Source organism: Paenibacillus sp. FSL E2-8871 (assembly GCF_038000345.1).
Lineage (GTDB): Bacteria > Bacillota > Bacilli > Paenibacillales > Paenibacillaceae > Paenibacillus_AQ.
Genome location: NZ_JBBOBV010000001.1, coordinates 2,306,858 through 2,422,200, shown reverse-complemented (window position 1 = coordinate 2,422,200; position 115,343 = coordinate 2,306,858). Strand labels below are relative to the sequence as shown.

Below are 115,343 nucleotides of genomic sequence, written 5' to 3'. Positions count from 1 at the left end.
AACAAACACTTTCGGGAATTTGTCAGTATGCGGATCCCAATTCTTACGTGCCGTTTCATACCCTTGATCACCTTTGAAAATAACTCGCCCGGTAAGTCTCGTTCCTGACCTCAATTGTTCCAACTCCTTCTGCGCTAACAAATGCACTGCATTTCAACAACCAGGACCCGATATAGTATGAAGGGCATTCGTCTAAGGAGTGGGCTGACTAGGGTCTCAGCAAAAATATCATCTTCAATTTATAGGTTAAACCTATCACTTCTATAGATATCATATCTTGGAATTATAAAGATGGTGATGTTATATTTAGATCATTCAAGAGAGACTCCACGCTCTCTTCCAATGAACGATTCTATTAATGAGGTGAAATTATGAGCAACAAGACAATGTTTGAGAAGATTTGGGATAATCATGTTATTTATCAAGAGGAAGGTAAACCTAGCATTATTTATATCGATCTGCATTTGGTTCATGAAGTAACTTCTCCACAAGCTTTCGAAGGACTTCGCCTCAGTAACCGCAAGGTTCGCCGTCCTGAGCTGACTTTCGCTACAATGGATCACAACGTTCCTACCAAGGATCGTTTTAATATTAAAGATCCAATTTCCAAGCAGCAAATTGATACACTTTCTAAAAACTGTGCAGATTTTGGTGTTAGATTGTTCGACCTGAATGATATCGATCAAGGCGTTGTACACGTAATGGGACCTGAGATCGGCTTGACGCACCCTGGTAAAACTATCGTTTGCGGTGACAGCCATACCTCCACACATGGAGCATTTGGTGCGCTGGCTTTTGGTATCGGTACTAGTGAAGTTGAACATGTAATGGCTACCCAATGTTTGCAGCAATCCAAAGCTAAGACTATGGAAGTTCGTTTCACAGGTAAACGCAATCCTGGCGTAACAGCAAAGGATATGATCCTTGGTGTTATTGCTAAGTATGGTACTGATTTTGCAACAGGTTATGTAATTGAATACACAGGTGAAGCTATTCGTGAGCTGTCGATGGAAGAACGTATGACCGTCTGCAACATGTCGATCGAAGGTGGAGCAAGAGCAGGTTTGATCGCTCCTGACGAAACTACTTTTAACTATCTGCGTGGACGTCAATATGTGCCGCAAGGCGAAGCATATGACGCTGCTGTTGAAGGATGGAAGAGTCTTGTTAGTGACGAAGGTGCTCAGTATGATACGGTGGTTGAATTCGATGTGGAGACATTGATTCCACAAGTGACTTGGGGTACTAGCCCGGGCATGGGTACAGATATCAACTCTAGCGTGCCAAATCCGGCTGACTTTACCACTGAAAATGAACGCAAAGCTGCTGAAAAAGCGCTTGAATATATGGATTTGACTCCTGGAACTCCTATTTCTGAAATTCCAATTGATTATGTATTTATCGGTTCTTGTACTAACGGACGGATCGAAGATTTGAGAGCGGCAGCCGTGGTAGCAAAAGGCCATAAAGTCTCTGACAAGGTTACTGCCATTGTTGTTCCTGGATCTGGTCGTGTTAAAATGCAGGCTGAGAAGGAAGGGCTTGATAAAGTCTTTACTGACGCGGGCTTTGAATGGCGCGAAGCGGGATGCAGCATGTGCCTTGCGATGAACCCTGATGTACTGCAACCTGGGCAACGCTGTGCATCTACCTCGAACCGTAACTTTGAAGGACGTCAAGGTCGCGGTGGACGCACGCATCTGGTATCCCCAGCAATGGCTGCTGCAGCTGCGATAAAAGGCCGTTTCACTGATGTACGTGATTGGAATTATAAGACGGAAGCTGTCAGCTCATAGAACTAGAGAGAACACGGGAGGATAAAACTATGGATGCTTTTAAAAAATTAACAGGAATTGTTGCACCAGTAGATCGGGTGAATGTAGATACGGATGCTATTATCCCAAAGCAGTTCTTGAAACGGATTGAACGGACGGGATTTGGACAATTTTTGTTCTACGAATGGCGTTTTGATGAAGCTGGTAACGATAACGCTGCCTTTGAAATGAATAAGCCACGCTATAAAGGTGCTTCTGTCTTGATCTCACGTGCTAACTTTGGCTGTGGTTCCTCACGGGAACATGCACCTTGGGCGATTATGGATTATGGGTTCAGAGTTGTCATTGCACCTTCTTATGCAGATATCTTCTACAACAACTGCTTTAAGAATGGCATTTTGCCGATCAAGCTTTCGGAAGAGCAAGTGGATGAGCTGTTTAATCGGACAGCCGAGCATGATGGCTACCAATTGACCGTGGATCTTGAGAGCAATACACTTCACGATGAATTTGGACTGAGCATCAGCTTTGATCTGGATGAGCACCGTCGTCAGTTCTTGCTGCAAGGTCTGGATGATATCGGATTAACCCTTCAGCATGCAGATGAAATTGCTGCGTATGAAGAGCGTCATGCGGCTAAGTTATTCTCTTAATAATAGGATATAACTGGTTTCGTTCTTAACTTTTACAAAAATTACGCAAAACTTCTATTTCCGGGTGTCGGAAATAGAAGTTTTTTTGCTATAATCGAAATATTGATTGGTGATAAAGGAAACATTTGGTGATTTCTGTCGTCTTAGTACTTATCTAGATCTATTACTTGCAGAAGGAGCGGGGAAATGAAAAGAGTTGGGTATCGAACGTTGCTACTATTGTTGCTGCCATTATTATTACTATCATTCACTGGACGTGAAGCTGCCGCAGCTGGTAGCAGCTCAGGCAGAATTATTATGGACAATCAAGAGCTTGCTTTACCAAAAGGAATTAAACTTGAGAACGTCAATGGTAGCGTTATGATTCCCGTCAGAGTGGTAGTGGAGAATCTTGGATTTGAGGTATTGTGGGAGCAGCAGGCCCGCAAAGTAACGGTTCACCAAGATGGAAAAAGCATTGAGCTGGCTGTAGGAAAAAAAACAGCTGATGCGGATGGAGTAACGTTTGATTTAAATGCAGCACCCAAGCAAAGCGGTGGTACAGTTCTCGTTCCGATTCGCTTCGTAAGTGAGCAGTTCGGTCTAAAGGTTGGCTGGGATAATAGCGATAAAACGGTCTATTTGACGGGTGGACAAGCTTCGGTGGCTACACCTGAGGGAACCGTTACTAGTCCAACAGCAACAAGTACTCCTTCTCCAACTCAGATGACTACACCCGGCGTGGATAATGGCACAAGCGCTGGAAGTGTTTTGCCCTCACCGACACCACAATCATCCTCAGTACCAGGAAGCACTGGTGTGAATGCAGCAGGTCCGCTTGTAAATGGGGCAGCCTTCACTGAGAATCGATTAATCATCGCTGTTTCTGGGGCTCCTAAACCTAGCATCACAAAAATGAGCAGTCCAGATCGAATCGTCGTAGATTTTCCCGGTACAGCTTTTGCTCCAGATTTCGTAGGAGGTCTACCGAGTATTACCACAAACGGAAGTCCGCAAGGGAAGCTGGATGTTACTGGTTACCCTCTAGTTTCTGAGATCCGGTATGCGTTGTTCAGTGTAAGTCCTTCTACTGTTAGGTTCGTGATTCAAACGGTCGGGAGCCAGCCTTATCAATTAAGTACGGATGAAAGTACTGGACTGGTGACACTAGATTTGAATGTTACAGGGAGTGAAGGGAATACCTCAGGTGGTAGTGGAATGACAGGAAAGCCAGTTGTAGTTCTCGACGCGGGCCATGGAGGGACACAATCAGGAGCAGTCAGTCTCACGGGTAAGCTGGAAAAAGACTTCAATCTGTCAGTTATCCGTAAAGTGCAAACACTACTTATGCAGGAAGCTTTGGTTGACGTCGTATTTACTAGGACTGAAGATATTACGTTGGGTCTTCAGGATCGAGTAAATATCGCAGAAGCAGCAAAGGCTAATCTATTTATTTCAGTGCATGGGAATTCACTAGAGCTGGGTTATCCGAATAGAGACAAAATAAATGGCAGTGAAACGTACTATTCGCGTAGTGGGAGTCTGCCGCTTGCTCAGGTCATGCACAAACATCTGATAGCAGGTACTGGATTCAAGGACAACGGAGTAAGAACGAAAAGTCTGCATGTTACAAGAGAAACCAGTATGCCGGCAGTACTTCTAGAAGTGGGGTATCTTACTAATTCAGGAAATGAATCAGGGATGTATAGTGAGCAGCTTCAAGACAAATTAGCGAGAGAAATTGTAGCCGGTATTAAGGAATATCTAGGACTTTAATGCTTAATGTTGGTGAGATTTCTCAATTTTTATGGAATATATTCGCAACCTTTATAGATTATTAGCGTCTAATAGAGGTCTGAGGTTGACGTAGACAGGCCATCACGATCGCCATTCACAGGCGAATACTAGATTTAGAGGTGAAGAATGAAGAAATTCAGTTTGATGTTGTTTTTGTTGCTCTTAGTATTTGTTTTGCCTGAGAACGGACATGCTGCTGCCGGGAATAGCAAGATTTTTCTGGACGGCAAGGAGCTGACCGCAGGGCAAAATGTCCCGGTTGAGAATGTGAATGATACAATCATGGTGCCGTTAAGGTTGATCTCTGAAAGCCTTGGATATAACGTGGGTTGGGATCAGAAGAGCAAGACGGTAACGATTGAACAGCAAGGAAAGGTCATCAAATTGGTTGTGAATCAAAAGATAGCCTCAGTTGATGACAAGACAGTAACACTTACCACAGCACCTATCCTTCGTAGTAATACGACACTTGTACCGATTCGGTTCATTAGTGAACAGTTTGGATTAAATGTCTCGTGGGACAACGTGAAGAAGAGTGTGTATCTTATTACCCCAGGATCCTCAAATGATAACGGCAGTTCAGGTGGAAATACTGAAAATGGTGGATCTGAGGTTGTACCGCCGGTAGATCCTTCTAAGAATTTAACGATGGTAAATGGTGTGAGCTTTAGCGAAAATCGTTTGAGCATTGCCATGGAGGGTAATTCAGTACCGAAAGTGACAGTGATGACTGGGCCGGATCGGTTAGTTGTTGATTTACCTAATGCCACCTTCTCAGACCTATTTGGCACAGGACAGATCCTTGATCCTGACCTAAACGGTAGCTTGGAAGTGAAAGATTATCCCGATGTATCAGGAGTACGTTACTCCCTTTATAGCACGAATCCTTATACAGTACGTTTTGTAATCGATTTGAACTATGCTAAGAATTACAACGTTAGCGTAACTGGAGACGATTCTAAGCTGGTTGTAATCGATCTAAATGCGGAAAGCACTGATGATACTACTACACAACCAGGAAATAATGGCAGAAAGCTAGTAGTATTAGATGCAGGGCATGGGGCTAAAGATTCTGGAGCAGTGGGTGTTACAGGTAAATACGAGAAGAATTTTAATTTGGCCATCGTACTTAAGACAGCTGAATTGCTGAAAAAAGAAAGTAATATTGACGTCGTGTTAACACGAAGTAATGATACTTTCTTGGAGCTTAAAGAAAGAGCAGCTATGGCGAATAATTTAAAAGCTGATATCTTCATATCTGTACACGCCAATAGCTCAGGTTCCTCATCAGCTAGTGGAACAGAAACGTATTATCAACGGGAAGCCAGTAAAGCATTGGCGAACGTGATGCATAAATATCTTGTTCAAGCTACAGGGCTTAGCGATCGCGGTGTACGTTATGGGAATTTCCATGTTATCCGTGAAACGAAAATGCCTGCAGTATTACTTGAAGTGGGATACCTTAGCAACAAAAAAGATGAAGCATTGCTCTTTACAGATGCACTTCAAAACAAAGTTGCGGCTTCAATAGTGAGTGGGATTAAGGAATATTTGGGTATAAAATAACAGACCAGTGGCAGACGAGCGCCGCAAAGTCAGCTTTCTGCTTTTATTTTAAAAGGCAAGAAGTGGTTTTGCGGTACCTGTCTGCCCGTATTCATCTAGAGGAGGCGTTTATTAATGATGAAACAAAAATGGAGTACAATTGGGATCGCTACACTGCTTCTGCTAGTGATTGCTGGCTGTGGAGACAAGCCTACTGCGGCTCCAGTAAATGGTGTGGAGCAAGATACTTCAAATGTTGTAAGTGGTGCGGGGGAAAGTACACCGGCTCCAAGCGATGAACCAGGAAATGAAGTGACTAGCACTCCGCAACCGACAGCAGATAATAGCAACACAGAAACTCAGGCAACTGCAAAGCCAGTAGCAGATGAGAAGCAAAAACAGAGCCAGAGTATCGATGCATATTATACGGATTCACAAGTTATGGATCTGATTCCTGCTAAGACTAGCATTAGCTTCTCTGACGATGCCCAGAAATATACAGAGACGTTCAAAGCATTGCAAAGCAACGAGAATACTGACCTTGTACCATTATGGGGCAAAATTGAACTGAAATCGTTAAAGTTTGTTGATGGTCAAATTGTGATGGATCTTCATAAACCTGATGAAGCACAGCTGGGTGCTGGTGGGGAGTCCTTAGCGATTTCATCACTTGCCAAAACCTATTTTCAATTTGAAGAAGTAAAAAGCATCGAAGTTTTGGTGGATGGTGAAAAGGTTGAAAGCTTGATGGGTCATGTTGACCTAATGCATCCTATGACTAGAGATAATATCTAATTGTTATTACAACAAAGGATAAAAGCATCTAACTGACGAACTTTAAACTATACTATTTATTTGAGTCATAGAGAGGGGAATAATCTATTGTCCGCGCAAAAAAGGTCAAAACGTCCATTGAAGGCTTATTCTACGAAAGCAGTATCGGCTGTTATGGCTGGAACCATGATTTTTAGTGGCGCAAGCGCAGTGTTTGCAGATACAGCCGCTACAGCAGCAACAACTACTACACAATCTGTAGGCATTTTTAGCGATGTGAAGGCAGGCTTTTGGGCTGAAAAGCATATTTATAAATTAGCATCACAAGGAATTGTGGTTGGAAATAATGGTTTATTCCGCCCGGGAGATTCTGTAACTCAGCAGGAAGCCGTGCTTATGGCATTACGGTTTATGAAGTTGCAGGATAAAGTGGATACTTCTTCAACGGTTGCCTTACCTAATGATTTTAAGGTTACGAATTATTACAAGGATTATGTAGTGTTGGCCTTTCAACAAGGTCTACTTGATAAGGCTACTGAAATGGCTCCAGATAATCTGAAGACTTCTTGGGGAGAGCGTAAAGCCTCCCGCGAATGGATTGCTGAACTCTTAATTCGTGCACTAGGAAAAAGTGCAGATGCAACTGTAGCAGCTAGCAAACCGACAGGCTTTGCAGACGATTCTAAAGTTTCTGCGAACAAAAGAGGGTACATCAACGTTGCTGTTGATCTAAAATTAGCCAATGGTCTTGACGGTAATCGCTTTGATCCACAAGGGGCTGTGACCCGTGCTCAGCTGGCGACCTTTTTCAGTCGGGCAGAAGCCCATAATACACTTGAGTATGATAACACTTACACAGGAACAATTAGTCAATTGAAAGACGGGAAACTGACCGTGTTTAATAACGGAAAGTCTTCTACATATACCCTGGGAGCGAGCACCGCTTATTACACAAGCGCTTCTGAAAGTAGAATAAATCTAAGTGATATCCAACCTTACACAAAGGTTACTGTAATTGGAGCGACATATAATGCAGCTTATGTTGAAGTGACTGACCCTACACAACAAGTGGAGAGTCTTTCCGGAAGCTTCGCAATGGTAGCACCTGGTAATAAGCTATGGCTGAAATCAGCTACTGGGTTCACTGAATATTACTACGATGAAACGACTACCTTTGTAGACGCAAGTGGGACTCCAATTGAACCTGCTTCGCTGGTAGCAGACAGTGTAGTTACTTTGCAACGTGAGACTTACAGTGGATCACACAGAGTGGTCAATGTTCAAGTGACTTCAGGGGTAGTTAACAAAACGACAACAGGAACCATTCAAAGTATAGATCTAACTGGGAAAAGCATTACGTTTAAAAATGCTGCTGGTACGGTAGAAACCTTTAAATGGGAAGATGGAACTTCATTATTCACTTATCAAGCATCCGTATTGCAGCCTGCAGAATTGAAGACAGGTTCTGCTGTTAAATATACGGTTAAAGAAAATGTGATACGGTCTGTAGAAGTGACAGAAGGTGTTGAACGGACAGTTCAAGGTGTACTTACAGAACTGACCAGTTCAACTGTTGTTTATAAAAAAGAAGATGGAACTCGTGAAGTCAAACTCCTGGCAACAAAACCATCAATTGTTATTCCGAACATGAATAGCGCTGTGGCCGATGATCTTATAGCTGACACAGTAGGTGGGGACAAAATTCAGCTTACGCTGAACAGCAGTGATCAAGTCATAAAGATTGAAGTGTTAAGCCGTCAAATTGAGCAGTATAGTGGAGCGACGGTTATTGATTATAATACTAAAACTCAGCTGTTGACAGTTATGGATACCAATAAAAAGGCGCATGTCGTTCAGTTGGATGAAAAAACAAAACTGTTAATTGAAGGTGCACTTCCTAACTTAACTAATATCGGTACGAAGCTTATTGAGAACCGTAAAGTAAATGTAAAAGCTATAGGACAACGGGCTTTGTCGTTGGAAATTGTCACAAAGTATGAAGGAACCTTGACGGCTGTTAATACTTCCTCGAGAACTATTGTATTGAAGCTTAATGATGGGCAAACTTTAACGATGCCTTATCCACAATTAATTGATCTCTTTGGTAAAAATAGTCCAACTTTAAGTGATGTTCCTGTTGGTAGTAATGTGACAGCCTCACTGACAAATGGCCAGGACATTATTGCAGTACTGAAAGTGAAGACAGCTTTACAAGTTGAAGCAGCAACTGTTAATGCCGGAACCAATCGTTTGAGTGTTAAATGGAGCGGTGGAACAAGTGAGATCAATACTGCTGTACTTCCAATAACAAATGAAGCAGGCGAAAGTATAAAACTTACAGCTGTGAAATCGGGGGATTTTCTTAATGTGACTTTTGATGGAAGCACTCCGCTTGCTATTCAGTTAGTTAAGCTTACAACGGGTCAGATTAGTTCAGTTGATGCTGCAGCGAATAGTTTGGTTGTAAAAGAGTATGCTGGAGCGGCACAAAACTTTGCTGTAAGCGGTGGGGTTAGAATCATTCGTGATGGCGCTACAACAACTGCTCTAAGTAACTTAACAACAGCGGACAGAGTGGAGATTCGTAAAGGCACGGATGGAGCGACAGTCATTCGTGTGTTACCACAGTTAACTCGTTCATTCTCTCGCTATGACAGTACGACGAACTCATTGGTGACGAAGAGAGCTAATCTGAACGATAAGTATCAGTTCACTCTTGCTTCAAATGTATATATTCATCAAGGAGATACGACATTGTCCGTGCAATCTCTGAAAGAAAATGATAATATTATAATGTATTTCAATAATGATATCGTGGTTGAAATTGTGAAACAATAGTAGCAATGGTGGATTTCTGGGTGAATCACCGTCTTGACACAGGAGCTTTGCCTGCGTCAAGACGTTTTTTTTGAAATATAAGAAAGTATAAGAGTTGTATTTTCTTGAAATGTATGAAACCATACGTTATAATACAGACTTTGCTTATATTTCTTTACATTAGAGAGGACACGCTCATGTGAGTTTTAATGAGCGTAATCACTCCGTGGAGGGGACACTATGAAAGTTGCAGAGGTCCGCCACATTTTGGATACGATTGGAGACTTGTTCCCTGATGCTCATTGCGAGCTAAATCACAGTAACGCTTTTGAATTAACGATAGCGGTACTGTTATCAGCCCAATGTACGGATGCAACGGTGAACAAAGTGACCGTGGACCTGTTCCAAAAGTACAAAGCCCCCATCGATTATATTTCTGTACCGCTGGAGGAATTGGAGGGGGATATCCGGCGCATCGGCCTATATCGTAACAAAGCTAAGCATATCCAAAGCCTATGCTCTATACTCATAGAACAGTATGGTGGCGAGGTGCCTGAGGCTCATGACTTGCTTGTAACTTTACCCGGTGTAGGTCGTAAAACTGCAAATGTAGTAGTATCCAATGCTTTTGGAGTTCCTGCCATTGCAGTGGACACGCATGTGGAGAGGGTTGCTAAACGACTTGCATTAGCAGGCTTGAAAGATTCTGTGCTGGAAGTGGAAAAGAGGCTGATGAAGGCTGTGCCACGTGACGAATGGACGATCACTCATCACCGGCTTATCTTTTTCGGACGATATCACTGCAAGGCACAGAACCCAAAATGTCAAGTTTGCCCGCTCCTTGATGTATGTCGAGAGGGCAAAAAACGTATGAAAACAGCTGTTGTCAGGAAAGCTAAAGATCATACGCCAAAAAGTTAGAGTTGAAGAAGAGGATGGGATAGAGATGAAATGCATTTCTGTATACACAGATAATTTTGAAGTGTTCTCGGATATTTTTGATCGCGTAGTGGAAAGCCCACTTGAAGAGAACGAAGAGCAAGAAGTAGAAGGTATCACGATCAGTCATTCCGGTGACGTTCCTGAACACTATTTTGAGCGTATGTCAGTGAAACCCGAGGTTGTTGTAATGAGAGATAAATCTCGTGGTTTGACTATTCTGCAACACGGAAAAGTATTCGAAATACTGTTGCCTGTTTCGGAAACTGCATAAATTTAGAAGTGATAAAAGGAGTCGGCTCTAGGGTTGGCTCCTTTTTTGCTTCTTACTTTTCTAGCGAAAAAGCAGAAAGATGTTTGAATAACCTCATTTCGTAAGAGATGATAGGTTATTTTGTAAGTAGTGTGTATTTAATTTGTGTCAAACTGGTGATAAACTGTAATTATTATTTATAAAAAAGGTTCTGCGTGACATCACAGAAATTACACCTGTATAAACATTGCATAAGCATAAACGTCTTCGGCGTCCTTATAAGGACGGTAAGCGTTTATGTGAGAAATATAAGGATAATGTGAAGCTTTTACTTTCTTATATTTTAAAAATGAGTCTGATATCGTATTCTTGAATGGGTTATATTCAAAGCATGATTAGATGGTAACAGTGGAGGTGGAGAGTCAGTGAGAGCGGAACAGGTTAGAATCGAGAAAGAGACATTAAGTGAAACGGCATCGCTGCTTTTCCAGTTGCGTGGATTAATGCATCGCTGGGGTGATGAAGGCTCTGAACGTATATATGAAGATTTACAACATAAAGAGGGTGGGAATGAGCTGACCCTTGCTTTTTGCGGACATTTTTCGGCAGGAAAATCCAGTATGATCAATCTTCTTTGCGGCAGTTCAGTGCTGCCTTCTGGACCTGTGCCGACTAGTGCGAATATTGTCTCTATTCGCAGTGGAGTTCCACGAGTGCTTATTTATCCTAGAGTTGAAGGAAGTAAAAATGATCCTGCTCCTATAGAGACAACTCCAGAAAGATTACAAGAATACTGTCGAAATGGTGGTGAATATTCCGCAATTGAAGTGTGGAATGAGATACCACTGCTAGGCAAGGATGGCGTACTATTGGATACACCTGGTGTAGATTCGACGGATGATGGTCATCAGGCGGCCACCCGGTCTGCGCTGCATTTAGCTGATGTCGTATTTTATGTAATGGATTATAACCATGTACAGTCAGAGAATAATTTGGCCTTTGCTAAAAATCTTAGTGACTGGGGTAAACCTTTGTATCTGATTGTTAATCAGATCGACAAGCACAGGGAACAAGAGATTTCCATTGAGGAATATAAACGTCAACTTGAAAATGCTTTTGAACAATGGGGGATTCATTGTGCGGGAATTCTATTCACCTCTCTCAAAAAGAAAGAGCATCCTCTTAATCATTGGGATCATCTACTCAGCCTTATAACCGAACTGTTGGAACAAAAGGAGCAGCTGCTTCAATATAGCTTGTCTCGTTCCATTCATCATACAGCGGATTCTTCTCTAACTGCATTCCGTGAAGATCAGCAGGAGGAAAGAGCTGCTCTTCTTGAAGAACTAGAAGGTACGAATGCTGAGACAGTGACGAATGAACTGAAGTCACTCGAAGAAGAGAAGGAACGACTTGAGGCGTTGCCTCAGCAGTCACGAGCGAGTTTGCGAACTGGCCTAGACACCTTACTTAATAATGCTAATCTAATGCCTGCAGATGTAAGAGAGGCGTCGGGAAGCTATATGGAAAGTGCTAGCCCTACGTTTCGATTAGGGTTATTCTCTACGGCTGCACGGCGGGAGAAGGAACAAAGTAAACGACTGGCAGTCTGGCAAGGACTGTTGACCCGAGAGGTTTCCGCTCAGCTGGAATGGCATTTGATTCAGCTGGTACGTGATTGGGCGGAGAATCTCGGGCTGTGGGAGGAGGAGGCGGAGACGACTCTGAAGCAAGGATTCCCGGCGGTGAGCCAGGAGTGGCTGGCGGCTGCAGTTAAGCCGGGAACGGGGTATAGCGGCGAGGCGCTGCTCAATTTCTGCCGCACACTTGCGGCTGAAATTAAGAGCCAGTTCCGCCGTGCCGCGTTAGCGGTGAGCGATGAGCTGTTAGCGAAGCTGCCGCCGCTCATGGAGGAGCAGCGAGCCGTACTCCAGCGCCGCGAACAGGCTCTTGCGCGGCAGGCGCGCGCCATTGAGGCGCTAGCCGCGCTAGACCGCGCGGCAGCTGCCCGCGCGCACGAGCTCGCGGCGCTTCTGCCGCCGCGCCGGCCCCTCACCCCCGGCATCCTGCCGGAGGTGAGGATAACCCCGCGTGGTGCCGCGCAGAGTGCCGCACCGCGGGAGGTCCAGCCGCCGCAAAACGCCGCGGCTGGAAGTGCCGCCGCCGCAAATTGGGCGGCGGGCACGGCTTCGCCGGCGGGCGGCCGCCGCCGGCTATCGGCAGCCGCTGACGCGCTAGCGGCTGCGGCAGAGCTGCTGCGCCGCGAGCCAGCGATGGCATCGGCGGCGCGGAGTCTGGCCGCACGGGCGGAGGATCTCGCCGGCGGCCGCTTTACCCTCGCGCTGTTCGGTGCATTCAGCGCGGGTAAGTCCTCCTTCGCCAACGCTTTGCTCGGCGAAGAAGTGCTGCCCGTGTCTCCACATCCTGCCACGGCTGCGGTCAACCGCATATTGGCGCCGGAAGGTGACTTCCGCCATGCCAGCGCGGTTGTCACAATGAAGACCATGGCAGATTTCTGGGATGACATCTGCCATTCCTTCAGTGTGCTGCAACTAGGAGAACCACAGCAAAACTCATGGACAACAGTTCTAGCAAGCTTGCCTGCTAGGGGAGTTCATCCCTCTGCGTTGCCACATGCTGGATTTCTAAGGGCAGCAGCGGCTGGCTGGGCAGAAGCTGAGCCCTTGCTGGGAACGGTGCGAACGGTTGATTTAGAAGAATACCGAGGCCTTGTAGCGGAGGAGACCCGAGCCTGTTTTGTGCAAGGGATTGATTTGTATTATGCCTGTCCATTGACCGAAAGCGGAATTGTACTCGTGGATACACCAGGAGCCGACTCATTGCATGCTCGTCATACAGGCGTAACCTTTAATTACATGAAAAACGCAGACGCGATTTGTTTTGTTACCTATTACAACCACGCCTTTTCAAAAGCAGATCGAGGTCTGCTTGCGCAGCTAGGCCGAATTAAAGATAGCTTTGCACTTGATAAAATGTTCTTTATTATCAACGCTTCTGATCTTGCTTCAGGCGAAGATGAATTGGAAGAGGTACGAGAACATGTTGCTCAAAATTTACGTGCAGGCGGCCTACGCTCGCCGAGAATTTATGCACTCTCTAGCTTGCTTGCTCTGGAAGGTAAAACTCAGCATGATTATGAACGCTATGAGGCTTCCCGTTTCCATCATTTTGAGCAAGCCTTATCAAGCTTTGCGGGAGATGAACTTCCTCAGCTTTCACTTAACGCAGCTGCAGAGAGCATCGCATCTGTTCGCCGCAGGGCGGAAGAGTGGCAGAATCTCGCTTCCATGGCGGCAAACGAGCGTGAAGCAGGATTAAAAGAAATGCAAGAACGTCGTCAGCTAGCTATGAAGAGACTTTCCCTATTGGAGACCGAAGAACGTCCTAGCAGAGATCTTGTTCATGAAGGTGAGGAACTGATCTATCATGTCTGTCAACGAATTAGCTTCTCCTTCACCAGAAATTTTCAGGAATCTTTCCACCCCTCATTATTACGTGAGGACGCAGGAAATTTAAAAGCTATCTTCGCTGCGTGTGGTGCAGAGCTGATGCGTACCACTAAGCGTGAATTGGAGCAAGAGCTATGGGCGACAACGCTGCGACTAGAAAGTACCGGGCGTAGACTTGTTCATGAAGCGGCTGAAGCGGCTGCTACTGAGCTGTTTTTCTCTACTCAAGAGTTTCATCTGATGGAGAATGAAGAAGCAGCATGGCCTTCTCCTAGTGAGCTGGAATGCCAGCTTCAGTCCGTGGAATGGCCAACCTTATGGGGACATTTCAAATCCCCTCGCTATTTCTTTGAAGGCGCTGGCCGGGAGCAAGTCAAAGGTGCGGCTGAGCCTCTTGTAAAAGAAGCTGTTAATGTTGCGGCGGCAGATCAGAAGAAAAAATTGCTTGCGCATTATGTCGATTGCATAACCAGAGAATTAAAGGTTGCTGAAGAACGCCTACAAGAAGGGTTAGCGGAGCAAGAGAAAGCGATGTTAGATCTCCTTAAAGGGGGTGAATCCGCAGATCATTGGGGTCAATTAGGTCACCAATTATCTCTCTTGGAACAATCTTTTGTTGATAGATTAGACAAAAATCTTTGAAATTTGTAGGAAATTGTCGAAGAACACTTGCAATCTGGCGTATGATGGATGAAAATAAAGAAGCCTGAAAATATACAATGAAACTGTTTTGTTTTCAGAAATTTATGGAAACGAGATAGTCAATTTGCCGAAAGAGGTTGAAATCGACAATGTGGGGAGCTCCTTTTTCAGCTCAAAGCCGCAAGCTGCTGCTACTGGGCAGCGGGGAACTGGGTAAGGAAGTCATAATCGAAGCTCAACGTCTTGGCGTAGAGACCGTAGCTGTAGACCGTTATAGCGATGCACCAGCGATGGGTGTAGCTCATCGTTCACATGTTATTGATATGCTGGATGCAGAGGCGCTTAAAACGCTTATTCGCTCAGAAAAACCGGATATTATTGTTCCGGAGATTGAAGCAATCGCTACTCATGCTCTTCAAGAGCTTGAAGAGGAAGGTTTCTTCGTTGTTCCGACCGCACGAGCGGCTCGTCTGACCATGGACAGAGAAGGCATTCGCCGACTTGCTGCTGAAGAACTTGGATTGCCCACAGCGGATTATCGTTTTGCAGATAGTCTGGAAGAACTGCATCAAGCCGTTGCAGAACTAGGCACTCCTTGTGTCATCAAGCCGATTATGAGTTCTTCCGGCAAAGGTCAGAGTGTTTGCAAAAGGCCTGAAGATGCAGAAGAATGCTGGAACACTGCTTTGGATGGAGCGAGAGCTAAAGGGACTCGTGTTATCGTAGAGGCATTCGTTACCTTTGAAAGCGAGATTACACTTTTAACGGTGCGGTCCGTGTCTGGCACGATATTTTGTCCACCTATTGGGCATATTCAGAAGGACGGGGATTATGTCGAATCATGGCAGCCTCACTTTATGAAGGCGGAACTTCTGGATGAAGCTCAGTCTATTGCCAAGGCAGTTACCGATCAGCTCGGAGGTTTTGGTATTTTTGGAGTGGAGCTTTTCTTGACGGATCGAGGCGTATTGTTTAGTGAAGTGTCCCCTAGACCTCATGATACGGGGATGGTAACGATGGCAACGCAGGATTTATCTCAATTTGCAGTGCATGTCAGAGCTATTCTTGGTTTTCCAGTCCAGTCAGTACAATTACTGACACCAGGTGCCTCAGCTACGCTGAAGGCTGAAGGAGAAGGACGAGCTTTTGTTGTGACCGGAATTGGTGAAGCTTTGGAACTACCTAGGACTCAGGTTCGGGTGTTTGGTAAACCAGAAGTCCGTCCAGGGCGGCGGATGGCTGTAGCGTTAAGTGCGGCGGAAAATGTGGAAATCGCGCGGACGGTAGCCAAGCAGGCAGCGTCTATGCTAAAAGTGGAGGTAAATGAGGATGAACAGTAGTACCATGGCACCTGTACTGGAAATTCGCAAATGCGGCTTGAATGATCTGGAGAGAGTGACAGCGCTTCTGCGTGAATTCGGCTATCCAACAACGCTTAGCGTGATGAAAGAGAGACTTGAAAGCATGGAGAATAACCATCTCCAATGCACGCTTGTTGCAGAACTAAACAATGAAGTTGTGGGAATGGTCGGTCTTAGACAGGTAATCTCGTATTACAAACAGACAGATTGTATCACTGAGATTACTGCACTTATCGTATCAGAAGAACTCAGAGGAAACGGACTCGGTAAAAGACTTGTGGCCGCAGCTGAAGAATGGGCACGTGAGCAAGGTTGCTGTCAGCTCTTCTTGAGAAGTGGTAACCGCGTAGAACGCGCACCGGCACATGCTTTTTATCGTCATCTAGGTTTCGAAAAGACAGCAGGTTATCGCTTTAACAAAGCGTTGCTATAATACTTATAGGTTCCGATCATCCCCATCCCAGCTACGGCGGGATGGTTTTTTTTTGCTCAAAATCTATTTAAATAACTTAACCATAGATGGAATAGTTTGAATCATATAGAATGAATTTTATGACAGTTAAATAAATCGTGTCCAAAGAGGGATGAGAAATGTACAAGTTAATACTTGCTGAAGATGAAGAAGATGTAAGGGAAGGGGTCATCAGTCAGATTGATTGGGAGCACTATGGCTTCGAAATTGTAGAACAGGCGGAGAATGGACGAGAGGCAGCGGATGCGATAGATCGTTTGCTCCCGGATGTAGTTGTGACTGATATTCAAATGCCTTTTATGAACGGGCTGCAGCTGGCGGAATGGATTCGCGAGCGGCATCCTAATACCAAGATCATTATTCTGACAGGGTATGATGAATTTGAATATGCACAGAAGGCGATTAAACTGCAAATCGATGAGTATATTTTGAAACCGTTTTCTTCACAGGAGCTGATTGATGTCCTGCTAAAGGTCAGAGCCACTATAGAGGCTGAAATTGCAGAGAAGGAGAATGTTTTTGTACTCAGCGAGCATTATCGGAAAAGTCTGCCTGTGCTGCGTGAGCAGTTTTTATCTTCACTAGTTTCACGCAAGTTACGAATGAATGAAATAGATGAGAAAAGTTCGGAATACGGAATAGATCTACATGGGAAATGGTTCCAAGCCTCGGTAATTAGTGTGGATTATATTCGTCCAGAGCGGGAAACGGTTAGCCTTACCGCTGGTAAGCAAAATTCTTTGCGAGATACGGGAGAGAGAAATTTACAGCTCTTCGCTGTGCTGAATATTGCAGAAGAATTATGTAATAAGCATAATTTTGGCAGGGTGTTTATCCATCGTGATGAGGTAGTGCTTCTTTCCATTTGTGATGCAGGAGAAGAAACTGAAATTTCGGGGAAAACTTTTGAAATTCTAGAAGAAATCCGCCACAATGTGCAGCGGTTTCTTAAGCTAACGATAACCGCTGGTTCTGGAACGGTTTGTCACTCGCCTGCTATGCTATTTAACTCCTTTGGAGATGCTATGCAAGCGTTAGATTATCGTCTCATTCTTGGCAATAACAGAGTCATTTGGATCGAGGATGTGGAGTCACGTTCGAATACACTCTTGGCCTATGATGAATTGACCCAGCAGTCCTTAATCCGAACGATTAAGATGGGAACCGTACAGGAGCTTAAGGAGGTCGTGGAGGAGTTATTTGGCGGATTGAATGCTGAGCAGGTATCTACTCAGGATTATCAGATTTTTTTGCTGGAGATTATTACATCCATCCTGCGTGTAGCCAAAGAGTCCGGTAGTGATGCTGCTAAGTTCGTTGGATCTGGCATTTCCTCATTAACTGAGATGAATAAATTCAATAGTATGAGTGAAGCCAAGCAATGGATTATTACGATCTGCAGCCGGCTAATGGACTCTATTGCCTTAGAACGCCAATCTAGCTATAAGCTGCTCATTGATGAAGCTAAAGATTACATCCGTAGCCATTATGAGGAATCGGATATTTCTATCGGAAAGGTCTGTCAGCATTTACATATTAGTACGGGTTATTTTAGCAGTATTTTTAAGAAGGAAATGAAGATGACTTTCGTTAGTTATCTCTTGCAAATCCGATTAGAGGCAGCGAAGGAACTTTTACGCTCCACGGAACTGAAGGCTTTTGAAATCGCCGAGAAAATTGGCTTTGCTGATCCTAACTATTTCAGCTTTTGCTTCCGTAAAAAATATGGTCAGTCTCCCAAAGAGTATAAAAATAGCTCCAGAGGAGGGTAGTTATGCGGCAAGAAAAGCCCTATTCTTTTCGACTGCGGCCGCAGCATCCAACAGGGGGAAAACGTCGATTGTCCTCTAAGCTGCGTAGTATTCAAGTAACGATTACGCTCACTTTTACATCCGTTGCCGTTCTTGTAGCCGTCGTTGTCAGCCTTATGCTGTATAACAAGTTTGCGAAGACAGCAGAAGAGAATGCCAATATGAATATGCAGCAGATTATTGAGCAAGTGAACTACAATTTGGAGCTTTATGTAAAAGGAATGCGAAATATTTTTGAAACTGCAGAAGATCAAATTACGAATAGTCCCTCTGTGGACTCCGCTTTACTGATGGAAAGAATGGCCATGTTAATGGGAAGTAGAGAGGATCTGGTTTCTGCTGCGGTTTTTACACCACAGGGGAAATACGTCGTGGGTACAGCAGGACAGAAGTTGCGCAGCAACACACAGTTAGAAACCCAGAGCTGGTTTACAACGGCCAAAAGAACATCTGAGATCTCCTATTCAGCGCCCCATATTCAGAACTTGTTTAAAGGTCAATATATTTGGGTTGTGTCGATCAGTAAACTCATTCAATATCAGGAAAATGGAGTCCTAAAAACGGGTATCCTCCTGATGGATTTTAACTTTCGCACCATAGACGAGCTGAGTAAGCAGGTTAAGCTTGGTAAAAGAGGATACGCTTACATCCTCGATCAGTTAGGCAACATCGTGTATCATCCGCAGCAGCAGCTTATTTATGCTGGTTTAAAGTATGAGAATGTGGAGCCGGTATTGGAATATGCTTATCGTAGCTATTTGGATGAGTCTACAGGTGAAAAACGATTTATTACAGTACGTACGTTAGAACAGACCGGGTGGAAAATAGTAGGTGTTGCTTATTATGACGAGATCGTGACCACCAAGCGTGATCTGAACACCTTTTTATCCTGGTTCTTAGCGGTAGTTATTTTATGTGTAATTATCGTATCTGTCGTTTTGTCTGCGCGAATTGCCCGCCCGATCCGTAAGCTGGAACGGACACTTCAGCAGGTAGGAGAAGGGGATCTTAATACTCGAATCGATGTGAGTGGCGCCTATGAGGTAGAACAGTTGTCTAAACGCTTTAACCTCATGCTACAGCGTATTCGTCAATTGATGGATCAAATTATTTATGAACAAGAGACGAAACGTAAGGGTGAGCTTGAAGTTCTGCAATCCCAGATTAATCCACACTTTTTGTACAATACTTTGAACTCTGTGATCCGGCTTGCTGAGCGTGGTAAGACGGAGGAGGTCGTTACAATGATTCAATCTTTATCTAAGTTTTTCCGAATTAGTCTAAGCAAAGGGAATAATATGATTACCGTGCAGGAAGAGCTTGATCATATTCGTCATTATCTTGTCATTCAGAGCTTTCGTTTTAAAAATAAATTCCGCTACGAGATCATTGCACAAGATGAAGTACTGCAGTGTCAGACGATTAAGCTGATTTTGCAGCCGATTGTAGAGAATGCCTTGTATCACGGAATAGAAATGATGCCTGATGAAGGCTTTATCTCTATCCAAGCAGAACTGAAGGACAATCTTGTCATTATAAGGATTAGTGATAATGGATTAGGAATGTCCAAGGAGACTATGAAGGTTATTTTGACAGGCGGTAGTAAGAGTATGAGTGGTTCGGGGGTAGGCGTAAGAAATGTGAATGAGCGTATTGAGTTGTACTATGGCCGTGAATATGGACTTTCTTTTGAAAGTGAAATTGAAGAAGGCACTACGGTTACCCTTATCTTCCCGGCACTAGCAAAAGGCGAAGGCAATGAAGGGCTTAAGGAGGATGAGACATCGTCATGAAAACCTTTCGTTTTTGGCTAACCTTGTTAATGTGTGCGGTGTTATGGACTACAGTTACCTCTTGTTTTAATTCAGCGCCCAATTACATCAATACAAATAAGACCCGTAATATTCATCTTATTGTGAAAATGAACAGGGGCGATTACTGGAATACGGTTAAATTGGGAGCAGAAGCTGCAGCGCAGGAATTCAACGTCAAACTAACCTTCAAAGCTCCGGACTCCGAGAGTGACATCACAGAACAGGTGAAGATGGTGCAGGACTCCATAAAAGAAAAAGCAGACGTGATTATTTTAGCTGCAAGTAGTTACATGGGGCTTGCTCAGGTTGTAGATCAGGCGGCGTATTCCAAAATTCCTGTCATATCCGTAGATGCGGAAGTAGGTTCAGCAAGAGTAAGGACATATATTGGCTCGAACGGCTATGAGGCGGGTCAAAAATCTGCAGAACGATTGATCAAGCTGTTAAAAGGATACGGCGAGGTTGGCATTATTAACTTCACCAATTCAACGCAGAGTGAGAAGCTGGAGTCTTCTAACGGCATTGAGTATGGTGCAAGAGACGCGGAGGAGCGGGAGAAGGGATTTTTAAATTACACTGCACGTTATCCGAATATACAAGTGGTTGAGATTTCATACACGACCTCCAGTATTAAGGATGCAGAAGATCTTACGCAACTGATGCTGCTGAAGCATCCGAATCTTCGGGGAATCGCGAGCCTGAATGAGACTGCTTCACAGGGGGCGGCAATGGCTATCCAAAGTCGGGGGCTGCAAAATATAAAAATGGTAGCCTTTGATAGCTCTCCTTCCATGATGGAATTGCTGCAGGACGGTACTGTTCAAGCAACAGTGATCCAAAATCCTTTTAGCAACGGGTATTTGGCTGTAAAACATGCCGTTGAAGTGATCGAAGGAATCGATGTACCAGAACGCGTCGATACAGGAACAAAGCTAATTGATTTGGACAATATGCTGTGGCCAGAGAATCAAAAGCTGTTATTTCCGTTTGTTAGATAGGAGCTGTTTTAAAATAGGCGCCGAAGGCGTTTATGCTTATACGTTTCGTGTAACGGATACCATCCTTGAATGGGGCGGTATTCGTTTTTATTTTAAAATATAAGAAAGTATAAATTTTTAATGAAAATCATCCTTATATTTCTTCTTGGGTTCATTAGAATTTTTATAGTAATGAGTAGGATTTTATATTCGCAAGCGTTTTCAGGTGAGGCATAATATGGATGTACCCGAGACGATCAGGGGCAAACAAAAAAAGAAGTATAAATAGGAGGTCAATGAATAATGAAAAAAATCACTTCCGTTCTATTAGCTAGTGCTTTGCTGGGTGCTGCTCTGACAGGCTGTGGTGGCAACAACAAAACTACAGATAGTGCTACAGACAAGGCAACTAACGCTCCAAAGACTGAGAACTCGGGCACTACAACAGAAACGCCTAAAGTTGGGGTCGCCATTTACAAATTTGACGATACTTTTATGACAGGTGTTCGTAACGCTATCGATAGTGCCGCTAAAGGCATCGCTACAGTAGATATCGTAGATAGCCAAAATTCACAACCCACACAAAATGACAAGGTTGACTTATTCATCACTAAAAAATATAACGGGATGCTGATTAACCCAGTTGACCGTACAGCTGCTGGCGTCATTATCGAAAAAGCAAAAACAGCAAACATTCCAGTGGTATTCCTTAACCGCGAACCGCTTCCTGAAGATATGAAGAAATGGGATAAAGTTTATTATGTAGGTGCGAAAGCAGAAGAGTCCGGTACAATGTCCGGCCAACTGATTGTTGACTACTGGAAAGCACATCCTGAAGCGGACAAGAACGGCGACGGAGTTCTCCAATATGTAATGTTGAAAGGTGAACCAGGACACCAAGATGCTGAGCTTCGTACTACTTACTCTATTCAAGCTATCGAAGATGCAGGAATCAAGGTAGAGAAGCTGGCTGAAGATACAGCAATGTGGGATCGCGTAAAAGGACAAGAAAAAATGGCGGCATTCCTTGGCTCCCACGGCGACAAAATTGAAGCGGTTCTTGCTAACAACGATGATATGGCCCTCGGTGCAATCGAAGCTCTGAAAGCCTCAGGCTACTTTACGGGTGACAAATTCATGCCGGTAGTAGGTGTGGATGCAACTGCTCCTGCGATTCAAGCGCTGGAAGATGGAACAATGCTTGGAACGGTGCTAAATGATGCGAATAACCAAGGTAAGGCTGCCATCACAGTTGCTGCTCTGCTTGCTAAAGGCGAAACGCCTTCGAAAGATAATGTAGGCTTTGATATCACTGACAACCAATACGTATGGATTTCCTACAAAAAGATTACGAAAGACAACATAGCTGACGCTAAGTAATTAACCTCGGCTACAGAGTTACTCATGATCATATGACAGCACGGGGAGCGGATAACCGCTCCTCGGTATTTCTTTTAGGCAGGGAACAGGATGGAACCGCTGTGCCTCTCATAAAAAAGAAAAAAAGCGTAGGGGGCGTAACAACATGGAAAAAGCTGAGTTTTTGCTGGAAATGAACAACATTACTAAAGAATTCCCCGGCGTTAAAGCGCTGGACGATGTTAGTTTAAAAGTAAGACCGGGTTCGGTGCATGCACTTATGGGTGAGAATGGTGCAGGTAAGTCCACACTTATGAAATGTCTTTTTGGTATTTATTCACCGGATGCCGGTGAGATCTTTTTGGATGGCGAGAAGGCTTCTATCAGCAGTTCAAATGATGCGTTAAAAAGTGGTATTTCGATGATTCACCAGGAGCTGCATCCCGTGCCGTTCCGTAGTGTTATGGAGAATATCTGGCTAGGACGTTTTCCAACGAAGGGAATCGGACCGATTCAGTTTATTGACCATAAGAAAATGTTCACTGATACAGAAAATTTGTTTAAAGATCTGGATATCGACCTGAATCCCGAAACATTAGTGGGTAAGCTTTCCGTATCCAAAATCCAATCCATTGAAATTGCGAAGGCTGTCTCTTTTCACTCCCGAGTTATTGTAATGGATGAACCCACTTCTTCCCTAACCAGTGTGGAGGTGGAACATTTATTCCGGATCATACGGGATCTCAGAAGTAGAGGCGTAGCTATTATCTATATATCTCACAAAATGGAAGAGATTCTCGCAATCTCTGACGAAGTTACTATTATGCGTGACGGTAAAAAATTCGGAACCTGGCCAGCGGCGGAATTAACTACAGATATTATCATTTCAAAAATGGTGGGCCGCGATTTGACCAGCCGTTTCCCTGAACGCTTCAACGTACCTGGTGAAGTATACATGAAAGTGGAAGGCTTAACCTCTCCGGAGGAAAGATCTTTTAAAGATGTGTCTTTCGAATTAAGACGTGGAGAGGTCCTTGGTGTTGGGGGTCTGGTAGGTGCCCAGAGAACTGAAGTAATTGAGGCGTTGTTCGGTTTGCGAGCCTTGAAATCCGGAACGATCTCTATTAAAGGCAAGGTTGTTACTATCAATTCTCCGAAAGATGCTAAGAAACACGGAATGGCTTTGCTTACCGAAGAGCGTCGTGTAACCGGTATCTTCCCAGTTTTATCTGTCCATGAGAATGGTGCGATTGCTAATCTCCATCGTTACCAAAAACCGTACCTCTTGCTGAATAGCAAGAAGAAAAAAGTTGAAGTAGATAAAATGATTGAAAAATTACGAACTAAAACACCTACAACCAAAACGTTAATCATGAATCTTTCTGGTGGTAATCAGCAAAAGGTGCTACTCGCCAGATGGCTGCTTACTGAGCCCGAAATCCTCCTTCTGGACGAGCCGACCCGTGGTATCGACGTAGGGGCTAAATTCGAGATTTACTCCATAATTGCCGACTTGGCCCAGCAAGGGAAAAGTATCATTATGATCTCCTCTGAAATGCCGGAGCTGCTCGGAATGTCTGACCGTGTAATGGTCATGTCGGAAGGACGACTTACAGGAATATTAGAAGGCGAGCAAGCTACGGAAACCGAAGTTATGCGTCTCGCTGCACAGCATTAAGGAGTACGGATAGGAGAATATGCTTGCGTAATTTTAAGGGGGATCACTACTAATGAACGTTAAAAAAGCTCAATCCTTTGTGACTCAAAACGCAATTTACATCGTGCTGGTACTGCTGATTATGGGGATCATCATATATGATCCAAACTTTATGTCCATCAACACCCTGCGTGACGTACTGATTCAGTCGTCTACACGCGTTATCATCGCGCTTGGGGTTGCCTTTATCCTTATTACGGCAGGTACTGACTTGTCCGCTGGACGGGTGGTTGGTTTTACGGCGGTTATCTCCGCTTCGATGCTGCAAATCCCAGACTATTCCCGTCGGTTTTTTCCAGATCTTCCGCAAGTGGAAGTATGGCTTCCAATCCTTATTGCTATCGTTGCGGGTCTTCTCTGTGGACTTATAAATGGTATTGTCGTTTCCAAGCTTCACGTTCCGCCATTTATCGCTACCCTGGGGACTATGCTCATCGTGTACGGGCTGAACTCCCTGTACTTCGATATGGATCCTAACCAATCCCAGCCAATCGGTGGTCTGCGTCCTGATTTCACCAAGATCGGCTCGGGCTTCATCGGGAGCGGCCAATATTCAATCCCGTATATCGTGCTGATAGCCTTGGGTGTCGCCGCCATTGTGTGGGTGGTATTTAATAAAACTAAGCTGGGTAAGAACATGTATGCGATTGGCGGAAATATGCAGGCAGCTAAAGTATCCGGTATCGATGTTTCCAAGAACCTGATTTACATCTATGCCATTGCTGGTGCGCTTTATGGTCTGGCAGGCGTTCTGGAAGCTGCTAGAACAGGTGGAGCAACTAATAACTACGGTAACATGTATGAGCTTGATGCCATTGCAGCTTGTGTAGTTGGTGGTGTATCTACAACCGGGGGTATCGGTACTGTGCCGGGTGTTTTAGTGGGGGTTATCATCTTTACTCTCATTAACTACGGTCTGACCTTTATTGGCATTAGCCCGTACTATCAGTTGATTATCAAAGGTTTGATTATTATAGCCGCAGTCGCATTTGATATGCGGAAGTACTCTTCGAAGAAGTAGCAGCGTGGTCGCGTGGTGATTAAGGGCTAACTCCGGGGAATATTGGGCTTACGATCGCTGTTGTTCTCAGATTCCTTGATTGAAACCGCGTTAGCGGTTGGAATCTGAGAACAAAGGCGACCACTTCGTTTCTACAGCTCCAAAATTCCCCTCCGTTATCCTTATCACCTCGCTGGGGTAGGGCAGAAGAAGCGTTTGCTAGTTATCGCAAACGCTTTTTGGCATGCCTGTTTCGATGGCTTCGCTTCGAAGAAGTAGCAGGTAAAAACAAACAACTAACACTGACACAACTAAATCTGCCACAACCAAAACTGTTATAACTAAAACTGCCGCAAAAACACTGATACAACTAACACTTCTGCAACTAACACCGTCACAACCAACATCACTATATCCAATACCGCTACAACAATATCGTGCGAACACCTTCTCCTACTGTCGCCAGTAACCCAATAGCGATTTAGCCACGCCTAAGACCAACTTATATTAGATGCAGACACTTCACTCGTTTTTGTTTGAAATGTGGCAAATGAACGGTGAAAATCCCGTAGAATCAGCTGAAATGATCTACAGGTGGCAAATGAACGGTAAAAATCCCGTAGAATCGGCGGAATTGAGCTACATGTGGTAAAAGAACGGTAATAATCCCGTAGAATCAGCTGAAATGAGCTATATGAAGCGGAAGCGTGAAGAAACAAGGGCGTAAATACCCCAGAAATAACGGAAAAGAGCCAAAGTGGAAGAAACAAGGGCATAAATACCCCAGAAATAACGGAAAAGCGCCAAAGTGGAAGAAAAAAGGGCATAAATACCCCAGAAATAGCGGAAAAGAGCCAAAGTGGAAGAATAAGGGGTATAAATGCCCCAGAAATAGCCGAAATGAGCCATTGTAGAAGAATAAGGGGTATAAATGCCCCAGAAATAGCCGAAATGAGCCATTGTAGAAGAATAAAGGGTATAAATGCCCCAGAAATAGCCGATATGAGTGATTGTAGGAGAATAAAGGGTATAAATGCCCCGGAAATAGCCAAAACGAGTCATTGTGGAAGAATAAAGGGCATAAATGCTCTAGAATTAACCGATAGGAGCAATGCGAAACCTTGAATTCGTGGTGAGACTGAGTTGACGAAAAACGTTAATAGCAGCTGAGAAAACGGCATGATTGCGTGCAAGCGGTATCGTTCGTTCTTCTCTCTATACTTTAATGCGTGTGTGGTACAAATCAATAAATTTGGAGACAACAGCGATAGGAGCAACGTTTCGTTCTCGGAGCGAACGCCCAGCACAAACCGCCATCCTCAATTACACTCCCTTATTAACTCAACGGCTCCTACGTTACTCCACACCCCGATCCAAGTACGCTTCTACAATAGCCCTAGCAAATCTCCCGCCTCATCTTGTCAAATCCTCCGCACCCCACGAACCCGTGAATCCCCCAAGCTTGACTCCTCAGTGTCCTGATTCATCCTCAAGCGCATCCCGCAAATCCCCGCACCCACACTCGTACTCGTCCCGTGGCTCAATCCACCCTCAATCACACTCCCTTATTAACTTAACGGCTCGGCTCCTATGTTACTCCCCACACCACGACCCGAAACTTCGCCCTGCACCCCAAACCCGCCTCGCAGCACAACCTTACTCAAGCGCATCCCACAAACCCTAGGAGTCACACGAATCCCCGGACTGTCACATCCCCCGTCACCAGCCTTGCCACCAGTCTCTGCCCCCCGTCCAACATCCCACCGTGCAACCTGTATCGACACACCTAACACACTTAATGCGTTTTAACCCTTCTCCCACACCTCAAAGATCAAAATCACATAAACCAACATTCTCCCATATTCTATAGGCAAATGCCTTTGTTAAAGGGGAGCGACTCGATGTTAAGGATTAGATTGAATGAGCTGGGGAAAGGGAATGACAATGGTCCATTGCAAGCGGATGTATGGAGATGGGACGGCATTGGCTGGAACGAATATATTACGCAGCAAGAAGAAGATTTCATACGCACAGAAGAGGAGCTGTTCGTTACGATCCCGGCAGAGGCGGGATTATATCGTGTAGACTACTCTAATAAGCCTTATGAGACGCCGTATGTATTACCGGAGTGGGTTGATGACGAATTAAGGAATACTGGGCTACATCCGGCGCCCTTTAATCTTAAAGAGGGTATGCTCTGGGGATATATTAACGACGAAGGTCGTGCTCAGATTGAACCTAGATACGAATATGCTGAGGATTTTCAGAAGAACGGGCTAGCAATTGTACAACGAAAAAACAGTAGCGGACTGATCGACAGCTCTGGAAGGGAGCGGGTGAAGCCCATTTACTCGTTTATTGCCCCTTTTTCGGAAGGACGCGCAGTAGTATCAGATGCGAAAGGGTACACATTTATCGATGAAAAAGGTAAAGAGGTGACTCCAGCCCGTTATGATTATCTAAACTCATTGCATGAGGGACTTGCATTATTTTCGAAACAAAATACAACGAGTGGTCCATCACTATATGGGTATGTAGATGCGCAAGGCAAAGAGGTTTTGCCTGCAATTTATGTGGACGCCAATGATTTCATGAATGGTGTGGCTTTGGTCAAGATTAAAGAGGGAGAGTACGCACTCATTGATCCTGAAGGGAAGATTCTCTATACGTACAATCACCCATTCGTAGGGAGTCCGGGTGATGGGCTGCTCTCCTATCAAGCGACTGAGAACGGTAAGTACGGCTATTTAAACATGGATGGAACAGTAGCTATTCAGCCACAATTTACTTCTGCCTTACCTTTCTCTGAGGGGCGTGCAGTGGTGAATACCGCTGAGAACTATGGCAACGCCTACGGGCTGATTGATAAACAAGGAAAAATGATTATCCCCGCGAAATATTATGAAGTCCTGCAGCTTGGTGAAGGTAGAGCAGCTATAGGAACACCAATATTCCCTAGTCAACCTTATCGAGGCTCACGTTACATTATCGCTGATGCAGAGACAGGAGCAATTCTGAGCAATCATACCCTGCTTGGTGTGAATAATTATCAGGACGGACTGGCATCTGTATATGATGCTAAGGAGACTTTTTTTATAGATCGAACTGGAAAAAGAGCAACTCAGCCTCCAGTTATTCAAGGGACGGGAACACTTACCCTCAGTGGACGCCTAATTAGAGCAGATATAGATCAACGTACAGCATATTATGATCGTCAAGGGAAGCAGATTTGGAGGCAAAATGGAGTCATCCCACTGAGACCTCCATATTCCGTAGTCGAGAAGAAGTACAAACCGAACAGGGATTATCTGGTTTACTATCCGGTTGTTGAAGGAATTGCAAGCGCGGAAGTTTCTAGAGAGGTTAATGATAAATTACGGAAGCTTTCGCTAGTCGAAGACCCAGGTAGTAATGGAGCAACACAGGATTTCAGTTATAATGGTGATTTTTCAGTGTCCTTTTTCCGCAAAAACCTTCTAGTGCTGGAGTTAACGGGTTACCGTTATCCTTTTGGAGCAGCCCACGGCATGCCTACCAAAATCTATACACATACTAATGTACGTAACGGAAGGTTCTATAAGCTAGGTGATTTGTTCAAGCCAGGAAGTAGATACGTGGAGAAGCTCAGTAAAATCGTAGGTAAGCAGATTGAGAATGATCCTGAGTACTCCTATGTTTTTCCGGATACGTATAAAGGAATTACCTCAGCTCAGCCTTTCTTTGTAGATAATGAAGCGTTATATCTTTATTTCGCACCTTATGAGATTGCTCCTTATTCTGCGGGTTTTCCTACTTTCCGTATTCCTTATGCAGAAATTATGGGACTTATCTCTACTGAGGGAGAATTTTGGCAATCGTTTCACTAGTTACTTATTATCTATTAGCACACAGAAGTTGCTATTCTCTCGAGAATGGCGACTTTTTTTGCTTTTTAACGCCAATATCGAATGCAATTCATGCTCAGGAAACTTACAATCAAGACTAGTAAATGTTAAAAATTAGAAGAGCACAGCTGATAGATTTATGCTACAATGACTGAGGAACAAATTACAACTTTGTAACATTTGTAGCTAGTCACTCTAAGCAGAAACATATATTACACACAAGAAAGAGGAGATGGCAGAATGAAGAACAAGAGATTAAGAGCAATTATTGGTGGTAGTGTAGCAGCTGTTATGGCACTTAGTATTTCTCTTCCACTCGAAGCGAATGCGGCCTCAACTGAGGTAACAGTAATTAAATCAGGTACTAGCTATGAGCAGGTTTTACAATATTTAAAACAAGCTAACCTACAGGGACTCCCTATTTTTAATAGCACAATCGTGGTAACCAAGCCTCAAACAGGAACGGTTCCAAATAAAGATACATCTACCGGAACTCCGGTTACTAAGCCTTCGGATACAACTACTGTAACTAAGCCTGTAACTAAGCCTTCGGATACGACTACTGTAACTAAACCTGTAACTAAACCTACAGAAACTACACCTACTACAGGTGCTGCGAGCAATAAAGGAACTTATGTTCAACAGATCGTAACGCTGGTAAATAAAGAGCGTGCAGCAGCTGGTTTGAAGCCTGTTTCTGGGTTGGACAGCCTTCATAAAGTAGCAGCTACAAAGGCTACGGATATGCGTACTAATAACTACTTTTCACACACTTCACCTACGTATGGTTCACCATTCGATATGATGAAATCCTTTGGTATCACTTATAACGCTGCAGGCGAGAACATCGCTATGGGCCAAAAAACACCAGAAGAAGTAATGAAAGCATGGATGAATAGTCCTGGTCACAAGGCTAATATTTTGAATGCTAATTTCAATTATATCGGTGTAGGTTATGACAATAACTACTGGGTTCAAGAATTTATTGGTAAATAATCGAAAAAAATGTTGCTGGAATCAAACGTTCTCCGATGAAAATCGGGGAACGTTTTTTTGTACCCAAACTTTAATCGCTAAATTTTTTTGAAAAATTTTCGTATTCAGATTCAGGTTAAATAAGCGGATTAGCTGGATTTATTTCTATTTTAGACATTTGCAAAACCGGTATGGAAGATTTATGTTTATGTACATAGTTAAGATCTTTGTAAAATGTGGAACAATACATAATAGAACGGCACACGGAGGGATGGCTTTGAATGATTCAAAGTGGACATGGCGCACGGTCAGCCTGATTTCCATAGTAACAACAATAATTCTAATTGTAGGTTTAGTTTATGCGGTCAGAGACATCATCTATCCGGTTGGAGAAGCGTCAGGGACCAACTTACCTCAGCAAACAGCCGCTCCAGTGACGGAGACGGTTAAGAAGCTCAAAGTTGTTGCTCTCGGAGATTCGCTAACCAAGGGAACTGGTGATAACACCGGAGAAGGATTTGTTAAGCGTACGGTTAGTGGTTTATCCGCTAAAGGTGTCGAAGTTGATTTACTGGGTAATATGGGAATTAATGGTTTAACAACTGCTGGACTGCAAAGCAAGCTGGATGAAGATGGTATAGATTACGCGCTGCATATGGCGAACGTCATTCTGCTCTCGATCGGAGGGAATGATTTATTCAAGGACTCCAATATTTTGCAGAATAGTGGCGCACTTCAAAGTGAATCCACGACTGATCAAGAGCTGACTCCAGAGTCTTTGCTAGCAGCCCTTCCGGAAGCAGTAGAAAGATTAGGTAAGATTCTGGAGAAAATCACGGAAATCAATCCAAACGCTCAAATTTATTATATGGGGTTATACAATCCCTTTGGTGATATACCAGATCTACGTGTACCAGGTAATCAGGCGGTTGCGAAGTGGAATAATGCAGCAATGGATATTATTAATAAGCACAGCAATATGACATTGGTTCCAACCTTCGACTTGTTTAACAAGCATTTGGGCAAATACTTATCAACGGATCATTTTCATCCGAATGGGGATGGCTATCAACGAATTGGAGAGCGATTCATTCAGGCTATACACTAGAACAGAAGTGAGAGCCAGCTTTCTAAGAATGATGATTTGTATTAGATAAAATATCCTTTGAGCAAGTACTAGCCGAGGAAATGACAGTAACAAGGAGCTAAGGAGAATATGACAAAAGCGAACAGTGGAGAATCCAGCCCGGTCGTCTTGTCTGTAGACGGGGTACGGAAAAAAATAGGGCGAAAGTGGATTATAGATGATGTTACGTTTGATGTGAGAGAAGGAGAAATCTTTGGCTTCCTCGGACCCAATGGAGCTGGGAAGACAACTACGATTCGAATGCTTGTCGATTTGATTCGTCCAAGCGAGGGCAAGATTATGGTATGTGGTTACAATGTGAACCGAAATCCGGAAAAAGCGTTGCAATTTGTCGGCTCTATCGTTGAGAATCCTGAGGTATATACTTATTTGACGGGATGGGAGAATTTACAGCATTTTGCCCGAATGCAGCCAGGTATAGATAATGCACGTATTAGTGAAGTTGTAGATATCGTTCGGTTGGATCAACGAATCCATGATAAGGTAAGTACATATTCGCTTGGGATGAGACAACGACTTGGTATAGCGCAGGCTCTTCTGGGACGTCCGCGTCTGCTTATTCTGGACGAGCCTACAAATGGCTTAGATCCAAAGGGAATTAAGGAGCTGCGAGAATTTATACGCAAACTAGCAGATGAGGGTTTAGCGGTATTTGTATCGAGTCATTTACTTAGTGAAATCCAGCTTCTCTGCGACCGTGTTGCAATTATTAGTAAAGGGCGAGTACTTGCAGTGGGTGCGGTTGATGAGCTGATCGCTCGAAATTCTCCGTATGTACTTTGGGAGCTGGAGCCTTTTGCTGTAGCTAAGGGATTACTGGCTGATCGCCCGGATATTCAGATTCAGAATCTGGAAGACGTTACCTTGGATGATTCAATAATTGCAGGTATGGGCCCGAATTCTTTAATCACAATTATGGAGCAGGATTTGATCCCTGAGATTGTGGCTGTTATGGTGACTGCTGAAATCGAAGTTAGGGCTGTGCATAAAATCAATCCGACACTGGAACAGCTATTCTTGAAACTAACGGAGGGTGAGAACGTTGAATAATATGCTTCCGCTAATCCGTAATGAATGTTTAAAAATCATAAAAAAGAAACGGTTTTATGTTATACTGCTGATTCTGATTGTACTGGTGCCTATGTTCACCTACGCTCAAATGCGCTCAGCTGAGCGTAGCCGAGATAAATTCAACTCCGATTGGCGCCTGGAGATCCAGCAGCAGATCATTGATAATCAAAATTCTTTGGGTAGCGACCGAATTCCAGAGGAATGGAAGACTTATCGGCGAATATTTGTACAGCAGCTTCAGTACTACCTTCACCACGATGTGAATCCGAACGAGCCAAGTGGGGTTACCTTTACCCGTGAGTTTATGGATAATTCCGTTACTTTATTTATTCCGCTACTCATTATGGCGGTAGCCTCGGATCTAGTTTCTGCGGAGCGAACTACAGGGACGATCAAAATGCTGCTGACAAGGCCAGTTAAGCGTTGGAAAGTTTTGTTTAGCAAATTGGCGGCACTGCTTATGTTTGTCTCGCTTATTGTACTCTCCACCTTTGTGATCAGCTACCTTATCTCTGGTCTTGCTTTTGGATATAAGGGCTTTAATATCCCTGTCTTTACAGGCTTTAAGATCAGTGGAGACTCGGTGGATATGTCTACTGTGCATGCAGTACCACAATGGAAATATATGCTTATGCAAGGTGGATTGGTCTGGTTCGTAAGTGTCGTAGTTGCCCTGCTTGCTTTTATGATCTCTGTACTTGTAAGGAGCACTGCTGCTAGTATAGTGGTTATGATGGCAGCGCTGATCGCTGGAAATATTCTGACTAATATGGCCTCAGCCTGGACAACAGCGAAATATTTATTTATGGTAAATCTTGGACTGACCGGTTATTTGTCAGGAACTCCCGCACCCATAGAGGGGATGTCCTTGTCATTTTCCATGGCTGTACTGGCTGTATGGGGGGCTGCTTCGGTGATCATTTCATTCGCCGTCTTTACGAAAAGGGATATTTTGAATTAGAATGTACAAAGTGACGAAAACGTTTGTTTGCATTTCTAGAGATATAAGAAAGTATAAGTTTTGCACTTATACTGTATGTCTTATATTTCTCGCTTAAAGGCTTACCGTCTTTATAAGGACGCCGAAGGCGTTAATGCTTGAGTATAGAGAAAAGAAGGAGGAGCATGAATGCTCGAACAGATCGATATGTTTGCTGAAGTTTCTAATAACGGCGAGAATAGCCGTACTGGATACGATGCTGACGACATTCAAGTGCTCGAAGGTCTGGTTGCAGTACGCAAACGACCTGGCATGTATATCGGCAGTACAAGTTCTTCGGGACTACATCATCTAGTATGGGAAATTGTAGATAATGCTGTGGATGAGCATTTAGCCAAGTATTGTACGAAGATTGACTTACTACTTCGCAAAGATGGCTCAGTAACGGTGACGGACAACGGTCGTGGGATTCCAACTGGAATGCATAAGACAGGAGTGCCAACGCCGCAAGTTGTATTTACAATTTTGCATGCAGGCGGTAAATTCGGTGGATCTGGTTACAAGAAATCAGGCGGTTTGCATGGCGTAGGGGCTTCAGTAACGAATGCTTTGTCTGAATGGCTTGAAGTAGAGATTTATCGTGAAGGCAAAATCCATCGTCAACGTTTTGAATATTGGGTGGACAAGAAGGGGAAAGAGCATGTTGGCGAACCAGTAACGGGCCTTGAAATTCTGGGCAACACCAACAAAACCGGTTCGAAAATTACTTTTAAACCGGATATTCGCGTCTTTCCAAATGGAATTGCCCTGAATTATGATACGCTGGCAGAGCGAGTACAGGAGATTGCCTTTCTGAATTCCGGTCTGCGTATTACGCTGCATGATGAGCGGAGCAATCGTCAGGACGAGTTCTTTTACGAGGGTGGAGCAAGCCAATTCGTACAGTTCTTGAATGAGGGCAAGGATGTTCTACATGATGTTATTCACTTCAGCGCTGAAAAGGACGATATCGAAGTGGAAGTAGCCCTTCAGTACAATGGAGGCTATACAGAAACCTTGGCTTCCTTCGTTAACTCCATTCCTACTCGTAGCGGCGGTACTCATGAGACAGGCTTTAAGACCGCGTATACTCGTGTGTTGAATGATTATGCCCGACGTACACAGCTGCTTAAAGAAAAGGATAAGAATTTAGAAGGAAATGATTTGCGCGAAGGTATGATGGCTGTCATTAGTGTCAAAATGTCCGAGGTTGAATTTGTTGGACAGACGAAGGATCAGCTTGGTAGTGCTTCTGCTCGTAGTGCAGTAGACTATATCGTATCTGAGAATATGGCTCGTTTCCTGGAAGAAAACCCACAGGTAGCACAGAGCCTTCTGAAAAAATCAATTCAGGCCTCGAAGGCTCGGGAAGCGGCTCGCAAAGCCCGCGATGAGATCCGTACAGGTAAGAAACGTAGCGAGAGCTCGAATCTTGGCGGAAAATTATCACCTGCGCAGTCTAAGGACGTTACACGAACTGAGCTGTTTATCGTAGAAGGTGATTCAGCTGGTGGCTCAGCGAAGCAAGGCCGTGATTCAAAGATTCAGGCGATCTTGCCGCTAAAAGGGAAACCGATGAATCCGGAAAAAGCCAAGCTGCTGGATATCCTGAAGAACGATGAATATAAAGCGATCATTTCCACGATTGGTGCAGGAATTGGTCCGGATTTTACCGTCGAAGACAGCAATTATTCCAAAATTATCATTATGACCGATGCGGATACAGATGGAGCGCATATTCAGGTGCTGCTGCTGACATTTTTCTATCGTTATATGAAGCCGTTAATAGATGCCGGAAAGGTTTTTATTGCTCAGCCTCCGCTTTATAAGCTGACCCGCAAAACGGGCAAGCTGGAAACCGTAAGGTATGCATGGAGTGATGAAGAACTGCAAAATTACTTAAAGGAATTCGGCAAAAACTTCGAGCTTCAGCGTTATAAAGGATTGGGTGAAATGAACCCTGATCAGCTGTGGGAAACAACGATGAATCCAGAATCGCGTACACTGCTTCAGGTGCAGATAGAGGATGCTGCTAAGGCTGAGCGTCGAGTTTCTACACTGATGGGTGATAAAGTCGATCCACGTAAACGCTGGATTGTTGAGAATGTCGATTTCACTGAAATTGTAGAGTAGTTGCAGTTAGTAGTGCTGCAAGTGACGATAATCCCGATTTTCAAAAAGCTTGGTGATTCTTGGAACGTTGGGGAATTTTGGAACTGTAGGAGCGATAGCGCCCGCCTTTGTCTCCGGATTTTATCCGCATTAGCGGTGTAATCAAGAAATCTGGAGACAACAGCGGCCGGAAGTCCAAAAATCCCTGGAGTGTTCATGAGAATTACCACACTATTTTAAAACGGGCAGTTTGAGGAACAGAAGGTGAGCCAAGTGAGTAGTTTATCAGAACAATTTTTGCCGGCTTTTCTGGAAGAGGTCGTCGGTGACCGCTTTGGTCGGTATTCCAAATATATTATTCAGGACCGGGCGATTCCCGATGTCCGCGATGGACTTAAGCCTGTACAACGCCGTATTCTTTATGCGATGTACGATTCTGGCAACACGCCTGACAAGCCGTACCGCAAGTCAGCCAAAACCGTCGGGGATGTAATGGGTAATTACCATCCTCATGGTGACTCCTCGATTTACGACGGTATGGTTCGTATGGCACAGCCATGGAAGATGGGGCATGTTCTCGTTGACGGTCATGGCAACTGGGGCTCGATGGACGATGACCCAGCTGCGGCAATGCGTTATACAGAAGCACGCTTATCTCCGATTGCAATGGAGATGATGCGTGATATCGAGAAGCGGACGGTGCTGTTTAAGGACAACTTTGACAATACAGCCAAAGAGCCTGTGGTTGTTCCTTCCCGGTATCCGAATCTACTCGTAAACGGCACGAGTGGGATTTCCGCAGGCTTTGCCACTGAGATTCCACCACATAACCTACGTGAGGTTATTGATGCTTGTATCGCAGTGATGCAGAAGCCGGATATTGAACTTGAAGATATCATGACCTTTATGAAAGGTCCGGATTTCCCTACAGGCGGCACTATTATGGGCGGAGACGGCATCATGGATGCTTACCGCACTGGTAAAGGCCGTATTTATTTACGCTCCAAGACTGAGATTGAAAATATGCGTGGAGGCAAGCAACAAATCGTAATTACGGAAGTTCCATTCCAGATTGTAAAATCACGACTAGTTACCTCCATGGAGAATATTCGATTAGAGAAGAAAATCGATGGCATTGCTGAAGTTCGTGATGAGAGTGGACGAGAAGGACTTCGGATTGTAGTTGAACTCAAGAAAGAAGCGGATGCCCAAGGCGTTTTGGCGTATCTGCTCAAAAAAACCGATCTTCAAATCACCTATAACTTCAATATGGTGGCGATTGTCAACAAGGCTCCGCAACAGCTTGGTCTTAAAGCCATCCTGGAGGCTTATATCGCGCATCAGCGTGAAGTAGTGACTCATCGCACCCAATTTGATCTGGAACGCGCAGAAGACCGTGCTCATGTCTTAGAGGGCTTGGTTAAGGCACTGAATATTCTGGATGAGGTCATCGCTGCCATCAAAGCATCGAAGAACCGTCAGGATGCTCAGAACAATCTCGTGTGGATGTTCGGGTTCAGTGAACGTCAAGCGGATTCTATTCTTACCTTACAATTGTATCGTCTGACGAATTTGGAGATTACTTCACTCCAAAAAGAATTGGATGAAATGATGGCAAAGATTACACATCTGCGTGGCATTTTGGAAAGTGACAAGAAGCTCGTAGCTGTAATCCGTAAGGAATTGCTGGAGATCCGCGATAAATACGGGATCGATCGCCGTTCGCTGATCCAAGGCGAAGTTGAGGAGCTTAAGGTTAGCCTTGAAGCGCTGGTCAACGCAGAGGATGTGTTAGTAGCACTTTCCGCTGACGGTTATATTAAGCGTACAAGTATGCTTTCCTTTACCCGCTCTGGTGGGGAACGTCATACATCAGGCGTTAAAGAAGGCGATCATATCGTTAAGCTGCTCGATGTGAATACCCGTGACAGTCTGCTGGTATTTACGCGCAAGGGGCAGTACTTCTTACTTCCTGTTCACCAGATTCCAGAGTTTAAATGGAAAGAACCTGGTACTGCGATTGTTAACGTTATCGGATTGTCTAAAGGGGATGGAATCATTAGCGTGATTCCGGTCAATAATCTTGATGATCCGCAGCAAAGCCTCGTGTTTATCACCCGCAGAGGTCAGGTTAAGCGTACAGAGCTCAAGGAATATTCTACAAGCCGCTCTGGAGCCGTAGCAGCCTGTAAGGTAGCAGACGGTGATGAGATCATTACAGTGGCTACTAGTACGAATGACAAGGACATTGTACTCGTGACTCGTGAGGGAATGAGTATTAGATTCCATGAGAATGAAGTTAATCCTATGGGCCGTGTTGCATCCGGTGTAAGAGGCATTCAGCTTCGTGAGGGCGATGAGGTGATTTCTTGCTTCTGGGTCAGTGAAGATGAAGGTGAAATCCTTTCTATCTCCGATATCGGATATGCGAAACGTTCATTACTAGTGGATTATCCATCTCAAAGCCGCGGTGGCAAAGGGATGCCAACCTTTGAATTTAAGGAAGGCAAGCGAGTACGACCAAATGGCAGTAAATTGGCAGGGGCTTTCTATTGCAGAGAACCGCTGGAACTTAATGCAATTACACGGGAGAATGCACATCATACATTCTCTTCTGAATCTGCACCACTCGGAGAGCGTCGTTCTACAGGCAAACAGATTGTTCCTGTGGAGAAAAAGGATGAGATTGTTAATCTTTTCCCAGCAGTTAAGTAAAACAAACTAGTAATAAACAGATTTGTTAAAATAACTTATCAAGGTGCTTAGTCAATTCTTCTTGAGAACTGACTAAGTGCCTTTTTTTAATTTTCCCGCTTATCAGTTTAGAAGATTTATTTTTCTTCTTTTGCAGGAAATGGAATTTGTTTCGCGAAAATGTAGTTATACCGGATAGAACCGCAAGGAAAGGAAGGAATCAGTGTGCACGCTTCTGAATTCAGTAAAATTTGGCATAAAATTTTAAAAGATTACAAACTACATATGGACAGTAATCTTGCCCCATCGCTAACGGATGCCCAACTCACAGTACTTGAACTGCTTCAGGAACGTGATGCCATGAAGCCTTCTGATCTGGCTCCACATCTGGCGACCAGTCCTGCAGCGGTTACTATGTTACTTGATCGGATGGAGAAAAATGGGCTTATCATTCGGGAGAGAGATGCTGCGGATCGCCGTATTGTATGGGTGAGTATAACGGAAATTGGAACGCAGGAGACTGTACGTGGTTTGAAGATCCGCAGTGATTTTTTTGCAGAAGCGCTTGATCCGATATCCTCTCATAATCAACAGCTACTACTCTATTTAATGGGCAAAATGGTTGTTACAACTACACCGGAAGGTTCTACACCATGAATATATACAACAACACTTTATTTCAAAAAAAAGAAGGCCATCCATTAACGGATAGCCTTCTTTTGTAATTCCTTGGACCATAAATCCCAAGGATGGGTTTGCGGAGGCAGGGAAATAAGTTCTACTTCTTCTTTAGTAACAGGGTGGGGAAAGCCTACAAGTGCAGACCACAGTGCAATTTGCTGTCCAGGTCTGTTCACCGAAGCTCCATACTTCTGATCACCGTATAAGGGGCAGCCGATGGAGCTAAGCTGCACTCGAATTTGATGTGAACGACCGGTAAGTAAATCGATCTTGAGCAGGCTGTAACCCTCAGCGCTGCCAAGTACTGTGTAATCCAGAATGGCTTCCTTACCGCCGGGTGTTCCTTTCCGGACTACAGTGACGGTATTGCTCTTGGCGTCTTTAAGCAGCGTATCGGTAAGACGGCCATGAGATGCTGGTGGTTTTCCGTGCACGACCGTTAAGTACACCTTATGAAAGCTGTGAGTTCTGACACACTCGGATAGTCTTGAGGCTGCTTTTGATGTCTTGGCAAAGATCATTGCACCCCCAACCGGACGATCCAGGCGGTGGACTAGCCCCATATAGACGTTGCCAGGCTTGTTAAAGCGTTCCTTCACATCTTCTTTGAGCAGGTTGAGCAGATCAGGATCTCCAGTAGCATCCTCCTGAACAGGAATATTCACGGGCTTCACTATGCCTAGAAGATGATTATCTTCGTATAACACTTCAAAGCGCTTCGACATTCCGTCCAGCGGCTCGTTGCTGCCAGATAAATGCTGTGTCATGGCTTACGCCTCCCAGCGTCCCAGAATACCGCATGGCAGGTTCATGCCGGAGGAAGTGATCGGAAGACCGATTTCACCGGAGGTGAGCTTCCCGCCATAACGTTTACCCATGGTCATCGACAACATATTACGTAGGACAGTTGGAGAAATCCCAGTGGTGTATGAATTGATTAGCATAAACAAAGGTTTGTCGCTCATTATTTGCATACAGCTCTCAAGGAAAGGATATAAGCTGGATTCCAGCTTCCACATTTCTCCGCCAGGTCCTCTTCCATAGGAAGGCGGGTCCATTATAATCGCATCATACTTACTACCACGACGTTGTTCACGTTGTACGAATTTGAATACGTCATCCGTGATGTAGCGAACTGGACGATCACCCAGGCCGGACAGCTGGACATTTTCTTTGGCCCATTGCACCATTCCTTTGGCTGCATCCACGTGAACAACAGAAGCGCCGGCACTTGCTGCGGCTACAGTAGCTCCACCAGTGTAAGCAAATAGATTCAGTACAGAGATCGGACGGTTAGCAGCCGCAATCTTGTCCATCATCCAGCTCCAGTTGGCCGCTTGTTCAGGAAATAATCCTGTATGCTTAAAATTTGTAGGACGCAAATGGAATTTTAATTTTCCGTAACTAATTTTCCAATCATCCTTTATTGTTTTCTTCATTTCCCATTGTCCACCACCCGCTGAGGAACGGTGATAATGACCGTGTACATCACGCCATTTCGCTGTCTCATTGGAGAGTGGCCAAATAATTTGTGGATCCGGACGGCGCAGGATAATGTCACCCCAACGTTCAAGCTTCTCTCCACCGCCAGTGTCAATTACTTCATAGTCTTTCCAGTCGCTAGCTATATACATTTTTTAATCCATCCTTCAAAAATTCATTTAGCCTTTATTGTACATCATTTCACCATATAGCTACAAACAAAATACGCACAAGCCCAACACTCTACTTATTTTATCCAATGAAGATTATGTGTATAATATTTCCATGCTCACAGCTATTATTCTGGCAGATCAAGCAATGATTGTGTATGATCAGATATCAGAGTCTTTACAATATTTATGATCGGAGAATAGCAGCTTATGTTCAATCTCGCGCCTCTATATTTCCCGATAACTGCAAATCCAGCACAAACTAGTGAATTTCTACCCAGTCAAGCTTTGCAGCCATATATTCGCTGTTTCTGGGGCTCTGTCACACCGCGTATTCCTACAGAGGCATCCGTTCACGTAGTGGACAAGGCATCTGGTTACGAACCTCGAATGGAAACAATTATTCCAGATACATGCATGGACATTATTTGGAATCTGAATGAATCGACAGGCTTAACAACTACCGTTTTTTCCGGCATCAATGATGCTCCTTTTGAAGTCCCTTCAGACAGAGGGGAAGGTATGATCTCAACCTTTGGTATCCGATTTCATTTCTGGGCCGTTCATTTTTTTGCAGAAGACCATCTCCGGGATGTCCTGAATGCATTTGTAGATGTGGACCAATACTTTTGTACTTTTAAAAAAGAGCTAGGACTTCTGCTGGAACAAGCAAATTCTATGAATGATAGGATAGTGGCAGCTGAGGCTTATCTTTTTCAGCGTCTTGAGCGTGGTGGACGGACTAATGATCGAATGATGAATGCAATTTATACCCTAATTAAACAAAAGGGTGTGGTAACAGCTGAGGATTTGGAAACCAGCTCTAATCTAAGCCGACGCCAACTCGAAAGACTTTTTCAAGAATACATAGGTGTATCACCTAAAAAAACAGCTGACCTTGTACGATTTCAAAATGTATGGCGGGAAATGTATCAACTGCCTGTGCAGACGAAGAATATGCAGGATCTTATTTTTACGTATGGATTCAGCCACCAGCCTCATTTTATAAACAGTTTCAAGAAATATGCAGGAAGAACACCACTTGAGGCTTTAGTCTATGCGGGCAGATAAATGTCGCAATTTTGCAATACAAAGGGTGCTAGCCTTGTTAAACTCAAGTAAGAAATGGGCACTATGATGATGAGAATGAAAGGGGACAAATTATGATTTCGTCTTTTGAAGGTACTAACATCTACACTAAGGATACTGCTTCGTTGGCTGCATTTTATTCGGAGGTGCTAGGGATTCCAATTCCGTTCGAAGGCTACGGCAATTTTGATGGCGCAAAGATTGGATTCGACAAGAAGCAGCCTGGAATCATCATTTGGGATGAGACGAAATGGGAAAAGCTCACGACTGGCTTTGTTAATTTAGTATTCAGCTGTGATAATCTCGATGAGACGTACGAGCAGTTAAAGGCTAAGGGACTGGATTGTCAGCCACCGGTTACGATGGCGTATGGCGGGAAAGAAATGAATTTCCGCGATCCAGATGGTAATCACATTACCTTGCTCGAAGGAGCATACTAAATAATTTTGAACAAAAAAGGGATTGAACGCAAACATCAACCGTGTGAATAAACGGGAGTTTGCGTTTTTTTTATTTTATTCATTTGACAATGATAATCATTATCAAATAGAATGAAGGTGAAGCACACATCATTTAAATTTTATGTTTAGTAATGGGAGGAACAGAAAGATGACTAAAGTGCTAGTGGCATACGCCAGTCTAACTGGAAACACTGAGGAAATGGCTGAATTGATTGTAGAGGGAATACGCCAAGCAGGCGGTGAAGCCGTTTTGAAATCGGTCACTGAATGTAACGCGGTTGAGATAAATTCATATGAAGGCGTTCTGTTAGGAGCATACACTTGGGGAGATGGTGAGCTACCTGATGAAGCTCTTGATTTCTATGAGGAGATGGATGAGCTTGATTTGACCGCTATGAAATCAGCAGTTTTTGGCAGTGGAGACACAGGTTACGCGATTTATTGTGGAGCCGTGGACTTATTCGTGGAGAAGTTAAAGGAACGTGGAGCTGTGATATTACAGGATAGTCTTAAGATTGAATATGGCCCGAACGCTGCTGAAAAAGAAGCTTGCCGTCAATTCGGTCGTCAATTTATCGAAGCTTGTATGGTGGCATCATAGGATGGGCGGGCCAGCGGGAAGTTGGATGAAGAAACAAGTGAATTTACATACGCCTCCATATAAACGACTGCATGATTATCGAGTGGAGCACATTATGCTTGGAGGGGCCGAGAATTTATCAAGCGGAGCTCCAGCGACCGGGCTCCCACGCTGGCGCCAGCAGGTTCAATATGCTGTAGGGCATACACTTAACGACTTTTATAGTTTGCTGCTTGAAGTTCGAAGGGAGACACCGATACAATTTCTATTAGAGCGTCGTTGGCCACCTAGGGGGGATGCTTTTCCTTCATTACTGCAATATTGGGATATCAAGACGAGTATAGCGGATGAACTAATGCGTATCGTTTCGACCAATCATTTACTGGAAATTCCGGTAATGCTATACGAGCAGTGGTATGTGCCAGTCCCAGAGCTGAGCTTGGAGCTTTCGATGATTACTCAATTAGCTTGGAATTCTACTCAGAATGGTCGAAGCCTGAACATTCAGAAATTTATGGTGAATGGCAATGAGGATACTATTGCGGGCTTTTTGCATATGACAAACGTCTTTTGTTATGCGGCTTACGGTGAACCTGCGGAGACCGTGGAAATCTACTCCTTGCTAGACGGTCGTAAATACTCTTACAAGGGAAATGCAGTCCCGTATAAGGAGTCTTTGGATTATGTTCGATTGTTATCTGTATTTCTGGAGCAGGAAGTGCACGCTGATGGCTCATTAAACTGTAGCGACCGTAGAAATGATAGAGGCGAAGCTAATGTTGGAGGCTTTGGGCTCATGTGATTACTCCTAATAATAAAATAAGGCCTCCTGCTCTACAGGCGAGAACGCCCATTAGACAGGAGGCTTTAATTCTATGGATTAGCCGATATAACGGTAATAATCCTGTTTATTCTGAATGATAAAGCCACAGCTTTCATATAGCTTAAGCGCATTGGGATTATCTAGAGCGACCTCGAGATTAATTCCATTATAGTTTTTACGTTCTCGTTCGATCGTTTGAAGAAGTGCACTTCGTCCAATGCCTAGCCCACGTAGCTTCTTGCTGACAGTAAATCCATAAATCCAGGTTTCATTATCTTCGGTCCACAGCCGCATTTTACCAACAGGTTGTCCGTCCATTTCGATCATAATATGTTCTTGCAGGCCTTCCTGTTTCTGCAGGTCATAGAGTTCGGTAGCATCTTCAGTCTTTATGTCAAAGCCTCCACAATCCAGCTCAACGAGAATTGGGGCTTCGTCTTCACGAGCAGGGCGTAAGATCACAGTCCCTGTGGCTGAGCTTGCTTCAGAAGAAGCAACCGAATTTCCGCCCCATTTCATTTGGTATTCCGCGTGATTAAACTCTAGTGGTAGCGTTTGAAGGAATGCTACACCAGATGATGAGGCAGCAGGAGCGTTTAGAAGTAGGGTATCAACATTGCCTCGTTTGATAATAGTTTGCGCTCGGTTCCACAGTGAGGTGAAGATGCCCCGTCGGCGGTAGCCTGGTCGAACCATGCCACAGACCTCCATATCGCTTCCAAATCCATAAAGTCCTAAGAAGCCGACGAGTAAATCATCTTCATATGTCACGAGCCATTCCGTATCTCCTACGCTTGATGGCTGGCGAAGCATATCCCAATTCAATTTCAGTGAAATTCCATCATATTGCTCACAGCGTTCTTGTAATTCTTCTATATTTCTCAAAGTATCAGTAGTAGTCAAACCCGTTTCCTCCTAAAGTGTATTTGAACTAAGTGTATTAGTTCGAATAGGTTAATAAAGCTTCACGGAAACGGGAACGGAGATCAGTCTCGCTCGCCTGTGTTCCCGCTCAGCACGTCCTTATACTCCGGATGCTTCTCAAATTGATGAGCTGCATAGGAGCACACAGGAACAATTTTCAAATTTTCATTTCGAGCCTTATCTACAACAGCCCGTACAAGTTCTTCACCGGTACCTTGACCGCGCAGTTCCTCAGAGACACGAGTGTGGTCAATGACCAATTCCCCAGCATCTTTATCCAAACTGTATGTGATCTCGGCAAGGTCCTTACCGTCATTCGCAACAAAAAAACGTCCTGTTCCAGTTTGAATTTGCATCTTATGGCTTCACTCCTAAAATGTTATTGCCTATATTTTACTACCACGATTTGCAAAAAGCGAGGAACGAAGCAGATTGATTGCTCGCCCTGGACGTTTGATGGCGTTCCATAGATGGATTTATCGGGGAAGTTAGGATTACTGGTGTGAATAATGCGCTCATGTTACTCAAGGCAGTTGCTTTGTAATGTTTGTTCTGCAAGTAGTCTGGCTTTGCGGAATGGGGATAGAATGCAGACGTGATCGAGTGACTTTTGGCGAGCCGAGAAGGTGGAAGGGGTTGGATTTCTGGACAAGCTAGTGTGCTGGATACGCAAGCCGGCCCAGACATTCCTGGCACTCTGACGCAGGAACATCCAGGACAGCCGGACTCATGGGAATCCTTGAGACCTCAGCGTGCCCAAAATCCCTGTTATCATAATCATCCACTGGAGCTTTCGGACTCAGATGACGTTATTTGCAAATTTTTAGCCGTTTTAGTAAAGTTTCAGACTCCATTGCAGCTATTCCTTAGGAAAAAGCACAAATTAAGACGATTTCTATGCCAATAGCGCCTATGGAGTCCGATAGAACCCCAAATTGGGGGGAATACTGCTTATAAGGTCCACTGTGCCCGATAGCAACTTCGTGAGGGTATGTGTTCACCGATGGAGCCGAACTGTAATGTCCTGCTGCATATGAGTAGCAATTCTCTTTTAGACTCTCGCAATCTCAAAATCAAAGTGAGATGCAAATAAATTCTGCATTCAAACAGTAGTCAAGCAGCAGTCAATGAATTTTTATACACTCCCGTTTATAAAGTAGCTTGCGTATTCTCAGGATAATACAATAAGATTAAGAGAATATCTCACTACTGAAAAGAACCGCTAGCAGGAGGAATCATTGTGGAATACAAAGTTGAGGTTGAATTTGGATCGATTTATGAGTTGTTGAATAGCTTACATACTTATCTATGCAAAAAATCCTATAAGAAGATTGACCTAGGGGTAGCGTGGGTTACTGAAATTGAAAGCGCCCTAAGTGAGGAACTATTATCCCGTCTGAAGGAAACTGAACTAAACAATGAATGGAAAATGTTGAATCTGCTCATTTACTGTTGTCCATTCAAGGATGATGTAGACAGTGTATTGAACTGGATTGAAGGGTTAACAGTTGGCGAGTTATATGAGACCTTATCAAAATATGTAAAGGTATTTCCAAGCCATATGGAGGATTACCGTAATCGCGTAGTATTTTTACTCTCCGAATGGAACCGCCAGTACTTTAGTCAATGCAATCCTGCGATTCTAAGCAAATTACAACAGCATACGGATTTGAAGAACATGGAGCTTAATGCACTGGAAACTGCTGATTTTGTGAACAAAACGACCAACGGATTCTATTTCATGCCTACTGATGGGCTTAAGAAGCTTGTATTAATTCCACAGTATCATTTTCAGCCTGCTAATATCATCTATTGCTATGGTGAATTAACAATCTGTCATTATGCGGCCTGGATTTCGATGGAGAACGAGGAAATTTCACCTTTTATGTATAGAGCCATTCGTAGTCTGGGTGAAAAAAGCCGCCTGAAAATTCTCCAAGCTCTTAGCGGTGGTCGCAAAACATTCACCGAAATTGTTAAGCATGCGGGAATCTCGAAGGGGATTGTTCACGATCATATTTTTAATCTTCGTTGTGCGGGTTTGCTTCATGCCTATATTGAAGGGGAGAATGTCACCGGATATAGTCTGCGTCTGGAAGGCATTCATCGGATGAATGAGCAGCTATTTGAGTATTTAAAATAATCATTTCACAAAAAAAATATAACCATCTAAAAGTCAGAATTCTCTTATGCAGAGAGGGTTTTGGCTTTTTTTAGTTGTCTTAATTCTCATTTGATTCTGTTTATAGAGAATTTTTTTAAAGTTCTCTCTTTACAGAACTCGAAAACCTTTCTATAATGAACATCAGAAGTTATTCATACTTAACAGGTAGGAATTATAGTTATTATTCTATTAGAGAGAAAAGGGAGATAGGTACATGAGAAAAAATGCGATTGTAATCACTTCATTACTGCTTACGGGTTCACTGTTACTTTCTGCTTGCGCTAACAACAGTAATAACGAATCCTCGTCTGGTAACAACGCGGCTGCAGGGTCCAATTCAACCAATGTGGAAGCAACAACTCCGGCAGAGACTGTTCCTGCGGGTGCGCTAAGCGAGCCTTTTACCGCAACCGATTTGTCCAAACTTCCAGCAGTTGCACAGAAACGTACAGACACCATTATCGTAGGGTTAACGGACCCAAGCGGAGCTTTTACTCCGTATTTTCAGCAAAGTGGTTATGATGGCAATGTATCTTCACTGCTATACGCTTCTCTCGTAACTGTAAACGATAAAGGCGTTCCAACACCGGAGCTTGCAGAGAGCTGGGATGTTTCGGATGATCAGCTTACATACACGTTCCACTTGAGAAAAGATCTGAAATTCAGCGACGGTTCACCATTGACAGCAGATGACGTGGCTTTTACTTGGACGATCCAATACGACAAATCGTATGACGGTAGCTCCCAGCTTCCATCACTAAATGTTAAAGGCGGCAAAGCCTATAAAGATGGTACTTCTACAGCAATAGAAGGGATTAAAGTGATTGATCCACAGACGATCTCAGTGACACTTGAGCAACCAAACGCAACAGCGCTGGTACAGCTCGGCTCGAATGTTCTGTCGAAAGCTTACTATGGCAAGGACTATAAATTTGGAGATCTTGAATACATCAAGAAGCTGCATGAGAAGCCACTTGGAGATGGACCTTACAAGCTGGAGAAATTTATTCCGGGGCAAGAAGTGCGTTTTGTAGCGAATGAGAATTATTTCAAAGGTAAACCAAAGACGGAGCATTTCATTTATAAAACTACGGAAGGCGATGTATGGCAGTTCGTAGAAACAGGTGAGGTAGACTACGCTTCTTTTAGTGCGACAGACGAGAATATCGAGAAGCTGAAAGCGCTCGGTTTTGTGAATATTATTCCTTACACTCCAAGTACCTATGGTTATTTGCAAGTCAATCTGAAGCATGAACAGCTCAAGGATAAGCTTGTACGTCAAGCCATTGTGTACGGTCTGGATCGTCAGAGTATTTATGTAGATGCAGCGCAAGGTGCAGGCTCAATTGCCAACATCCCGGCATCCCCTATCTCTTGGTCTTACACGGAGGAAGGCATTAATCCTTACAAATATGATCCGGAAAAAGCAAAACAATTGCTGGATGAAGCAGGCTGGACAGTAGGCGCGGGTGGTATCCGTGAAAAAGATGGCAAACCGCTTACCATTCACTACCTCGGCTCTAAGAGCAAAAATACAGATATTTTCATTGCTGTAGCTAAAGAGAATTTTGAAGCACTGGGTATCGATTTCCAGCCTGAGGTTTTTGCAGACTTTAACTCTTTGGTATCTAAGGTAGAAGGCGGGGACTACGATCTCGTATCCTTCTCCACTAGTATGTTGACTGATCCGGCTGACGGGTTTATGCAATTCTTCGATGGAGAAATCACGGATTATGACAATCCGAAATTCCTGGAACTGTACAATAAAGCCTTGGCTACTACTGATATTGAAGCACGCAAAGCGGTATACAAAGAGCTGTATCAGCTCTTCAATGATGAACTGCCTATTATTTTCACAAGTTACAAAAAGACTGTATACGCCTATAACGGACGTATTGAGAATCTATCGGTCAGCCCGTTCATCGGTCTTGCTGGCAGTCTGCCAACTTGGAGCCTGAAATAAATAAAACAGTGTCCCCTGCTCTGATGAGCAGGGGACAAATCATAAGGAGTCTGTCATGAGCGCTTATTTATCGAAAAGACTGTTGTACATGGTCATTATCTTATTTGCGGCATCATTATTGATCTTCTGCCTGTATGCTTCAACTCCCGGGGACTTCATAACCGGAAATATCAAATTGACTGCAGAACGTAAAGCTGAGCTGCGAGAGATTTACGGCTTAAACAAGCCGATGCTTGAGCGGTATGGAATCTGGATGAAGAATGCGCTGCATGGCGATTTCGGTTATTCCTTAGCCCAACAGAAGCCTGTGCTGCAGCTTTTTAATGATTATATTTGGAATTCCTTTCTACTGGCTGCCGTTTCCACGTTTCTGACGTGGGTGATTGCAGTTATTATTGGTGTGATTTCAGCCTATAAGCAATATTCATGGTTCGATACACTCGTGATGATCGCTATTTTCGCAGCAATGTCGCTGCCGTCATTTTTTATAGGCTTATTCCTGATCAAAATCCTGGCCGTCGATCTCAAGTGGCTCCCTCCGGGTGGAATAATCACGACAGGCAGTAATGCTACGGGTCTGGCGTATTTTAAGGAGATTGTAACGCATATGACCCTTCCGGTTGTTGTTATGACCCTCCTTGGATTAGGATCGCTTACCCGTTATTTCCGCAGTAATATGATCGATGTCTTAAAGCAGGATTATATTCGTACCGCCCGTGCCAAAGGCTTAAAAGAACGCAAGGTGCTATTTACACACGCCTTACGTAATGCCTTGCTGCCCGCAATTACACTGGTTGGTTTCGAGCTTCCAGCACTATTTGGCGGATCACTTATTATTGAAAAAATATTCAATTGGCCTGGGATTGGCCAGCTGTATATGCAGTCCTTCGGACTTAGGGATTATCCTTTGCTGATGGGCTTTACGATGTTTATTGCCATACTTACCGTCATAGGAACGTTGCTTTCGGATGTTTTGTACCGGATTGCCGATCCTAGAGTTCGGCTATAGAGAGGAGGAAGCTGACGTGGCAGTTCAAAGTAATGTAGCGGGAATCTCCAAGCCCCAGACCACCAAAGGAAAATCCTCTTTATTCCGACAATCCCTTCGGAGGTTGCTGAAGAACAAGCTGGCGGTATCCGGGTTTGTGGTAGTGATCTTTATGTTTGCGCTTTGTTTTATTGGCCCGCTATTCTCACCCTATACGGATAACAAAATTAATATGGCACTGATGAACAAGGCCCCTGATATGAAGCATTGGCTTGGCACTGACGCGCTGGGCAGAGATATTTTGACCCGGGTGATGCAGGCAGGACGTATTTCACTAACAGTAGGACTGGCATCAATGGTTCTTTCGGTGTTTATTGGGGCTCTTTTGGGAGCCGTAGCTGGGTATTACCGCGGAATCGCCGATCAAATCATAATGCGGATTGCGGATCTTTTATTGACGGTTCCGAGTTTGCCGCTGCTCTTTATTTTTGGAGCATTATTATCAGAGTGGAAGATTCCAACGGACTACCGGATGTATATCGTTATGCTTATGCTCAGCATTGTGAGCTGGCCAGGTATGGCGCGTATGGTACGGGGGCAAATGCTTAGTCTGCGAGAACGTGAGTTTATGCAAGCAGCTGTAGTATTAGGCCTTCGGGATCGGCGTAAATTGTTTAACCATTTGCTGCCGAACATTGTCCCGCTGCTGATCGTTATGGCAACGCTCAACATCGGTGGTGCAATTCTGAGTGAATCGGTTCTTAGCTTTTTTGGGCTAGGTGTTATGCCGCCAACGCCAACCTGGGGCAATATGATTGACGCAGCGAATAATATGATCGACTTCAAGGATCGGCCGTGGCTGTGGATTCCGCCTGGGCTATCCATCTTCGCGACAGTAATCGCGATCAATATTTTTGGTGACGGACTCCGGGACGTACTTGATCCTAAACAGAAGAGGTAGGTGACCCTCACATGAGTGATTTAATGAATATAGACGGTCTAAGTACATACTTCTTCACGGAAGAAGGAAAAGTGAAAGCCGTTGATGATGTAAGCTTCCGTGTCCGTGAAGGAGAGACGGTCTGTATCGTCGGAGAATCGGGCTGCGGCAAAAGTGTAACTGCGATGTCCATCATGGGTCTTGTTGAAGAGCCAGGGGGCAAGGTTGCCCATGGCAAAATTGATTTTCAGGGTGAAGATTTGTTGCAAATGGACAAAAACACACTGCGAGCCATCCGTGGCAACGAGATCGCGATGATCTTCCAGGAACCCATGTCCTCTCTTAATCCTGTAATCAAGATCGGTGAACAAATTATGGAGCCGTTGATCGTGCATTTGAAGATGAATAAGAAGCAGGCGCGTATCCGGGCGATTGAACTAATAAAGCAGGTAGGCATATCACGACCTGAGCAAATTGCTGATAGTTATCCACATGAATTAAGTGGAGGGATGCTGCAGCGGATTATGATCGCTATTGCCATCGCCTGCAGTCCAAAGCTATTGATTGCAGATGAACCGACAACGGCGCTGGATGTAACGATTCAAGCACAAATTCTGGATATGCTTCGTGAAATTAAAGACAGCTCCGGCATGTCTATTCTATTAATCACTCATGATCTGGGTGTAGTCGCAGAGATGGCCGATTACGTGATTGTTATGTACTCCGGAAAGATTGTGGAGGAGGGGGAGGTTGTTGAATTGTTCAACAATCCCAAACACCCTTATACGAAAGGGCTGCTCAAATCGAAGCCAGTTATCAATCAGCGGCAGGATGAGCTGTATTCCATACCAGGCCAAGTGCCAAATCCGCTTGAGTTGGTACCCTCTTGTTATTTTCATGACCGCTGTGAGCATTGCATGCCTGTATGTGTCAGCCAGCAGCCCCAGCTTAAAGAAGTGGCCAGCAGACAAAAGGTAGCTTGCTGGTTGTATGAGGAGGCGGTTGTTCATGCCTGAGGCACTGCTTGAGGTCAATCATCTGAAGAAATATTTCCCTGTCACTAAGGGATTGCTTAACCGGACGGTTGGGCATGTAAAGGCTGTTGATGATATTAGCATCACGCTTCAGCCAGGGGAGACGTTTGGGCTTGTAGGAGAATCCGGGAGCGGAAAGAGTACGGTCGGACGGACGATTTTACGGCTAACGGATAAAACGGCAGGCGAGATCAAATTCAAAGGGATAGACATTCATTCTTTGTCTCCCGCTGAATTGCGAAATATCAGACCCCAAATGCAGCTAATCTTTCAAGACCCGTATAGCTCACTTAACCCTCGGGTCCGCATAGGTGATGCTATCGGAGAAGCTTTACTGGATCATGGGTTATGCTCAAAATCAGAGGTTCGTGATCGGGTGCTTGAGGCGCTTGAGGCATGTGGTTTATCCTCTTATCATATTGATCGCTTTCCGCATGAATTCTCAGGAGGACAGCGACAACGGATCGGAATCGCGCGTGCGCTTGTGCTGAATCCTGAGCTAATCATTGCAGACGAGCCAGTCTCGGCCTTGGATGTGTCCATCCAAGCACAGATTATTAATTTATTTAGTAAGCTGCAGCAGAGCCGTGGGCTCACCTATTTGTTTATCTCCCATGATTTGAGTGTGGTTGAGCATTTATGTTCAAGAATCGGTGTTATGTATCTTGGATCTATGATGGAGACGGCTTCTAGAGATGAATTATTTAAGAATCCGCTCCACCCGTATACCAAGGCATTGCTATCAGCTGTTCCAATACCTATACCCAAGCTGAAAAGGGAAAGAATTGTCCTTAAGGGGGATATCCCGAGCCCAGTGAACCCGCCTTCCGGTTGTAAATTTCATACCCGGTGTCCCTATGCACAAGAGGTTTGCAGATCTGAAATCCCGGTATTCCGGGATGCCGGCAATAACCATTTTGTAGCTTGTCATTTGGTCTGATAGCTGTCAAAGATACAATGATGATTCGCTCCTAAGTCTTGAATAATTAAAGTTGAATTGTATAATAATACAATTTGACCTTATTTTTGCCTGTGCTCAAAAATTTTTAAGGGTTTCGAAGCCAGGTTAATGGGGTAATAGAGAGTGGTTAGGTTAGACGTACATATCTAATCGGTCTAGTATAAAATCCCTACTTAGGAGGAATCATCGTGAATACAACAGTACGTTTGACAGAAAGATCCGGCTCGACTTCTTCACAGCGCAGAAAAGGCTTTGTACCGGTAGTCGTGTACGGTGCAGGTTCAGATAGCCAGTCCTTTACAGCGGATGCTAAGACAATTACCGGGATTTTGGCTAATAACCCTCGGGCAGTATTAACCTTGGAATTACCAGACTCGGGTAAAAAGAACGTTGTCATCCAAGAAATCCAGCGCCAGCCAGTATCCAAACAACTGCTGCATATTGATTTTCAACAAATTGATATGAAGGCTAAATTGGATACAAAAGTGGCATTCCACTTTACAGGTGATCCAGTAGGTGTGAAGAGTGGCGGCGTGCAGCAAATTGAATTGCATGAGCTGGATATTCGCACACTTCCAGATAAATTAACGGCATCCTTTGAGGTGGATCTCAGTGGACTAGATATTGGTGATCAATTGCTGGTGTCTGATCTTCCGAAGCATGAAGGCTGGGAAGTATTGACGCCTGAGGACACTTTGATTGTCCGGATCGCACCTCCAGCAGCTCAAGAGCCAACCGATGAAGATGCTGCTGAACCAGCTGCAGTCGAAGCTTCTGGTGAAGATAAAGCAGAATAGAATAGTGATTAAATCATAAAGAGCAGATAGAATCCTACCCAAGGAGCTGTCTGCTCTTTTTGTTTTGTCTTCGTGAACACGAATTAATAAAATAAGTGCGGTCTTTCGTATAGTTTCTTAAATGGGATTTATGGTTGTTTCGCCTCATTTAGTTAAAATTTTACAGAAAATCGTTGACGAATAGGCCGCGAAGGCTGAAAATGAGGACAATTACCATGGTAAAGAATTCAAAAGTTCCTGTTGTCGCTGTTTGAAAACGCTTTAGTATTATGCTTCAAAGAACTCTCATTGCCCAGTTCATCATGATTATGAGGAGGAAAGTTATGAAGATGAGGAAGCTGTTTTCGATCTTAATGACAAGTCTGTTGGTGCTTGGGGTAGCTCTACCTTTTGGTGGAAAAGCGAGTGCAGATGCCACAAGTGATGCTTCAAATCGTGCTTTAATCTGGTTGAAGGCCCAGCAGGATGCAACAGCGGGGTATGCTTTTGAGGGATTGGTAGATAGCTTTGAGGATTTCTGGGGTCCAAACAACCCCAAACAGATTGTATACACGTATGATCAAGCTGTTGCAGCCATTGCCTTTATTGTAAAAGGTGAGCGGGCACGGGCAGAGCAGGTGTTGAACAAAATGCGGGACATTCAGGACCCTTCGGGCTTCTGGCTGAACTCTTATTGGTATAACAATGGCTACGGAGAAGAAATTCGTAAACATGTGGGGCCGGTTGTATGGATGGCAATGGCAGCTATGGCTTATGAAAAGCAATATAATGACACGCGATATCGTCCGATGGCGCTCAAAGCGCTCGATTGGAGCTTACAGTATAAAAAAGCAAATGGCAGTATCGCAGGAGGATGGAGTGCTTGGAGTAACTCTGATGAGCCTTGGAGCTCTACCGAGCACAATATCGATATTTACCGGGTGCTGCAGTATTATGCTTCGGTAGATTCCTCCAAGGCAGCCACGTATAACAGTGCAGCTTCTGGAGTGAAAACATTCCTGGATAATTATGTGTGGGATGACAGTGTCAAACGCTTCAAGGGAGGCTGGAAAAACGATACGAATTTGATCGACCCTAAAATTCCATTGGACGTGAATCCATGGGGAGTATTGGCCTTAGGAGTATCCGGCACCCATAACTACGGTGCAAGCTTAACTTATGTGGAAAATGCCTCCGGCACCCCGGGGACCCTTGCAAATCCGCGTTACAAGCAGACGCTTACTTACAATGATGCTGGGAATACGCTGACCGGCTATGATTTTGACTGGACGGATGAAGTTTTACCCGCATATGACGATAACGGGAATCAAATCGGTAATACGGGTGCTGATGTATGGTTTGAAGGAAGTGCATTTATGTCGCTCGCCTACTTTATGCAAGGCAATGTATCCAAAGCGGATGCCATTAACACTGAAATTATTAAAAAGCAAGGCACAAGCGGCGCTTCACTAGGGGGAATCCCCTATTCGCTGAAAGGGACCAGCAACAGCTATTGGGTGATGGCACAGCAAAACTGCGTGTCCAGCACGGGTTGGTTAATTCTATCACTACACCGGTTTAATCCATTCACAGGTCAATACTTGACGGGTGGTGGTAATACTGGAGATACGACAGCACCTACTGCACCTGCTAATCTGACAGTAACCAGCAAGACGGATACAGCAGTTAACATGAGTTGGTCTGCTTCAACTGATAATGTTGGTGTAACGGGATATCTTGTTTATCGTGGAACACAGCAGGTAGCCTCTGTGGCAGATACTACAGCTACTGTTACTGGACTAACTCCAAGCACAGCCTATACGTTTACAGTAAAAGCTACGGATGCAGCGGGTAATCTATCATCCGCTAGTAATGCCGCAACAGTTACTACAAATCCCACTGGAGGCAGCGGAGGCGGTGATCATGTGACGGCTGACTTTACAGCAGGGGTAACGAGACTTTCTTCAACAGAAGCGAGCATTTATATTACACCTGTGACCAGTGCTCTTTATGTAGATGTGCATTATAAGGTTAACGGGGGGCCACAACTTAATTACCGGATGACCAACAGCTCAGGTACATGGGAGCAGACGGTGAGTGGGTTAAGTGCTGGCAGCAGTATTGAGTACTGGTTCACTTATGAGAAATCCGGTCCACAATATGATTCAGCGCATTATACCTATGTGCAGTAAGGTTAATGAAAGACTTAAACGATAAGATTTGTAGATAGAGCAAGTGAAATAAAGAAGGCTGTCCCAGATGCCATAGTATTGGCTCGGGAGGGCTTTCTTTTCTTTGTTTTAGGCTATGTTAAATCATATTGTTGATATTTAAGTTTTACGAACGTTTGTTCTGTTATTAAGATGACACTATGGTAAGGAGTTGATTACCCATTGGATTTGAAGGAAATGAAGTAAATTCCAACGGAATCATTCCAAGGTATCGTCGAAATGGACGAGGGGTTTAGTGCAACAAATTTACTTTTACAACGTATATATAGTGCTTCCATATTTAGGGATATTAAAGGGATTAAGAGGAATGTTACTGAAGTATATCTACGAACTAACAAGGTTTTCCATTAGTATTAATTCAAATAATTAGAGGTGATTTCATGAACAAATCTGGATTTTTATTTTTTATTGCTGCAATTATATTTTTAATATCAGGATGTCAAAAGGCTGGTTCCAACGATGAATTAGCTAAAGCGCAGGTGCAGGTTAGTGCATTAGGATCATCATTTAGTATCCCTACACTGGATGGATATGAAGTTAGTTATGTACAACATAAATTCCCTCCAAAGGACAAACAAGGCAACTTTATTGGAGATAATCAAGAAGTTTTAGTCACATATACGAAAAACAAAGGGAAACTGGAGAAGTTAACAAAGGAACAAAAAGCGTCCAATGAAAGAGAAATCATCTACGGACCTTATCAAGGAGAAACACTCATTGAAATAACCTATAGCAATACTCAAGTTGATTTGAACGATGCTGATATTATTGATATTAGCGGCAATCAGGTGCAAAAAATAAAAAAAAGTGATTATACGTTTTTAGCATTCAATGCTTCAAAAGGTTCAATCACTTTAAAGTTCAACAGTTTGGATGAGGATACAATTCTAAGCATTGCTCAACAAGTAGTAAATGAAAATAAATAGGATGGGGTGCTGCTGTACATGGAATGCTTAGGATGTAGAATCGCTAACGGTATTGAACCTGACTTGAATATTGTTTATGAAAATGAATTTATTACTTGTGTGCTTGATATTGCTCCTTTTAATGAAGGACATACTCTAATCCTCCCCAAAAAGCATTACTGTGATGTCGAAGAGATGGAGTCAGAGACTGCTTATGCTATCATGGATGCTTCGAAAAAACTTTCAATTGCTTTGAAGAGCTTGTTTAAACCTGACGGTATAAGAATTTGTCAAGATGGAGGGAAGTTTAACGACCTTACCCATTACCATATGCATCTCATTCCGAGGTACGAAGGTGATGGATTTATCTGGGGTGAACCATTACACCCACATGGTGCTGAAAAACGATTAAGCCAAACCAAAAAAAAGATTCTGAAGACATTAAGTGAGGAAAAGAGAAGGAGTCGATAAAGACTCCTTCTCTTTTTGTCATAAATTAATATGCTAGCTTAAATCAAAGAATACAGTGCGGGTAAAAGAGCGCAAATCCTCCTCAAGACGGAGGTACGCTCTTTTTTTATGCCGTAAAATCTTGGAGGGAAACTTTAATACAATGATTTGTTGCAGTAGGAGATTTAAGGAGGAGTGTTTTATTTACAACGTAACAGTGTTATGTTACGATGTTTTCGAGGAGTGATCGCATATGGAAGATGATTTGATTTCGAAGAAGCAACTGCTGGATTTAACCGGTATTTCATATGGGCAATTGTATCGCTGGAAAAGGAAGCAGTTAATCCCCGAGGAATGGTTTATTCGCAAATCTACCTTTACTGGACAAGAGACTTTTTTTCCTAAAGAGATGATCTTGTCGCGAATTTACAACATTGTGAATATGAAAGATGGGCTTTCTTTGGATGAAATGGCTGATAAGCTATCGGATAAGGCATCCTTTGAGAAGGTGAGTTTAACTGCTAAGGAAATTATAGAACGTAACATTGTTTCGACAACAACACTGAGGAAATTTGGAGAAAGTCTCGGTGATGAAAGTAAATATACTTTCGAGGAGCTCGTTCATTTATTCGCTGTAGACCGCCTACTTAGTGCTGGGGAAATGAGTATGGAGGAGGCGGAGCTTCTGTTTCGCACTTTGCAGGAGAAAGTTTCAAGGCTCGAGAGTGGAAGCTGGGAGTTGTTTTTTGTCCGGAAAATGGGGGTTTCATCCTTCATTCTGGCACAAGCGCCTGCGGAGTTATGGTTTGATGAAGGGGTTAGATTAGTCAGTAAAATGACATATGCAGATTTGATCGAACAATTGAAAGGTAAGCTTGCCTACAAGCTTGTTGAATAGGAGGAAGAGTAATGGACAAAAATCAGCTGCCTGATTTGATAATAAACGGGGTTAGTGGTGGGGCCGGAGGTACTTACAACAACGTAAACATGGATGGTGTAGGTAAAGTAGTCGGACCGATCGTGGCGCGAATGTTTAAAGGAAATGGGCATATGAATTTGAATGATGATCTCACAGCAGAAGAAGCAGAATGCAACGGGGTCATCAAAGTGATGGGTAATATGCGTTTTGGTACCCTAAAGGTGGATGGGGTTCTTAATGTAGGTAAGAGTTTTCGAGGTGAAAGCTGTACCCTTAACGGAATGGTGAGTGTCAAAGGGGATTGTGAACTTGAGGATTTTGTAGGTGAAGGTAGCTTTAGTGTTGGTGGTTTACTAAGTGCCGGTCATGTGGATTTCAAACTGCAGAGTCAAGGGAAGGCTAATGAAATTGGTGTGGAAAGCCTCGTGATACGGCAAGTGAATAATGGGTTTTGGAGTAAGATGTTTAGCGGAATCATCCCTAAACTTCGACCTGAGCTATGTGCTCGAACGATCGAGGGAGATTTTATAGATGTAGAATATACAACTGCGGATATCATCAGAGGAAATATTGTCATTATTGGCCCAGGCTGTACACTCGGACGGGTAGAGTATCGCGAACAAATTACAGTGCATCCAGAGGCTAAGGTTGGAAAGGTGGAGAAGGTCGGTGAATGATAATCTGAAAATAATTGGAACAACATCTTCAGCCGGTGGTTCTTTCAAAGATGTTAAGATCAATGGAGAATGCAAATTCGCTGGAGATGTGAATTGCGAGAAGATGAATCTGACTGGAAATGCCAATATAGCTGGAAATCTGCATATGAAGCAAATGAAAATCACTGGCGAAATTGCACTCGAGGGTAATCTTGAAGGGGATTCCTTACGTGGACAGGGTGAAATAAAAGCAGCCTCCGTAAAAATCGATGAGCTTCATCTCTACGGAAATTTGGATGTGAAGGGTGATTGTGAAGGGGAAAAATTGCAAATTTCTGGTGCCTTAAGCGTAGCTGGATTACTTAGTGCTGAGCATTTGGAGATTAAATTGTTTGGTCCAAGTAGTGCGAAGGAGGTTGGGGGCAGTATCTTAACCATTAAGAAGAGTAAAACGGGGAGACTGCTGCATATGATGAAGCCAACTTCGAAAATACTGTTTGAAGCGGGGCTAATCGAAGGCGATGCTATTGATCTGGTCAATACAAAGGCTAATATGGTAAGGGGAGAACGTGTAATCATTGGTCCGGATTGTGAAATTGAAACGGTGGAATTCCGCGATACACTAGAAGTTCATAAGCACGCAACAGTGAAGCATCAAGTGAAGATATAAAGAGAATTGTATAATCATTTTTTTGAGAAAAAGAGGAGTGGAACATATGAGTGCTGCCAAATCGCCCAATCTGGGTATTGTAATCGCAGGTCTCCTATTAGGAATTTTGATGGCCTCCATGGACAGCACCATCGTTGCAACTGCAATGGGTAATATTGTTGGGGAGCTTGGCGGAATGGACAAATTTGTCTGGGTGACATCAGCCTATCTCGTAGCCGAGATGGCGGGTATGCCCATTTTCGGCAAGCTGTCTGATATGTATGGTCGTAAGAAGTTTTTTATTTTTGGAATTATCGTATTCATGGCGGGTTCGGCTCTCTGTGGAACGGCTGATACAATAACTCAGTTAGCTGCGTACCGGGCCATTCAGGGCATTGGTGGCGGGGCGCTGGTGCCAATCGCTTTTGCCATCATGTTCGATGCTGTTCCGCTGGAGACGCGGGGCAAGCTCGGCGGGGCATTCGGAGCAGTATTTGGATTGTCGAGTATATTTGGTCCATTACTGGGTGCGTATATTACCGATCATATTGCTTGGCAGTGGATATTTTATATTAACTTACCCCTTGGACTGTTGGCTTTTGCGATGGTCGTATTCTTTTATAAAGAATCGCATGAGCATTCTAAACAGCCCATTGACTGGTTGGGCGCGGGTACGCTGCTTGGTTCAGTCATTTGCTTAATGTTTGCGCTGGAGCTAGGCGGGAAAGAGTATGCTTGGAATTCTTCCATGATTCTTGGTTTATTTGCAGCCTTTGCCATCCTTGCAGCAGTGTTTCTTGTTGTAGAGACTAGAGCGAAAGAACCGATTATTTCCTTTGCTTTGTTTAAAAAAAGATTATACGCGGTGAGCATTATCTGTGCACTATTTAGCGGTGCAGCCTTTATTGTGGCTTCTGTGTATATTCCGATCTTTATTCAAGGGGTATTGGGCGGATCAGCTACAAATTCAGGACTTGTATTGCTACCAATGATGGTTGGCTCAGTGGTTACAGCTACGATGGGCGGATTTCTGATGTCAAAAACCAGTTACCGCAGCCTGCTGATTCCTACATTCGCACTTTTGGTGATCGGTACTGGACTTGTAGCGACACTCACGCCGGATGCTTCACGACTGCTTGTTACTTTATATATGATTTTAATTGGGCTAGGGATTGGTGCTTCATTCTCAGTGCTAAGTACGGCATCTATTCATGGATTGACGGCACAGCAACGCGGCTCTGCCAGCGCAACACTGAATTTCATTCGTTCATTGGGCATGACCATAGGCATTACTACCTTCGGTATCATTCAAAGTCACTATTTCTCAGGCAGTCTTACCAAGCTACTATCGGCTAATGGTGGAGGAGCGGCTCCGGCGGGAGCTATGGATTTTAAAGATCCGCATGCTTTGCTCTCACCTGAGACTAGGGCGCTCATTCCACCTGAAATTCTGGGTAAGATTACAGCTGGTTTATCCTCATCCATTGTAAACACCTTTGCTTGGGCGGTGATTCCTGCAGCTTTAGCGTTATTGGCTTCGTTCTATATGGGACGTCAGAAGATGGATGCCTCTGCGGAGGGGGATGTTCAAGCGTCTGGGCATTAGCATGTAGTCTAGATAATATTCGTTTGATTATGTTTCAGTGAAAATAGACATATAAAAAAACGACCACCACTTCGGGTACTTCCTAAGTGGTGGTCGTTTTTTGTCTAAAGACATATATGCCCTCCATCACTAGTCCCGCAAACAGGTAGAAAATGGTCGATTGTACTGCGAATTTGGTTCACAAGTATCTGACGGTTTCCCTGATAAGGCGTTCTGCTCTCTATCTCGCCAGAAGCTCAGATTCTGATACTCTGAAAACGTAATCAAAATCTGGGTATAGGAGATTCCGATATGGGGGTACCTGCTGGCGAACTGCTTCCCAGCGTCGATCCGGTTCATCGATCCCGCTGGAAGATGAAGAACAAACATAAGTTGTTCTTCATGGCTTTTCCATTTCTTGTTGTCACCTTTATTTTCTATTATCTGCCGATCAGCGGATGGATTTATGCCTTTTATGATTTCATTCCCGGAATACCGTTGTCTGACACGCCTTACGTTGGTTTGAAATGGTTTAAGACGATTGTATCTAATCCGACACAGACCGCAGAGGTTCTGCGGGTGCTGAAGAACACGCTTGCCATGAGTTCACTCGGATTAATTACATCCATCTTTCCAGTGATCTTTGCCATTATGTTGACTGAGATTAAGTCAGGCTGGTACCGCAAGTTGGTGCAGACACTAACCACGATTCCAAACTTTATCAGCTGGATTCTGGTATATGCATTGGCATTCTCGTTGTTCTCTGTAGATAACGGTGTCATCACTCACATTTTAGTGCAGCTTGGAGTGGTTGATGAAGGGTATAACTTCTTAGCCTCCAGCTCAAATATTTGGGTCACGATGATCGTTTGGTACTGGTGGAAATCGTTAGGCTGGGGTGCCATCCTCTATCTTGCTGCAATCGCAGGCATTGATCAGGAATTGTACGAAGCTGTTGAGGTGGATGGTGCAAGTCGGTTCCGCAAAATTTGGCATATCACCATTCCAGGTCTGATTCCAACCTTTTTTGTACTGCTGCTGCTCTCCATAGGTAATCTAGTCAATAACGGGATGGAGCAGTACTTTGCCTTTCAAAATGCGATGAATAAGGATTCTATTGAGGTGCTGGATCTTTATGTATACAACATCGCTTTCGCGAACAACTTTCCTTTTGCCACGGCCGTCAGCATGTTGAAATCGGTTGTCAGTGTAATTCTACTATTCGCAGCGAACACGTTGTCTAAGATGGTGCGTGACGAATCTATCATTTAAGTCAGGGGTGATCCCACTTGAGAAAGAAAAAACTAACGGCTGGAGAACTTATCTTCCAGATTATGATCTATACGCTCTTTGGATTGTTCACCCTGTCATGCATCTACCCATTCTATTATTTGTTCATCAATACGATCAGCTCGAATGATCTTAGCGCAGCGGGGGATATCAAATTTTATCCAAGACAGATCCATTTTGATAACTATAGTAAGGTGCTAAGAATCAGCGGTTTAGGACATGCGGCAACAGTCTCCGTGTATAGAACGGTTGTCGGGACGTTGCTTACTGTGGGGTCTTCAGCTTTTTTAGGATATTTGTTCACCAAAAAGGAAATGTGGGGCCGGAGTATTTGGTACCGGAGTGTCGTGGTTACGATGTATTTTAGCGCAGGTCTGATCCCTTGGTATATAACAATGCACAATTTGCATCTGACCAATAATTATCTGGCTTATATTTTGCCTACGATTATTACCCCATTCAACATCATTTTGGTCAAAACCTTCGTTGAGGCCATTCCTCCATCCCTTGAGGAGTCAGCGTCTATGGATGGTGCTGGTTACATGCGGGTGTTCTGGAGCATTATTGTACCGCTTACTACGCCAATTTTGGCTACGATTACGATTTTTTCCGCAGTGAATCAGTGGAACTCATTTATTGATACGGCGTTTCTGATGACAGATACGAAGTACTTTACGCTCCAATTCTTGTTATGGCGTTATTTGAACGAGTCCAGCTCGCTCGCAGCTTTAATTCGTAATTCACCAGATATGGCCGCTAGTGTAGCGAATATGCAGACTCCAACCTCTGTACGGATGACCGTAACGATGATCGTCGTATTGCCGATTCTAATCGTGTACCCATTCTTCCAGCGCTTTTTCGTCAAAGGGATTATGATCGGTGCGGTTAAGGGCTAATGAGCTACCGGATCGGTAACGAAATGGGGTTTTCCTCTGCTAGGAGCAGAGTTGAACTATAAGTGAAGATACGAAAGGGAGGGTATAAAGCAATGAGACTAAGAAGAGCATCGCTTGTCATGCTATCCGTAATCCTGGTCTTTGTTCTGGCAGCATGTGGCGGGGGGAATAATACGGCTAACTCGGGTAAAAACACGAGCACAGAGAAGCCTACTTCCGCTGCAACGAATGCGCCGGCGGAAGAAACAGCAGCACCGGATGACGGAGCACTTGATCATTCCAAGCCGCTGAAGCTGACCGTATTCTCTACAACAGCTAACTATGCGGGTCCACAAACCGGGTGGTTTGCCAAAATCATCAAAGATAAGTTCAATATTGAGATGGACATTGTTGCTTCAAACCTGACAGGTGGAGATACCAAAATCTCTGCAATGATGGCTTCCGGAGATCTTGGGGATATCATTATTTTCGGTGATGACAAAAACCATTATCCAAATGCGATCAAAGGAAAGCTTCTCTTAGACTGGACACAAGATGGACTTCTGGACAAATACGGAAAAGACATTGGGAGTACGTTCCCAAAAGCTATTGAGAAAGCAAAGGTTGCTTTTGGTGGTGGATCATCCGTTTTTGGCATCGGAAACAGCGTAGCTTCTAATCCATCTGGACCTTCTGAAGGGAGAGATATGACTTGGGGGCCAGACCTGCGATGGGATCTTTATCAACAAATCGGAGCACCTGAAATTTCAAAGATTGAAGATTATCTGCCCGTGCTGAAAAAAATGCAAGAGCTTGAACCAAAAAATGAGCAAGGAAAGAAAACCTATGCTTTCTCGATGTGGTCTGACTGGGACGGCAACTATAAAATGACACTGGCGAAACAGTTCGCCAACATGATGGGCTATGACGAAATTCCTGATACCGCTGTATATGTTAAAGCAGACGAAGAGAAATATTATGACTTCTTATCCGAAGACAGCTGGTATATGAAGTCGCTCAAACTGTATTTTGAAGCTAACCAAATGGGTCTGGTGGATCCAGATTCTATGACACAAAAATTCGACGATGTTGTAGCGAAATACAAGGATGGTCGTCTGTTATTCTCTTGGTTCCCGTGGCTAGGGGCAGCAAACTACAATACACCGGAAAGAACAGCAGAAGGAAAGGGGTTTGCATTAGTTCCGTTCAAGGATGAGCTGATGTATTCCACTGGCTTCAATGTATACGGTGGTAACGGTATTATAGCAATCGGTGCAAAAGCTAAAGAACCTGCTAGAATTATGGAATTCATTAACTGGATGTATACTCCGGAAGGTGCAATGATCTCTGCAGGAAGCGGAACAGCGGTGCCTAACGGACCTAAAGGTCTGACTTGGGATATGGATGCAAGCGGTAAACCTGTCGTGACTGACTTTGGTTGGAAGGCTTATGCCGATCAACAGAATACGCAAGTGCCTGCAGAATATGGTGGTGGTGATTACTACTACGGCTCTAATCAAATGAACTTCTCTTTTGTAGTTCCGGCGATGGTGAATCCAGACAATAAAGAGCCATACGATCACAATCTATGGACGACAACCCTAGAGCGTAATCCGTCTAAGCTTGATAGTGACTGGAGAGCGAAGATGGGCGTTCTGACGCCTAAAGAGTATTTTGAGAAAAATAATCTATTGGCCGTAGCACCACAAGGCTTCACTGGAAAAGAACCATTGATGATGGACAAAACACTGGAGCAAAAGAACAAACAAATTGGTACGGTCATTCAACAAATTTCTTGGAAAATGGTTTTTGCTAAGGATCAAGCCGAATATGACAAATTGAATAAAGAAATGCATGATAAGGTGAACGGTCTCGGCTATGCCGAAGTTATGGATTTCTCGATTAAAAAGGCAGAGGAATTGTTCGAGGCTCGTAAAAGCGTGAAATAAGGTGTGATTAGAAAAATACAAATAGGGCGGGGCGGCGTGGAGGCTGTTCTGCCCTATTCTATTCAATTAAGGATAAATGTGGTATTCTCACATTGATATATATATAGAACGCTTACAGGAAGAAGGAAGAGGATCATTCGGATGGTAAGAGTACTTAAGCGTAATCATACCCCAGTTGTCAAATCCTTACGGAATACCTTATTCATCTATCTAGTTATCGGAACACTTCTTCCGCTTCTCTTAGTAGGATTCGTAACCTACACCTCTATTTACTCTATTCTTTCAGGGAAAATTGGCAATGGTATAAGTGCAAGCTTGAAACAGGAAGCCTCTAGCTTGGAGAATGCCATCGATAATATGGATTTTGCCTCTAAACAGTTTGCGCTGGATGGTCAGATTGTGGAAGAAATGTCCTCATTTATTCAGGAAAAGCAAATTTATCGCAAATCGCAAATGATGAACTCCATCAACCAGAAGATCAACCTCGTTAATTTCACGAATCCCTACATTGGACTTACAGCCTACATTATGCCAAGCAGTGATGATCCGGTTCTGTTTACGAATATGAGTGCGCGCAGAAATTTCGATATCAGTACGTTACCTTCTTTTATGCGATATAACGGAGCTGATTATTATGGGCCGCATTCTACGATGTATGCCGTCGGCGATAATCTCGTGTTCTCAGAACAGCGCATTGTACGCGTACCAGGTGAGCATAAGCTATATATTTATTTAGAGACGAATTATAGCCTGCTTCGCAAAATATTTAATCAGGAATCTTACGGAATGAAAGTAAACCATCTACTTGTGAATCAAGAGGGCACTAGCACTTATGTCATTGATGGTAAATTACCTCAAGGAATTATCAAAGCTGCTGGAAGCAACTCTAATCTATCACATGAAACACTTACCGGATATCATCTGTTTCGATACGCTAGTCCACAGGGATGGAAGCTTATTGCAGTAGTTAAAAAGTCCGAATTCAACAGTGAAATTTATTCTTGGTTCTATAAAATGATCCTGCTCGCGTTCTCGACACTACTCTTTGCCGGAGTTCTGGCTTGGATGATTTGGAAAAAGATTTATGGTCCTTTGCGCAAGGTTAACCTTGAAATTAATCGAATGGCGGAAAATGTTACCTCTCCGGTTGCCTACACGAATGTGGAAGAGTTTGATTTTGTGCTTAGTAACTTCCAGCAGATGAAGAAACAGGTGAATGAGCTGATTGTTGCGGTAGCCCATAATGAGAAGCAGAAAAGCCAATTCGAGATTGAAAAGCTGCTTAGCCAGATTAACCCTCACTTTTTGCATAATACATTGAATACGGTGCAGTGGATGGCAAGGCTTAACGGTCAGAAGGAGATCGACAAGCTGGTTACCCTTCTTGTAAAGGTGCTGCATTATAATCTGGGCAAACAAAGCATCATTGTTACCCTTGGAGAGGAAATTGAAGCGATCCGAAATTATATGGAACTGCAGCGCATCCGTTATGACTATGAATTCGAATTTAACGTGGAGGCTGATGAGGATGTATTGTCTGTGGCTGTCCCCAGATTCTTACTTCAACCTCTTGTTGAGAACTCGATTTATCATGGACTAAGCGATAATGGCAGGGTGGACGTCTTGATTACAGAGCATGGTGAAGGAGAAGTTCAGCTGTGTGTAAGAGACAATGGGGCTGGAATGGATGTGGATACGTTAGATCAACTGCTGTCAGAGGATGGCGCCAAGAAACGGGGGCTCGGAATCGGATTCTCGTACGTGAACCGGATGCTCAGAACCTACTATGGAGAACAAATGAAGCTAGAGATGTACAGCAAGCTAGGGGAAGGTACGGTTGTATCTATCGTGATTCCGAGGAAAGGTAAGGAGGACTTCGATGATTAAGGCTGTAGTGGTTGATGACGAGAGACTTGTACGGAAAGGCTTCATATCTCTAATTGATTGGTCATCCTTAGGGGTTGTGATTGTCGGCGAGGCGGGAGATGGCAAATCGGCCTTGGAGCTACTTCAACAACAGGATGTGGATCTGTTATTTGTAGATTTGACCATGCCCGGCATTTCTGGGTTCGAGCTAATTAAACTAGTAAGGCAGCGTTTCGCAGGTATTCGCTGTGTTGTGCTTACTTGCCATCATGAGTTTGACTATGTGCAGGAGGCCATGCGTTTAGGAGCCGTTGATTATATTGTCAAAACTCTATTGGAGATGGAAAATGCGGACGAGACTATACGTCGCCTGGTCGATCGCATCAAATGGGAGGACAATACAAGGGATGCACTGGTTCATGGTGAAGGTAAAAGGATAGCTGCAGACAAGGCACTGCTCTATTTACCATTAAGCAGCCATTGTAATGAAGAAGAGTTATTTCACCTATCCTTCGTGAAGAATAATCCGCTGATTACCTTTCATGAGATGTGGATGTCGCCCTTGCTTCACCGGTTCTCGGAAGAGGAGGGGAAGCGTGAGCTTAAGAACCAGCTTTCTGGGAGATGGCAGACCGCGCTCATCAGTGGGTTAAGAGATCAGTCACTACAGGAATTGGAGGAGCAGCTCACCACGAAGCTTCGGCATATGCTATTTTATCATTCTAGTGCTGAAGAACTGACCTTTCTGAATTATGAGGAACTAAAGAAGGAAATAGCGATTCCCCATTTAAAACCGGATGAAGCTGATCTATTCGTGCAAGCTCAAAATCTCAAGTGGACGATTGATGGAAACGAATGGGAGAATTTTGTAACGAACATACTCCTGCAGAAGCCAAGGCAAGATAGATTTCTAACGTTCGCCCATTCCCTTTTGCAAAGCTGGAGTTCTTTACTTTTGAAGTCAGAGGATGCTGTTCAACTGGAACGGGATATTTCTTTTAATTTGAACTGGTGCCATTGGAAGACCTGGCTGCGCCGATTTTCTGATCATGTGGGAAGGAGAATGCTCGAGCTAGGATTGACTAAAGAGGTGATGTCTTGCCTTATTCGCGCAGTTCGTTACATGCAGAGCCATGCAGGTGACAAAATCAATCAGAGCGACGTAGCGGCGGAAATTAATATGAGCCGTGGTTATTTCAGTCAATGTTTCGCTCGTTTTGCCGGGGAGACATTCGGTGAATGTTTACGGGGAATGCGGCTTAAGTTGGCTAAATCATTATTGCGGGAGACTTCATTACCCGTCTGTGAGATTGCTTCAAGGTCTGGCTTTGAAGATGACCGTTATTTCAGTAGACTGTTCAAAGAACGTATTGGTCAACTCCCGAGTGAATATCGTGCGGAGGGGAAGGACCAATGATGAGATTGTGTAAATTTATCCTCTTACTTGTAATGATGATCGGACTTACATCATGCCGTGACCAGAACAAAACAGTAGATTCTACTCGAAGTCCTCAGGGTGAGGTCGAAGATGCTTCTGTAGCGTATAGCAAATACGAAGATCCGATAGTGATTCGTGTAGGATTTAAGGTTCCCGATTCCAGGCTAAATACAGGTGACAGCAACGACAACAATCCAATCACCCGTTATTTGGAGAGCATTACGAATATCAAGGTAGTTCACTCTTGGGAAGCGAAGGGTGAAGATGCTTTTAATCAAAAAGCACAGCTTGCGATCGATAGCAATGATTTGCCGGATGCGATGGTTGTTGATCGAGATCAATTGAAGAAACTCATTGATAATGACATGATAGAGGATCTTACAGAGACCTACAATGTATATGGCTCTGATTTAATTAAGGATATGTACAATTCTACTCAGGGTGAGGCATTATCCGATGCTTCTCGATACGGCAAATTATACGGATTGCCTAATGTAGCCATTGATGCGGATTCGCCTGTTCTGCTCTGGGTGCGTCAGGATTGGCTGGATAAACTGGAGCTGCAGGCACCGCAAACCTTCGAAGATATTGAGAACATAGCGAAGGCTTTTATTGAGAAAGACCCCGATGGCAATGGCAAAAGAGATACGGTCGGACTTAGCGGCTACAAGAATATCATCTATGGGACAAAGCCATTAGTAAATGGTCTGGATGCTGTGTTTAGTGCATTGCATGCTTTTCCCACCAATTGGATCAAGGATAACGCTGGGAATATTGTATATGGATCCATTACACCTGAGACCAAACAAGCGCTTGCCAAACTGGCTGATTGGTATAAAAGAGGGTTGCTGGACCCTAATTTTGCACTTTATAAAGAAACGCAAGAGCCTATTATTACAGGGAAATCAGGCATGTTCTTTGGCCCGTGGTGGATGCCATATTATCCTTTGTCAGAGGCGGTTGCTCTCGATACGAAGGCAGAATGGAGAGCGTATGCTGCTCCACTTGATGAGTCTGGTAAGTTTGTTGCTCATTTGGCTCCGGTAACAGACCGTTACCTTGTTGTACGTAAAGGTTTTGAGCATCCAGAGGCGATTATGAAGCAGTTGAACGTGTTTACAAGACTTGAGAGAAGACAAGACCCTAATTCGGAGGAAGTTAAGAAGCTGGATGATTTCTCTGCGCAAACAGGAATTCAGCTGCGTGCTTATTATCCGTTTGACCTTTTAATTGATTATTCGGATGCGATAGAGAAACATTATGCAGATATCCAGCAAGCTTTGCATGGCAAAATAGACCCGGATACATTAAATCCAGATACCCGTCTCATTTATGATCAATGGGTGGAGGACACTGAACAACCAAAGAAAGATCTGGAAGGCTGGAAAGCAGCGAATGCATATAAATATGGAGTTGCCGTTTTAACCTCAACTGCAATTGAGGGAGTGCGGGGAGTATTTTACGGAAACACCCAACTAATGAAGAGTAAGTGGACGGAGCTTCAAAATCTGGAGAGCGAGACATTTTTGAATATTATTGTGGGCGATTCACCGATTAGTGACTTTGATGTTTTTGTAGCGAAATGGAAGAGCCTTGGTGGGGATGAGATTACGAAAGAAGTTGCTGAGACCGTAAAATTGAAGTGAACACGGGATGATATAGGTTTTTTCTCTAAAAGTAGCGGAGTGAATGGACTGATTGTGGAAAAGTGGAGTGTCCTCACCAAGGAAACGGGAGCACTGATCGATAATTAGGAAATTCCTCCCTGTAATTCTGAGATTTCTGCTCATCTGACTAATAATTAGGGGATTTCTCCCTATAATTTCGCTGATTCGTTGGCAAATACCGATTTTACTCTGATTATTAGGGAGGATTTCCCTAATAATTCTCAAAAAAAAGAAGCTGTCCCTTAGGTAGCCTTTACTACTTTTGAGACAGTTTCTTTTTTTGTCCTATTCTTCGTCAGTGCTGATTTTTTGAAGTAAGTTGCGAAGCTGCTCTACTTCCTCGCTGGTTAATTTACCAACTAGGCTCTTGTTGTAATCATCTAAAATAGACTGAAGAATTGGCGAGAAATCGATTGCTTTAGGCGTTGGATACAGTAGTTGAGAGCGTCGATCATTAGGATCTGGTTTACGTTCAATATAACCCGAATTCTCTAATTGCTTCACGGAGCGTGCGGTGGTGGCTTTATCGAATTTTAGTTCAGAAGTTAGTTGATCTTGTGTAATTCCTGGTCTGGAAGTAATCAGTTTTAGAAAACTATGTTGCCCACCACTACCTATTCCATAGGGCATTAATTTTTTTACCAATTGCTTTTGATTTTGACGATGAAAATAGGAAATCAACTTTCCTATAGGCTCTTTTTCCAAGATATAGACACCTCTTTGGGTTTATAGTTCGCGTATTTGCAACTCTGAGACAAAGTGTACAATAAAGTCGTTGCGTGTGCAACTAAATTGATGTACACTGGGTAAGTAAGTTTTGTTGCGTACGCAACTAAACGTTGATTATATATTCAATGAGGTGTTAGTTTATGAGTTCTATTAGCGCAACCTATCAGGAAGACAAGGAAATTCAGAAGAAACGCTGGATGATTTTAATTGTTTTGAATATTTTCACCTTCATGTCCACACTTGATGGTAGTATTGTCAACATCGCTCTGCCAGAATTATCGAAACAATTGAAGCTGCCTATGGCACAAATCGAATGGGTAACCACAGGATATTTGATGGCGATTTGTGCTGCGATTCTTTTCTTCGGGAAGCTTGGAGATATTGTCGGGAAGATTCGAATCTTTAAGATGGGTACGATAGTTTTTGTTATTGGTTCTATGCTGTGTGGATTTAGTTTAAGTTTACCTGCATTACTTGCTTCGCGTGTCATTCAGGCTATCGGAGCTTCGATGACAATGGCGAACAGCCAGGGAATCGTTACGGATATCTTTCCTGCCAATGAGCGGGGTAAAGCGCTTGGTTTCATAGGTACATTCGTGTCTCTGGGAAGTATAGCTGGCCCTAGCTTAGGTGGGATAATGGTTTCAACATTAGGCTGGGAGTATATCTTTTGGGTGAACATTCCTATTGGAGTGATCGCTATCCTGTTAGGCTGGAAGGTACTGCCTAAGGATTTAACTAGGACGAAATCTACAATAGACGTTCCGGGTAGTTTACTCTTCGCTATTTTTATCATAAGTTTGTTCGCAGGGCTTTTATTGGGACAGCAGCTCGGTTATGGCGATAGCTTAATTGTGACATCTTTAATCGTAGCTATAGCCAGCTTCATTGCTTTCTTATGGACGGAGCTTCGCAGGAAAGAACCGCTACTGCAATTGTCATTATTTAAGAATCCGTTGTTTTCATTAAGTATTTTATGTGGGTTTCTCGTGTTTACAGCGAACTTCTGCTTTAATATCATCGCGCCGTTTTATGCACAGAATATGCTGAATCTATCGCCCTTTGAAGCGGGATTCCTGTTGATGTTATTACCGATATGTATGGTAGTCGTAGCACCAATAAGCGGTGCTTTATCGGATAAAATCGGGTCTGAATTCCTAACTTTTGCAGGGCTGGTAGTCATGGTTATTGCTCAGTTTGGATTAGCTGAGCTTCATGAAGGAAGCTCTGTTGTGCTGGTAGGCGTGTGGATCGCTATGTTAGGAATAGGGAGTGGTCTGTTTCAGTCGCCAAATAATTCGCTTGTGATGTCCAAGGTGCCTAGAACTCAGCTTGGTTCTGCGGGCAGCGTCAACTCGCTTGTTCGTAATGTGGGGATGGTCGTTGGTATTACGATAGCTACGACGATTCTCTTTCATGTGATGAGCAATGAAGCTGGTTATCGGGTAACAGGTCTAGTTCCAGGTCGACCAGAGTTATTTATCAGTGGGATGCATGTAGTGTTCATGACTTCGGCATCCATATGCTTTGTGGCTGCACTGCTAACGGGTTGGAGAATGATAAGTGCAAGAAGCGCCAGAGTGCAGACTTCGGAAAGACCATAAGGAATAAAAGAAGAAGATCCTTCTGACGCTACGGCGTGGAAGGATCTTCTGTGTGATGATATTGAAGGGCTTTCTTAATGGCTTGCAAGTATTGATACCGATAATGATCATCCGGTTCTAAATAGGCACCCTCAGCCCATTCGTTCCAAGCGTTAATATAAATAAAATCACTTTTGAACATCTTCTTGGTCCTCTCAATTTGTCGTGACAGGTATTGACCGAATTTGTGAGGATTTGCACCTAAAGTACTTTGTCCGGCAGCACCTTTGCGTGGTGTATTATCCCAGTTAACAAATGCTCCCGGATATATAATTTCCCCATCCCTATGAGGTGTCCGTTCTAACATAGATTCCCATAATTCGTCGTAATCAATGACAATATGCTTTTGATCCTCCACCTGCTTGGAACTCCATAAGTGCTTAACACCACCATGTGCAAATGTGTAGTGAGGCTCGAATTCTAGACTGGCGTCGAACCCGTGCTCTGTCTTTAGGGGGAATCCGCCCAGTGTCCGGACAAGATGAAGCCCCTTAAGTCCGTTTTGCTGAGCTAAATCACGCCAACATTGAAGCATTTCATCACACCGAGGGATGCTGGAGGATCTATAGATAATAAATACTGGTTTGCCGTCTACGCAAATATATCGTTCATCTTTGAAGGCCTCCAACAAAGCATAAAAATGCATTCGCCAATCCCGTTCTTCTCCATATTCCTGTGGCATCAAGACATCTTCTTCAGTGCCATCCCAGCTACGTGTCCAAGGTTCGTTAGCCCAAGACAGACAAAAGGGGAAGTCAGGCTCTTTGCTGGCAAGAATCTGCTGAACCGGTTGTTCCAGAAGTCGCCTGCCATTGAACCAATAGTGATAATAACAAAAACCGTAAATGCCATGAGCTTTTGCAGTTTCTGCCTGCCATTGTTTCACATTAGGGTCCGTTAAATCGTAGTAGTTATTATTTAATGGTTTTTTCGGTTGATCATGTTCAGGATAAAGGGCTGTAGCCTTCCTGACATTTGTCCATTCTGTAAATCCTTCTCCCCACCAGGAATCGTTCTCTGCTATCTGATGAAACTGAGGCAATACAAAAGCGATGCATTTCAAGTCGAGTCACCCCCTATGGTTCCGTGAATATTTTTTTGAGAAGCAGCTTTCCCTGCTGAAGAAAAGAATGATTGTACTTCACTTCCTTTAGAGCACGAGAGGCCGAAATTCTCCTTGCATCACTATGAGCAATATAGTACTTGAAGCTCTCAGAGAGCTCTTTAAAGTTCTGGAAACGAATAAGACTTTCTTCTGTGATGGGGTAAATTTGAAGATGGGGATGATCTTCCACGAACTGAAATACGCCGCAAGCAGCGACCTCCATAATTTGCTGCACAGATCCTGTGCAATTGATGATGATCCTTGCTCCATTATAATAGTTAGATATTTCTGTTTTATCGTAGGTGATGTCTATGAAATTTTTGGTGGGCTCCCACCCGCTACCAATGGTCATTATCTTGAGACCATGAAGTAGTTCCGAATGAGCTAGGGTGTCAAGAACACTATTCATTTGAAAATGGCCGAGAATGAGTACGTCACTGTGGTAACGTTTCTCCACACGTCTTGGATAATAGAGTTCTGTATCTGGAGCATAAGGGAGGTAGCAAGAATGTTTCTCCCGTAAACCTTGATAATAGATTAGATTAGCTATGTTCTGTGTGAAAATATAATCGAATAACAGCGCTAGATTACGTTCTGTTCGGGTAAGGCAGGTCGCGTCTGCCATCCATACGGCCTTAGGAGCTTTGTAAGCTTTGAGGGCAGGAATATTCTCCTCAGGGAACAGGGATTCTGATCCCAAGGCTAATATCAGATCAGGCTGATACTGGGCTAAATATTCTTCTAGATTATGATGTAACTTAATGGCAAGCACTTCTTTGACCAGATGCCTTAGCTGATCTTTAAAAAGTCGTACGTTAGGCATTTTATCACTTATCTCTGAGGGAACCAGAAGCAATACTCTTAATTGCTTTAGTTCCCGTGTTATGGTTTCCGCTCTATAAGAGTTCTCGAGAATGAGATTACGGTGTTGCGATTGATGAACTTGGCTGATGGAGACTTCGTGAGTTGAGGGCCTTTGAGGAGTGAGCCTAGTAGCTGTCTTCTTCATAATTCCTCCTGTATTCATTGGAGCCAGTCGTTCGCTCTAGCACCTAGTCTTGCTAATCATTATATGTGTAGGGGGTTCATTTGACTTTAGGTATAAGACCATTAATCTGAATCTCGAAGGAAAAAGCGGATTTAGTAAAAGATGTATATCTATCTATGACCGGATTGTCTTGTCTAACATAAAATATACTATAAAACCTGAAAGGGATGATCGTCTTGCCAACCTTCGATAATATTCTTGTTACAGGAAGTCAGACCATTCAAAATGATCTGCATGTTAACGGGAATGAGACTATCGATTCAAATCTGCACTTGAATGGTAGTCAGACGATAATGGGAAGCCTTAATGTGAACGGTAGTGAATCTATACTCGGTCATTTGGGGGTTACCGGTGAAATTAGCGGTGCAGGCACCATCAAGACTGCGACCCGTTTGATCGCGGTGAATCAGGCTTTGTCACCAGTTTCAGCACCTACGAGCCTTCAACAAGTCAGATATTTCGCTGTGGGAGTTGCAAGTCAGACAGGACTCGTGCTGAAGGGCACGGATGGAAATGACTATGTATTATTTATCGATTTGACCGGGGGAACACCTAATATTGGGATCCAGCGGGCTTAAATCTGATAACATTAACATCTTCAAGCTCTGAACAATAAAAAACAGCAAGTCGCCTAGGTACAAATAGGGACTTGCTGTTTGAGGTTTCTATTAGTTCTTAAAGCTGTGAATTGGAGCAGGAATTCGTCCGCCTCGGTTGATAAAGCTGGCACAATTGAAGCCGTTAACAGCCATGACAGGCGCATATCCAAGGAGGCCGCCAAATTCTACGATTTCGCCTACATCCTTGCCAATGACAGGAATGACGCGAACAGCGGTTGTTTTGTTGTTGACCATTCCGATAGCAGCTTCATCGGCGATGATGCCAGAGATCGTCTCTTTGGTGGTACTTCCCGGAATAGCAATCATGTCCAGTCCCACAGAACATACACAGGTCATGGCTTCTAGTTTCTCAAGCGTAAGAGCACCACGCTGTACGGCTTGAATCATTCCGTGATCTTCACTAACTGGAATAAAGGCTCCACTGAGTCCGCCAACATAGGAGGAGGCCATCACGCCACCTTTTTTAACATTGTCATTTAGAATCGCCAGAGCGGCTGTTGTTCCTGGTGCGCCAGCTTCTTCCAGACCCATGACTTGAAAGATCTCCGCAATGGAGTCCCCAATTTCTGGTGTTGGGGCCAGAGATAGATCGATAATCCCAAAAGGTACGTTCATCCGTTTCGATGCTTCCTGAGCAACTAGTTGTCCCACACGCGTAACTTTAAACGCAGTCCGTTTGATCGTTTCACACAGGGTTTCGAAGTCCTGACCCTTCACTTCCTCTAACGCACGCTTGATTACACCCGGGCCACTGACGCCAACGTTGATGACACATTCCCGTTCACCAACACCATGAAACGCTCCAGCCATAAAAGGATTGTCCTCAACCGCATTACAGAAAACAACCAGCTTAGCACAGCCGATGGAATCCCGATCCTTGGTGCGTTCCGCAGTTTGAATAATGATGTCACCCATTAATTTCACAGCGTCCATGTTGATTCCACTTCTGGAGGAACCGACATTGACTGAGGAGCAGACTCTTTCAGTAACAGCCAGCGCTTCCGGGATACTGTCGATCAGAATGCGATCACCTTTGGTGCACCCTTTTTGTACAAGCGCAGAGAAGCCGCCAATAAAGTTAACGCCAACTTCTTTGGCAGCCTTGTCCAAAATTTCCGCTACAGGCACATACGTATCCGTCTTCACGGCACCAGCAGCAATAGCAATAGGGGTCACAGAAATCCGTTTATTAACAATGGGTACACCGAATTGTCTTTCCAGATCTTCACCTGTTTTGACGAGCTTCTCGGCGGATCTAGTGATTTTGTCGTATACGTTTTGGTTAAAAGTTCTCATATCTGTATGTGCACAATCCATGAGGCTGATCCCCATCGTTATAGTACGTACATCCAGATTCATTTCACGGATCATCTTATTCGTTTCTTGTACTTCCACCAGTGATATCATGGTCATCCTCCTAAATGCGGTGCATAATATTAAAAATATCCTCATGCTGAAGCTTGATTTCCACGCCGATCGCTTCTCCGATCAAATGTAAATCTTCAACAATATCCTCAAATGCTTTAGTCGCGCCAGAAATGTCTACAATCATCATCATGTTAAAATAATCTTGTACAATCGTCTGAGAAATATCCAGAATGTTCAAATTGTGCTCGGCAAGATATGTACATACCTTGGCAATAATCCCTACTTTGTCTTTTCCTAATACAGTAATAATCCCCTTCATAAATGCAGCCTCCCTTTGTATATGGTGATTACGCCGTGTAAACGGAATGAACCATTCCAATCATTATTACAAATGCTGAAGCAAGCTTCAACCAAAGGTTTTTTGTCCGTTTGATCATTTTTATATAAAGTCCTATGAATTTAAAGAAAATTCGATTGACAGTATATGAAAAATATGATGAAGTGAGAGATTGATACGATACTCTGAAGGAGTAAATATGACTACACAAAAATATAAAAATATGGTTGAAGAGCGGACCAAACAAACCCTCCAGGAATGGTCGGAACTGTCGGAAGTTAACGAGAAGGACATTTATCGTTTTTTGCATAATTTGAAAGGTACGGCAGGAACAGTGGGGTTACAAGAAGTTGAACAGTTTGCCGATGCAACGTTGCCCTATTTCATGGAAAGTAGCCTTAAGAACTGGTCTATTGAAGAGTGGGGCGATTATTTGTATCCGCTTATTCCACTGTTTAATCAAGATTCATCGGTTTCTTTAGGTTCAGTTAAGACGTTAGACAAAAAAGGAAATGATGATTCGCTCCCACATAATGATATTTTGCTTATTGATGATGATGTAGAATTAGTGGCTTATTTAAAAGAATCATTGGAGAAGCAGAACTATTATGTAAGCATTGCCTTGTCCGCTGAACGAGGTCTCAAGATTTTTTATGAAACCAAACCGGATCTAATTCTTCTGGATATTCTTTTGCCTGATATCAGCGGAATTGAGGTCTTGAATCAAATTATCGGCAAAGCCAAAAAAGAACGTATTCCAATCATCATTATAAGTGGGGAGTACTCCAAAGCGACTCAACTGCATGCGTATAGGCTGGGTGTGATGGATTTTTTATCGAAGCCTGTAGATATTGATTTATTTCTGGCTTTGATTAAAAACCGCTTTGAGTTAAAGCGGGAGTGGCAGGAATCCATCATTGTGGATGAATTGACGGGTGCGTTTAATCGAAAACACTTTAATCAAGTGATGAAGCAGCTGATTTGCGATTTTAAGCGCACAGAACGGGTGTTTTCTTTAGCACTGATTGATCTGGACTATTTCAAAAAGATTAATGATACATATGGTCATCTAATCGGAGATGAGGTATTACAGTCCTTGTCTGAGCTTGTAAAGGGTTCGATTCGCATGGAAGATACCTTTTGCCGCTTCGGTGGAGAAGAGTTTGCTGTGTTTCTGCCAAATACGGATGCAAGTTCTGCATTGACAGTAATAAACCGTATTCAGGAGCAATTTGCTGCCACCGACTTTTTTGCGAAGAATGAAGTCTTTCATGTGACCTTCTCGAGTGGGATATCAGAGGTAACAGAAGCTGAGAATATTGCCGATAAAATTGTAGAAGAAGCAGACCAAGCTCTCTATGCCAGCAAAGATGCCGGAAGGAATCAGACTACACTCTACACGGACCATTTATCGTCGACTAAAAAGCATTCGGTTCTAAATGTAATTGTTGTGGATGATGATGCGTTGATTCGAAAAATAGTGACTCATCAGATTGATACTTGGGAGCCGGAGGATATTGCTGAGGTGAATATCAGCAGTTATGCGAATGGGCTGGATTTCTTGCAATCGGATTGGTATTCCATAGATGAGAAATATATCATTCTACTAGATGGTGTGATGCCGGATCTTGATGGCGTTGAAGTCCTGGAAAGAATTCGCAAGACGTATCCGGAAGTGAATATATTAGTGATCATGCTGACAGGGAGAAATAATCAGGCGGATATTGTACATGCCCTGCAGATGGGTGCCGATGATTATGTAGTAAAACCTGTCCATATGCCTGAGCTGTTATCCCGAATGGAACGGTTGGCTCATAGATTTTTGTTCTAACACGAAGGGAATTGTGCGAATATGCAAAAAATAATGGTAGTGGATGATGAAGAAGTATTACGGATGTTAATCGAGGATACATTGGAAGATTTGGAGAATGTTGAAATTCACACAGCGGAGAATGGGTTGGAAGCTCTAACTAAGCTGTCTACGGATCCTTATGATTTGGTGATTCTGGATTATATGATGCCGGAAATGACAGGGATTGAAGTGCTTCAGCAGCTGGATGAGGAGAAAAAGAAAACTACAGCTATATTAATGTTAACGGCCAAAGCTCAAGATGTAGATCGAATTCGAGCAGTTGAAGCAGGTGCGCGTTACTTCATGCCGAAACCATTTAGTCCGATGGAACTCTTGCAGATTGTGGAGGGGATCCTGAGTGGTGAAGGAAAGTAACGCTAATCACAGTATCAAAAATAAATATTTCCGCATCATTGTATTAGTGTTTTCTTTAATCATTCTTATGGGAACTGTATTTTTTATTTTCATAAACTTTGAGCAAGATGAACTAAGTAGAGAACGTGAAAGTTTGCAGTATAAAGCAGACACGATCAGCGAGATGGCGGGCACGTTAAATGAGGTGTTTTTCCGAGCTAGGGGATTCACTTTGCTTAAGGACGAGAATGAATTAAAGCTCTTAAATGCAGCCTTAGTAAAATTTGATCAAATACTGGATACGTATTCTAATCTTAATTTATCCGCCGAAGAAGCCTTGTTTAGAGATGGTTTAAAATCATTTTATGTCCAGTATAAAAATAAAACGCTACCGGAAGCGATTCGGCTTGTCGAGGCTGATGATTATGCTGCTTTGAGAGTACTATCCGGAGATGGTATTACTAAATCAGTGAATGATTTTCTAACGTATACGAAAGAGTACAGACAGCGATCCGATGCAGCATTAAATACCATGGCTTTGGATTATATCAAACGAGCTAACGAATTCACCTTTATCGCCTTCTTTTTTAGCACGATTATTCTACTGTTCTTTACCTTTATGATCTGGCGGATTCTTAAGAATTTGATTAATCCTATTTTGAAGCTGGAAGGGGCCACTCATTCCTTGGCTGCCGGTGAGGAAATTCTTCTCGGCAAGCTTAAGCATCAAGATGAGATTGGTCGGCTTTATAATGCATTTCTAAATATGGCCAGAAGTATTCAGGACAAAGAAGAAGAATTGATGATGCAGAATGAAGAGCTGCACGCGCAGCAAGATGAACTTCAGGATCAGCAGTACAGACTGCAACGTTCGCTTAGTGAAATAGAGAGTATGATGAAGGCACTCGATCAGTCCTCAGCGGTGGGGATCCTTACAGATAAAGGCGTATTTACCTACGCGAATGATAATTTAAGCAAATATACCGGCTATAAAAATTCTGAAATTATCGGTTTTACCTATAAGTTATTTGAACTCTATAATATATCTAGAGAACAGATGCAGAAGATCTTCAACAAATTATATACGGGTGGGGTATGGAGCAATGAACTCCAGATTCTGACTAAAGACGGATTGCCAATCTGGATGCATCTGACTGTCGTGCCGTATCTGAACAATGAGGGTGTGATTTATCAGTACATTTTTATCGCGTATGATGTCACCTCTATGAAAAGTGTACAGCTTGAGCTAGCGGAAACGCTGAAGAATACAGAACAGACCAAAAAAATGCTTGAACTAAATAATCAGCTGAATCATGACATTACGTACACCTTAGATAAACAAGAATTTGCAGATAAGTTTATTCAGTTCATGCATCACCTGTATTCATTTGATTCGAGTTTCTTCCTTTTTGTAAAAGATAAGATCGCGGCTGTTAAAGGGATTCCTCAGGAAAATGTAGAGCGTTATCTCGCTAATGAGAACAATGAAATGTTATATCGTTTGAAGACGGAAAAAACCTATCTGATTAAGCGTCTAGCTACGCAATCGGAACAGGGGATTTCTGCGAATGAGGTCTACTGTTATGATTTCTATACCACTGTTGTAAATTCAGAAGATGAGATTCTAGCTGTATTTTGCGGAACCCGGATTGGACATTCTTTCAGTAAAGAAGAGATTAATGAGGTTCAAGGAATGATGAACCGCGTAGCTCTGGCGATTGAACGTTTGTTCATGTACGAAGAGATTGAACATGGGCGAAAGCTGAACCGTGATATCGTGAATAACGTAAACGAAGGCATTCAGTTCGTGAGTACAGAAGGCATGATGCTTCAGATGAATAAGGCGCTGTGCAACATCGTTAACTATGATTGGATTGAAGGTACACTGACTCCTAGAAAAGAATGGATGGATTATTTCATCGAACGCTCGAATGAGAACCATGAGCTTCGGTCGTTTTTTGAACAGGCAATCTCTGAGGATGCTCTGGAGTCCAGCAGTATGCAATACTCCATTGGAACGGAATCCAAGAAGCATATTGATGTTTATGCGATTCCTGTTTTCCGCCGGGAGCTTAGAATTGGTACATTGTTTGTATATAGAGATATCACTAGGGAGTACGAGCTGGATCTTATGAAATCTGATCTAGTCAGTACGGTAAGTCATGAGCTGAGAACACCATTGTCGAGTGTATTAGGATTCACGGAACTGCTATTGTCCAAAACCATGAAGCCTGAGAAGCAGCTGAAGTATTTGGAGACGATTCATAAGGAAGCGAAGCGGTTGACTGAGCTTATTAATGATTTTCTGGATCTGCAGAGAATGGAGTCAGGGAAGCAGCAGTATATCACGGAGCATGTAAATCTTAGTGAAATTGTCCTTGGGGTTATCGATCAATATAAACTTAGTAGCACACATCATGTGCTATTGGTGGATGAGGCTCTGAATGCGGAGGTAGATGTGGACAAGGATAAGATCGTTCAAGTTCTAACGAATTTGTTAAGTAATGCGATCAAGTTCTCACCGTCTAACAATGAAGTGAAGGTACTGCTGCATAATGAGCCGGATCATATTATTGTGCGTATCCAGGATAATGGTCTGGGCATTCCAAAGGATCAAATCGGACAGCTATTCCAAAAATTCAGACGAGTGGACAACAGTGCCTCCAAAAGAATTGGTGGAACAGGTCTCGGTCTTGCCATCTGTAAAGAAATTATTGAGAAACAAAAGGGAACCATCGGTATTGATTCGGTAGAGGGTGAAGGGACAACCGTTTGGTTTAGTCTCCCAATCCTTAATGCAGAAGTAAGCTGGCAGCAAGATGAGCTGAATAAATGGAATGCCGATAAAGAGCTCAAACCGAATGTAATGATTGTTGAAGATGATTATAGTCTTTCATTGCTTTTATCAGAAGAGCTTAAAGGGAAGGGGTTCCGTGTTACCCATCACTATCATCCACAGCAAGCTTTTGATCAGGCCTTGAAAACACCATTTGTTGCGATCGTGGTTGATTTGATGCTTGGTGAAGAACTGGACGGCTGGGATTTGATCCGAATGCTAAAAGAGGATTCGAGAACAGAGAATATTCCGATTGTTATCTCTTCTGCTCTGGATCAATCAGATAAGAACCAACTGAATGATGTGATACAGAAGTATTTAACGAAGCCTTATCCGCCAGGTGAGTTATCGAATACGCTTGAAGAGATTGTGAAGATAAAGACAGGGGTAGGCGAGGTATTATTTCCCGAAAGTAAGAAGGATTTATAGTTTTTATTTATCACAATATTTTATAAATAGTATCATTTTTTATAATGAAACCGATCAAAACAGGGCAAATCATACTGTTTTGATCGGTTTTTACGTACTTTATAGATACTTTTTCAATAATTAACAATTTTTAGGTGAAAATGACTTCATTGATCGTTTACAAATATTGTGATAGCCTGATTTTATGAGGTTCTAAAAAAGGCTCAGATAAATTCAATTGAGGCACGGATCATAACCAGATTTCATGTTTAGGAGAGGTGGATATTGTTGCAACTACAGGTAACGAACAGTCCTTTTAACGAGAACCAAGTCGAGCTTCTCAATCGTCTTCTACCAACCTTAACGGAGACGCAGCAAATATGGCTCAGTGGATATTTGTCCGCGATTGGACGTACTACGGCCGCAGCGCCAGCAGGTGCTGAATTTCAAGTGCCATCGAATACGATTGGAAACACAGAGGCTGGCGCTGCCGTAACGAGCCAACCAGCAGCCTCACGGGAAGTGACCATATTATTTGGTTCGCAAACGGGTAATTGCCAGCGACTTGCCGGGAGCTTGTCCCGCAAGCTGGAAGAGCAAGGATTTCAGGTCACACTCTCCGCGATGAACAATTTCAAACCTACAGCGCTTAAAAAGGTTGAGAATCTACTTCTATTGGTGAGTACTCATGGAGAAGGTGAACCACCTGATAATGCAAGGATTTTTCATGAATTTCTTTACAGTAAAAGAGCTCCTCAATTAGAGAACCTGCGGTTTTCAGTTCTGGCTCTGGGAGACACCTCTTATGAATTTTTCTGTCAGACGGGTAAAGAGTTCGATCAGAGGTTAGAGGAGCTTGGTGGTAAGCGCCTAAGTCCACGTGTAGATTGTGATCTCGATTATGACGATTCCGTTGCCGAATGGTTTGAAGGTGTAATTGGTGCATTAAATGCAAATTTAAATGCTCCAGCCATTGCTGCAAAAGCGGTTCAAGCCGCGGAGGACGCAGAGTCACAAGAACCTCTATATACTCGTAATAATCCTTTTAAAGCAGAGGTACTGGAGAATCTGAATTTGAACGGACGCGGCTCGGACCGGGAGACTCGCCATTTGGAACTATCGCTTGAAGGCTCTAATATACAGTTTGAACCTGGGGATGCACTGGGAGTATACCCAGAGAATCATCCTGAACTGGTGGACGCTATTATTCATACTATGGGCTGGAATCCTAATGATAAGGTTCCGTTTAATAAGAAAGGTGATGAAGGAGCCTTACGTGAGGCACTTCTGCATCATTATGAAATCACTGTATTGACCAAACCACTGCTGGAGCAAGCGGCAAAGCTGTCTGCTTCAAACAAGCTGAGTGAGTTATTAGCTCCAGATCGTGCTTCGGAGCTTAAAGAGTATATTCAAGGACGCGATCTACTCGATTTGATCCAGGACTTCTCACCGTGGGAAGGTCCAGCCAGCAGTTTTGTGACGATTTTACGGAAGCTTCCTGCACGGCTATATTCTATCGCCAGCAGTTATAAAGCTAACCCGGATGAGGTTCATCTAACCGTCAGAGCTGTACGTTATGAGGCTCACGGTAGGGAACGTTACGGTGTCTGCTCAGTGCATTGCGCAGAAAGAGTAGAGCCGGGAGATACATTGCCTATTTACATTCAGCATAATCCTAACTTTAAGCTGCCGACTAATCCGGATGCACCGATCATCATGATCGGACCAGGCACAGGTGTTGCACCATTCCGCTCTTTCTTAGAGGAACGTGGGGAGCTGGGAGCGGAAGGGAAATCTTGGCTGTTCTATGGGGATCGGCATTTTGTAACTGATTTCCTGTATCAGACTGATTGGCAGAGAATGCTAAAGGATGGCGTTCTAAGTAAGCTGGATGTCGCCTTCTCACGTGATACCGAAGAGAAAGTATATGTACAACATCGCATTTTACAAAAGAGTCGTGAGGTTTATGAATGGCTGCAAGAAGGTGCTCATATCTACGTTTGCGGTGACGAGAAGTACATGGCGCATGATGTTCATTCTGCACTGCTTACGGTGATTCAGAGTGAGGGCGGACTGAGCCCTGAAGCGGCAGCGGCTTATCTGGAAGATATGCAACAGACGCAGCGTTACCAGCGTGATGTCTATTAATGGATAGATGGAGTTATCGAATGACTTCGGGGGGAGATAACAACAATGGCAAACAATGAGAAGGTTAAGCCGATCGGCGGGCCTCCAAGTGATGTTGAGCATATTAAATCGGAGAGTAACTATCTGCGGGGTGCATTAGTTGAGACACTAAGCAATCCGATTACGGGTGGTCTACCTGAAGATGATAATCGGCTGCTTAAATTTCACGGAAGCTATATGCAGGATGACAGAGATTTGCGCAATGAACGGGAACGTCAGAAGCTGGAGCCGGCATTCCAGTTTATGCTTCGCGTAGTTGCCCCAGGTGGTGTAGCTACACCGGAACAATGGCTGGTGATGGATGATCTGGCACAGAAGTATGGTAACGGAACCTTACGTCTGACTACAAGACAGGCATTTCAAATGCATGGCGTTCTCAAATGGAACTTAAAAAAGACCATTCGAAGCATCAATGATACGCTAATGACAACCCTTGCAGCTTGTGGGGATGTCAACCGTAACGTAATGAGCAATCCGAATCCTTATCAATCTGAGGTGCATGCAGAAGTCTATGAATGGGCGCGCAAAGTTAGTGATCATCTATCCCCACGTACTCCTGCTTACCATGAAATTTGGCTAGACGGTGAAAAGGTAGTGGATAGTTTAGGAGATCGGGCAGAAGTTGAACCGATCTATGGTCCGGTATATTTACCGCGTAAATTCAAGATTGGTCTTGCGGTGCCCCCTTCAAATGACGTAGATGTGTTCTCGCAGGATCTAGGCTTCATCGCTATTCTTGAGAATGATAAGCTGGTAGGGTTCAACGTTTCTGTAGGCGGCGGTATGGGAATGACGCATGGCGATACCAGCACGTATCCTCAGCTTGGCCGTATCATTGGTTTTTGCCGTCCTGATCAAATGATCGATGTAGCGGAGAAGACAGTAACGATTCAGCGGGATTATGGAAATCGTTCTGTCCGTAAAAATGCACGGTTCAAGTATACGATTGACCGCCACGGTCTGGAATGGTTTGTCGATGAGCTGCATGAAAGACTCGGATGGCAGCTTGAGGCGGCACGTGAGTACCATTTCGACCATAATGGAGACCGCTACGGCTGGGTGAAGGGTACGAATGGAAAATGGAATTTGACGCTTTATATCCAAAGCGGACGGATTCATGACCAAGAAGGGTACACATTGATGACTGGACTGCGGGAAATTGCCAAGATTCATACCGGGGATTTCCGGCTTACGCCGAATCAGAATTTAACGATTGCTAACGTAACCACTGCCAAAAAGCGAAAAGTGGCTGAGCTGGTTAAACAGCATGGACTTACGGACGGAGCTCATCTGTCTGCGCTACGACGCAGTTCGATGTCTTGTGTGGCGCTACCAACCTGCGGACTTGCAATGGCTGAAGCAGAACGTTATTTGCCTTCGTTGATTGATAAGCTAGAGCTTGTCCTTGATGAAGCTGGTCTACGCGATGAGGAAATCGTGATCCGGATGACAGGCTGTCCTAATGGGTGTGCAAGACCGGCACTAGGCGAAATCTCGTTTATTGGTAAAGGTCCAGGCAGATATAATATGTACTTGGGAGCAGGGTTTACGGGAGATCGCTTGAACAAAATGTATAAAGAAAACATAGATGAAAAAGAAATTCTAGAGACGCTGGAGCCAATTCTTCATCGTTATTCGAAAGAACGTCTGCATAGCGAGCATTTTGGAGATTTCGTGATCCGTGCAGGTTATGTCAAAGCGGTTTCGTCAGGTCTTAATTTTCATGACTAATCTAATTTAGACTGAAATGGGTGTCCCAGAGCCTGCATTATGGCTGATGGGACACCTCTTTGTTGGTTGGCCTTACCCTAACCACATTTTTATAAGAATAAGGGGAGTTTTTTAGTTTCAGACAGGAATAAATATTTTTTTTGCTTAATGATTTGGATTTCTCGTGTTTTTCTTTCATAATATAAAGGGGAAACTAAATACAAAAGAAGAGCCATTGCCCGAGAGTGATGTGTTCTGTACAGAAGAGGCGATATTATGATTATCATGAAAACGATGGAAGAAATCGAAAAAATGCGTGCGGCGGGAAAAATTCTCGCTGAATGTCATCGTCAAATTGCGCAAATTCTACAGCCGGGAATTACTACCTGGGAGATTGATGAATTTGCAGAAAAATTTATACTGTCTCAAGGAGCAACTCCTGAGCAAAAGGGATATAACGGATATCCGTACGCAACCTGTGCCTCTGTAAATGATGTAATCTGCCACGGATTTCCGAAAAAGGAACCACTTAAAGATGGAGATATAGTAACCATAGACATGGTAGTTAACTTAGATGGCTGGTTGGCAGATTCCGCTTGGTCATATGGGATTGGCAACATTAGTGAGCAGGCGACTAAATTGCTAGACACCACAAAGGAATCTTTATTCCGTGGTATCGAGCAGGCAGTTGCAGGCAACCGTATCGGGGATGTCGCTCATGCAATTCAAGTTTACGCAGAGTCTAATGGTTTTTCTGTTGTGCGTGATTTTATTGGCCATGGGATTGGTTCAGAAATGCATGAAGCACCAGAGGTACCTCACTATGGTCCGGCTGGCAGAGGACCTCGTCTTAAAGAGGGGATGGTATTTACCATTGAACCGATGCTGAACACAGGCAGCTACAGAACAAAAATTGATGCGGATGGTTGGACTGCACGTACCATTGACGGCGGTCTGTCAGCACAGTATGAACATACATTAGCTATCACCCCTCAAGGAACCATTATTCTGACTGAACTATAATTTAGGGTAGAAAAAAGACCTGATTAGCTTCATCTTCTCATGATGTTGCTGATCAGGTCTTTTTGTTGTTCAATTAATCAGTTAATCAGTAATGTTGCGAGTATAATATTCAATGATATCTTTTCGACGAATAATTCCGACAAACACGCCTTCTTTATCAATCACAGGAACAAAATTCTGATCTGCAGCGAGCGTCAGCATATCCTCCATTTCGGCATTTATGAGAACGCTCTCGTTATGAACATGCTTTTGGATATCGCTTACTGTAACTTCCCCTATATTGTCAAAAGTTAGGCCTGCTGTGTTTTTCAGCTTCCATAATAGATCACCTTCCGAAAGTGTTCCTACATATTTTCCTTCATTATCAATAATAGGGATAGCCGTATAATGGTGCTGCTCCAATTGTTCTAAGGCTTCCAGCATGGATAGTGAGTTGGTGATATAGGCAACTTGATCTTTAGGCAACAAAAAAGAGGAGATTTCCATCGGCATGAACTCCTTTGTATTGAGATTTTTTTAGTTAGGCTACTTTTATTTAAACATACTTTTTGAAGGGATAGGTGTTTTAAATTTTATTATTTAATTATAGGTGAAAAGACCTATTTAATGATAGTCGTATTTTGTCGATTAAAGATAAGGTATATTATCCTAGAGTGGAGTTGTTCAGATGGCGTTATATCGTAGGCTTTCTTTAACGGTTAAATTTGTTCTGGTAGTAAGTTTAGTTATCATTGTTATCTTTTTCTTTAGTCTAATCGCGAATCTGCTTAATCTTCGAAGTGTGAGCATATCGAACGGTGAACTAGAGGCGGAAGTTGCTGGGCGAAGTTATGCGGAAACGATTCAGAATAGTATGGTAGACATAGAGTCGGCAGCAAAGGTATTCACAGATGTACTGGTTGAATCAAGAGAACATCAAACTTTGAGTCGTGAAGAAGTTATTTCTACTATGAAATCTATGCTTGAGAATAGACCCGAGCTTTTTGCAATTAGTACATTGTGGGAACCCAATGCCTTCGATCAAAACGATCAGGCTAATATCAATAAGACGCCATATGATGATGGTACGGGGCGTTTTATTCCTTATGTTCTTAGAAATAAAGGTTTAATAACGGTTGAACCCTTAAAGAATTACGATGTAGAAGGTGCGGGTGATTATTACCTTTTACCTAAAAAAGAGAAAAAACCGATCTACATTGAACCCTATTCCTATGAGACGACTGGTGGGGCAATAGAGATGATTTCGGTTATGCTGCCTATTTTGGACAAATCGGGCACTTTTCTTGGGACGGTAGGATTTGATGTTTCGTTATCAAAGCTCCAGGAGGATGCTGATAAATATAAACCTATGGGTGGATACGTTTCTCTAGTCACGGGTAATGGTAAATATGCAGCTAATCCTAATGATCCAGAAAGTGTACTTAAAGATTTCGGTGATACGGAAGAGAAAGCTGCGCTGTGGAGACAAGTGAAGAATGGGAAGTCGGTTCAGGGGTACACCAATAATTCCAAAGGAGAAAATGTACTTCGTATTTTTGTTCCGATTCCACTGCCAGAAAGCGATCAGGTATGGTATACGCAGACTGCGATTCCTAAAGCTACAATCATGGCTGACTACGAACAAGCTAAAACAGAATCTTTTATCATCATGCTTGTTGGGATGCTGATTTTAGGAATAGTTATAGTCTTTCAATTATGGTTAATGGTGATCAAACCGCTTCGAGTATTATCTGAGAAATTGCAGCTTATGGCTCAAGGGGACTTAACACAAACCTTGCAGGTTCGAAATGATGATGAATTCGGTAAGATGTCTTCACATTTTAATCAGATGACACATAAGCTTCGAGAAATGTTTGGACTTGTGGCTGATTTATCGATGTCAGTGGGTGCTACTTCTGAAGAGTTGACAGCGAACGCGGAACAGACAGGGAAAGCTGCTGAACAGATTGCTGTGGCTATTGGACGAGTCGCCGAGGGAGCGCAACTGCAGAATGGTTATGCAGGAGAATCTTCTCTGGCCATGAGCGATCTTAGCATTGGAGTGCAACGTATCGCTGACTCTTCATCAGCGGTGTCTGCATCTGCAGACGAAGTAACCGATCAAACGAAGAGAGGCAGTGCACAGCTTCAAATGGCGGTGAACCAGATGACAGAGCTTAAGCAATCCGTGGATGAGACGAGTCTGGCGATTGAACGACTAGGTGAAAGATCTGTACAGATTAGTGGGATTATTGGTCTGATCTCGAATATCAGTAAACAGACTAATCTATTAGCATTAAACGCAGCAATTGAAGCATCCAGAGTGGGTGAACAAGGTCGTGGATTTGCTGTAGTAGCTTCGGAAATACGCATGTTGGCGGATCAAACGAAACAAGCTGCCGAACAAGTTACTGAATTAGTCGAACATGTGGTCCAAGATACTAATCAAGCCTCACAGGCTATGGCTATTGGTAATGAGCAAGTACGTATCGGTGTGCAGGGTGTATCTGACAGTGATCTTTTGTTTACATCGATTCTTGCTGAAATGACACAGGTTACAGATCAGATTCAGGAAGTATCTGCAGCTGCACAGCAGATGACTGCTGGTACAGAGCAAATTTCAGCTAGTGTAAAAGTATTAGCCGAGCTTGCATCAGAAGCGTCCGCGGATTCACAAAGTGTAGCAGCAGCCTCAGAGGAGCAGCTTGCTTCTATGGAAGAAATTTCAGCTTCGACGGAATCCCTCAGCTCAATGGTGCAAGATTTGCTGGACAAATTGTCTTATTTTAAAATTTAAACTGATGTGATATTGTGATTACAGGTGGGAAACCCTGTCCTTTTCTAAAGGATTAGGGTTTTTCCATTTATTACATAATCTAAAAGGTATCTACATGCCATCGGATGTGCTATAATCAATATATCGAAAGTAGTTACCTGCTAATTCACATAGCGTAGAGGGTTATTCTTAAGATGACAATAACCTTGTACCATATGTGAATTTTTATTTTTTTAGAGATTTTGTAAGAGATTTTTTTGGGATAAGAATAACATGTAAATTAAAAAAAGGTGGTAATTATATTATGCAAACAGGAACAGTGAAATGGTTTAACGCAGACAAAGGCTTTGGTTTTATCGAGGTTGAAGGCGGAGAAGACGTATTCGTACATTTCAGCGCAATCACTGGTGATGGATTCAAGTCTTTGGATGAAGGACAACGTGTAGAATTTAACGTAGTTCAAGGCAATCGTGGTCAACAAGCTGAGAATGTTGTAAAACTCTAAAGTTGTGAAAAGAATCCCCAAACTTATAGTTTGGGGATTTTTTTAAATATAAGAAATTACAAGTTTCACACAATACTTTATGTCTTATATTTCTCGCTTAGTAGAAAGGTGGCGGATGTAAGTGCAGGTGTTTGAAGACTGGAATTTAAAAGTGAAGAAAACCTTTAACGCAACAAGCAATAAAGAAGTATTGACTGTGTCTGAGGCTGGTAGCTTGCTTGGTCTGTCTAAAGATCAAATGAAAAGCTATGTAGACCAGCATAAGTTAACTAAAGTCCCGATCATGAGAAGTGTTGTCAGGTATCTTATACTGAAAAGTGAAATTGATAAGATCCTGAACAAAACCTAATGTAACCTCAAAAAACTTTGCAGACCCATCCTTGATAGGATGTGGTCTTTTTTTTGCCTCAAAAATTTCTTATAAAAGAAACTTATCGATCCAATGATCGTCTATAATAATGGGATATTTAGGTAATGGAGGGTAGGCACAAATAAAAAGTGATGTTCATTAATGGTGAGAAGTCGCATAAACAGAAAGGGTAATTCATTCAAATGAAAAATAAACAGAGCACTCATCCACCTGCTTCATTTGCTTTAAGTAGAATCGAGAAAAAGAAAGTGAAAAAGAATAAAATCAGCAAGAAAATGAAGATGTGGTACTTTTCGATCGCTACCTTACTTCTTGTTGGGCTGGGATCCTTTATTTTTCGTAAAGAACTAATGATTTTTGGGTTTGATAATGTTGTAGCGCCAACTATTGAACACACCCTTGAAGAGTCCTATGTGCCGTTGGAAGACACTGAAGAATCTGGATTACAAGCAACGACGGAAAATAAAGACCGTCCTTTCTCTATCCTTCTACTAGGCACCGATCAGCGTGGCAAAGAAAACGGACTTTCTGATTCCATTATTTATACAGTTATTCGACCTGTAGACCATAAAGCACTGCTCGTCTCCATTCCCCGTGATTCATATACTGAAATTATTGGAGCAGAAAATATCAAAGGAGCAAGAAAAGAAACCAAGATTAATGCAGCGCATTCCTACGGTGGTCCTCAGATGAGTGTGGATACCGTTAAGAATCTACTGAACGCACCTATTGATTACTATGCTACTATTAATTTTAATGGGCTTGTGGGTGTTACAGATGCTCTTGGAGGAGTGGTGCTTCCAATCACCAAGGTGATAGAGAATAAGAGCCCCGATCATGAAAAACTAAGAATTGAGCCGAACAAACCGATCTATTCCGGTAAGGAAGCTTTAATGTATGTAAGATATCGGGAAGATTCTGATTTTAAGAGAACAGAGAGACAAAGGATTTTCCTAAAAGCAGCGCTTGATCGGATGAAAAGAATAGATAATATTCTTAATATACAGAACATTATTGAAATTGCTGGCAGTAACTTTAAAACCAATATGAAGTCAGATTTTATTTTGGATTTGGCTAAGAAGGTAATTCTTGAAGGTGGAACCCCTAAAATAACGAGTCATATGCTCCAAGGGGAAGGAAAACATACGGATCAATGGTATTATATACTCAATGAAAATGATGTAAAGCGTACCCATGATATGATTGAGATTTGGCTGAATCCAGAATCTACTGAGGCTGATCTAATAACTGCTTCTAAGGATGATGCTGCATAATATTTTTGCTATTCTATTTTATATTCACACGGAGGTTAGCTTCTATGGCGGTAAAATCAAAGGAGCAAATGATACTCGAATTTAAGTCTCTTATTCCATTCGTGAAATCATTAGAAGAGGTGCCAGATAAACATTGGGATAAGCCCATAGCTACTGGTAAATGGACCGTGAAGGATATTCTCTGTCACCTCATGCTCTGGGATAAATATTTCTATGAAGGTGCTATTAAGAAGATTATTTTGAAAGAACCACTAACAACGAAACATTTGGATTTTAACGAATTTAATGCTAATGCGATTGAGTATGCCAAATTGTTATCCAAGCAAACCTTGATTGAACAATTTGTGCTCTACAGATCTAGAATTTTAGATGCAGTCTCTGGATTAACGGATGAAGAATGTGATTTGGAATATAAGGATGGAGACCGCAAGAAGTTCAGTGTTCGCAAGTATATGAGAAGTTTTATTCCGCATGATAAGCATCATAAAAAACAGATTGAACAATTTCTAAAATACATACAGCAAGGTTGAAAGTTTGCCTTTTATGGTTTAAGCTTTAGCACGATTCTGAACCAATTTCATGGATTGCCGAATGAGTATTGGGCCGAACATGCTGCCGGCTGAGGCGGCTATAAAGGAATGTAAGGGAAACCTTATGGCAAAGTAAATGACCGTTCCAGCTACAAAGTCAATAAGAATGAATTTCTTGATCTCGGATAGTGGGATTGTAACGAATACAAATGATTCTTTATTTTTCAAGTGGTTGACCTCCTAATTGATAACGCAGCATATAAATCCACTGTTCATTCTATTTTGAGAACAAGATGTCCCATTCGAAATATTTAGACTAACGGCATAGAAGAGTAAAGGGTGAAGACTCGAATGGATAATCAGGATCATCAAAAAGATCGGAAACCGCCTATATATACAGATAGCAAATCATGTTATGGAAGAAATCAGGATGAGAAAGCTTCAGTCACATGATCTTGTCCCATCTGAAGGAGAGATTGCGAAGTTGTACGGTGCCGACTTTAATAAGCCTGGCTTTGAATTTGTTCGACCATTACCTAGCCATCAGCTATATGAGCCCATCGTGACTGATATGAAGCGAGTAAATGGAAAACGGTTCTTGCTACGTTTACGCATGCCGGTACAAGCCTATGAATTATATGGTGCGCCGAAGGAACTTGAATTAGTGTATGATTTTGAGCATGAAGGTACGGTTGACGTATCACTGCAATGGTTCGGAAAAGAAGCCAACCGCCTTCCAGAAGCAAGCTGGTTCGGTTGTGCATTGAATGTCGATAATCCTAATCTTTGGTTGATGGATAAGATGGGCTTGCCAGTCTCACCTTTGCGTGTAGTGAAGGACGGGAATCGTAATCTTCATGCCATTGGACGTGGCGTTAGTTATCAGGGGGCAGATGGGAGCGCCTTTATCGAAACCATGGATGCTGCGTTGGCTGCACCGGGTCAAAAAAGACTGCTACAATTCGATAATTCTTTTGTTTCTCTAGATAAAGGATGGCATTTTAATTTGCACAACAATATCTGGGGTACCAATTTCCCTATGTGGTACGGTGAAGATGCAGTATTTCGTTTTCGTCTAAATTTACAATCGAACCGTAAGTAAAATAATAGATGTACTTGTGACTGAAATGCACCCCTTAGAATAAACATTGGAAAACCCTCTGGGTTCGATGTCTTTCTATGAGGTGCATTTTTGCTCAGTTTCTGCAACTGATAAGATCTCAATGTTAAAAAGACAAATTTCCACTTGGAAAATTTGGTTTTCATAGGTGATATCCCATATTCCGCCGATTTCTTCTACCGCATTCTTTACGCTTTTTAGACCGATACCATGAAAATGCTTGTCTCGTTTTGTTGTGGCTAATTCCCCGAAATGATTCATACGTATTGAATGCTGATATGGATTCTGTATTCTGATAAATAAAGTACCCTTATGATAATGAAGTTGGAATTTAATATAGGGCTGAGTCACACCTGGATGCCTGCATGCTTCTATGGCATTATCAAGGGTGTTCCCTAGAATAATGCTAAATGCATAAGCATCTAGGTCAAGCTGAGGTGGAATCTTAATATCCGTTTGAAAGGAGATACCCAGCTTTTTGGCAAATTGCGACTTGTAATTAATGATAGAGTCGATTAGGATGGAGCCGGTATTACTTTCACCTGAAGAGAGTTCTATTACTCCAAGAAGCTTATCCACATCATTCAGTCCGGCTTCTTTTTCCCCAGCTTGTAATTGAGACCTCAGGCCGAGCAAGATATTCCTGAAATCATGTTGAAACGTAAAGACTTCTTGCTGCCTTTCTTTCGTGAGCAGATACTGGTTCATATAGTAGGTGTTCTGCTGTTCCAACAAGTAGTTTTTATTCTGTGCCGATTGTATGGTTAATACACGATCACACAAAAGAATGATCAGGAAGTTGATCAATAGCATTCCTCCGGACAAAGTCGGATACAACGCCGGATATTCCCGCAATGACAGCTCACCCGATAATTTTGCAATACTGAGAATGCTGATAAACGGAAAGCAGAACAGCCCGATCCAATACCAGCTGCTTAGACTGCCCTCGCCAAAAGCTTTGGTAAAACGAAGCGTGATCTGTACCAGTATAAACATCAGAATCTTAGACAAAAACAAGGTAAAGATGTATCCGCTTGTCGTATACACAGGTGCAGTAGCTGCATCTGAAAGAATAATCAGTGCGACTATAAATAAAGCAGCACCAATACGCCATTGTATTTTTCCTTTATACAAAAAGGACAAGAGAACGATCCCCACTATATTAAGCCCTAGCATCCATAAGCCGGGGAGTGGGCTGTAATGAAGGAGGAGTACGAAAATATAATAAGCAGTGTATACGGAATAAAGGATTACTTTGGATTCCCAAAGCCGTGGGAAACAATGATCATAGAAATAATGAATGATAAATGGGAGAGCTGCCAGTGTGAGGGCATAGAACAGCTCATCCAGTAGAATATTATTCAAGCAGACTCCCCCTGAATTGCAAATAACTCTTTTTCACTACGGTGCTTTGCTTATCGCTAATCGGAAGTTCTTCCCCACTCGTTAATACAATTTTTTTGCCCTGAATTTGTTTTATGTAATCGAAATTCACAAGATACGATTGATGAATCCGCACAAACTGCTTCGAAGGTAGCTTTCCTTCTTCTATAGATAAAGTACTGTAATATTCCGTTTGATCTTCCGTTGTTTGCAAAATGATTTTTCGGCGATCACTTGCCAAGTACATAATATTACGGATTGGAATAAGTAGTTTAGTTCCACTTTGGTGTACAGGCAGTAATTTTGGTTGGTTTTGCTGACGCTTGACCTTTATTTGCTGAATCATAGAGATTAGTTTTTTTTCAAAAGACTCGTTATGTATAGGCTTCTTTATAAAACCGGAAGGTTGAACGTCAAATAGTTGAACATGATACTCTTCGTGGCTCGATACGTAAATCAACCGAACCCTATCATTATCACAATCTCTCCGTAATATATGACCCGCTGTTATTCCGCTTATTCCCTTCATTTCTATATCCATAAAAATAAGATCAAATGGACAACCATGTTGAATGGCTTTCGTGAAACTTTCACCAGAATAGAATATCGATACCTCTATCTTTACAGTCTGCTGAATGGGATGGTTAAGGATCAATCTCTCAATATATTCTGTTGCCTTGAAATCATCATCACAAATAGCAATATGTATCATGTGAAATTCCCCTCCTGTGTTATAAATAATAATACATTATATGGGAGTATAATCAACCTTTATCCTTTTAGGGATCACTTGGAAGCGGCGAAAGTTACATTTATTCCCGTGTTTTTTACCATTGCGATTAGTAATTCTAGTAAACATGCTAATTTAATATCAATTAGTAGCAGACGGTATGGAGGAGTTGAAAAATGAATACAACAATCTTTGAAGCTGAGGGATTAACTAAACAGTACGGCAGTGCAAATGCGCTTCATAATATAAATATGCAGATTAAACAGGGTGATATCTATGGCTTTGTAGGTGAGAATGGAGCAGGTAAAACCACACTCATGAAAATAATTAGTGGATTAGTTTACCCTACAAAAGGGACTATCCAATTGATGGGTAAAAGTAGTGAGAAGGACATCGCACGAGTCAGAAAAAAAATGGGGGTTTTAATAGAGCTACCTGCCCTCTACCCCCATATGAATGCTGAAGAGAATTTAAGCTTTTATTGTAAGATTCATGGTATTTCGGATTTCAAGAGAATTAAAGATGTGCTGAATTTAGTGGGACTAACGGATGTTGAAAACAAAAATACAACGGAATATTCTCTGGGCATGCGTCAACGCTTAGGGCTGGCAATTTCCCTTCTCAATGAACCGGAATTTTTAGTGTTGGATGAACCGATTAATGGACTTGATCCTACAGGAATTGTAGAGATGAGAAAATTATTGGCTAAGCTGGCACATGAAAAAGGGGTTACCATCTTGATTTCCAGCCATATCTTGAGTGAGCTCCAATTGTTAGCTACCAAATTCGGGTTTATTCATAAAGGGCAGTTCATTAAGGAAGTCTCTGTGGAAGAACTCTTGCAATCAGCCGAAGCACAAATTTGTATTAAGACCGTTGAAATAGCTGCAGCAATAAACGTGCTTAAGAACGATCTTAATATTCATTCGATCACATTGTCAGAAGCCGGAGAAATATTGGTTCCCAAGGATTTGACAGATCTTGAACAGTTAATGTCAACGTTAATTAGAAATGGAATTCCACTTGAAGGAATCAACCTGTCCACAGCAAATCTTGAGCATTATTATATGGATCTGATAGGAGAATGAGCAATGAGGGATTTTCTGAAAGCTGAGTCTTACTTTATAAGAAGGGATATCATGTTTAAGGGAATTTCTCTTCTGTTCCTTATAGCAAGTCTGGTACTAGCAATCTGGATTGGCGGTAAAGGTGGTTTTGAAATCGGTAATCTCGCGGAACCCTTAACGATTGTGACACCTTTGTCTTTATTTTTTTATTTTATTATTCCAGTTTACGTATGTTTTTTTGCAACCGAAGGATTTGAATATGGATCAATCAAAGTTATCCTGGCTTCCGGACAAAGCAGGTTTATCTATATCACGGGGAAATACCTTTCTGTTTTTAAAATTATTATATGGTGGATTTTACAATTTACAGTAGTGTTTTATCTCGCTTATATGATAGCTGCTTTGATAATTGGGACTGACATCGGTAATCGTAATTTTTCTGCTGACTTGATTCAAGTTTCCCGTGTACTGGGATTAAATATCCTTTATTTATCAGCTTATGCTGCTCTAATCATTATGGTAGGTATCCTTATTAAAAGAACGGCTTCAGCGGTGGTTGTAACTTTTCTAATTATATTCGGAGACTTCATGATATCCGGTTATTTCCGTGATGCTTCCTCCGCATTGTTAAGGGGGATTTCAGACCATGCTTTAACGACTCAGGTTATGAAGTTTTCCGGAATCTACGTCGTTAATTCACAACATATAGTCCTAACCGGAGCAAAGAGCTTTATGGAAGTGGTGTTGATTCCTGTGATTATCATAGCTATTAGTTTGTCTGTCACCTATATTTCGTTTGGAAAAAGAGATATACACGCGTAGATAAAGGAGGAATTGAAATGGACAGGGGTAATAGATCACCAAAAACGATCGTTATTGTAGGTGCGTTGCTAGCTATTGTAGTTTTTGTTGTTCTTTTTGTTGGTATTGAGATGGGATGAGGCTAGTCTCAGTATATGTCGCGGGGAGTTATGTGAAATGAAATACAATGTAGTATGGATCAGCATTAAAGAGTTATTTCATCCTTACCGTAAAAACATTTGGATAATCAGTATTGTTATGTTGGTGACTTCTATAGGGAGCTTTTTGACTCCTTGGTTTACCAAGCAACTTATTGACATTGGTATTCTAGGTTTGGATTTTTATCGAGTTATTCAATACGTAGGACTAATTTTTTTAATATTCCTTATCCAACAATTACTTGGTATTTTTCAATTCTATTACTATAAGGAAATAAGTGTGAGAATACCATATGACTTGAATAAGAAAGCTTGTAAACATGTGTTATCCGTACGCACGAAATTTTTTAAAGACAGAAATTTCTCAGTAGTGATGTCTGAGCTTTTTCAAGATATCGCCAACATATCGTCTTTGACAGACACGCAATTTTTAACATCTTTCGTTAATCTATTTAAAGTTTTCGCCGGCTTAACAGCATTGTTTTATATTAACTGGAAATTAACTCTAGTTATGCTCGCTACAATTCCAGTCAAAATGCTAATTAGCAGTTTTTTATATAAAAAGCAAGTAAAGGTATATGAGATCATTATGCACTTGCAATCAAATTTCTCAGAATGGTTAGGGGATGCAATTAGTGGCATTGAAGCGATAAAAGTATGGGGGATTACTGGAAAACGACTAGCGAAACTGAAAGTGAATCTGGATGGAAGTAAAAATGCTAAATCCAAGTTAATGCGTTATGGATTTATTGATAGTATATCGGGTTCGTTTATGACGACATTGTTTACTTGTGGTCTTTACTTGTACGGTGCTTGGTTAATCCAAAAAGATGAAATCACCATTGGCGGTCTGGTATCTTTCATTTCGTACTCATCATTGGTATTTGAACCAATTACTATCATATCGTATTTGATTACGCAATTATCCAGCGTGAAACCAGCCTTTGAGCGGTTTTTAAAATTTCTAAATACCGATGCTGAAATTGATAAACCGGAAGCGAAGGAATTATTAGAATCAATATCTATCAATGATCTGAAATTCGAAAACGTATCCTTGGTTTATGAGAATGAAAAAGCTCTGGATCAAGTGAATTTTACCATTCAAAAAGGTGAGAAAGTAGCGATTATTGGTTTGAACGGCAGCGGCAAATCATCTGTTGTAAATCTGCTGCTAAGATTCTATGAGCCAACTGAAGGCAGCATCAAAATAAACGATAAAGATGTGAAAGAGTATACTTTTGAATCCTATCGCTCAATATGGAGCTTGATGGCTCAAAACAATTATCTTTTCAATGATACTGTGGCGAACAATATCAACATTTCTGAAGAGCTTACACTTACTGAGATATTGGAAAGCTGCAAACAGTCAGGGGCATATTCATTTATCCAAGACCTACCCGAAAAAATGGACACTCGAATTGGTTATAATGGCGCTAAACTATCGGGTGGACAAAAACAAAAAATAGCACTTGCCCGAACATTAGCACGTAAGGATACAAAAATTCTGCTATTGGATGAAGCAACCTCAAGCTATGACTATTATTCGGAGCAGGTTTTTAACGAGGAACTGTTATCTTCAGATCGTTATATGATGACTATCATTATCACGCATCGACCGGAAGTATTAAAGAGATTAGATAAGATTATTTATTTAAATGGTGGCAAGGTTCTTGGGATAGGAACTTTTGATGAGTTGTATACATCTCAGGAGAGTTTTAGAGATATGATTACTAGTACTCAAAGGGAGGAAACCCCGGATGCCTTTTATTCCTTTTCAAACGAGAGCGAATCTACATTACGTCTATGACATGAATAGAAACAGTATTTATAAAATCAAACAGAATCAGTATGAAGCGTTAAGTCATATTTCTGAAGGCAGTTATGAGGAAGCTGATGTAAATGTGCTTAAAGATTTTCAAAAGAGAGGGCTTTTAGCTGAATCTCCGATTCTACAAATTGAGCATCCGGCAAGTCAAATGTTGGAGTACCAGTTAGAGCGCTGTGTTAACTCAATCACTTTTCAAATGTCTCAAAATTGCAACTTGCGTTGTGGTTACTGTCCTTACTCAAGCAATGAAATTTATAATAATCGTTCACATTCTGCTCTGAATATAACCTGGGATACTCTGCAGCAAGGGATTGATTTCCTTGTAGCCCATTCTAAAGACGTGGACCACTTGCATGTAGCTTTTTATGGTGGGGAGCCTTTGATTGAAAAAAAACTCATCATAGATACTATGAAATATACACAGGAAAAAGTCAGCGGCAAAGAAATTTCCTTTGGTATGACTACTAATGGCACACTTCTGGATGATAGTTTTGCAAGGGAAGTTCGTGATTTTAACATATCCATTATGATTAGCCTGGATGGACCGAAGGATGTTCATAATGAAAATAGGACGTTTGTAAATGGACGTGGTTCCTATGAGAATGTATATCGTAATGTTGTACATATTCGAGATAACTATCCTGATCTATATCAAAAACTGAAGTTCAATACAGTTATTAGTCCAGATGGTAAGTTCGAAGAAATCTTTGATTATTTTAGAGCGGGAGAAGGAGTTAGTGACCTCTCTAAAGTTAACTTTAATACACTATCCATGAACTATACAGAGACGGAATTCGTTTATGGTGAGGCTTATTTTGAAGAACGAAATTACGAAGCTTTGAAGGCATATCTATTGCTGCTAGGAAAAGTAAAAGAAGAGCCTGTGGCCTATCATAAACGTGATATTGAAACCATTTATAGCTACAAAGAGTTTCTTTCGCCAATCAATGAGACCCCAAAAATTGCTCATCCTAGCGGGACTTGTATACCAGGCTTGAAAAAACTTTTTGTAGATGTAAACGGTAACTTTTTTCCTTGTGAGCGTATAGATGAAAATTCTTCACTAATGAAAATGGGAAATCTTCAGGATGGTTTTGATATTAAAAAGGTTCGAGAAATTTTGAATGTTGGAGCAGTTACGGAACAACACTGTAAAGAATGCTGGGCCTTTCATTGCTGCTCTATATGCCCCGCTGCAGCGGATAATGGAAAGGATGAACATTATTCAGAAAGCTATAAGCTTAGCAAATGCAACAGGGTTAAAGCGTCGGCATTAGAGAATTTGAAGAACTATACGATGATGAGGGAATTTAAATATCAGTTTAAAAGAGAGGATATTTCACTGTGAAGAAAAAACTGGCGGTTTACCCTTTTCATAAAGGTCTGATGCCTTTATTGCTAACAGAAAGTGAGCTTCAGAATTTCGAGCTGATATATGCCGTAGTTCCAAAAGGCTGGGAGTCATTCGATGAAGTGGACGACACTAAAAAGGCTTTAATATGTGATGAAGAGAGCTTTTATTTAAATGATCTGATTAACTCTGTTGATGTACTGTTATTATGTAAGCCTCAATTTCAAGTTGATGAATCAGGTTACTGCCGGTTAACTTCTCTTGCAGAAGAGAAGGGAAAGCATATTATGTACGTGGCTGAATTGAAAACTGTATTAAACCAATCAACCATAGAGGGTTGGGAATGTCTGAATCTAGAGCATCCTTCTATATCGAAACAGAAAGCATTAGCGAGTATCGACGTCCCAGTTATTTTAATTATGGGGATGGGGGAAAACTGCGGAAAATGGAATTTGCAGCTTAAACTAAGTGAAAACTTTCGCAATTCGGGATATAAGATGAGTTTGATTTCCAGCAATGCACTATCTAGATTATGGGGATACCATACAATCCCAGACATTATAGACGGCAATGATCTAACGTTTTCAGAACAGGTCGAGAGTATTAATGCCTATATTAAATATATAGAACAAGCTGAGAATCCAGATGTCATTATTATTGGAGTTCCAGGAAGCATTCTTAAGTATAGCACTTCAGTTCCCAATGGATATGGGTATATACCTTTCCTAATCAGTAATGCAGTCACACCAGATATCACAATATTAAGCTTGTATAACGGAAATTACGAAGAATCCCATTTGAAAGAAATGAAGTCCACTTGTTTATACAAATATGGCGTTAATATTGATTACTATCATATTTCTGAGAATGTTTGTTTATATAATCCAGAAGCAAGACAACTAGAATACTATTCTGTAGATTATCTGGACTCAGTGGAAAACAATTCCTATTCTCAAGAGGGGATGTATACTTTTAATCTTTCTAATTCTACAAGTCAGGAAGAGGCTTTTAGAAGAATTATAAGTGAGCTGCAAAATAATATTCCGATGATTTAAAGGAGGGGAAGGAGTTGTTGTATCTAAACGAACAGGTTATAGAAGAAACAGTCAAAAATTATGTCAAAGAATTCGATAGAACGACCAATCTATTAGGTGTAACTTCTGTTAGAAATATAATTTATATTTTAACAGATCTCGAGAACGAACTTGGATTCCAGATCAATGATTCTTTTGTCCGTGAAATCAAAGACTTAACTGTAGAAAAACTTATTGAAGTTATACCGAAACATCTAAAGTAGTGGCATAGAAATTTCGCTCTATCATTCTCAATGCTGACATAAGAGATGTATTCAAAACAGACCCTATGACAAACTGAAAGGAGGGGACTAAACAATGGAACTGAATAAAAACGCTTCTCAACAAGTAGCTCCTATGGTCTCTACATTTGCAGCTTGCTGGTGTATGTGCCTATGCCTTATTTTTACAGAAAAAAGACATAGTGACCAATTAGATGCTTTGAATGCTGTTAAAAATTAGTGAATTTATGCATCACTAATTGAGATCCTGTTTTTGACGAAGTTTTATTAGAAAATTGGCTGTTTTGGATACATCCTTTATGTCAGCATTTAAACTCTAATATAAAATCTCCGGCAACAATATTGCCAGGAGATTTTTTTGTTCAGGGCTTGTTTTGATTGGGCTGATATCGGAAGAGTACTGAAAGTCACAGAGGATTATTTTAATTATCGATATAATGAAAGCGTTATCTTTTTTATTGCAGTTTACTTAAATTAAAAGGAGATAAGCTATGAGAGTGAGCAAAGTTTCTTTTAACCAGCTTGTGTTTATTTGTTTAGGGATTCAATACATGTTAATGCATTTGTTCTCTGCAGGCGAGGCGATTGTCATCACATCCATAGAGCTTGTTATATACATGATTTTTACCGTTGTTGGCCTTGTAGGATTTTTTATGCGGAGCAGAAAAGTGGATAGTGAGGCTATTTCCGGATTGGTCGCATTATTCTTCAGTGTATTATGGATGGTATCTTTATTTTCGCAATTTAAGAAAGAAAGCTACCCAGATGCTTTAACGGTAATTAATTCGCTTGGCGTAGCTACTGCCTTACTTGTGCTTCTGGCTGAGTTCATCATTATAGCTAAGGCCTAGCGTAAACACGAACAAAAAACAAGACAGGTCTATTTAAGACTTGTCTTGTTTTTTGTGCATTCCCAGAAATGAAAGCACACCCTGAGCATTCCGCTTAAATTCATATTCTGAATCATGCTTCGTATGATGGAATCTTGTTTCCGAGATTGGATAAAAGGGAGTGACCTCTACATCATTCCAGACAAAATAGTAATCTTGGCCACTACGCTCCACGCTCGCTTTGCAGCCATATCCCTCATAGGCTCCCATATATGAAGCATAAATGCTATCATCAAGCGGGTAGGCTTGCGGAGAGATCGGCACGCTTACAGGTTCACCGAAGACTAATCCAGCTAGCGATTCCGTTAACTTAGTGACGGGTACGCAATCATAATTAGTCAACATGATGACGCTTGTTTGATCTTCAGGGTATCTATGCAGTTCACTTCGGAAGCCGCGATAGGCACCGCCGTGATACATTCTTTTTCGATCAAAACGTTCGTCCAAGAACCAACCGAATCGATATTTGAGATTACTGGAATGAAAAGCCATCTCTAGGGTGTTATGAGACACTAATTGATCAGAGTACAAGGCTTGATCCCACAGGAAAAGATCGGCAGCCGTCGAATACATCCCGCCAGCGGATAAGATAGAACTCATATTTATGTATTCCCCCTGAGTATACTCTCCCCAAGAAGAATGATAAGGCGAGGCTAATTTCGGAATAATTTGCTGGTTGTTATAAACTCCTGTATTTACCATGCCCAGAGGCTGTAATATAAAAGTAGTGATATAATCTTCAAATGTCATCCCTGTAATCTTCTCAATAATCATCCCCAGCAAATAATATCCTGAGTTGTTATAGGCAAATGAAGTGCCAGGCATAAATGCAGGGGGCTGACTCACAAATAGCTGAAACATCTCCTGTGGAGTCAGCTTTAGCTTATTTAATTTTTGATTATATTCGGGTATGGAAGTGTAGTTGGCTATACCAGAGGTATGTCCCAGCAGGTGAAGGATGGTAATCCCCTCTAGTGCATGCTGCTGAGGGAAATATTTTAGGATTGGATCTTCCAGTCTAAGACGTTTTTGTTCTTTTAGCATGAGGATAGCCATGCCAGTGAATGATTTGGTAAGTGACCAGATCCGGAATTTGGTATCTAAAGTGTTGGGGACCTGATGTTCAAGATTCGCATATCCGTACGCTTTATGTAACTTGATTTCTCCACGCTGAGCTATTAAGACTGTGCCACTTAATGGCCAGCTTTGTTCGTATTTATCTAAATAGTGCTCCAGACGCTGGAACTGTGTATCCACAGGTAACCCCTCCTTAAAGGCATATTCTAACATAATAATAAATTCAGTTGAAGTGGAGAGAAATCGATGAGATATGATTGTTTGATTATTGATGATGAAATTGAGCTTGCGGAGACCACCTGCGAATATTTTAATTTGTTTGATGTTCAAACCGCATTTGTTACGAGCGCCGATGCCTGTCGGAGCTTTTTGAGTGAGCATCAGGTGTCGATGTTACTCCTAGATATTAATTTAGGTGGTGAATCCGGCTTCCAGTTATGCAAAGAACTGCGTCAGACGACCGGGATTCCCATCCTGTTTATTAGTGCCCGCTCCAGTGAGGATGATGTATTAATTGCGCTAGATATCGGGGGAGATGATTATATTCATAAGCCGTATACCCTGAGAGTGCTGCTGGCAAAAGTAAAGGCGGTGCTTAAACGGTACAACAACGAAGTTGTAGCCGAGTCCTCCCTTCTTGAATCCGGACCCATACAGATTGATCCCGAACTCAGAAGGGCAAGTCTTAACGGCGTACCCCTCAAGCTGAAAACAATGGAATATAAATTGCTAAAGTTTTTGATCCAGCATAAAAATCGGGTAATCCCTAAAGAGGAGCTATTTGCAGGGGTATGGGGAGATGTTTTTGCGGGAGATGGCACCTTAAATGTACATATCCGTCATCTTCGTGAGAAGATTGAGCAGAATCCTAACGATCCGCAGTACATCCGTACCGTATGGGGCATCGGTTATGCTTTTGAGGATAAATAGTGATGACTAAAAAATTGCTACTGGCGCTAATGCTCACTATATTCGCTGCAAGTATAACTCTCTTATTCCTGATATTTAATTTGAAGGTGGAGACCCCAACAGACCGAGTGGCGATCAATACCATTGTTAAGCTTACAGAGCAGCATTGGGATAAGCTTGAGCCGAAACTGTACAAGGAAAGTCCCTATGATTTCGCCATTATTGATACCTCTGGTAAATTAAAATATCAGACTGAAAATGTGATTTCCGTTAGCGTTAATGAAGCTATCAATAATCGGGATATCTTAGTCGACGTTGTTGTTCAGGATCAGCTGGTGGGTAAAGTAATTATTAATAATGATTACCGTACGATTTTTATACATATGAAACAACAATTTATACAAGTTTCTGTTGCAATGCTGCTTTTGCTTACAATTCTAGGCATCCTCTATATTTGGTTCCTGAATAGATCCATTCTTCGTCCATTTCGCAAAATGCAGCTATTCGCGAACCATATCGCAAGAGGCGATCTTGAAGTGCCTCTGGAAATGGATCGTAATCATCTATTTGGTGCTTTTACCGAAAGCTTCGATATGATGCGGGAAGAGCTTGCGGCGGCTAGGCACAGTGAATATTTAGCGAATAAGAGTAAGAAGGAGCTGGTTGCTAGTCTCAGTCATGATATTAAGACACCCGTCGCTTCGATGAAGGCGATTACGGAACTGATGTTATTAAGCGCAAGAGATGAGAAGACAAGCAGACAGCTAAATACCTTGTATTCCAAAGCGGATCAGATTGATCGTCTGGTCACAGACATGTTCCATTCCACCTTGGAGGAACTGAATGAACTAAAAGTCAGCTTAACGGAGGAGCATAGTCACCTGCTGACCCAAATTATAAATAATGTGAACTTCTACGAACGGATTTCAGCTGCATCTGTGCCAGACTGTATCATTATGGTGGATCCCTTACGGATACAGCAGGTCATCGATAATGTGGTGAACAATTCCTATAAGTATGCCTTCTCGTGTACACCCATCGATATTACATTCGAGATTAGGGATCATTATCTGGAGGTTGATATTCTGGATTATGGTCCTGGTGTTCCTGAGGAGGAATTGCCTTTAATATTCAATAAATTCTTTCGGGGCAGTTTGGCCGTGAGCCAGAACGGTGCAGGTCTAGGTCTGTACATTTCTCGTTATATGATGCAAAAAATGCAGGGCGACATTGTATGCTCCAATCGGGAGGATGGATTTACTGTAAAGCTGCTGATTCCTTTAGCAGGATAGAATTAAGAATTCGCTAAGGATTGCACAAAGACATGTTAAGAACATTTAACGTACGATTAGGTTGCAATTACGAATGAGTCTGTGATTGCAGCCATTATATTGTGCGTAGAGCTAGGGTTACTATTAGCGTAATTAATGAGCATGAACGTAAATGGAGTGTTCAACATGAACGAAGTGAATAATAAAGTATTGATGCAGACCCATAAGCTTGGAAAAACCTTTTCCCATGGAGGAACTCAGCAGCATGTATTAAAAAATCTAGATCTGACCTTATATCATGGTGATTTCACGATTATCATGGGCAGCTCTGGTTCTGGTAAATCAACACTGCTGTATGCCATTTCGGGAATGGATAAGCCAACGCTTGGAGAGGTCTTGTTTGAAGGTCAAGATATTACGGCGATGAGTAATGATCAGCTGGCGATATTCCGGCGGAAGAATTGTGGATTTGTGTTTCAGCAGATCCATCTGCTCGATTCAATGAGTGTCCTCGACAATGTATTATCAAGTGCTTTTCTTGTCCAAAAGGATAGAGCTGGGGCTGTGGAAAAAGCCAAAAAGCTGCTCTTAGATGTAGGCCTGGATGACACCATCTGGGGTAAGTTTCCAGCGCAAATCTCAGGAGGAGAAGCTCAGCGTGCCGGAATTATCCGGGCCCTGATCAACAGTCCAAAAGCGGTCTTTGCGGATGAGCCGACTGGAGCGCTAAATAGCTCAGCAGGAATAGGGGTACTGCGTGTCCTAACCGAGGTAAATAAGCAGGGGCAAAGCATAATTATGGTAACCCATGATCTCAAAACTGCGCTGCGTGGTAATCGGATCTTGTATCTGCAGGATGGAGTAGTCATCGGAGATTTGCGCCTTTCCCCTTATAGCGAAGATAGTGGACCTGAACGGCAGCAGCAATTACAGTCCTTTCTGACCGAATTGGGGTGGTAGGGATGAGAAGCTTAATAGGAAAGCTTGCTTGGTCCAATATTCGTAAAAGAAAAAGTGCAACGATTACGCTCTTCGTATTGATTATGATTGCTGCGCTGCTGCTGAACATTGGCCTATCAGTCAGCTTGAAGCTTAATTCTTTTCAGCAAGAAAAAATATCGAAGCTAAATACACCTGATATCACCGCTTATTTTCCTTTAAATGAGAATGTGAAGAATTATGAATCTCTGGTGGATAGCTATCCTTATACTGAAACATGGGAGAATGAGGCGGCGCTTCTGCTACCTGATGTAAAGATAAACTACGGGGGAAACAATACAGCTATTGCTTTCTTGATTCTTAATAAGGATTCGGAGCGCTCATTGGGACTATTTAATACCACTTCTCGGTTGGAACCTGCGGATCAAAATACAATTTATTTGCCGTATATCTTTCACGGAGGCTCAGGGTATAACCTTGGGGATACGATCTCGTTTGAATACGATAACAACAAATTTACTTATACCATCGGTGGATTTACGGAGGAACCCCTTTTTGGGACATTGACGAATGGGGCTTTGAAAATATTTTTAAACGATGAAGGTTATAAGCAATTAGAGGAACGGCTTGGGAAAGAAGTTCAATTTAATCTTTTATCTGTACAATTAAACGAACGGGCGAAAGAAGTCAAGCTGGAGCAAAAGTTGAGTGAACAGATTTTTGGATCTGGAAACACAAGTTCATTTTTAGTCATGCGAACTGATGTGGGGCTCGAAGGTAACCGCGTTTTTGTGAATATTTTAGCCGCTATTCTGATTGTATTTGCATTGATTATGGTTGTAATCTCGTTGATTGTGATCAGGTTTCAGATCTTCGGGAATATTGAGGATAACCTAACCAACATCGGTGTTTTGAAAGCGAACGGTTATACGTCAAGGCAGATCATATCCTCATTTCTGTTACAGTTCGTCTCAGTATCTATAATGGCCTCCATACCGGGAAGTTTGATCTCTGTTCTAGTCATGCCCTTAGTAGGTAATATGATTTCGTCTTCGGTTGGACTGTTGTGGCCGACAACTTTTGAATTATTAAGTGCTTTGTTGAGTTTGCTTATCGTTACGGTGCTGATTCTCTTAGTTGCCTACCTGTCTAGTAGAAAGATTCGAAGGATTACTCCGATAGCAGCTCTTCAGAGCGGGCTTCTTACCCACAATTTTAAGAAAAATCATTTTCCGCTAGCGAGCACTTCATTGAATTTGCAATTCGCCTTAAGTCTGAAGTCTTTATTTAGACAGACCAAGCAGAATTTTATGATCGTGCTGATCGTTGCAGGGTTGACCTTTTCGAGTATATTTTGCTCCATCCTTAATTTTAACTTTAAAGGGGATACTTCAGCCGTTTTAGATTTAGTGGGTCTAGAACGTACCAATTTGCAACTTGATCTAAAAAAAGCTGATCATGATCCAAAGATATTTGCAGAAGTAGAGGCCATGCCTGAGGTTCAGAAGATCTCCATATTGGAAGGTAGAGTAGCTTCTATAGATGATTCCAGTTTTATGCTCCGTGTATCTGATGATTATGCCAAGCTGGAGACGCAGACGGTCTATAAAGGTAGACAGCCCATTTTTGATAATGAAATTGCGGTATCCGGTGTAATTGCAAAAATGAAAAATAAATCGATTGGGGACGAGATTCCAGTTACGTTTAATGGGGTAACCCAAAATTATTTGGTGACTGGTCTTAGCCAGCAGATTAATCAGTTAGGTATGGTTGCTACTATAACAGAAGATGGAATGAGAAAATTGCAGCCGAATTATTCCGTCCAGTCCATTAATGTGTACTTAAAGGAAGGGGAAGATCCTCAAATCTTCATTCAAAAGCTTGAAGAACGTCTCCCTGGACAATGGAACGTAACGAACATTTTAGACATGTTAGAAAGCACGCTCAGTACATTCACTTCAGCAGTATCTTCTATGACAGCAGTCATTACCGCGGTCACAATTATAGTGGTTAGTTTAATTTTGTATTTGGTGATTAAGACGTTGATTATGAAACGTAAGCGGGAATTCGGTATTCTTAAAGGTATCGGATATACGACCTTTAATCTGATGACACAGATTACGTTCAGTCTTTTTCCGGTGATTGTAGTTGGAGTATTATTGGGGAGTTTAGCAGGTTATTTTTTCTCGGATTCGGCGTTTGTATTATTGCTTTCAAGTCTAGGCATTTATAACGTTCAGCTGGCGGTTAGTCTGCCTCAAGTGCTTCTACTGTGTGCTGTCATTCTAGTTGTTGCTTATGTGGTATCCATGTTAGTTGCAAGACGGATTCGGAAGGTCAGTGTATATGATTTGATTATGGACTAAGAGCTTGAACAAAAAACAACGAGCTGGAGGTAGGCCGCACCTGTATTAATAGGTTTCACAGCCACTCCATACTCGTTGTTATTTTTATTACATATTCATTCGTCCGTCATCATAATTGAATTGCCAATCGATGCCGAATTTATCTTTTAGACTACCATAACACGAGCTCCAGAAGGTTTCTTGTAATTCCATACCTACTTTTCCGCCTTCTTTAAGCTTATGGAAATATTTATTTATGCCATCCAAATCCTTACTAACTACCGAAAGACTAATGTTATTTCCTTCCACAAAAGGCATGCCCGGAAAAACATCAGAGAACATTACATTACTGCCTTCGATATTCAAGCGAGTGTGCATAACTAAATCTTTGGCTTCTTCAGGAAGAGTGAAATTGGGATCAGGTGGTGTTTCGCCAAAGGTCATGATTTGTGGACGTTCAACGCCAAATACCTCCGCGTAAAATTCTGCGGCTTGACGGCAATTCCCGTTGAAATTCAGATAAACATCGATAGACATTTACTTCACTCCTTAAAAGTTTTATTGGCATCGAAAGCATAGTTTAAAGTTAAAATTTAAGATATCTCGCGACTTCCATATTGTATCATTTACCAGTGTATAAACAAATATACTTATAGTCTCATTTGGTATGAACTTTTACATGATTATAAAAAGGAGCCGCTGGAGTGTTGTCCAGCGGCTCTTTCCCTATGATTTAATTCGTTTACCGAGCAGAATTAGTAGCCATATGATACCGGCTCCTACTATGGCATGACCGAGACCCGCAATATGCGGTAAGAAGCTGATATCAGTCCCGTTAATTTGCAGCATCCCGCGAGTGGCCATAGTACCGATCGTGATCAGGAGACCAATGTTATATACAATGTACCATGCGCCAAAGGATTTAGCTTCATGGATATTAAATAACTTGGCTAGGATCAATGCGATTATAAAGAAGAAGAAGCCCAGTACAAGGATATGAGTATGAAGTGCAACTAAGATGGTGTTTCCTTCGAAATCATTCATTTTGGTAATTTCACGATAAGCAACACCTGCTATCAAACCAAGAATCGCATAGAAAAAAGACGTATAATACAATTTTTTCATGATCATGACTCCTTTATGTTTATTGTTATATTGAAATCATATCTTTCAAATAAGAACGCAGTATGAACAAATGATTATATAGTGATTAATTTCACGGAATTGACAAAAATAAATCTCTTAAGCATGTCCCACATAGTTTCCACACAATATTCATCTATAATCATTAATATTATTGAACCCCACTATTCATTGAATTCAGGGTGTTCGATGGCACGGGAGGATGAATATGAAAAAAGCGGATTGGATCATAGCCATTCTAGTTATGGGAATGGGTCTGATGTGCATGTTGGTTTCAGCAAATTTTTTTCGTATTGATTTTTTCCGTATTATAAAGTAGGAGATGGTTTTTTTGAAAAGAGGAGTATTTGCAGTAATCTGTGTTGTTATTTTGTCATTTGGAATTGGAACAGCAGCTTATGCTGCCGGGTTTGCTCCAAGCACTTTTAAAGAGATGTTGCCCTTTATGAAAGAAAGACATCCTAACTTAGGTGATTCCGAGCTAGAACAAATGTATAAGAGCTGTCATCAACAAGAGGGCATTTCTAATACTCGTGGAATGATGTAAGGCTATGCTGATAGAGTCAACTATAAACAACGCCTTTTAAAAAGAACCCTTTGTTGCATACAACAAAGGGTTCTTTTTTTATCTTTATCATCGCATAAGTATCGTATTAAAATCTTAAGTTACCGGGTTCAATGCTCCCTGATACTCATACATTAAATTGTCAATAATCTGCTGTACGGACAATATCTCTTTAATCTCATGAACTCTGGACCCGGCAAACACTAATCCGTTCTTAACATCTCCTCTAAGCGAAGTTAGCAGGGATTCCATGGTACAGAAGCGATGCGAACATACCTTTAGACAATTAGAGCATTTTGCTATTTTTAATTTGGCATCATCACTAATACGTTCTGTGAATTCATTACGAATCGCTCTGCCATCTAGCCCAACTGTAGACTTAATTAGAATAGTATCACCTTGCTGAGCATCTACATATTTTTGTTTAAAGGCCAAAGGAGCATCACATTCATGGCTCGCCACGAAACGAGTCCCCATCTGAACACCAGAAGCGCCAATCCGAAGGGCTTTTGCGATATCATCTCCTGTCAGAATCCCACCAGCAGCAATAACCGGAATCGAAACGGCTTCTACAACCTCAGGAAGAATTTCGAACATGGATCTCTCTGTACCCAAATGGCCCCCAGCTTCAAATCCTTCCACTACGACTGCAGAGGCACCAAGTCTTTCGGATATTCTGGCTAATTTGGCGGAGGAAACAATAGACACCACAGGAGTACCATACTCTTTACCCCAAGCATAAATATCTCTGGAAATCCCGGCTCCAGATATAATAAAGTCCACTTTTTCTTCCAAAGCGACCTTCATTTTATCAGCAAAATCCTTCATCGCGAATAGAACATTCACACCGATATATCCAATCCCTTTTGAGAGCTCTCTTGTTTTGCGAATATGCATTCTCAGTTCATCAGTGGTGATTCCTGTCCCGGAAATGGTGCCTATCCCGCCTGCATTGGCTACAGCAGCAGCTAAGCCACTTAAGGATATGCCTACGCCCATACCCCCTTGAATTACAGGAACCTTGGATTTAATATGCCCAAATTGGATTGTTGGCAGTTTCATATACGCACCTCTTTCACTAGTTGTAGACCGTTATACAATGTCTACTGGAGTAACAGCTATAAAGGTATCACAGTTAAATCTTTGCAGATGTGACTGTGCGCATGCTCAAACTATGTTAAATATCATGTTCATATTATAGGAGGGGAAATATAGAAATCCGTTTATGATACAATAAATAGCAATATCATAAGGAGAGAAGGACTATGTATGGAGTTTGAATATTTGCTTCGTGTAGTTGGAGCTGGAATTTGTGGTGTTTTAGTTGGCTTTGAACGAAAAAGTCGGATGAAAGAAGCGGGAGTTAGAACGCATTTTATTGTTGCTTTAGGTGCTGCACTTATGATGATCATTTCAAAATATGGATTTCAGGATCAAGCTGATTGGTCCTATGTTAAGCTCGATCCCGCACGTATAGCTGCCCAGGTAGTAAGTGGAGTGGGATTTCTTGGTGCAGGAATGATTTTCATGCATAGACACACTGTGAAGGGCCTGACAACTGCAGCGGGGATTTGGGCAACGGCGGGACTAGGGCTGGCGATTGGATCGGGCCTTTATATTCTTGGTGGAGGAGCAACAATTATTATCTTACTTGGACAAAAGATTTTGCATGGCCGCTACAGTTGGCTGGCCTCACCGAAAACGCAACAGATTGTGATCTGTCTGACTAATTCAGAAGGAGCCGTGAGTAGAATTCAACAGCTCCTTGAAGAAAAAAATATTACCATTTTAAGCTTTCACGCTGAAAATAATAGTCTTGCCTCCGAATTGAATTTAGAAATTATCGTAAAATTTCCTGAATCGTTTAATGCTGTGAAATTGTTGTCACTGATACAAGAGGACGCGTCTGTTAAGGCAGTAGAGTTTCAATAATTTTTTTAACACTACGCATCAAAAGTTGGTTTCTATATGAAGAACTTGCTTTTGATGCGGGTGCAATCTCCATTTCACTATCAATCCGCGCACGATTCTACCTTTTTTCCAATATTCAGATTCACAAAACTTCTGCATCGACCCCAAACCTCTTTTGTTTTTAAGATATTTCCTCCACCTCTAAATTAAGTTTTTCCTATTTATAGTTTCCGCTCGGTCTATTATGAGAGCGGCTTTGGTCTTCGATGTTATGTTTGTGTTATGTATTTATTGGAGATTGTTATAAAAATCACATATTAAACGCTTTCATTTATTTCGAATAAAAAAATATGTCATTTATATTGACATACAATCAATGAGCCTTTATTATTAATCCCATCACTGGAGAAACTAAACTGAAATTTAATCAAATAATACATTAGCGTAGCTTAATTGGCAAATTTTTTCTTATTTTTATAGTTTTATTAGTTTGATTAATGCACTGAAGAAAATAATTAGGAGAATGTCTGTGAAAAAGCACGATCAGGATTTTATGAAGCGGCAAAATCGTTTGACGGTCTTCGAAATCATAAAAAATCAACAACCAATTTCTCGCGCTTCCATCGCCAAACAAACGGGTATGAGTCCTACAACTGTAAGTCGAATTGTTGGGGAATTAACTGAACAGGGCTATCTACTGGATTCGGATCAGGTATCGTCAGGATTAGGTCGGAAATCAACGTTGCTAGCTATGGTTGACGCTTCTGTATTGTCGGTTGGGGTTGAGCTGGATCGCAGTCTTATGATTGTAGGTATCGTAGATTTGCAAGGTAAGCTTCTCTGCAGCAGGCAATACCCGCGTACTCCGGACGAGAGTCCAGACAAGACACTGGAACGAATCAATGAAGCGATTGAACAACTGACGCAGCAGCATGTGATTGACAGAACACGTATCGTCGGTATTGGCGTTGGACTTCCTGGAATTGTGAATAACGAAGAAGGTATTGTTGTCTTCTCTGTTCAGCTTGGATGGAAGAATGTTGCCTTAGCAAAACGCCTAAAGGAACTAACCGGTTTTGAAATTGCTGTAGATAATGAGTTGAAAGTTAGAGCTCTTGCTGAACACCTCAAAGGCGCTGCTGTTGGATCTGTCCGTACCGCACTATTGGGCTTCGGGCAAGGCGTTGGCTCGGCGATGATCCTTGAGGGAGAGATTTATCGCGGGGTGATGAACAGTGCTGGTGAAATAGGGCATACGACAGTGGATCCTAACGGAATGATGTGCGAGTGCGGTAAGGCGGGTTGCTTACAGACCTATATAAATATCAGTTCATTGTTGTCGGAAGCCAATCGGATTCGTCCGATTCGCACGATCGAGGAGTTATTTGAAGCAAAGGATGCAGGAGAGCATTGGGCGGTTCATTTGATCGAGCGTGCGCTCATGTATATGGCGATTACAATCAACAATGTCGTATGCATGTATAACCCTGATAGTGTGATCCTGAGTGGAGAACTTGTAGACAAATTTCCGGATATTTATGAAGCAGTCGAGAAGCTATATCTTTCACGCTTCACATGGGAACCCCTTCGTGGGTCTTTCTCCATTCATCGTTCGATGTTGAACGAGAATGGTGTAATTATCGGATCTGGACTACTATCGCAAAATCGTTTTTTCGCATTGGATTAAAATAATTACATCGAAGGAGGTTGTACATATGGGGTTTACAACATTAGTAGAAGAATATCGCGGTGGCTTACTGGAGAATGTCCATTATGGTGCAGTTAGCGTGGTCGATGAGAAAGGTAATATTTTGTATAAAGCAGGTAATCCGGAGCATATGACCTATCTTCGTTCAGCTGCTAAACCATTCCAAGCTTTACCGGTTATGAAGCGTCGGATCGATGAAGTTTACGGTTTGACAAGTAAGGAAGCCTCACTCTTTACTGCTTCGCATCGGGGAGAGGCCTTTCATATTGAAGCACTTGAATCTCTTTTTCAGAAAATGGGATTAAAAGAAGAGGGACTTCATTGTTGTTCTACATACCCACTGAATGAGGAAGCCAAGGCAGAACGCCATCGGGCGAATGAGCCCACTCGTAAAATCTTTCATAATTGCTCAGGTAAACATGCAGGGTTAATGGGCCTTAGCAAATATATGGGTTGGGATATAGATACTTATTATGATCCTAACCATCCCGTGCAACAGGAGATCATTGATATCATGGCTTATATCGCAGAAGTATCGAAGGAATCCATTCCTCAAGGGATTGATGGCTGTGGTCTTCCTATCTTCGCACTCCCTCTTCATAAAATCGCTTATTCATATTTAAAGCTAGCCTGTCCTGATTT

Annotated in this window: 97 protein-coding genes (2 of these 97 running past the window's edge); 78 read left to right on the top strand and 19 right to left on the bottom strand. The window is 42.6% G+C overall.

Features of this window, described 5'->3' with window-relative positions:
* A protein-coding gene (locus NYE25_RS11130; protein WP_340971511.1) for an FAD-binding oxidoreductase crosses the window boundary here: on the bottom strand, positions 1 to 114 show its 5' end (the start). It extends 1,236 nt beyond the left edge of the window; 114 of the gene's 1,350 nt are visible here — the first part of the coding sequence; its start codon is at positions 112 to 114; the stop codon falls past the left edge of the window.
* 257 nt (positions 115 to 371) lie between these two features.
* Here NYE25_RS11130 and leuC point away from each other — a divergent pair, with 257 nt between their 5' ends.
* The 17 genes from leuC to mglC all read left to right on the top strand — a co-directional run bounded on the left by leuC (position 372) and on the right by mglC (position 25,176).
* Positions 372 to 1,796, top strand: coding sequence for a 3-isopropylmalate dehydratase large subunit (leuC, locus tag NYE25_RS11125; protein ID WP_341145931.1), 1,425 nt, complete (start codon positions 372 to 374; stop codon positions 1,794 to 1,796).
* A 29-nt stretch (positions 1,797 to 1,825) separates the two neighbouring features.
* The gene (gene leuD, locus NYE25_RS11120; protein ID WP_042190082.1) at positions 1,826 to 2,428 is read left to right on the top strand and encodes a 3-isopropylmalate dehydratase small subunit; all 603 of its coding nucleotides are present in this window, start codon (positions 1,826 to 1,828) and stop codon (positions 2,426 to 2,428) included.
* 186 nt (positions 2,429 to 2,614) lie between these two features.
* Positions 2,615 to 4,183 carry an N-acetylmuramoyl-L-alanine amidase family protein gene (locus NYE25_RS11115; protein WP_076284592.1) on the top strand — a complete coding sequence of 523 codons (1,569 nt, stop codon included), beginning with the start codon at positions 2,615 to 2,617 and terminating at the stop codon, positions 4,181 to 4,183.
* Between the two features lie 147 nt (positions 4,184 to 4,330).
* Entirely contained in the window at positions 4,331 to 5,770 is a 1,440-nt protein-coding gene (locus NYE25_RS11110; protein WP_076284593.1) for an N-acetylmuramoyl-L-alanine amidase family protein, read from the top strand.
* A gap of 114 nt (positions 5,771 to 5,884) precedes the next feature.
* Positions 5,885 to 6,544, top strand: coding sequence for a GerMN domain-containing protein (locus NYE25_RS11105; protein WP_341145930.1), 660 nt, complete (start codon positions 5,885 to 5,887; stop codon positions 6,542 to 6,544).
* 87 nt (positions 6,545 to 6,631) lie between these two features.
* Entirely contained in the window at positions 6,632 to 9,361 is a 2,730-nt protein-coding gene (locus NYE25_RS11100) for an S-layer homology domain-containing protein (protein WP_341145929.1), read from the top strand.
* Positions 9,362 to 9,580: 219 nt separating this feature from the next.
* Complete coding sequence (gene nth, locus NYE25_RS11095; protein WP_341145928.1) at positions 9,581 to 10,261, top strand: endonuclease III; 681 nt, start codon at positions 9,581 to 9,583, stop codon at positions 10,259 to 10,261.
* A gap of 25 nt (positions 10,262 to 10,286) precedes the next feature.
* On the top strand, positions 10,287 to 10,553 hold the full coding sequence (locus tag NYE25_RS11090) for a hypothetical protein (RefSeq protein ID WP_042129455.1): 267 nt from the start codon (positions 10,287 to 10,289) through the stop codon (positions 10,551 to 10,553).
* 404 nt (positions 10,554 to 10,957) lie between these two features.
* Positions 10,958 to 14,644: a dynamin family protein gene (locus tag NYE25_RS11085; protein WP_341145927.1), complete on the top strand. Its 3,687-nt coding sequence runs from the start codon at positions 10,958 to 10,960 to the stop codon at positions 14,642 to 14,644.
* A gap of 149 nt (positions 14,645 to 14,793) precedes the next feature.
* Positions 14,794 to 15,984 (top strand): formate-dependent phosphoribosylglycinamide formyltransferase, encoded by a 1,191-nt coding sequence (purT, locus tag NYE25_RS11080; RefSeq protein ID WP_076299596.1) that lies wholly within the window; start codon positions 14,794 to 14,796, stop codon positions 15,982 to 15,984.
* On the top strand, positions 15,974 to 16,438 hold the full coding sequence (locus tag NYE25_RS11075; RefSeq protein ID WP_231573317.1) for a GNAT family N-acetyltransferase: 465 nt from the start codon (positions 15,974 to 15,976) through the stop codon (positions 16,436 to 16,438). Before purT ends, NYE25_RS11075 begins: the two co-directional genes overlap by 11 nt.
* Positions 16,439 to 16,596: 158 nt before the next feature.
* Positions 16,597 to 18,249, top strand: coding sequence for a response regulator (locus NYE25_RS11070; protein WP_341145926.1), 1,653 nt, complete (start codon positions 16,597 to 16,599; stop codon positions 18,247 to 18,249).
* A 2-nt stretch (positions 18,250 to 18,251) separates the two neighbouring features.
* Complete coding sequence (locus NYE25_RS11065; RefSeq protein WP_341052796.1) at positions 18,252 to 20,081, top strand: sensor histidine kinase; 1,830 nt, start codon at positions 18,252 to 18,254, stop codon at positions 20,079 to 20,081.
* Complete coding sequence (locus NYE25_RS11060) at positions 20,078 to 21,100, top strand: substrate-binding domain-containing protein (RefSeq protein ID WP_076284597.1); 1,023 nt, start codon at positions 20,078 to 20,080, stop codon at positions 21,098 to 21,100. The genes NYE25_RS11065 and NYE25_RS11060 overlap by 4 nt, the downstream gene beginning before the upstream one ends.
* A 282-nt stretch (positions 21,101 to 21,382) precedes the next feature.
* Entirely contained in the window at positions 21,383 to 22,459 is a 1,077-nt protein-coding gene (locus tag NYE25_RS11055) for a galactose ABC transporter substrate-binding protein (protein ID WP_143764073.1), read from the top strand.
* Positions 22,460 to 22,604: 145 nt separating this feature from the next.
* Complete coding sequence (locus tag NYE25_RS11050; RefSeq protein WP_341145925.1) at positions 22,605 to 24,116, top strand: sugar ABC transporter ATP-binding protein; 1,512 nt, start codon at positions 22,605 to 22,607, stop codon at positions 24,114 to 24,116.
* A 52-nt stretch (positions 24,117 to 24,168) separates the two neighbouring features.
* A complete protein-coding gene (gene mglC, locus NYE25_RS11045) occupies positions 24,169 to 25,176 on the top strand; it encodes a galactose/methyl galactoside ABC transporter permease MglC (protein ID WP_339266122.1) in 1,008 nt (335 codons plus the stop codon).
* Between the two features lie 1,547 nt (positions 25,177 to 26,723).
* On the opposite strand, the gene NYE25_RS11040 is transcribed toward mglC, so the two are convergent.
* Entirely contained in the window at positions 26,724 to 26,939 is a 216-nt protein-coding gene (locus NYE25_RS11040) for a hypothetical protein (protein WP_341145924.1), read from the bottom strand.
* Between the two features lie 117 nt (positions 26,940 to 27,056).
* Here NYE25_RS11040 and NYE25_RS11035 point away from each other — a divergent pair, with 117 nt between their 5' ends.
* From NYE25_RS11035 to NYE25_RS11000, 8 genes are all read left to right on the top strand, one after another.
* A complete protein-coding gene (locus tag NYE25_RS11035) occupies positions 27,057 to 29,021 on the top strand; it encodes a WG repeat-containing protein (protein WP_341145923.1) in 1,965 nt (654 codons plus the stop codon).
* A 258-nt stretch (positions 29,022 to 29,279) separates the two neighbouring features.
* Complete coding sequence (locus NYE25_RS11030) at positions 29,280 to 30,035, top strand: CAP domain-containing protein (RefSeq protein WP_076284601.1); 756 nt, start codon at positions 29,280 to 29,282, stop codon at positions 30,033 to 30,035.
* Between the two features lie 250 nt (positions 30,036 to 30,285).
* Positions 30,286 to 31,122 carry a GDSL-type esterase/lipase family protein gene (locus NYE25_RS11025; protein WP_341145922.1) on the top strand — a complete coding sequence of 279 codons (837 nt, stop codon included), beginning with the start codon at positions 30,286 to 30,288 and terminating at the stop codon, positions 31,120 to 31,122.
* Positions 31,123 to 31,230: 108 nt separating this feature from the next.
* Positions 31,231 to 32,211 carry an ABC transporter ATP-binding protein gene (locus NYE25_RS11020; protein ID WP_341145921.1) on the top strand — a complete coding sequence of 327 codons (981 nt, stop codon included), beginning with the start codon at positions 31,231 to 31,233 and terminating at the stop codon, positions 32,209 to 32,211.
* On the top strand, positions 32,204 to 33,193 hold the full coding sequence (locus NYE25_RS11015) for an ABC transporter permease (RefSeq protein WP_042190048.1): 990 nt from the start codon (positions 32,204 to 32,206) through the stop codon (positions 33,191 to 33,193). Before NYE25_RS11020 ends, NYE25_RS11015 begins: the two co-directional genes overlap by 8 nt.
* 168 nt (positions 33,194 to 33,361) lie before the next feature.
* Positions 33,362 to 35,344, top strand: a complete 1,983-nt coding sequence (parE, locus tag NYE25_RS11010; protein WP_042190046.1) for a DNA topoisomerase IV subunit B — start codon at positions 33,362 to 33,364, stop codon at positions 35,342 to 35,344.
* A 252-nt stretch (positions 35,345 to 35,596) separates the two neighbouring features.
* Entirely contained in the window at positions 35,597 to 38,038 is a 2,442-nt protein-coding gene (gyrA, locus tag NYE25_RS11005; protein ID WP_042190043.1) for a DNA gyrase subunit A, read from the top strand.
* 204 nt (positions 38,039 to 38,242) lie between these two features.
* Positions 38,243 to 38,674: a MarR family winged helix-turn-helix transcriptional regulator gene (locus NYE25_RS11000; protein ID WP_234532054.1), complete on the top strand. Its 432-nt coding sequence runs from the start codon at positions 38,243 to 38,245 to the stop codon at positions 38,672 to 38,674.
* 44 nt (positions 38,675 to 38,718) lie between these two features.
* On the opposite strand, the gene NYE25_RS10995 is transcribed toward NYE25_RS11000, so the two are convergent.
* A complete protein-coding gene (locus NYE25_RS10995; RefSeq protein ID WP_231573316.1) occupies positions 38,719 to 39,465 on the bottom strand; it encodes an RluA family pseudouridine synthase in 747 nt (248 codons plus the stop codon).
* Positions 39,466 to 39,468: 3 nt separating this feature from the next.
* Positions 39,469 to 40,332, bottom strand: a complete 864-nt coding sequence (locus NYE25_RS10990; protein ID WP_341145920.1) for a class I SAM-dependent methyltransferase — start codon at positions 40,330 to 40,332, stop codon at positions 39,469 to 39,471.
* Positions 40,333 to 40,560: 228 nt separating this feature from the next.
* On the opposite strand from NYE25_RS10990, the gene NYE25_RS10985 reads away from it, so the two are divergent.
* The 4 genes from NYE25_RS10985 (at position 40,561) to NYE25_RS10970 (ending at position 43,282) form a co-directional block, all read left to right on the top strand.
* Positions 40,561 to 41,421, top strand: coding sequence for a helix-turn-helix domain-containing protein (locus tag NYE25_RS10985; RefSeq protein ID WP_341145919.1), 861 nt, complete (start codon positions 40,561 to 40,563; stop codon positions 41,419 to 41,421).
* A 92-nt stretch (positions 41,422 to 41,513) separates the two neighbouring features.
* Positions 41,514 to 41,879 (top strand): VOC family protein, encoded by a 366-nt coding sequence (locus tag NYE25_RS10980; RefSeq protein WP_341145918.1) that lies wholly within the window; start codon positions 41,514 to 41,516, stop codon positions 41,877 to 41,879.
* Positions 41,880 to 42,048: 169 nt separating this feature from the next.
* A complete protein-coding gene (locus NYE25_RS10975) occupies positions 42,049 to 42,501 on the top strand; it encodes a flavodoxin (RefSeq protein WP_042190032.1) in 453 nt (150 codons plus the stop codon).
* 25 nt (positions 42,502 to 42,526) lie between these two features.
* Positions 42,527 to 43,282, top strand: a complete 756-nt coding sequence (locus NYE25_RS10970) for a hypothetical protein (protein WP_341145917.1) — start codon at positions 42,527 to 42,529, stop codon at positions 43,280 to 43,282.
* A 78-nt stretch (positions 43,283 to 43,360) separates the two neighbouring features.
* Here the strand turns inward: NYE25_RS10970 and NYE25_RS10965 are convergent, their stop codons facing one another.
* Both NYE25_RS10965 and NYE25_RS10960 read right to left on the bottom strand, forming a co-directional pair.
* Complete coding sequence (locus NYE25_RS10965) at positions 43,361 to 44,206, bottom strand: GNAT family N-acetyltransferase (protein ID WP_341145916.1); 846 nt, start codon at positions 44,204 to 44,206, stop codon at positions 43,361 to 43,363.
* A gap of 83 nt (positions 44,207 to 44,289) precedes the next feature.
* Entirely contained in the window at positions 44,290 to 44,583 is a 294-nt protein-coding gene (locus NYE25_RS10960; protein WP_042190028.1) for a GNAT family N-acetyltransferase, read from the bottom strand.
* 884 nt (positions 44,584 to 45,467) lie between these two features.
* On the opposite strand from NYE25_RS10960, the gene NYE25_RS10955 reads away from it, so the two are divergent.
* The 20 genes from NYE25_RS10955 (at position 45,468) to NYE25_RS10860 (ending at position 69,512) form a co-directional block, all read left to right on the top strand.
* On the top strand, positions 45,468 to 46,370 hold the full coding sequence (locus NYE25_RS10955; RefSeq protein WP_341145915.1) for an ArsR/SmtB family transcription factor: 903 nt from the start codon (positions 45,468 to 45,470) through the stop codon (positions 46,368 to 46,370).
* Between the two features lie 235 nt (positions 46,371 to 46,605).
* Positions 46,606 to 48,354: an ABC transporter substrate-binding protein gene (locus NYE25_RS10950; RefSeq protein WP_341145914.1), complete on the top strand. Its 1,749-nt coding sequence runs from the start codon at positions 46,606 to 46,608 to the stop codon at positions 48,352 to 48,354.
* A 55-nt stretch (positions 48,355 to 48,409) separates the two neighbouring features.
* Positions 48,410 to 49,363, top strand: coding sequence for an ABC transporter permease (locus tag NYE25_RS10945; RefSeq protein WP_339242616.1), 954 nt, complete (start codon positions 48,410 to 48,412; stop codon positions 49,361 to 49,363).
* Between the two features lie 16 nt (positions 49,364 to 49,379).
* Positions 49,380 to 50,303 carry an oligopeptide ABC transporter permease gene (gene opp4C, locus NYE25_RS10940; RefSeq protein WP_341145913.1) on the top strand — a complete coding sequence of 308 codons (924 nt, stop codon included), beginning with the start codon at positions 49,380 to 49,382 and terminating at the stop codon, positions 50,301 to 50,303.
* A gap of 11 nt (positions 50,304 to 50,314) precedes the next feature.
* On the top strand, positions 50,315 to 51,298 hold the full coding sequence (locus tag NYE25_RS10935) for an ABC transporter ATP-binding protein (protein WP_341145912.1): 984 nt from the start codon (positions 50,315 to 50,317) through the stop codon (positions 51,296 to 51,298).
* On the top strand, positions 51,291 to 52,256 hold the full coding sequence (locus tag NYE25_RS10930) for an ABC transporter ATP-binding protein (protein ID WP_076284613.1): 966 nt from the start codon (positions 51,291 to 51,293) through the stop codon (positions 52,254 to 52,256). The genes NYE25_RS10935 and NYE25_RS10930 overlap by 8 nt, the downstream gene beginning before the upstream one ends.
* Positions 52,257 to 52,465: 209 nt before the next feature.
* Positions 52,466 to 53,074, top strand: a complete 609-nt coding sequence (locus NYE25_RS10925; RefSeq protein WP_052404365.1) for a 50S ribosomal protein L25 — start codon at positions 52,466 to 52,468, stop codon at positions 53,072 to 53,074.
* Between the two features lie 323 nt (positions 53,075 to 53,397).
* Positions 53,398 to 55,245, top strand: coding sequence for a fibronectin type III domain-containing protein (locus tag NYE25_RS10920; protein ID WP_081382895.1), 1,848 nt, complete (start codon positions 53,398 to 53,400; stop codon positions 55,243 to 55,245).
* A gap of 419 nt (positions 55,246 to 55,664) precedes the next feature.
* A complete protein-coding gene (locus tag NYE25_RS10915) occupies positions 55,665 to 56,210 on the top strand; it encodes a hypothetical protein (protein WP_341145911.1) in 546 nt (181 codons plus the stop codon).
* Positions 56,211 to 56,228: 18 nt separating this feature from the next.
* Complete coding sequence (locus NYE25_RS10910; protein WP_341145910.1) at positions 56,229 to 56,660, top strand: HIT family protein; 432 nt, start codon at positions 56,229 to 56,231, stop codon at positions 56,658 to 56,660.
* A gap of 232 nt (positions 56,661 to 56,892) precedes the next feature.
* Positions 56,893 to 57,537: a YhbD family protein gene (locus tag NYE25_RS10905; RefSeq protein ID WP_341145909.1), complete on the top strand. Its 645-nt coding sequence runs from the start codon at positions 56,893 to 56,895 to the stop codon at positions 57,535 to 57,537.
* An 11-nt stretch (positions 57,538 to 57,548) separates the two neighbouring features.
* A complete protein-coding gene (locus tag NYE25_RS10900; RefSeq protein ID WP_341060109.1) occupies positions 57,549 to 58,235 on the top strand; it encodes a hypothetical protein in 687 nt (228 codons plus the stop codon).
* Positions 58,228 to 58,884 carry a hypothetical protein gene (locus NYE25_RS10895; protein WP_341145908.1) on the top strand — a complete coding sequence of 219 codons (657 nt, stop codon included), beginning with the start codon at positions 58,228 to 58,230 and terminating at the stop codon, positions 58,882 to 58,884. The genes NYE25_RS10900 and NYE25_RS10895 overlap by 8 nt, the downstream gene beginning before the upstream one ends.
* 46 nt (positions 58,885 to 58,930) lie before the next feature.
* On the top strand, positions 58,931 to 60,469 hold the full coding sequence (locus NYE25_RS10890; protein ID WP_076284618.1) for an MDR family MFS transporter: 1,539 nt from the start codon (positions 58,931 to 58,933) through the stop codon (positions 60,467 to 60,469).
* A 291-nt stretch (positions 60,470 to 60,760) separates the two neighbouring features.
* Positions 60,761 to 61,720: an ABC transporter permease gene (locus NYE25_RS10885; RefSeq protein WP_042190003.1), complete on the top strand. Its 960-nt coding sequence runs from the start codon at positions 60,761 to 60,763 to the stop codon at positions 61,718 to 61,720.
* A 17-nt stretch (positions 61,721 to 61,737) separates the two neighbouring features.
* On the top strand, positions 61,738 to 62,634 hold the full coding sequence (locus tag NYE25_RS10880) for a carbohydrate ABC transporter permease (RefSeq protein WP_042190000.1): 897 nt from the start codon (positions 61,738 to 61,740) through the stop codon (positions 62,632 to 62,634).
* Between the two features lie 92 nt (positions 62,635 to 62,726).
* On the top strand, positions 62,727 to 64,562 hold the full coding sequence (locus NYE25_RS10875) for an ABC transporter substrate-binding protein (protein WP_042189997.1): 1,836 nt from the start codon (positions 62,727 to 62,729) through the stop codon (positions 64,560 to 64,562).
* 141 nt (positions 64,563 to 64,703) lie between these two features.
* The gene (locus NYE25_RS10870) at positions 64,704 to 66,449 is read left to right on the top strand and encodes a sensor histidine kinase (protein WP_339797314.1); all 1,746 of its coding nucleotides are present in this window, start codon (positions 64,704 to 64,706) and stop codon (positions 66,447 to 66,449) included.
* Entirely contained in the window at positions 66,442 to 67,845 is a 1,404-nt protein-coding gene (locus tag NYE25_RS10865) for a response regulator transcription factor (RefSeq protein ID WP_341145907.1), read from the top strand. The genes NYE25_RS10870 and NYE25_RS10865 overlap by 8 nt, the downstream gene beginning before the upstream one ends.
* The gene (locus tag NYE25_RS10860) at positions 67,842 to 69,512 is read left to right on the top strand and encodes an extracellular solute-binding protein (protein WP_341145906.1); all 1,671 of its coding nucleotides are present in this window, start codon (positions 67,842 to 67,844) and stop codon (positions 69,510 to 69,512) included. Before NYE25_RS10865 ends, NYE25_RS10860 begins: the two co-directional genes overlap by 4 nt.
* A gap of 306 nt (positions 69,513 to 69,818) precedes the next feature.
* On the opposite strand, the gene NYE25_RS10855 is transcribed toward NYE25_RS10860, so the two are convergent.
* Positions 69,819 to 70,238, bottom strand: coding sequence for a MarR family winged helix-turn-helix transcriptional regulator (locus tag NYE25_RS10855; RefSeq protein ID WP_341145905.1), 420 nt, complete (start codon positions 70,236 to 70,238; stop codon positions 69,819 to 69,821).
* A 164-nt stretch (positions 70,239 to 70,402) separates the two neighbouring features.
* On the opposite strand from NYE25_RS10855, the gene NYE25_RS10850 reads away from it, so the two are divergent.
* Entirely contained in the window at positions 70,403 to 71,866 is a 1,464-nt protein-coding gene (locus NYE25_RS10850) for an MFS transporter (RefSeq protein ID WP_341145904.1), read from the top strand.
* A 28-nt stretch (positions 71,867 to 71,894) separates the two neighbouring features.
* Here NYE25_RS10850 and NYE25_RS10845 read toward each other — a convergent pair whose 3' ends face one another.
* Both NYE25_RS10845 and NYE25_RS10840 read right to left on the bottom strand, forming a co-directional pair.
* Positions 71,895 to 72,968 carry a glycosyltransferase WbsX family protein gene (locus NYE25_RS10845; RefSeq protein ID WP_341145903.1) on the bottom strand — a complete coding sequence of 358 codons (1,074 nt, stop codon included), beginning with the start codon at positions 72,966 to 72,968 and terminating at the stop codon, positions 71,895 to 71,897.
* A gap of 13 nt (positions 72,969 to 72,981) precedes the next feature.
* Entirely contained in the window at positions 72,982 to 74,019 is a 1,038-nt protein-coding gene (locus NYE25_RS10840; RefSeq protein WP_341145902.1) for a glycosyltransferase family protein, read from the bottom strand.
* A gap of 206 nt (positions 74,020 to 74,225) precedes the next feature.
* Here NYE25_RS10840 and NYE25_RS10835 point away from each other — a divergent pair, with 206 nt between their 5' ends.
* On the top strand, positions 74,226 to 74,636 hold the full coding sequence (locus NYE25_RS10835; RefSeq protein ID WP_341128759.1) for a hypothetical protein: 411 nt from the start codon (positions 74,226 to 74,228) through the stop codon (positions 74,634 to 74,636).
* A gap of 90 nt (positions 74,637 to 74,726) precedes the next feature.
* On the opposite strand, the gene NYE25_RS10830 is transcribed toward NYE25_RS10835, so the two are convergent.
* Positions 74,727 to 76,082, bottom strand: coding sequence for a PFL family protein (locus tag NYE25_RS10830; RefSeq protein WP_341147716.1), 1,356 nt, complete (start codon positions 76,080 to 76,082; stop codon positions 74,727 to 74,729).
* A 13-nt stretch (positions 76,083 to 76,095) separates the two neighbouring features.
* Positions 76,096 to 76,365 (bottom strand): ACT domain-containing protein, encoded by a 270-nt coding sequence (locus NYE25_RS10825; protein ID WP_042189980.1) that lies wholly within the window; start codon positions 76,363 to 76,365, stop codon positions 76,096 to 76,098.
* Positions 76,366 to 76,582: 217 nt separating this feature from the next.
* Between NYE25_RS10825 and NYE25_RS10820 the strand changes: the two genes are divergently transcribed.
* The 6 genes from NYE25_RS10820 (at position 76,583) to map (ending at position 86,756) form a co-directional block, all read left to right on the top strand.
* Positions 76,583 to 78,214: a diguanylate cyclase gene (locus tag NYE25_RS10820; RefSeq protein WP_341145901.1), complete on the top strand. Its 1,632-nt coding sequence runs from the start codon at positions 76,583 to 76,585 to the stop codon at positions 78,212 to 78,214.
* Positions 78,215 to 78,235: 21 nt separating this feature from the next.
* On the top strand, positions 78,236 to 78,610 hold the full coding sequence (locus NYE25_RS10815) for a response regulator transcription factor (RefSeq protein WP_149646881.1): 375 nt from the start codon (positions 78,236 to 78,238) through the stop codon (positions 78,608 to 78,610).
* Positions 78,597 to 81,854, top strand: a complete 3,258-nt coding sequence (locus NYE25_RS10810; RefSeq protein WP_341145900.1) for an ATP-binding protein — start codon at positions 78,597 to 78,599, stop codon at positions 81,852 to 81,854. Before NYE25_RS10815 ends, NYE25_RS10810 begins: the two co-directional genes overlap by 14 nt.
* Before the next feature lie 267 nt (positions 81,855 to 82,121).
* Complete coding sequence (locus NYE25_RS10805) at positions 82,122 to 83,984, top strand: assimilatory sulfite reductase (NADPH) flavoprotein subunit (protein WP_341147715.1); 1,863 nt, start codon at positions 82,122 to 82,124, stop codon at positions 83,982 to 83,984.
* A gap of 45 nt (positions 83,985 to 84,029) precedes the next feature.
* Entirely contained in the window at positions 84,030 to 85,754 is a 1,725-nt protein-coding gene (gene cysI / locus NYE25_RS10800; RefSeq protein ID WP_341145899.1) for an assimilatory sulfite reductase (NADPH) hemoprotein subunit, read from the top strand.
* A 255-nt stretch (positions 85,755 to 86,009) separates the two neighbouring features.
* On the top strand, positions 86,010 to 86,756 hold the full coding sequence (map, locus tag NYE25_RS10795; RefSeq protein ID WP_042129378.1) for a type I methionyl aminopeptidase: 747 nt from the start codon (positions 86,010 to 86,012) through the stop codon (positions 86,754 to 86,756).
* Between the two features lie 81 nt (positions 86,757 to 86,837).
* Here the strand turns inward: map and NYE25_RS10790 are convergent, their stop codons facing one another.
* Entirely contained in the window at positions 86,838 to 87,242 is a 405-nt protein-coding gene (locus tag NYE25_RS10790) for a CBS domain-containing protein (RefSeq protein WP_341145898.1), read from the bottom strand.
* A 181-nt stretch (positions 87,243 to 87,423) separates the two neighbouring features.
* On the opposite strand from NYE25_RS10790, the gene NYE25_RS10785 reads away from it, so the two are divergent.
* From NYE25_RS10785 to NYE25_RS10765, 5 genes are all read left to right on the top strand, one after another.
* Positions 87,424 to 89,532: a methyl-accepting chemotaxis protein gene (locus NYE25_RS10785; RefSeq protein ID WP_341145897.1), complete on the top strand. Its 2,109-nt coding sequence runs from the start codon at positions 87,424 to 87,426 to the stop codon at positions 89,530 to 89,532.
* Between the two features lie 283 nt (positions 89,533 to 89,815).
* Positions 89,816 to 90,016: a cold-shock protein gene (locus NYE25_RS10780; protein WP_036685790.1), complete on the top strand. Its 201-nt coding sequence runs from the start codon at positions 89,816 to 89,818 to the stop codon at positions 90,014 to 90,016.
* Positions 90,017 to 90,137: 121 nt separating this feature from the next.
* Positions 90,138 to 90,365: a helix-turn-helix domain-containing protein gene (locus NYE25_RS10775; RefSeq protein WP_341145896.1), complete on the top strand. Its 228-nt coding sequence runs from the start codon at positions 90,138 to 90,140 to the stop codon at positions 90,363 to 90,365.
* Between the two features lie 203 nt (positions 90,366 to 90,568).
* Positions 90,569 to 91,660 carry an LCP family protein gene (locus NYE25_RS10770; RefSeq protein WP_341145895.1) on the top strand — a complete coding sequence of 364 codons (1,092 nt, stop codon included), beginning with the start codon at positions 90,569 to 90,571 and terminating at the stop codon, positions 91,658 to 91,660.
* 44 nt (positions 91,661 to 91,704) lie between these two features.
* On the top strand, positions 91,705 to 92,190 hold the full coding sequence (locus NYE25_RS10765; RefSeq protein WP_339266070.1) for a DinB family protein: 486 nt from the start codon (positions 91,705 to 91,707) through the stop codon (positions 92,188 to 92,190).
* 18 nt (positions 92,191 to 92,208) lie between these two features.
* Here the strand turns inward: NYE25_RS10765 and NYE25_RS10760 are convergent, their stop codons facing one another.
* Positions 92,209 to 92,418, bottom strand: a complete 210-nt coding sequence (locus tag NYE25_RS10760; protein ID WP_042189964.1) for a hypothetical protein — start codon at positions 92,416 to 92,418, stop codon at positions 92,209 to 92,211.
* Positions 92,419 to 92,620: 202 nt separating this feature from the next.
* Between NYE25_RS10760 and NYE25_RS10755 the strand changes: the two genes are divergently transcribed.
* Positions 92,621 to 93,292: a hypothetical protein gene (locus NYE25_RS10755; protein WP_341145894.1), complete on the top strand. Its 672-nt coding sequence runs from the start codon at positions 92,621 to 92,623 to the stop codon at positions 93,290 to 93,292.
* A 75-nt stretch (positions 93,293 to 93,367) separates the two neighbouring features.
* Here NYE25_RS10755 and NYE25_RS10750 read toward each other — a convergent pair whose 3' ends face one another.
* Both NYE25_RS10750 and NYE25_RS10745 read right to left on the bottom strand, forming a co-directional pair.
* Complete coding sequence (locus NYE25_RS10750; protein WP_341145893.1) at positions 93,368 to 94,675, bottom strand: ATP-binding protein; 1,308 nt, start codon at positions 94,673 to 94,675, stop codon at positions 93,368 to 93,370.
* Positions 94,668 to 95,405 (bottom strand): LytR/AlgR family response regulator transcription factor, encoded by a 738-nt coding sequence (locus tag NYE25_RS10745; RefSeq protein WP_052404359.1) that lies wholly within the window; start codon positions 95,403 to 95,405, stop codon positions 94,668 to 94,670. The genes NYE25_RS10750 and NYE25_RS10745 overlap by 8 nt, the downstream gene beginning before the upstream one ends.
* Before the next feature lie 194 nt (positions 95,406 to 95,599).
* On the opposite strand from NYE25_RS10745, the gene NYE25_RS10740 reads away from it, so the two are divergent.
* From NYE25_RS10740 to NYE25_RS10710, 7 genes are all read left to right on the top strand, one after another.
* Positions 95,600 to 96,511, top strand: coding sequence for an ABC transporter ATP-binding protein (locus NYE25_RS10740; RefSeq protein WP_076284638.1), 912 nt, complete (start codon positions 95,600 to 95,602; stop codon positions 96,509 to 96,511).
* A 3-nt stretch (positions 96,512 to 96,514) separates the two neighbouring features.
* The gene (locus NYE25_RS10735; protein ID WP_076300537.1) at positions 96,515 to 97,312 is read left to right on the top strand and encodes an ABC transporter permease; all 798 of its coding nucleotides are present in this window, start codon (positions 96,515 to 96,517) and stop codon (positions 97,310 to 97,312) included.
* 156 nt (positions 97,313 to 97,468) lie between these two features.
* Complete coding sequence (locus NYE25_RS10730) at positions 97,469 to 99,256, top strand: ABC transporter ATP-binding protein (protein ID WP_042189952.1); 1,788 nt, start codon at positions 97,469 to 97,471, stop codon at positions 99,254 to 99,256.
* Between the two features lie 94 nt (positions 99,257 to 99,350).
* A complete protein-coding gene (locus tag NYE25_RS10725) occupies positions 99,351 to 100,625 on the top strand; it encodes a radical SAM/SPASM domain-containing protein (protein ID WP_341145892.1) in 1,275 nt (424 codons plus the stop codon).
* On the top strand, positions 100,622 to 101,683 hold the full coding sequence (locus tag NYE25_RS10720) for a TIGR04066 family peptide maturation system protein (RefSeq protein ID WP_076284642.1): 1,062 nt from the start codon (positions 100,622 to 100,624) through the stop codon (positions 101,681 to 101,683). Before NYE25_RS10725 ends, NYE25_RS10720 begins: the two co-directional genes overlap by 4 nt.
* Positions 101,684 to 102,019: 336 nt before the next feature.
* Entirely contained in the window at positions 102,020 to 102,163 is a 144-nt protein-coding gene (locus tag NYE25_RS10715) for a hypothetical protein (protein WP_156113154.1), read from the top strand.
* A gap of 271 nt (positions 102,164 to 102,434) precedes the next feature.
* Positions 102,435 to 102,794: a hypothetical protein gene (locus NYE25_RS10710; protein ID WP_060622809.1), complete on the top strand. Its 360-nt coding sequence runs from the start codon at positions 102,435 to 102,437 to the stop codon at positions 102,792 to 102,794.
* Positions 102,795 to 102,827: 33 nt separating this feature from the next.
* On the opposite strand, the gene NYE25_RS10705 is transcribed toward NYE25_RS10710, so the two are convergent.
* On the bottom strand, positions 102,828 to 104,090 hold the full coding sequence (locus NYE25_RS10705; RefSeq protein WP_341145891.1) for a serine hydrolase domain-containing protein: 1,263 nt from the start codon (positions 104,088 to 104,090) through the stop codon (positions 102,828 to 102,830).
* Between the two features lie 66 nt (positions 104,091 to 104,156).
* Between NYE25_RS10705 and NYE25_RS10700 the strand changes: the two genes are divergently transcribed.
* The 4 genes from NYE25_RS10700 to NYE25_RS10685 all read left to right on the top strand — a co-directional run bounded on the left by NYE25_RS10700 (position 104,157) and on the right by NYE25_RS10685 (position 109,395).
* Complete coding sequence (locus NYE25_RS10700) at positions 104,157 to 104,840, top strand: response regulator transcription factor (protein WP_042189943.1); 684 nt, start codon at positions 104,157 to 104,159, stop codon at positions 104,838 to 104,840.
* Between the two features lie 2 nt (positions 104,841 to 104,842).
* A complete protein-coding gene (locus tag NYE25_RS10695; RefSeq protein ID WP_341145890.1) occupies positions 104,843 to 106,111 on the top strand; it encodes a HAMP domain-containing sensor histidine kinase in 1,269 nt (422 codons plus the stop codon).
* A 165-nt stretch (positions 106,112 to 106,276) separates the two neighbouring features.
* Positions 106,277 to 107,050: an ABC transporter ATP-binding protein gene (locus NYE25_RS10690; RefSeq protein ID WP_042189939.1), complete on the top strand. Its 774-nt coding sequence runs from the start codon at positions 106,277 to 106,279 to the stop codon at positions 107,048 to 107,050.
* 2 nt (positions 107,051 to 107,052) lie between these two features.
* The gene (locus NYE25_RS10685) at positions 107,053 to 109,395 is read left to right on the top strand and encodes an ABC transporter permease (protein ID WP_341145889.1); all 2,343 of its coding nucleotides are present in this window, start codon (positions 107,053 to 107,055) and stop codon (positions 109,393 to 109,395) included.
* Between the two features lie 87 nt (positions 109,396 to 109,482).
* On the opposite strand, the gene NYE25_RS10680 is transcribed toward NYE25_RS10685, so the two are convergent.
* Together NYE25_RS10680 and NYE25_RS10675 are read right to left on the bottom strand one after the other, a co-directional pair.
* Positions 109,483 to 109,911, bottom strand: coding sequence for a VOC family protein (locus tag NYE25_RS10680; protein WP_076284646.1), 429 nt, complete (start codon positions 109,909 to 109,911; stop codon positions 109,483 to 109,485).
* A 189-nt stretch (positions 109,912 to 110,100) separates the two neighbouring features.
* Complete coding sequence (locus tag NYE25_RS10675; RefSeq protein ID WP_094870196.1) at positions 110,101 to 110,499, bottom strand: DUF2871 domain-containing protein; 399 nt, start codon at positions 110,497 to 110,499, stop codon at positions 110,101 to 110,103.
* A 349-nt stretch (positions 110,500 to 110,848) separates the two neighbouring features.
* Between NYE25_RS10675 and NYE25_RS10670 the strand changes: the two genes are divergently transcribed.
* On the top strand, positions 110,849 to 111,064 hold the full coding sequence (locus tag NYE25_RS10670) for a hypothetical protein (RefSeq protein ID WP_234532155.1): 216 nt from the start codon (positions 110,849 to 110,851) through the stop codon (positions 111,062 to 111,064).
* Between the two features lie 114 nt (positions 111,065 to 111,178).
* Here NYE25_RS10670 and NYE25_RS10665 read toward each other — a convergent pair whose 3' ends face one another.
* Positions 111,179 to 112,144: an NAD(P)H-dependent flavin oxidoreductase gene (locus tag NYE25_RS10665; RefSeq protein WP_042189930.1), complete on the bottom strand. Its 966-nt coding sequence runs from the start codon at positions 112,142 to 112,144 to the stop codon at positions 111,179 to 111,181.
* A gap of 207 nt (positions 112,145 to 112,351) precedes the next feature.
* On the opposite strand from NYE25_RS10665, the gene NYE25_RS10660 reads away from it, so the two are divergent.
* The 3 genes from NYE25_RS10660 to NYE25_RS10650 all read left to right on the top strand — a co-directional run.
* Positions 112,352 to 113,014: an MgtC/SapB family protein gene (locus NYE25_RS10660; protein ID WP_042189928.1), complete on the top strand. Its 663-nt coding sequence runs from the start codon at positions 112,352 to 112,354 to the stop codon at positions 113,012 to 113,014.
* Positions 113,015 to 113,522: 508 nt separating this feature from the next.
* Positions 113,523 to 114,680: an ROK family transcriptional regulator gene (locus NYE25_RS10655; RefSeq protein WP_076300528.1), complete on the top strand. Its 1,158-nt coding sequence runs from the start codon at positions 113,523 to 113,525 to the stop codon at positions 114,678 to 114,680.
* A 28-nt stretch (positions 114,681 to 114,708) separates the two neighbouring features.
* On the top strand, positions 114,709 to 115,343 hold the 5' portion of the coding sequence (locus tag NYE25_RS10650; protein WP_076286572.1) for an asparaginase. It continues 370 nt past the right edge of the window; the window shows 635 of its 1,005 coding nt (coding positions 1-635); the start codon lies at positions 114,709 to 114,711; its stop codon lies beyond the right edge, outside the window.

Excerpts from the sequence above, each read along its gene's own strand:
- leuC (WP_341145931.1), top strand. The coding sequence starts at position 372 with ATGAGCAACAAGACAATGTTTGAGAAGATTTGGGATAATCATGTTATT.
- leuD (WP_042190082.1), top strand. The coding sequence starts at position 1,826 with ATGGATGCTTTTAAAAAATTAACAGGAATTGTTGCACCAGTAGATCGG.
- NYE25_RS11115 (WP_076284592.1), top strand. The coding sequence starts at position 2,615 with ATGAAAAGAGTTGGGTATCGAACGTTGCTACTATTGTTGCTGCCATTA.
- NYE25_RS11110 (WP_076284593.1), top strand. The coding sequence starts at position 4,331 with ATGAAGAAATTCAGTTTGATGTTGTTTTTGTTGCTCTTAGTATTTGTT.
- NYE25_RS11105 (WP_341145930.1), top strand. The coding sequence starts at position 5,885 with ATGATGAAACAAAAATGGAGTACAATTGGGATCGCTACACTGCTTCTG.
- nth (WP_341145928.1), top strand. The coding sequence starts at position 9,581 with ATGAAAGTTGCAGAGGTCCGCCACATTTTGGATACGATTGGAGACTTG.
- NYE25_RS11090 (WP_042129455.1), top strand. The coding sequence starts at position 10,287 with ATGAAATGCATTTCTGTATACACAGATAATTTTGAAGTGTTCTCGGAT.
- purT (WP_076299596.1), top strand. The coding sequence starts at position 14,794 with ATGTGGGGAGCTCCTTTTTCAGCTCAAAGCCGCAAGCTGCTGCTACTG.
- NYE25_RS11075 (WP_231573317.1), top strand. The coding sequence starts at position 15,974 with ATGAACAGTAGTACCATGGCACCTGTACTGGAAATTCGCAAATGCGGC.
- NYE25_RS11070 (WP_341145926.1), top strand. The coding sequence starts at position 16,597 with ATGTACAAGTTAATACTTGCTGAAGATGAAGAAGATGTAAGGGAAGGG.
- NYE25_RS11065 (WP_341052796.1), top strand. The coding sequence starts at position 18,252 with ATGCGGCAAGAAAAGCCCTATTCTTTTCGACTGCGGCCGCAGCATCCA.
- NYE25_RS11060 (WP_076284597.1), top strand. The coding sequence starts at position 20,078 with ATGAAAACCTTTCGTTTTTGGCTAACCTTGTTAATGTGTGCGGTGTTA.
- NYE25_RS11055 (WP_143764073.1), top strand. The coding sequence starts at position 21,383 with ATGAAAAAAATCACTTCCGTTCTATTAGCTAGTGCTTTGCTGGGTGCT.
- NYE25_RS11050 (WP_341145925.1), top strand. The coding sequence starts at position 22,605 with ATGGAAAAAGCTGAGTTTTTGCTGGAAATGAACAACATTACTAAAGAA.
- mglC (WP_339266122.1), top strand. The coding sequence starts at position 24,169 with ATGAACGTTAAAAAAGCTCAATCCTTTGTGACTCAAAACGCAATTTAC.
- NYE25_RS11035 (WP_341145923.1), top strand. The coding sequence starts at position 27,057 with ATGTTAAGGATTAGATTGAATGAGCTGGGGAAAGGGAATGACAATGGT.
- NYE25_RS11030 (WP_076284601.1), top strand. The coding sequence starts at position 29,280 with ATGAAGAACAAGAGATTAAGAGCAATTATTGGTGGTAGTGTAGCAGCT.
- NYE25_RS11025 (WP_341145922.1), top strand. The coding sequence starts at position 30,286 with ATGGCTTTGAATGATTCAAAGTGGACATGGCGCACGGTCAGCCTGATT.
- NYE25_RS11020 (WP_341145921.1), top strand. The coding sequence starts at position 31,231 with ATGACAAAAGCGAACAGTGGAGAATCCAGCCCGGTCGTCTTGTCTGTA.
- parE (WP_042190046.1), top strand. The coding sequence starts at position 33,362 with ATGCTCGAACAGATCGATATGTTTGCTGAAGTTTCTAATAACGGCGAG.
- NYE25_RS10995 (WP_231573316.1), bottom strand. The coding sequence starts at position 39,465 with ATGACACAGCATTTATCTGGCAGCAACGAGCCGCTGGACGGAATGTCG.
- NYE25_RS10990 (WP_341145920.1), bottom strand. The coding sequence starts at position 40,332 with ATGTATATAGCTAGCGACTGGAAAGACTATGAAGTAATTGACACTGGC.
- NYE25_RS10985 (WP_341145919.1), top strand. The coding sequence starts at position 40,561 with ATGTTCAATCTCGCGCCTCTATATTTCCCGATAACTGCAAATCCAGCA.
- NYE25_RS10980 (WP_341145918.1), top strand. The coding sequence starts at position 41,514 with ATGATTTCGTCTTTTGAAGGTACTAACATCTACACTAAGGATACTGCT.
- NYE25_RS10975 (WP_042190032.1), top strand. The coding sequence starts at position 42,049 with ATGACTAAAGTGCTAGTGGCATACGCCAGTCTAACTGGAAACACTGAG.
- NYE25_RS10970 (WP_341145917.1), top strand. The coding sequence starts at position 42,527 with ATGAAGAAACAAGTGAATTTACATACGCCTCCATATAAACGACTGCAT.
- NYE25_RS10960 (WP_042190028.1), bottom strand. The coding sequence starts at position 44,583 with ATGCAAATTCAAACTGGAACAGGACGTTTTTTTGTTGCGAATGACGGT.
- NYE25_RS10950 (WP_341145914.1), top strand. The coding sequence starts at position 46,606 with ATGAGAAAAAATGCGATTGTAATCACTTCATTACTGCTTACGGGTTCA.
- NYE25_RS10945 (WP_339242616.1), top strand. The coding sequence starts at position 48,410 with ATGAGCGCTTATTTATCGAAAAGACTGTTGTACATGGTCATTATCTTA.
- NYE25_RS10935 (WP_341145912.1), top strand. The coding sequence starts at position 50,315 with ATGAGTGATTTAATGAATATAGACGGTCTAAGTACATACTTCTTCACG.
- NYE25_RS10930 (WP_076284613.1), top strand. The coding sequence starts at position 51,291 with ATGCCTGAGGCACTGCTTGAGGTCAATCATCTGAAGAAATATTTCCCT.
- NYE25_RS10920 (WP_081382895.1), top strand. The coding sequence starts at position 53,398 with ATGAAGATGAGGAAGCTGTTTTCGATCTTAATGACAAGTCTGTTGGTG.
- NYE25_RS10915 (WP_341145911.1), top strand. The coding sequence starts at position 55,665 with ATGAACAAATCTGGATTTTTATTTTTTATTGCTGCAATTATATTTTTA.
- NYE25_RS10910 (WP_341145910.1), top strand. The coding sequence starts at position 56,229 with ATGGAATGCTTAGGATGTAGAATCGCTAACGGTATTGAACCTGACTTG.
- NYE25_RS10905 (WP_341145909.1), top strand. The coding sequence starts at position 56,893 with ATGGAAGATGATTTGATTTCGAAGAAGCAACTGCTGGATTTAACCGGT.
- NYE25_RS10900 (WP_341060109.1), top strand. The coding sequence starts at position 57,549 with ATGGACAAAAATCAGCTGCCTGATTTGATAATAAACGGGGTTAGTGGT.
- NYE25_RS10890 (WP_076284618.1), top strand. The coding sequence starts at position 58,931 with ATGAGTGCTGCCAAATCGCCCAATCTGGGTATTGTAATCGCAGGTCTC.
- NYE25_RS10885 (WP_042190003.1), top strand. The coding sequence starts at position 60,761 with ATGGGGGTACCTGCTGGCGAACTGCTTCCCAGCGTCGATCCGGTTCAT.
- NYE25_RS10875 (WP_042189997.1), top strand. The coding sequence starts at position 62,727 with ATGAGACTAAGAAGAGCATCGCTTGTCATGCTATCCGTAATCCTGGTC.
- NYE25_RS10870 (WP_339797314.1), top strand. The coding sequence starts at position 64,704 with ATGGTAAGAGTACTTAAGCGTAATCATACCCCAGTTGTCAAATCCTTA.
- NYE25_RS10865 (WP_341145907.1), top strand. The coding sequence starts at position 66,442 with ATGATTAAGGCTGTAGTGGTTGATGACGAGAGACTTGTACGGAAAGGC.
- NYE25_RS10860 (WP_341145906.1), top strand. The coding sequence starts at position 67,842 with ATGATGAGATTGTGTAAATTTATCCTCTTACTTGTAATGATGATCGGA.
- NYE25_RS10850 (WP_341145904.1), top strand. The coding sequence starts at position 70,403 with ATGAGTTCTATTAGCGCAACCTATCAGGAAGACAAGGAAATTCAGAAG.
- NYE25_RS10840 (WP_341145902.1), bottom strand. The coding sequence starts at position 74,019 with ATGAAGAAGACAGCTACTAGGCTCACTCCTCAAAGGCCCTCAACTCAC.
- NYE25_RS10835 (WP_341128759.1), top strand. The coding sequence starts at position 74,226 with ATGATCGTCTTGCCAACCTTCGATAATATTCTTGTTACAGGAAGTCAG.
- NYE25_RS10825 (WP_042189980.1), bottom strand. The coding sequence starts at position 76,365 with ATGAAGGGGATTATTACTGTATTAGGAAAAGACAAAGTAGGGATTATT.
- NYE25_RS10820 (WP_341145901.1), top strand. The coding sequence starts at position 76,583 with ATGACTACACAAAAATATAAAAATATGGTTGAAGAGCGGACCAAACAA.
- NYE25_RS10815 (WP_149646881.1), top strand. The coding sequence starts at position 78,236 with ATGCAAAAAATAATGGTAGTGGATGATGAAGAAGTATTACGGATGTTA.
- cysI (WP_341145899.1), top strand. The coding sequence starts at position 84,030 with ATGGCAAACAATGAGAAGGTTAAGCCGATCGGCGGGCCTCCAAGTGAT.
- map (WP_042129378.1), top strand. The coding sequence starts at position 86,010 with ATGATTATCATGAAAACGATGGAAGAAATCGAAAAAATGCGTGCGGCG.
- NYE25_RS10790 (WP_341145898.1), bottom strand. The coding sequence starts at position 87,242 with ATGGAAATCTCCTCTTTTTTGTTGCCTAAAGATCAAGTTGCCTATATC.
- NYE25_RS10785 (WP_341145897.1), top strand. The coding sequence starts at position 87,424 with ATGGCGTTATATCGTAGGCTTTCTTTAACGGTTAAATTTGTTCTGGTA.
- NYE25_RS10780 (WP_036685790.1), top strand. The coding sequence starts at position 89,816 with ATGCAAACAGGAACAGTGAAATGGTTTAACGCAGACAAAGGCTTTGGT.
- NYE25_RS10770 (WP_341145895.1), top strand. The coding sequence starts at position 90,569 with ATGAAAAATAAACAGAGCACTCATCCACCTGCTTCATTTGCTTTAAGT.
- NYE25_RS10765 (WP_339266070.1), top strand. The coding sequence starts at position 91,705 with ATGGCGGTAAAATCAAAGGAGCAAATGATACTCGAATTTAAGTCTCTT.
- NYE25_RS10755 (WP_341145894.1), top strand. The coding sequence starts at position 92,621 with ATGAGAAAGCTTCAGTCACATGATCTTGTCCCATCTGAAGGAGAGATT.
- NYE25_RS10745 (WP_052404359.1), bottom strand. The coding sequence starts at position 95,405 with ATGATACATATTGCTATTTGTGATGATGATTTCAAGGCAACAGAATAT.
- NYE25_RS10740 (WP_076284638.1), top strand. The coding sequence starts at position 95,600 with ATGAATACAACAATCTTTGAAGCTGAGGGATTAACTAAACAGTACGGC.
- NYE25_RS10735 (WP_076300537.1), top strand. The coding sequence starts at position 96,515 with ATGAGGGATTTTCTGAAAGCTGAGTCTTACTTTATAAGAAGGGATATC.
- NYE25_RS10730 (WP_042189952.1), top strand. The coding sequence starts at position 97,469 with ATGAAATACAATGTAGTATGGATCAGCATTAAAGAGTTATTTCATCCT.
- NYE25_RS10715 (WP_156113154.1), top strand. The coding sequence starts at position 102,020 with ATGGAACTGAATAAAAACGCTTCTCAACAAGTAGCTCCTATGGTCTCT.
- NYE25_RS10710 (WP_060622809.1), top strand. The coding sequence starts at position 102,435 with ATGAGAGTGAGCAAAGTTTCTTTTAACCAGCTTGTGTTTATTTGTTTA.
- NYE25_RS10700 (WP_042189943.1), top strand. The coding sequence starts at position 104,157 with ATGAGATATGATTGTTTGATTATTGATGATGAAATTGAGCTTGCGGAG.
- NYE25_RS10695 (WP_341145890.1), top strand. The coding sequence starts at position 104,843 with ATGACTAAAAAATTGCTACTGGCGCTAATGCTCACTATATTCGCTGCA.
- NYE25_RS10690 (WP_042189939.1), top strand. The coding sequence starts at position 106,277 with ATGAACGAAGTGAATAATAAAGTATTGATGCAGACCCATAAGCTTGGA.
- NYE25_RS10685 (WP_341145889.1), top strand. The coding sequence starts at position 107,053 with ATGAGAAGCTTAATAGGAAAGCTTGCTTGGTCCAATATTCGTAAAAGA.
- NYE25_RS10680 (WP_076284646.1), bottom strand. The coding sequence starts at position 109,911 with ATGTCTATCGATGTTTATCTGAATTTCAACGGGAATTGCCGTCAAGCC.
- NYE25_RS10675 (WP_094870196.1), bottom strand. The coding sequence starts at position 110,499 with ATGAAAAAATTGTATTATACGTCTTTTTTCTATGCGATTCTTGGTTTG.
- NYE25_RS10665 (WP_042189930.1), bottom strand. The coding sequence starts at position 112,144 with ATGAAACTGCCAACAATCCAATTTGGGCATATTAAATCCAAGGTTCCT.
- NYE25_RS10660 (WP_042189928.1), top strand. The coding sequence starts at position 112,352 with ATGGAGTTTGAATATTTGCTTCGTGTAGTTGGAGCTGGAATTTGTGGT.